This is a genomic window from Pantoea sp. CFCC18177 (assembly GCF_059412425.1).
The window spans coordinates 115343-227553 of sequence record NZ_JBNBPL010000002.1 but is presented as its reverse complement, the minus strand read 5'-3'; the positions used below and the strand labels follow the sequence as shown (position 1 = coordinate 227553).

At 54.4% G+C, this 112211-nt stretch carries 112 protein-coding genes, 8 tRNA genes and 1 other RNA gene (2 of these 121 running past the window's edge); 76 read left to right on the top strand and 45 right to left on the bottom strand.

Annotated features, from left to right (window positions below):
• Positions 1–913, bottom strand: the 5' portion of a protein-coding gene (gene hemF, locus ACPUC8_RS03190) for an oxygen-dependent coproporphyrinogen oxidase (protein ID WP_494925566.1). 8 nt of this gene lie to the left of the window's left edge; 913 of the gene's 921 nt are visible here — the first part of the coding sequence; the start codon lies at positions 911–913; its stop codon lies off the left edge, out of view.
• A 47-nt stretch (positions 914–960) separates the two neighbouring features.
• Positions 961–1818, bottom strand: coding sequence for an N-acetylmuramoyl-L-alanine amidase AmiA (gene amiA, locus ACPUC8_RS03185; RefSeq protein ID WP_039329704.1), 858 nt, complete (start codon positions 1816–1818; stop codon positions 961–963).
• Between the two features lie 210 nt (positions 1819–2028).
• Here amiA and ACPUC8_RS03180 point away from each other — a divergent pair, with 210 nt between their 5' ends.
• The 11 genes from ACPUC8_RS03180 (at position 2029) to ACPUC8_RS03130 (ending at position 11887) form a co-directional block, all read left to right on the top strand.
• Positions 2029–2454 (top strand): GNAT family acetyltransferase, encoded by a 426-nt coding sequence (locus tag ACPUC8_RS03180; protein WP_034825851.1) that lies wholly within the window; start codon positions 2029–2031, stop codon positions 2452–2454.
• Between the two features lie 7 nt (positions 2455–2461).
• Positions 2462–2923 carry a DUF2919 domain-containing protein gene (locus ACPUC8_RS03175; RefSeq protein ID WP_153011454.1) on the top strand — a complete coding sequence of 154 codons (462 nt, stop codon included), beginning with the start codon at positions 2462–2464 and terminating at the stop codon, positions 2921–2923.
• 63 nt (positions 2924–2986) lie between these two features.
• A complete protein-coding gene (locus tag ACPUC8_RS03170) occupies positions 2987–3607 on the top strand; it encodes an RpoE-regulated lipoprotein (protein ID WP_039329701.1) in 621 nt (206 codons plus the stop codon).
• A 97-nt stretch (positions 3608–3704) separates the two neighbouring features.
• Positions 3705–4601 (top strand): Dyp-type peroxidase, encoded by an 897-nt coding sequence (locus ACPUC8_RS03165; RefSeq protein ID WP_494925565.1) that lies wholly within the window; start codon positions 3705–3707, stop codon positions 4599–4601.
• Between the two features lie 315 nt (positions 4602–4916).
• Positions 4917–5933: a sulfate ABC transporter substrate-binding protein gene (locus ACPUC8_RS03160; protein ID WP_039329697.1), complete on the top strand. Its 1017-nt coding sequence runs from the start codon at positions 4917–4919 to the stop codon at positions 5931–5933.
• On the top strand, positions 5933–6766 hold the full coding sequence (gene cysT, locus ACPUC8_RS03155) for a sulfate/thiosulfate ABC transporter permease CysT (protein ID WP_283226521.1): 834 nt from the start codon (positions 5933–5935) through the stop codon (positions 6764–6766). Before ACPUC8_RS03160 ends, cysT begins: the two co-directional genes overlap by 1 nt.
• A complete protein-coding gene (cysW, locus tag ACPUC8_RS03150) occupies positions 6766–7638 on the top strand; it encodes a sulfate/thiosulfate ABC transporter permease CysW (RefSeq protein ID WP_039329693.1) in 873 nt (290 codons plus the stop codon). The genes cysT and cysW overlap by 1 nt, the downstream gene beginning before the upstream one ends.
• Entirely contained in the window at positions 7628–8716 is a 1089-nt protein-coding gene (gene cysA / locus ACPUC8_RS03145) for a sulfate/thiosulfate ABC transporter ATP-binding protein CysA (protein WP_039329691.1), read from the top strand. The genes cysW and cysA overlap by 11 nt, the downstream gene beginning before the upstream one ends.
• A gap of 72 nt (positions 8717–8788) precedes the next feature.
• Positions 8789–9670: a cysteine synthase CysM gene (cysM, locus tag ACPUC8_RS03140; RefSeq protein ID WP_039329689.1), complete on the top strand. Its 882-nt coding sequence runs from the start codon at positions 8789–8791 to the stop codon at positions 9668–9670.
• A gap of 178 nt (positions 9671–9848) precedes the next feature.
• Positions 9849–10529: a response regulator transcription factor gene (locus ACPUC8_RS03135; RefSeq protein WP_039329688.1), complete on the top strand. Its 681-nt coding sequence runs from the start codon at positions 9849–9851 to the stop codon at positions 10527–10529.
• The gene (locus tag ACPUC8_RS03130) at positions 10526–11887 is read left to right on the top strand and encodes an ATP-binding protein (RefSeq protein WP_058972996.1); all 1362 of its coding nucleotides are present in this window, start codon (positions 10526–10528) and stop codon (positions 11885–11887) included. The genes ACPUC8_RS03135 and ACPUC8_RS03130 overlap by 4 nt, the downstream gene beginning before the upstream one ends.
• 306 nt (positions 11888–12193) lie before the next feature.
• On the opposite strand, the gene crr is transcribed toward ACPUC8_RS03130, so the two are convergent.
• The 6 genes from crr to cysZ all read right to left on the bottom strand — a co-directional run bounded on the left by crr (position 12194) and on the right by cysZ (position 17141).
• A complete protein-coding gene (gene crr, locus ACPUC8_RS03125; protein ID WP_034825872.1) occupies positions 12194–12697 on the bottom strand; it encodes a PTS glucose transporter subunit IIA in 504 nt (167 codons plus the stop codon).
• A gap of 42 nt (positions 12698–12739) precedes the next feature.
• Positions 12740–14467: a phosphoenolpyruvate-protein phosphotransferase PtsI gene (gene ptsI, locus ACPUC8_RS03120; protein WP_494925564.1), complete on the bottom strand. Its 1728-nt coding sequence runs from the start codon at positions 14465–14467 to the stop codon at positions 12740–12742.
• Positions 14468–14626: 159 nt separating this feature from the next.
• On the bottom strand, positions 14627–14884 hold the full coding sequence (ptsH, locus tag ACPUC8_RS03115) for a phosphocarrier protein Hpr (protein WP_007889063.1): 258 nt from the start codon (positions 14882–14884) through the stop codon (positions 14627–14629).
• 64 nt (positions 14885–14948) lie between these two features.
• Positions 14949–15251 (bottom strand): hypothetical protein, encoded by a 303-nt coding sequence (locus ACPUC8_RS03110; protein ID WP_494925563.1) that lies wholly within the window; start codon positions 15249–15251, stop codon positions 14949–14951.
• A gap of 19 nt (positions 15252–15270) precedes the next feature.
• Positions 15271–16242, bottom strand: coding sequence for a cysteine synthase A (cysK, locus tag ACPUC8_RS03105; RefSeq protein WP_058972994.1), 972 nt, complete (start codon positions 16240–16242; stop codon positions 15271–15273).
• Positions 16243–16382: 140 nt separating this feature from the next.
• Positions 16383–17141, bottom strand: coding sequence for a sulfate transporter CysZ (gene cysZ, locus ACPUC8_RS03100; RefSeq protein WP_039329673.1), 759 nt, complete (start codon positions 17139–17141; stop codon positions 16383–16385).
• Positions 17142–17359: 218 nt separating this feature from the next.
• On the opposite strand from cysZ, the gene zipA reads away from it, so the two are divergent.
• The 3 genes from zipA (at position 17360) to ACPUC8_RS03085 (ending at position 20651) form a co-directional block, all read left to right on the top strand.
• A complete protein-coding gene (zipA, locus tag ACPUC8_RS03095; RefSeq protein WP_494925562.1) occupies positions 17360–18346 on the top strand; it encodes a cell division protein ZipA in 987 nt (328 codons plus the stop codon).
• Between the two features lie 69 nt (positions 18347–18415).
• Positions 18416–20431, top strand: a complete 2016-nt coding sequence (gene ligA / locus ACPUC8_RS03090) for an NAD-dependent DNA ligase LigA (RefSeq protein WP_494925561.1) — start codon at positions 18416–18418, stop codon at positions 20429–20431.
• Between the two features lies 1 nt (position 20432).
• Positions 20433–20651, top strand: a complete 219-nt coding sequence (locus tag ACPUC8_RS03085; protein ID WP_494925560.1) for a DUF3820 family protein — start codon at positions 20433–20435, stop codon at positions 20649–20651.
• Positions 20652–20681: 30 nt separating this feature from the next.
• On the opposite strand, the gene ACPUC8_RS03080 is transcribed toward ACPUC8_RS03085, so the two are convergent.
• A complete protein-coding gene (locus ACPUC8_RS03080) occupies positions 20682–21683 on the bottom strand; it encodes a bile acid:sodium symporter family protein (RefSeq protein WP_039329665.1) in 1002 nt (333 codons plus the stop codon).
• A gap of 100 nt (positions 21684–21783) precedes the next feature.
• Here ACPUC8_RS03080 and ACPUC8_RS03075 point away from each other — a divergent pair, with 100 nt between their 5' ends.
• A complete protein-coding gene (locus tag ACPUC8_RS03075) occupies positions 21784–22704 on the top strand; it encodes a LysR family transcriptional regulator (protein WP_058972988.1) in 921 nt (306 codons plus the stop codon).
• On the opposite strand, the gene ACPUC8_RS03070 is transcribed toward ACPUC8_RS03075, so the two are convergent.
• The 7 genes from ACPUC8_RS03070 to ACPUC8_RS03040 all read right to left on the bottom strand — a co-directional run bounded on the left by ACPUC8_RS03070 (position 22701) and on the right by ACPUC8_RS03040 (position 23881).
• The gene (locus tag ACPUC8_RS03070; RefSeq protein ID WP_039329661.1) at positions 22701–23051 is read right to left on the bottom strand and encodes a FlxA-like family protein; all 351 of its coding nucleotides are present in this window, start codon (positions 23049–23051) and stop codon (positions 22701–22703) included. The two genes, ACPUC8_RS03075 and ACPUC8_RS03070, sit on opposite strands and share 4 nt — an antisense overlap.
• A 148-nt stretch (positions 23052–23199) precedes the next feature.
• Positions 23200–23336: non-coding RNA, RtT sRNA (locus tag ACPUC8_RS03065), on the bottom strand.
• 31 nt (positions 23337–23367) lie between these two features.
• A tRNA-Lys gene (locus ACPUC8_RS03060) sits at positions 23368–23443 on the bottom strand.
• Positions 23444–23447: 4 nt separating this feature from the next.
• A tRNA-Val gene (locus ACPUC8_RS03055) sits at positions 23448–23523 on the bottom strand.
• Between the two features lie 41 nt (positions 23524–23564).
• Positions 23565–23640, bottom strand: a tRNA-Val gene (locus ACPUC8_RS03050).
• 41 nt (positions 23641–23681) lie between these two features.
• A tRNA-Val gene (locus ACPUC8_RS03045) sits at positions 23682–23757 on the bottom strand.
• Positions 23758–23805: 48 nt separating this feature from the next.
• Positions 23806–23881 (bottom strand) — tRNA-Val (locus ACPUC8_RS03040).
• A gap of 273 nt (positions 23882–24154) precedes the next feature.
• On the opposite strand from ACPUC8_RS03040, the gene gltX reads away from it, so the two are divergent.
• Complete coding sequence (gene gltX / locus ACPUC8_RS03035) at positions 24155–25576, top strand: glutamate--tRNA ligase (protein WP_039329659.1); 1422 nt, start codon at positions 24155–24157, stop codon at positions 25574–25576.
• 84 nt (positions 25577–25660) lie between these two features.
• Here the strand turns inward: gltX and ACPUC8_RS03030 are convergent, their stop codons facing one another.
• A complete protein-coding gene (locus ACPUC8_RS03030; RefSeq protein ID WP_039329658.1) occupies positions 25661–26014 on the bottom strand; it encodes a YfeC-like transcriptional regulator in 354 nt (117 codons plus the stop codon).
• 111 nt (positions 26015–26125) lie between these two features.
• The gene (locus tag ACPUC8_RS03025) at positions 26126–26914 is read right to left on the bottom strand and encodes a formate/nitrite transporter family protein (RefSeq protein ID WP_039329656.1); all 789 of its coding nucleotides are present in this window, start codon (positions 26912–26914) and stop codon (positions 26126–26128) included.
• Between the two features lie 342 nt (positions 26915–27256).
• Between ACPUC8_RS03025 and ACPUC8_RS03020 the strand changes: the two genes are divergently transcribed.
• Together ACPUC8_RS03020 and ACPUC8_RS03015 are read left to right on the top strand one after the other, a co-directional pair.
• A tRNA-Ala gene (locus ACPUC8_RS03020) sits at positions 27257–27332 on the top strand.
• Between the two features lie 42 nt (positions 27333–27374).
• Positions 27375–27450 (top strand) — tRNA-Ala (locus ACPUC8_RS03015).
• A gap of 266 nt (positions 27451–27716) precedes the next feature.
• Here ACPUC8_RS03015 and ACPUC8_RS03010 read toward each other — a convergent pair.
• The 5 genes from ACPUC8_RS03010 to ACPUC8_RS02990 all read right to left on the bottom strand — a co-directional run bounded on the left by ACPUC8_RS03010 (position 27717) and on the right by ACPUC8_RS02990 (position 33350).
• Complete coding sequence (locus tag ACPUC8_RS03010; RefSeq protein ID WP_494925559.1) at positions 27717–29315, bottom strand: rhodanese homology domain-containing protein; 1599 nt, start codon at positions 29313–29315, stop codon at positions 27717–27719.
• Complete coding sequence (locus ACPUC8_RS03005; protein ID WP_494925558.1) at positions 29308–29898, bottom strand: cysteine dioxygenase family protein; 591 nt, start codon at positions 29896–29898, stop codon at positions 29308–29310. Before ACPUC8_RS03005 ends, ACPUC8_RS03010 begins: the two co-directional genes overlap by 8 nt.
• Entirely contained in the window at positions 29895–30878 is a 984-nt protein-coding gene (locus ACPUC8_RS03000) for an ABC transporter substrate-binding protein (RefSeq protein WP_039327400.1), read from the bottom strand. The genes ACPUC8_RS03005 and ACPUC8_RS03000 overlap by 4 nt, the downstream gene beginning before the upstream one ends.
• Positions 30878–31966 carry an LLM class flavin-dependent oxidoreductase gene (locus ACPUC8_RS02995; RefSeq protein WP_058969492.1) on the bottom strand — a complete coding sequence of 363 codons (1089 nt, stop codon included), beginning with the start codon at positions 31964–31966 and terminating at the stop codon, positions 30878–30880. The genes ACPUC8_RS03000 and ACPUC8_RS02995 overlap by 1 nt, the downstream gene beginning before the upstream one ends.
• 193 nt (positions 31967–32159) lie before the next feature.
• Positions 32160–33350 carry a NupC/NupG family nucleoside CNT transporter gene (locus ACPUC8_RS02990; RefSeq protein ID WP_039327393.1) on the bottom strand — a complete coding sequence of 397 codons (1191 nt, stop codon included), beginning with the start codon at positions 33348–33350 and terminating at the stop codon, positions 32160–32162.
• A gap of 369 nt (positions 33351–33719) precedes the next feature.
• Here ACPUC8_RS02990 and ACPUC8_RS02985 point away from each other — a divergent pair, with 369 nt between their 5' ends.
• Positions 33720–34961, top strand: a complete 1242-nt coding sequence (locus ACPUC8_RS02985; RefSeq protein ID WP_039327390.1) for an Nramp family divalent metal transporter — start codon at positions 33720–33722, stop codon at positions 34959–34961.
• Positions 34962–35006: 45 nt separating this feature from the next.
• On the opposite strand, the gene ACPUC8_RS02980 is transcribed toward ACPUC8_RS02985, so the two are convergent.
• Both ACPUC8_RS02980 and mgrA read right to left on the bottom strand, forming a co-directional pair.
• The gene (locus tag ACPUC8_RS02980; protein WP_039327388.1) at positions 35007–35345 is read right to left on the bottom strand and encodes a DUF2502 domain-containing protein; all 339 of its coding nucleotides are present in this window, start codon (positions 35343–35345) and stop codon (positions 35007–35009) included.
• Positions 35346–35504: 159 nt separating this feature from the next.
• Complete coding sequence (mgrA, locus tag ACPUC8_RS02975; RefSeq protein WP_494925557.1) at positions 35505–36497, bottom strand: L-glyceraldehyde 3-phosphate reductase; 993 nt, start codon at positions 36495–36497, stop codon at positions 35505–35507.
• Positions 36498–36709: 212 nt separating this feature from the next.
• Here mgrA and ACPUC8_RS02970 point away from each other — a divergent pair, with 212 nt between their 5' ends.
• Both ACPUC8_RS02970 and glk read left to right on the top strand, forming a co-directional pair.
• On the top strand, positions 36710–38365 hold the full coding sequence (locus ACPUC8_RS02970) for an alpha-keto acid decarboxylase family protein (RefSeq protein ID WP_494925556.1): 1656 nt from the start codon (positions 36710–36712) through the stop codon (positions 38363–38365).
• Between the two features lie 156 nt (positions 38366–38521).
• Positions 38522–39487 carry a glucokinase gene (gene glk / locus ACPUC8_RS02965; protein WP_039327379.1) on the top strand — a complete coding sequence of 322 codons (966 nt, stop codon included), beginning with the start codon at positions 38522–38524 and terminating at the stop codon, positions 39485–39487.
• 33 nt (positions 39488–39520) lie between these two features.
• Here glk and ACPUC8_RS02960 read toward each other — a convergent pair whose 3' ends face one another.
• Together ACPUC8_RS02960 and ACPUC8_RS02955 are read right to left on the bottom strand one after the other, a co-directional pair.
• Complete coding sequence (locus ACPUC8_RS02960; RefSeq protein ID WP_039327375.1) at positions 39521–40246, bottom strand: LytR/AlgR family response regulator transcription factor; 726 nt, start codon at positions 40244–40246, stop codon at positions 39521–39523.
• Positions 40243–41934 (bottom strand): sensor histidine kinase, encoded by a 1692-nt coding sequence (locus ACPUC8_RS02955; protein ID WP_039327372.1) that lies wholly within the window; start codon positions 41932–41934, stop codon positions 40243–40245. Before ACPUC8_RS02955 ends, ACPUC8_RS02960 begins: the two co-directional genes overlap by 4 nt.
• Positions 41935–42363: 429 nt before the next feature.
• Between ACPUC8_RS02955 and ACPUC8_RS02950 the strand changes: the two genes are divergently transcribed.
• Both ACPUC8_RS02950 and alaC read left to right on the top strand, forming a co-directional pair.
• Positions 42364–42888 carry a GNAT family N-acetyltransferase gene (locus ACPUC8_RS02950; protein WP_494925555.1) on the top strand — a complete coding sequence of 175 codons (525 nt, stop codon included), beginning with the start codon at positions 42364–42366 and terminating at the stop codon, positions 42886–42888.
• Positions 42889–43005: 117 nt separating this feature from the next.
• On the top strand, positions 43006–44241 hold the full coding sequence (gene alaC, locus ACPUC8_RS02945) for an alanine transaminase (RefSeq protein ID WP_039327361.1): 1236 nt from the start codon (positions 43006–43008) through the stop codon (positions 44239–44241).
• A gap of 41 nt (positions 44242–44282) precedes the next feature.
• Here alaC and ypdK read toward each other — a convergent pair whose 3' ends face one another.
• The 3 genes from ypdK to ACPUC8_RS02930 all read right to left on the bottom strand — a co-directional run bounded on the left by ypdK (position 44283) and on the right by ACPUC8_RS02930 (position 47195).
• Complete coding sequence (ypdK, locus tag ACPUC8_RS02940) at positions 44283–44357, bottom strand: membrane protein YpdK (protein WP_100701370.1); 75 nt, start codon at positions 44355–44357, stop codon at positions 44283–44285.
• Positions 44358–44559: 202 nt separating this feature from the next.
• Positions 44560–45588 carry an HlyD family secretion protein gene (locus ACPUC8_RS02935; protein ID WP_039327358.1) on the bottom strand — a complete coding sequence of 343 codons (1029 nt, stop codon included), beginning with the start codon at positions 45586–45588 and terminating at the stop codon, positions 44560–44562.
• Between the two features lie 5 nt (positions 45589–45593).
• Positions 45594–47195, bottom strand: coding sequence for an MFS transporter (locus ACPUC8_RS02930; protein ID WP_039327355.1), 1602 nt, complete (start codon positions 47193–47195; stop codon positions 45594–45596).
• Positions 47196–47345: 150 nt separating this feature from the next.
• On the opposite strand from ACPUC8_RS02930, the gene ACPUC8_RS02925 reads away from it, so the two are divergent.
• The 4 genes from ACPUC8_RS02925 (at position 47346) to ACPUC8_RS02910 (ending at position 49943) form a co-directional block, all read left to right on the top strand.
• Positions 47346–48131 (top strand): IclR family transcriptional regulator, encoded by a 786-nt coding sequence (locus ACPUC8_RS02925; RefSeq protein WP_039327351.1) that lies wholly within the window; start codon positions 47346–47348, stop codon positions 48129–48131.
• 7 nt (positions 48132–48138) lie between these two features.
• On the top strand, positions 48139–48591 hold the full coding sequence (locus ACPUC8_RS02920; RefSeq protein WP_058969475.1) for a universal stress protein: 453 nt from the start codon (positions 48139–48141) through the stop codon (positions 48589–48591).
• Positions 48592–48600: 9 nt separating this feature from the next.
• Positions 48601–49404, top strand: coding sequence for a hypothetical protein (locus ACPUC8_RS02915; protein WP_494925554.1), 804 nt, complete (start codon positions 48601–48603; stop codon positions 49402–49404).
• 257 nt (positions 49405–49661) lie between these two features.
• On the top strand, positions 49662–49943 hold the full coding sequence (locus tag ACPUC8_RS02910) for a hypothetical protein (protein WP_494925553.1): 282 nt from the start codon (positions 49662–49664) through the stop codon (positions 49941–49943).
• A 67-nt stretch (positions 49944–50010) separates the two neighbouring features.
• Here the strand turns inward: ACPUC8_RS02910 and ACPUC8_RS02905 are convergent, their stop codons facing one another.
• Both ACPUC8_RS02905 and ACPUC8_RS02900 read right to left on the bottom strand, forming a co-directional pair.
• Positions 50011–50157 (bottom strand): hypothetical protein, encoded by a 147-nt coding sequence (locus ACPUC8_RS02905; RefSeq protein WP_197063290.1) that lies wholly within the window; start codon positions 50155–50157, stop codon positions 50011–50013.
• 283 nt (positions 50158–50440) lie between these two features.
• Positions 50441–51658, bottom strand: a complete 1218-nt coding sequence (locus tag ACPUC8_RS02900) for an L-lactate MFS transporter (protein ID WP_039327340.1) — start codon at positions 51656–51658, stop codon at positions 50441–50443.
• A gap of 278 nt (positions 51659–51936) precedes the next feature.
• Between ACPUC8_RS02900 and ACPUC8_RS02895 the strand changes: the two genes are divergently transcribed.
• A complete protein-coding gene (locus ACPUC8_RS02895) occupies positions 51937–52176 on the top strand; it encodes a hypothetical protein (RefSeq protein ID WP_039327337.1) in 240 nt (79 codons plus the stop codon).
• A gap of 38 nt (positions 52177–52214) precedes the next feature.
• Here the strand turns inward: ACPUC8_RS02895 and ACPUC8_RS02890 are convergent, their stop codons facing one another.
• Positions 52215–53114, bottom strand: a complete 900-nt coding sequence (locus tag ACPUC8_RS02890) for a DMT family transporter (RefSeq protein ID WP_039327414.1) — start codon at positions 53112–53114, stop codon at positions 52215–52217.
• Positions 53115–53296: 182 nt separating this feature from the next.
• Between ACPUC8_RS02890 and ACPUC8_RS02885 the strand changes: the two genes are divergently transcribed.
• From ACPUC8_RS02885 to ACPUC8_RS02875, 3 genes are all read left to right on the top strand, one after another.
• Entirely contained in the window at positions 53297–54172 is an 876-nt protein-coding gene (locus ACPUC8_RS02885) for an AraC family transcriptional regulator (RefSeq protein ID WP_039327334.1), read from the top strand.
• 273 nt (positions 54173–54445) lie between these two features.
• Positions 54446–54724 carry a hypothetical protein gene (locus ACPUC8_RS02880; protein WP_039327412.1) on the top strand — a complete coding sequence of 93 codons (279 nt, stop codon included), beginning with the start codon at positions 54446–54448 and terminating at the stop codon, positions 54722–54724.
• A 331-nt stretch (positions 54725–55055) separates the two neighbouring features.
• The gene (locus ACPUC8_RS02875; protein WP_231568819.1) at positions 55056–55379 is read left to right on the top strand and encodes a CCDC90 family protein; all 324 of its coding nucleotides are present in this window, start codon (positions 55056–55058) and stop codon (positions 55377–55379) included.
• Positions 55380–55396: 17 nt separating this feature from the next.
• Here the strand turns inward: ACPUC8_RS02875 and ACPUC8_RS02870 are convergent.
• Positions 55397–55471 (bottom strand) — tRNA-Arg (locus ACPUC8_RS02870).
• Positions 55472–55557: 86 nt separating this feature from the next.
• Positions 55558–56478, bottom strand: a complete 921-nt coding sequence (locus tag ACPUC8_RS02865; protein ID WP_039335138.1) for a formate/nitrite transporter family protein — start codon at positions 56476–56478, stop codon at positions 55558–55560.
• Between the two features lie 243 nt (positions 56479–56721).
• On the opposite strand from ACPUC8_RS02865, the gene ccmA reads away from it, so the two are divergent.
• Genes ccmA through mlaA form a run of 10 tightly spaced genes read left to right on the top strand, consistent with a single transcriptional unit; the run spans position 56722 to position 64478 of the window.
• Entirely contained in the window at positions 56722–57336 is a 615-nt protein-coding gene (gene ccmA / locus ACPUC8_RS02860; RefSeq protein WP_039335168.1) for a cytochrome c biogenesis heme-transporting ATPase CcmA, read from the top strand.
• A complete protein-coding gene (gene ccmB, locus ACPUC8_RS02855; protein WP_039335140.1) occupies positions 57336–57995 on the top strand; it encodes a heme exporter protein CcmB in 660 nt (219 codons plus the stop codon). Before ccmA ends, ccmB begins: the two co-directional genes overlap by 1 nt.
• A 55-nt stretch (positions 57996–58050) precedes the next feature.
• Positions 58051–58791 carry a heme ABC transporter permease gene (locus tag ACPUC8_RS02850; protein ID WP_039335170.1) on the top strand — a complete coding sequence of 247 codons (741 nt, stop codon included), beginning with the start codon at positions 58051–58053 and terminating at the stop codon, positions 58789–58791.
• Positions 58788–59021 (top strand): heme exporter protein CcmD, encoded by a 234-nt coding sequence (gene ccmD, locus ACPUC8_RS02845; RefSeq protein WP_039335142.1) that lies wholly within the window; start codon positions 58788–58790, stop codon positions 59019–59021. Before ACPUC8_RS02850 ends, ccmD begins: the two co-directional genes overlap by 4 nt.
• The gene (ccmE, locus tag ACPUC8_RS02840; protein ID WP_283226494.1) at positions 59018–59503 is read left to right on the top strand and encodes a cytochrome c maturation protein CcmE; all 486 of its coding nucleotides are present in this window, start codon (positions 59018–59020) and stop codon (positions 59501–59503) included. The genes ccmD and ccmE overlap by 4 nt, the downstream gene beginning before the upstream one ends.
• The gene (locus ACPUC8_RS02835; protein ID WP_494925552.1) at positions 59500–61458 is read left to right on the top strand and encodes a heme lyase CcmF/NrfE family subunit; all 1959 of its coding nucleotides are present in this window, start codon (positions 59500–59502) and stop codon (positions 61456–61458) included. Before ccmE ends, ACPUC8_RS02835 begins: the two co-directional genes overlap by 4 nt.
• Entirely contained in the window at positions 61455–62012 is a 558-nt protein-coding gene (locus ACPUC8_RS02830) for a DsbE family thiol:disulfide interchange protein (protein ID WP_038645648.1), read from the top strand. Before ACPUC8_RS02835 ends, ACPUC8_RS02830 begins: the two co-directional genes overlap by 4 nt.
• Entirely contained in the window at positions 62009–62464 is a 456-nt protein-coding gene (locus ACPUC8_RS02825) for a cytochrome c-type biogenesis protein (protein WP_039335149.1), read from the top strand. Before ACPUC8_RS02830 ends, ACPUC8_RS02825 begins: the two co-directional genes overlap by 4 nt.
• On the top strand, positions 62464–63675 hold the full coding sequence (gene ccmI, locus ACPUC8_RS02820) for a c-type cytochrome biogenesis protein CcmI (RefSeq protein WP_494925551.1): 1212 nt from the start codon (positions 62464–62466) through the stop codon (positions 63673–63675). Before ACPUC8_RS02825 ends, ccmI begins: the two co-directional genes overlap by 1 nt.
• Before the next feature lie 35 nt (positions 63676–63710).
• Positions 63711–64478 carry a phospholipid-binding lipoprotein MlaA gene (gene mlaA / locus ACPUC8_RS02815; RefSeq protein ID WP_039335156.1) on the top strand — a complete coding sequence of 256 codons (768 nt, stop codon included), beginning with the start codon at positions 63711–63713 and terminating at the stop codon, positions 64476–64478.
• An 87-nt stretch (positions 64479–64565) separates the two neighbouring features.
• Here the strand turns inward: mlaA and fadL are convergent, their stop codons facing one another.
• A complete protein-coding gene (gene fadL, locus ACPUC8_RS02810) occupies positions 64566–65813 on the bottom strand; it encodes a long-chain fatty acid transporter FadL (RefSeq protein ID WP_494925550.1) in 1248 nt (415 codons plus the stop codon).
• A gap of 358 nt (positions 65814–66171) precedes the next feature.
• Between fadL and ACPUC8_RS02805 the strand changes: the two genes are divergently transcribed.
• From ACPUC8_RS02805 to sixA, 4 genes are all read left to right on the top strand, one after another.
• A complete protein-coding gene (locus ACPUC8_RS02805; RefSeq protein WP_494925549.1) occupies positions 66172–66468 on the top strand; it encodes a YfcZ/YiiS family protein in 297 nt (98 codons plus the stop codon).
• A 315-nt stretch (positions 66469–66783) separates the two neighbouring features.
• Positions 66784–68094 (top strand): acetyl-CoA C-acyltransferase FadI, encoded by a 1311-nt coding sequence (gene fadI / locus ACPUC8_RS02800; RefSeq protein ID WP_494925548.1) that lies wholly within the window; start codon positions 66784–66786, stop codon positions 68092–68094.
• Positions 68094–70223: a fatty acid oxidation complex subunit alpha FadJ gene (gene fadJ, locus ACPUC8_RS02795; RefSeq protein WP_494925547.1), complete on the top strand. Its 2130-nt coding sequence runs from the start codon at positions 68094–68096 to the stop codon at positions 70221–70223. Before fadI ends, fadJ begins: the two co-directional genes overlap by 1 nt.
• A gap of 195 nt (positions 70224–70418) precedes the next feature.
• Positions 70419–70901 (top strand): phosphohistidine phosphatase SixA, encoded by a 483-nt coding sequence (sixA, locus tag ACPUC8_RS02790; RefSeq protein ID WP_494925546.1) that lies wholly within the window; start codon positions 70419–70421, stop codon positions 70899–70901.
• Between the two features lie 46 nt (positions 70902–70947).
• Here sixA and smrB read toward each other — a convergent pair whose 3' ends face one another.
• Positions 70948–71496, bottom strand: coding sequence for an endonuclease SmrB (smrB, locus tag ACPUC8_RS02785; protein WP_039336057.1), 549 nt, complete (start codon positions 71494–71496; stop codon positions 70948–70950).
• Between the two features lie 156 nt (positions 71497–71652).
• Here smrB and prmB point away from each other — a divergent pair, with 156 nt between their 5' ends.
• The 6 genes from prmB (at position 71653) to ACPUC8_RS02755 (ending at position 76404) form a co-directional block, all read left to right on the top strand.
• Positions 71653–72585 (top strand): 50S ribosomal protein L3 N(5)-glutamine methyltransferase, encoded by a 933-nt coding sequence (gene prmB, locus ACPUC8_RS02780; protein WP_039336059.1) that lies wholly within the window; start codon positions 71653–71655, stop codon positions 72583–72585.
• Between the two features lie 45 nt (positions 72586–72630).
• Positions 72631–73716, top strand: coding sequence for a chorismate synthase (gene aroC, locus ACPUC8_RS02775; RefSeq protein ID WP_039336061.1), 1086 nt, complete (start codon positions 72631–72633; stop codon positions 73714–73716).
• 7 nt (positions 73717–73723) lie between these two features.
• Complete coding sequence (mepA, locus tag ACPUC8_RS02770) at positions 73724–74548, top strand: penicillin-insensitive murein endopeptidase (RefSeq protein WP_039336063.1); 825 nt, start codon at positions 73724–73726, stop codon at positions 74546–74548.
• 132 nt (positions 74549–74680) lie between these two features.
• Positions 74681–75478: a sulfite exporter TauE/SafE family protein gene (locus tag ACPUC8_RS02765; protein WP_039336065.1), complete on the top strand. Its 798-nt coding sequence runs from the start codon at positions 74681–74683 to the stop codon at positions 75476–75478.
• A 67-nt stretch (positions 75479–75545) separates the two neighbouring features.
• Entirely contained in the window at positions 75546–76091 is a 546-nt protein-coding gene (locus ACPUC8_RS02760) for an elongation factor P hydroxylase (protein WP_494925545.1), read from the top strand.
• Positions 76092–76122: 31 nt separating this feature from the next.
• Positions 76123–76404, top strand: a complete 282-nt coding sequence (locus ACPUC8_RS02755; protein WP_039336069.1) for a YfcL family protein — start codon at positions 76123–76125, stop codon at positions 76402–76404.
• A gap of 30 nt (positions 76405–76434) precedes the next feature.
• Here ACPUC8_RS02755 and mnmC read toward each other — a convergent pair whose 3' ends face one another.
• On the bottom strand, positions 76435–78447 hold the full coding sequence (gene mnmC, locus ACPUC8_RS02750) for a bifunctional tRNA (5-methylaminomethyl-2-thiouridine)(34)-methyltransferase MnmC2/FAD-dependent 5-carboxymethylaminomethyl-2-thiouridine(34) oxidoreductase MnmC1 (protein ID WP_494925544.1): 2013 nt from the start codon (positions 78445–78447) through the stop codon (positions 76435–76437).
• Between the two features lie 155 nt (positions 78448–78602).
• On the opposite strand from mnmC, the gene fabB reads away from it, so the two are divergent.
• Both fabB and ACPUC8_RS02740 read left to right on the top strand, forming a co-directional pair.
• Positions 78603–79823: a beta-ketoacyl-ACP synthase I gene (gene fabB, locus ACPUC8_RS02745; protein WP_034825147.1), complete on the top strand. Its 1221-nt coding sequence runs from the start codon at positions 78603–78605 to the stop codon at positions 79821–79823.
• Positions 79824–80074: 251 nt separating this feature from the next.
• Positions 80075–81256 (top strand): MFS transporter, encoded by a 1182-nt coding sequence (locus ACPUC8_RS02740; protein WP_494925543.1) that lies wholly within the window; start codon positions 80075–80077, stop codon positions 81254–81256.
• Here the strand turns inward: ACPUC8_RS02740 and pdxR are convergent.
• Entirely contained in the window at positions 81219–82655 is a 1437-nt protein-coding gene (pdxR, locus tag ACPUC8_RS02735) for a MocR-like pyridoxine biosynthesis transcription factor PdxR (RefSeq protein WP_494925542.1), read from the bottom strand. The genes ACPUC8_RS02740 and pdxR overlap by 38 nt on opposite strands.
• Positions 82656–82741: 86 nt before the next feature.
• On the opposite strand from pdxR, the gene ACPUC8_RS02730 reads away from it, so the two are divergent.
• Complete coding sequence (locus ACPUC8_RS02730) at positions 82742–83185, top strand: rhodanese-like domain-containing protein (RefSeq protein WP_494925541.1); 444 nt, start codon at positions 82742–82744, stop codon at positions 83183–83185.
• 1 nt (position 83186) lies between these two features.
• On the opposite strand, the gene flk is transcribed toward ACPUC8_RS02730, so the two are convergent.
• On the bottom strand, positions 83187–84218 hold the full coding sequence (gene flk, locus ACPUC8_RS02725; protein ID WP_494925540.1) for a flagella biosynthesis regulator Flk: 1032 nt from the start codon (positions 84216–84218) through the stop codon (positions 83187–83189).
• A gap of 114 nt (positions 84219–84332) precedes the next feature.
• Positions 84333–85238 (bottom strand): DMT family transporter, encoded by a 906-nt coding sequence (locus ACPUC8_RS02720; protein WP_494925539.1) that lies wholly within the window; start codon positions 85236–85238, stop codon positions 84333–84335.
• Positions 85239–85332: 94 nt separating this feature from the next.
• On the opposite strand from ACPUC8_RS02720, the gene ACPUC8_RS02715 reads away from it, so the two are divergent.
• The 15 genes from ACPUC8_RS02715 to hisP all read left to right on the top strand — a co-directional run bounded on the left by ACPUC8_RS02715 (position 85333) and on the right by hisP (position 99430).
• Positions 85333–86112, top strand: a complete 780-nt coding sequence (locus tag ACPUC8_RS02715) for an AraC family transcriptional regulator (protein WP_039337200.1) — start codon at positions 85333–85335, stop codon at positions 86110–86112.
• Positions 86113–86169: 57 nt separating this feature from the next.
• On the top strand, positions 86170–87294 hold the full coding sequence (gene pdxB / locus ACPUC8_RS02710; RefSeq protein WP_494925538.1) for a 4-phosphoerythronate dehydrogenase PdxB: 1125 nt from the start codon (positions 86170–86172) through the stop codon (positions 87292–87294).
• Between the two features lie 102 nt (positions 87295–87396).
• Positions 87397–88407, top strand: coding sequence for an aspartate-semialdehyde dehydrogenase (locus ACPUC8_RS02705; RefSeq protein ID WP_039337196.1), 1011 nt, complete (start codon positions 87397–87399; stop codon positions 88405–88407).
• The gene (gene truA / locus ACPUC8_RS02700) at positions 88407–89213 is read left to right on the top strand and encodes a tRNA pseudouridine(38-40) synthase TruA (RefSeq protein WP_064511439.1); all 807 of its coding nucleotides are present in this window, start codon (positions 88407–88409) and stop codon (positions 89211–89213) included. Before ACPUC8_RS02705 ends, truA begins: the two co-directional genes overlap by 1 nt.
• 29 nt (positions 89214–89242) lie before the next feature.
• Complete coding sequence (locus ACPUC8_RS02695; RefSeq protein ID WP_039337194.1) at positions 89243–89905, top strand: DedA family protein; 663 nt, start codon at positions 89243–89245, stop codon at positions 89903–89905.
• 132 nt (positions 89906–90037) lie between these two features.
• Complete coding sequence (gene accD / locus ACPUC8_RS02690; RefSeq protein ID WP_039337192.1) at positions 90038–90946, top strand: acetyl-CoA carboxylase, carboxyltransferase subunit beta; 909 nt, start codon at positions 90038–90040, stop codon at positions 90944–90946.
• A gap of 67 nt (positions 90947–91013) precedes the next feature.
• Positions 91014–92279 carry a bifunctional tetrahydrofolate synthase/dihydrofolate synthase gene (folC, locus tag ACPUC8_RS02685; protein ID WP_039337190.1) on the top strand — a complete coding sequence of 422 codons (1266 nt, stop codon included), beginning with the start codon at positions 91014–91016 and terminating at the stop codon, positions 92277–92279.
• Positions 92269–93024 carry a cell division protein DedD gene (gene dedD, locus ACPUC8_RS02680; RefSeq protein ID WP_494925537.1) on the top strand — a complete coding sequence of 252 codons (756 nt, stop codon included), beginning with the start codon at positions 92269–92271 and terminating at the stop codon, positions 93022–93024. Before folC ends, dedD begins: the two co-directional genes overlap by 11 nt.
• A 250-nt stretch (positions 93025–93274) precedes the next feature.
• A complete protein-coding gene (gene cvpA, locus ACPUC8_RS02675; protein WP_034825265.1) occupies positions 93275–93760 on the top strand; it encodes a colicin V production protein in 486 nt (161 codons plus the stop codon).
• 36 nt (positions 93761–93796) lie between these two features.
• A complete protein-coding gene (purF, locus tag ACPUC8_RS02670; RefSeq protein ID WP_039336444.1) occupies positions 93797–95314 on the top strand; it encodes an amidophosphoribosyltransferase in 1518 nt (505 codons plus the stop codon).
• 114 nt (positions 95315–95428) lie between these two features.
• Complete coding sequence (locus ACPUC8_RS02665) at positions 95429–95998, top strand: UbiX family flavin prenyltransferase (RefSeq protein ID WP_058969421.1); 570 nt, start codon at positions 95429–95431, stop codon at positions 95996–95998.
• A gap of 275 nt (positions 95999–96273) precedes the next feature.
• Positions 96274–97056 carry a lysine/arginine/ornithine ABC transporter substrate-binding protein ArgT gene (argT, locus tag ACPUC8_RS02660; protein WP_039336448.1) on the top strand — a complete coding sequence of 261 codons (783 nt, stop codon included), beginning with the start codon at positions 96274–96276 and terminating at the stop codon, positions 97054–97056.
• Positions 97057–97248: 192 nt separating this feature from the next.
• Positions 97249–97935, top strand: a complete 687-nt coding sequence (locus tag ACPUC8_RS02655; RefSeq protein WP_058969419.1) for a histidine ABC transporter permease HisQ — start codon at positions 97249–97251, stop codon at positions 97933–97935.
• Positions 97932–98648 (top strand): ABC transporter permease, encoded by a 717-nt coding sequence (locus tag ACPUC8_RS02650; RefSeq protein ID WP_494925536.1) that lies wholly within the window; start codon positions 97932–97934, stop codon positions 98646–98648. Before ACPUC8_RS02655 ends, ACPUC8_RS02650 begins: the two co-directional genes overlap by 4 nt.
• Before the next feature lie 8 nt (positions 98649–98656).
• Entirely contained in the window at positions 98657–99430 is a 774-nt protein-coding gene (gene hisP, locus ACPUC8_RS02645; protein ID WP_039336453.1) for a histidine ABC transporter ATP-binding protein HisP, read from the top strand.
• A gap of 126 nt (positions 99431–99556) precedes the next feature.
• Here the strand turns inward: hisP and ACPUC8_RS02640 are convergent, their stop codons facing one another.
• The gene (locus ACPUC8_RS02640; RefSeq protein ID WP_039336455.1) at positions 99557–100504 is read right to left on the bottom strand and encodes a sugar-binding transcriptional regulator; all 948 of its coding nucleotides are present in this window, start codon (positions 100502–100504) and stop codon (positions 99557–99559) included.
• A 194-nt stretch (positions 100505–100698) separates the two neighbouring features.
• Here ACPUC8_RS02640 and dalD point away from each other — a divergent pair, with 194 nt between their 5' ends.
• Genes dalD through ACPUC8_RS02625 form a run of 3 tightly spaced genes read left to right on the top strand, consistent with a single transcriptional unit; the run spans position 100699 to position 104867 of the window.
• Positions 100699–102087, top strand: a complete 1389-nt coding sequence (dalD, locus tag ACPUC8_RS02635) for a D-arabinitol 4-dehydrogenase (protein ID WP_039336457.1) — start codon at positions 100699–100701, stop codon at positions 102085–102087.
• Positions 102088–102097: 10 nt separating this feature from the next.
• Entirely contained in the window at positions 102098–103567 is a 1470-nt protein-coding gene (gene xylB / locus ACPUC8_RS02630) for a xylulokinase (RefSeq protein ID WP_494925535.1), read from the top strand.
• Between the two features lie 19 nt (positions 103568–103586).
• On the top strand, positions 103587–104867 hold the full coding sequence (locus tag ACPUC8_RS02625) for an MFS transporter (RefSeq protein ID WP_039336495.1): 1281 nt from the start codon (positions 103587–103589) through the stop codon (positions 104865–104867).
• 37 nt (positions 104868–104904) lie between these two features.
• Here ACPUC8_RS02625 and ACPUC8_RS02620 read toward each other — a convergent pair whose 3' ends face one another.
• On the bottom strand, positions 104905–105801 hold the full coding sequence (locus tag ACPUC8_RS02620) for a TIGR01777 family oxidoreductase (RefSeq protein WP_058969409.1): 897 nt from the start codon (positions 105799–105801) through the stop codon (positions 104905–104907).
• Positions 105802–106005: 204 nt separating this feature from the next.
• Between ACPUC8_RS02620 and yfcF the strand changes: the two genes are divergently transcribed.
• Both yfcF and yfcD read left to right on the top strand, forming a co-directional pair.
• The gene (gene yfcF / locus ACPUC8_RS02615) at positions 106006–106647 is read left to right on the top strand and encodes a glutathione transferase (protein ID WP_039336464.1); all 642 of its coding nucleotides are present in this window, start codon (positions 106006–106008) and stop codon (positions 106645–106647) included.
• A 110-nt stretch (positions 106648–106757) separates the two neighbouring features.
• Positions 106758–107291, top strand: a complete 534-nt coding sequence (gene yfcD, locus ACPUC8_RS02610) for an NUDIX hydrolase YfcD (RefSeq protein ID WP_039336465.1) — start codon at positions 106758–106760, stop codon at positions 107289–107291.
• A 116-nt stretch (positions 107292–107407) separates the two neighbouring features.
• Here the strand turns inward: yfcD and pta are convergent, their stop codons facing one another.
• Together pta and ackA are read right to left on the bottom strand one after the other, a co-directional pair.
• Positions 107408–109552 carry a phosphate acetyltransferase gene (pta, locus tag ACPUC8_RS02605; protein ID WP_197063374.1) on the bottom strand — a complete coding sequence of 715 codons (2145 nt, stop codon included), beginning with the start codon at positions 109550–109552 and terminating at the stop codon, positions 107408–107410.
• A gap of 73 nt (positions 109553–109625) precedes the next feature.
• Positions 109626–110828 (bottom strand): acetate kinase, encoded by a 1203-nt coding sequence (ackA, locus tag ACPUC8_RS02600; RefSeq protein WP_039336469.1) that lies wholly within the window; start codon positions 110826–110828, stop codon positions 109626–109628.
• A gap of 339 nt (positions 110829–111167) precedes the next feature.
• On the opposite strand from ackA, the gene yfbV reads away from it, so the two are divergent.
• Both yfbV and ACPUC8_RS02590 read left to right on the top strand, forming a co-directional pair.
• Positions 111168–111620: a terminus macrodomain insulation protein YfbV gene (gene yfbV, locus ACPUC8_RS02595; protein ID WP_039336471.1), complete on the top strand. Its 453-nt coding sequence runs from the start codon at positions 111168–111170 to the stop codon at positions 111618–111620.
• A 151-nt stretch (positions 111621–111771) separates the two neighbouring features.
• On the top strand, positions 111772–112211 hold the 5' portion of the coding sequence (locus ACPUC8_RS02590) for a YfbU family protein (protein ID WP_039336473.1). It continues 55 nt past the right edge of the window; only the first 440 of its 495 coding nucleotides appear in the window; it begins with the start codon at positions 111772–111774; the stop codon falls past the right edge of the window.

The window sequence follows — 112211 nt, the reverse complement described above, 5'->3', positions numbered from 1 at the left end:
CTAATCCCAGCCAATTCTTCACCGGCAGGAAATCGCTGTACAGCGCGGCTTCCGGCGTCCCCACTTCTGGCTGGTAATCATACTCCCAGCGCACCAGCGGCGGCATCGACATCAAAATGGATTCTGTGCGCCCGCCGGTTTGCAGGCCAAACAGCGTGCCGCGATCCCACACCAGATTGAATTCAACATAGCGCCCGCGACGATAAAGCTGGAACTGGCGCTCGCGTTCGCCCCACGGCAGGGTCTTGCGCTTAGCAACAATCGGCAGGTAAGCGTTCAGATAACCTTCGCCGACCGCCTGCATAAAATCGAAGCAGTGATCGAAATCTGGCGTATTGAGATCGTCGTAAAACAGCCCGCCGATGCCGCGCTGCTCATTACGATGCTTTAGATGGAAATAGTCATCACACCACTTTTTGTAGCGAGCGTAGACGTCTTCGCCAAACGGCTGGCACAGATCAAACGCTGTTTGATGCCAGTGCAGCGCATCTTCCTCGAAACCGTAATAGGGCGTGAGATCGAAACCACCGCCGAACCACCATACAGGGTCGGCACCGGGTTTCTCGGCAATAAAGAAGCGCACGTTGGCGTGGCTGGTGGGGATGTACGGATTTTCCGGGTGGACAACGAGGGACACGCCCATGGCTTCAAAACTGCGGCCTGCCAGCTCGGGGCGATGTGCCGTTGCAGAGGCGGGCATCTGATCGCCATGCACGTGCGAGAAGTTGACGCCCGCCTGCTCAAATACCGCGCCGTTGCGCAGCACGCGGCTGCGTCCGCCGCCACCACCGGGTCGCTGCCAGTCATCTTCGGCGAAGGTCGCCTGGCCATCGGCTGCCGCCAACTGGGCGCAAATTTCATCCTGAAGCGTCAATAAGAACGCTTTGACGCGGGAAATATCGGGATTGCTCATGGGTCACTCGTTCCGGAAATTTGCCGCGATTCTATCACAGGAAAAAGCTACGCCTGGCGACGATCGTACTCGTTGAAGTAATTGACGATACCATCGGCAATCGCGCTGGCAATTTTCTGACGGAATGCAGTGGTACCCAGCAATTGCTCTTCACGCGGATTAGTAATGAACGACGTTTCCACCAGCACCGAGGGGATGGATGGCGACTTTAACACCGCAAATGCCGCCTGTTCGGTGTGCTGGCTGTGCAGATGGTGTACCGGGCGAATCTGATCCAGCACGTGTTTACCCAGCGTCAGGCTGTTACGGATGGTGTCGGTCTGCACCAGATCAAACAAAATCTGGTTCAGATAATTATCCTTTTCCTGTACTTCCGCGCCGCCGACTTTATCGGCATCGTTTTCACGCTGCGACATATAGCGCGCCATGGCGCTGCTGGCACCACGGTTAGAGAGCGCAAACACCGAAGCGCCATTGGCTTCCGGGCTGGTGTAGCCGTCCGCATGGATTGACATAAACATGCTCGCACCGTGTTGATGAGCGATCTCTACACGCTGATACAGCGGGATAAAGTGATCGCTTTCGCGCGTCAACCGCACCTCAACTTTTGGGTGGTTTTGCAGTAGCGTGCGTACCGTGTTGGCAATCGCCAGCACTACGTGTTTCTCTTCAGAGCCTTCCTCACCCACTGCGCCGGAATCGATGCCGCCATGGCCGGGGTCGATCATCACGATGCGTTTACCGCTGGTCGCCGGTTTCGGGGGCGTGTGACTTTTACTGATGCGTAAATCGGCGCTCTCTTCTTTCGCCATCACGGCGCGCGGCGACAGCACCGCCAATGCTAAACCAGACAGAATCAACTGACGGCGATTGGTCAGGCGCTTCAACAGTGAAATCTTACTCATTATGGTGTCCCTGACAGAAAATCCTGCCCAGTGTTATATCGTAACAATTGCCTCGCGGCGACCTCACAACCATTTCAGCGCATTACTTTGTATTACACCGTACTAACAGCAATTTAGCCGTTTTTTTCCCCCGTTGCGCGGTGTGAGGGTTGCGCCAGGCAAATAATGCGTGATAATCAGCGAATTGTGCCTAACCGCAGGGTAACGTCGATGGAAATCCGCTCTTTCCGCCAGGAAGATTTTGAAGAAGTAATCACGCTCTGGGAGCGTTGCGATCTGTTACGTCCGTGGAACGATCCGGAACTGGATATCGAACGTAAAATGAACCACGATCCGGAACTGTTTCTGGTGGCGGAAGTCGGTGGTGAAGTGGTCGGCACGGTAATGGGCGGGTACGACGGCCACCGGGGTTCGGTCTACTATCTGGCGGTGCATCCCGATTATCAAGGACGGGGTTTTGCCAACGCGTTGATGAATCGGTTGGAGAAAAAACTGATTGCGCGCGGTTGCCCGAAAATCAATCTGATGGTGCGTGAAGAGAACGATCAGGTGCTCGCCTTCTATGAAAAACTCGATTATGAGCCAGTTGATTCGGTGCTGTTGGGTAAACGCCTGATTGAAGATCGCGAGTACTGAGCCACCGATGATGGGGCTGAAATATTTACCCGAAGAGTACGATGCAAAAGGGCAGCTGCGGCTGCCGTTTCTTTTCTGGTTAATTCTCTTATTACAGGCGCGTACCTGGCTGTTACTGGTGATGGCCGGTGCGTCACGTCAACAAGGCAACGATTTACTGGCGCTGTTTTATCCCGACCGCCAGAGCTTCTGGCTCGGCTTAGCGTTGGGCATTCCCGCCGCGCTGGGTTTACTGCTGACCGGTTATCGTCAACGCTGGCCTCGCCTGTGGCAGAGCTGGCGGCAGGTGTTAAGCGCTTCGCTGCTCATTAACCTGCTGTGGCAAGGCTATGGGCTGTTGCAAGGCGCGTTTCCTGATTCGCCACTGCCGCTGCTGTTAACGCTTTTTGACCTGCTGGCATTGGTTTGGCTACAAGCCCATCGACGTTTACGTGACTGTTTTCTGCCGGAACATCAACATCTCGAATAAACTTTTTGCCGCTTTGCGACTCCAACAGGCACGCCAGTCGGCACAGAAGATCAAGGAGTATTCATGAAAGTTGTTCGTCCCGCACTGCTGGTCAGCGCGCTGATACTGGCGGGTTGCGCCAGTTCGGGTTCCTCTTCACCTTCCAGCGCCAGCGAAAGCCATTGGTACAATCCGCTGAGCTATCACTGGTCGGCACTGAATCCGATGAACTGGTTTGGCGGCTCATTAACCGTGACAGAGCAGGGTGTGGCAGGGTTGAGCAGCACCACGCCGATGACGGAAGCAGCGATCGGTAAAGCGCTGAACAATGATTTCCAACTGCGTCAGGGCATGCGTACGCAGAATGGCCAGGTTGTCGATTTCTGGCAGGCGCTGGATGACGGCAAAGTGAAGCTGGTGATTAACGGGCAGAGCAGCGTTGAGCGCATCGAAGTAATGGATGCCGATGCGAAAAGCGCCGATGGCAGCAAAATCGGCGATCTGTTTAGCGCCAAATTCAGCAAGGCGTTCGATAACTGCAAACTGGCCGCAGGGCTGGATGCGCGTGACGTTGAGTGCCGTGCACCTGGCAGTCAGCACATCGCTTATGTTTACAGCGGTGAATGGCACGGACCGGAAGGCCTGATGCCCTCAGACGACACCTTAAAAAGCTGGAAGATCAGCAAAATGGTCTGGCAGCGTTAAGCGAAAAAAAGTTGCGTTAACGCACAATCACTGTGTGGCTTTCCGGTATGATACAGGCGAAAAAAACGTCCTAACTTTCATGCCGGAGAGCAGTGCAATGTCTCAATGTCAGAGCGGGATCCTACTGGAGCACCGCCGTTTCGCCATTTGGCTTGAAGCCCGTGTCACGGGCGACCTCGATGCGCTGCGTCAGGGCAGCCATTCCTTCTTGCAGCGGTTGGCTGCACTGCAACAGACCTTTACTGATGCGGGATTAGGCGCGGTGATCGCTTTTGGTGATGCGCTGTGGCGCGACCTGCAAGGCCAGACTTCTGCTCCTGAGTTAAAAGCCTTTGCGCCATTGGGTAAAGGCATTGCGCCTGCGACGCAACGCGATCTGTTAATCCACATTCAGTCGTTGCGTCATGACGTGAACTTCTCGCTGGCGCAGGCCGCGCTGGAGGCTTTTGCCGGTGCGGTGGCATTTGAAGAAGAGACGCACGGGTTCCGTTGGGTTGAAGAGCGCGATCTTTCCGGCTTTGTGGATGGCACCGAGAACCCGCAGGGTGAGGCGCGCCAGCAAGTGGCGATTATCGCGGAAGGTCCAGACGCGGGCGGCAGCTATGTGTTCACCCAGCGCTGGGAGCACAACCTCAAGCTGTGGAATCGCATGGCCGTTGAGAAGCAGGAAGCGATTATTGGCCGCACCAAGGTGGATAACCAAGAGTTGCCCGGCGACCAGCGCCCCGCGACATCGCATCTCAGCCGCGTTGATCTTAAAGAAGAGGGCAAAGGGTTGAAGATCCTGCGCCAAAGCCTGCCTTATGGCACCGCCAGCGGCACGCACGGTTTGTACTTCATCTCTTACTGCAATCGTCTCCATAACATTGAACAGCAGTTGCTGAGCATGTTCGGTGAGCGCGATGGCAAGATGGATGCGATGCTGCGCTTTACAAAACCGGTGACCGGTAGCTACTTCTTTGCGCCATCGATTGAAGCGCTGCAGGCGTTATAACCTCACTAAACAAAACGTAACGGCGCGATTCATCCGTCAATAAGTCGTAGCGGCGCGATTTATCGCGCTTAACGAGGGCTGGAAGGCGCGCAATGAATTGCGCCGCTACGGTTCGTGCTTTAATGGAACCAGATACATGCCTACGCCAAATCTCTTCATTGCTGTTTGATGCATAAACTCTCCCGCCGTCTTATGCCTTTTTAGACTTTGAAATCCCCAAACGATATATAAAACCGTTACAGCTTTGCCCTGAGTTATAAATACACTGACAGCATCTAATGGCATTGGCGCTATCGCCGAATTTCAGGGTGCAGCATGACACTTCCGATTGCGAAAAAATGGATGAGCGGAATCGCCTTGTCACTGGCGTTAGCCGGTGCAGCGCAGGCAACAGAGCTGCTGAACAGCTCTTACGACGTCTCGCGCGAGCTGTTTGTTGCCCTGAATGCCCCGTTTGAACAGCAGTGGGATGCCGCGCACCCTAATGACAAGCTGACGATTAAACAATCGCATGCCGGGTCATCAAAACAGGCGCTGGCGATTTTGCAGGGCTTGCGTGCGGATGTGGTCACCTACAACCAGGTGACCGATGTGCAGGTGCTGCACGACAAAGGCAACCTGATCCCCGCTGACTGGCAAACGCGTCTGCCTAACAACAGTTCACCGTTTTACTCCACCATGGCGTTTTTGGTGCGCAAAGGGAATCCCAAGCAGATCCATGACTGGGCCGACCTGGCACGCGATAACGTCAAGCTGGTATTCCCGAATCCGAAAACCTCAGGCAACGGTCGCTATACCTACCTCGCAGCGTGGGGCGCAGCCGATCAGGCCGATGGCAAAGATAAAGCCAAAACCGAAGCTTACATGACGAAGTTCCTGAAGAACGTCGAAGTGTTTGATACCGGCGGGCGCGGCGCAACCACCACCTTTGCCGAGCGTGGATTGGGCGATGTGTTGATCAGCTTTGAGTCAGAAGTGAACAACATCCGCAATCAATACAGCAAAGATGAATACGAAGTGATTGTGCCAAAAACCAATATTCTGGCGGAATTCCCGGTGGCGTGGGTCGATAAAAACGTCGAGCACAATGGCACGGCCGAAGCGGCTAAAGCCTACCTGAATTTCCTCTACTCCCCAGAGGCGCAGAAAATCATTACCGGTTACTACTATCGTGTGAACAACCCACAGCTGATGGCGGAGCAGAAAGATCGCTTCCCGCAGACCGCGCTGTTTAACGTGCAGGATGCGTTTGGCGGCTGGGAAAACGTCATGCAAACGCATTTCTCCAGCGGTGGTGAGTTGGATAAATTATTGGCAGCGGGGCGCGGTTGATGTTCGCCTTATCGCAAAAACGCGTGTTACCTGGCTTTGGTTTGAGCCTGGGCACCAGCCTGCTGTTTACCTGCTTGATCTTGTTGCTGCCGATCAGCGCCCTGTTGATGCAACTCTCCAACATGACGCTGGCGCAGTATTGGGACGTGGTGACCAATCCACAGTTGATTGCAGCTTATAAAGTCACGCTGATTTCAGCCGGTGTGGCCTCCATCTTCAATGCATTCTTTGGCATGTTGATGGCCTGGATTCTGACTCGCTACCGCTTCCCTGGCCGTGCGCTGCTGGATGGCTTAATGGATTTGCCGTTTGCCTTACCGACCGCAGTAGCCGGTTTAACGCTGGCAGGCTTGTTCTCCGTGAACGGCTGGTATGGTCAATGGCTGGCGCACTTTGACATCAAAGTCTCTTACACCTGGCTTGGCATTGCCGTGGCGATGGCGTTTACCAGCATCCCGTTTGTGGTGCGTACTGTACAGCCGGTGCTGGAAGAGTTGGGACCGGAATATGAAGAAGCCGCGGAAACCCTCGGTGCTTCACCGTGGCAGAGTTTCCGCCGCGTGGTGCTGCCTGAAGTGGCTCCGGCGCTGTTAGCGGGTACGGCATTATCCTTTACCCGCAGCCTCGGCGAGTTTGGTGCGGTTATCTTCATTGCGGGCAACATCGCGTGGAAAACCGAAGTCACTTCGCTGATGATTTTTGTTCGCCTGCAAGAGTTTGATTACCCAGCGGCGAGTGCCATTGCCTCGGTGATTATGGCCGCTTCGCTGCTGTTGTTGTTTGCAATTAACACCTTGCAGAGCCGCTTTGGCCGCCGCTTAGGAGGTCACTAATGGCGGAGATTTCACAGATTAATCAGGCCGACCGCCAGCCGATCAACTGGGGTAAGTGGGTCCTGATTGGCATCGGTGCGCTGGTATCGATTCTGCTGTTGGTTGTGCCGATGGTGTCGATCTTCTGGGAAGCGCTCAGCCAGGGCCTGGTCGCCTCGCTGAATAATCTCAAAGATGGCGACATGCTGCATGCCATCTGGCTGACCATTCTGGTGGCGTTAATCACCGTGCCGGTCAATCTGGTGTTTGGCACCTTGCTGGCGTGGCTGGTGACACGTTTTACCTTCCCCGGCCGCCAACTGTTGCTGACGCTGTTTGATATTCCGTTTGCCGTGTCGCCGGTGGTGGCGGGTCTGATGTATCTGCTGTTCTGGGGTATCAACGGTCCGGCGGGCGGTTGGCTGGATGCGCACAATATTCAGATTATGTTTGCCTGGCCGGGCATGGTGCTGGCCACTATCTTCGTCACCTGTCCGTTTGTGGTGCGTGAACTGGTGCCGGTGATGTTAAGCCAGGGCAGCAATGAAGATGAAGCCGCAGTGCTGTTAGGCGCATCCGGCTGGCAGATGTTCCGCCGTGTGACGCTGCCGAATATCCGTTGGGCACTGCTGTATGGCGTGGTTCTGACCAATGCCCGTGCGATTGGTGAGTTTGGTGCGGTCTCGGTGGTCTCGGGATCGATTCGCGGTGAGACCTATACCTTGCCGCTTCAGGTTGAATTACTGCATCAGGATTACAACACCGTAGGCGCGTTTACCGCCGCCGCGCTGCTGACCCTGATGGCAATTGTAACGCTGTTTCTGAAAAGCGTGGTGCAGTGGCGGTTAGAGCATCAGCAGAAGCGCCAACAGGAGGAAAATCATGAGCATTGAGATCAAACAAATTAATAAATCGTTTGGCCGTACACCGGTGTTGAACGACATCTCTCTGGATATTCCTTCCGGCAAGATGGTGGCGCTGCTGGGCCCGTCGGGTTCCGGTAAAACTACACTGCTGCGCATTATCGCTGGGCTGGAACATCAAAACAGCGGGCAGATTCATTTCCACGGTAATGATGTGAGCCGCATCCATGCGCGCGATCGTCAGGTCGGTTTTGTGTTCCAGCACTATGCGCTGTTCCGCCACATGACGGTGTTTGACAACATCGCCTTTGGCCTGACCGTGCTGCCGCGCCGTGAGCGCCCCTCAGCTGCGGAAATCAAACAACGCGTCACGCGTTTGCTGGAGATGGTGCAACTCGCCCATCTCGCTAATCGCTTCCCGGCTCAGCTATCGGGTGGGCAGAAACAGCGTGTGGCGTTGGCCCGTGCGTTGGCGGTGGAGCCGCAAATTTTGCTGCTCGATGAACCTTTTGGTGCGCTGGATGCCCAGGTTCGTAAAGAGTTGCGCCGTTGGTTGCGCCAGCTGCATGAAGAGCTGAAATTCACCAGCGTGTTCGTGACGCACGATCAGGAAGAAGCGATGGAAGTCGCGGATAGCGTGGTGGTGATGAGTCAGGGCAACATCGAGCAAGTCGGCACGCCAAATGAAGTGTGGCAAGAGCCGGCAACCCGCTTTGTGCTGGAGTTCCTTGGCGAAGTGAATCGCTTCGACGGCGAAGTGCACGGTTCACAGTTCCATGTGGCCGCACACCGCTGGCCGCTGGGTTACACGCCTGCACATCAAGGTGATGTTGAGCTGTTCCTGCGTCCATGGGAAGTGGATGTATCACGCCAGAGCAGCCTGGAAACGCCGCTGCCGGTGCAGGTATTAGAAATCAGTCCGCGCGGTCACTTCTGGCAGTTAGTGGTCCAGCCAAGCGGCTGGCAGGGCGATGCATTCTCCGTGGTGTATGACGGCGACCATACGGCCCCGATTCGTGGCGAACGCCTGTTTGTCGGCCTGCAGCAGGCTCGACTCTACCATGGCACTACGCCATTGCGTCCGGTTGCCTTTGCCGAAAGCGCCTGATATTTTTGACACTCCTTCGGGCGGGACTTTCCCGCCCGATTTCTTTGCATCTCTTCTGCCTGGAATCAAACCGTGACCACACTGGAAAATACTATCGGCAATACGCCGTTGATCAGGTTGCAGCGCCTGACGCCCGATAACGGCAGTGAGATCTGGTTAAAGCTGGAGGGGAATAATCCGGCCGGTTCGGTCAAAGATCGTGCCGCCTGGTCGATGATTCATCAGGCAGAGTTGCGCGGTGATATCACCCCCGGCGACCAGTTGATTGAAGCCACCAGCGGCAACACCGGCATCGCGCTGGCGATGATTGCGGCGATGAAAGGCTACAAGCTGCGCCTGCTAATGCCCGATAACATGAGCCAGGAGCGGCAGGATGCGATGCGTGCTTACGGTGCGGAGTTGGTGTTGGTGACGCGCGAACAGGGCATGGAAGGGGCGCGCGATTTGGCGCAAGAGATGGCCGATCGCGGTGAGGGCAGGGTGTTGGATCAGTTCAATAACCCCGATAATCCACTCGGCCACTATCTCACCACCGGCCCGGAGATATGGCAGCAGACGCAGGGTCGGATGACCCATTTTGTGTCCAGCATGGGCACAACCGGCACCATCACGGGGGTCGGGCGCTATTTGAAGGAGTTCGCGCCTGCAGTAAAAGTGATTGGCTTGCAGCCGCAGGAAGGCAGCAGTATTCCTGGCATTCGCCGCTGGCCAGAGGCGTATCTTCCCGGCATTTTCCGCCCGGAGCTGGTGGATGACGTCATTGATATGGCGCAACAGGAAGCCGAAGAGACAATGCGGGCGTTAGCCCAGCGTGAAGGTATCTTCTGCGGCGTCAGTTCCGGTGGTGCAGTGGCTGGCGCATTGCGTGTAGCGGCAGCGCATCCCGGCAGCGTGGTCGTGGCGATTGTCTGCGATCGCGGTGACCGTTATCTCTCCACCGGCGTGTTCCACTGATTTCAGCTTCTCAAAATTTTATCTGGCCTGAGCGTACTGTTGTGGTGCGACCGGGCCGTTTTTGTCTATAGTCTCCCTAATTATCGTCTGGTGTTGGCACTGTAAGGATCGAGTAAAATCGGCTGCGCTCGTTGCCAACTCAGGCCAAAATAGCGGCAATTTTGTACGAGAGATAAAGATGAAAATTCTGCTTGTTGATGACGATGTAGAACTTGGCACCATGCTGAGCCAGTACCTGATTGCGGAAGGCTTTGAAACGCAATTGGTTTTAACCGGAACCGCCGGTATTGAAGGCGCGCTGTCGGGCAATTACACCGCGATGATCCTCGATATTATGCTGCCCGATATGAGCGGTATCGATGTGCTGCGCCAGGTGCGTCAGAACAGCCGCCTACCGGTGATTATGTTGACGGCGAAAGGCGACAATATTGATCGCGTCATCGGCCTGGAAATGGGCGCGGATGACTATGTGCCTAAGCCATGCTATCCACGTGAGTTAGTGGCGCGTTTGCGTGCGGTGCTGCGTCGTTTTGAAGACCAGGCCCCAATACCGGATAAAAAAGAAGTGCTGCGCTGGGGCGAGCTGTGCCTGAATCCCGCTACGCGTATTACTGAATGGCAGGGTAAAGCGTTTGACCTCACTGCATCAGAATTCAACCTGTTAGATCTGCTGCTGCGTGCGCCAGATCGTGTGGTGTCGAAAGATGAGCTGTCTGAGAAGGGATTGGGTCGTCCGCGCGAAGCTTACGATCGTAGCGTTGATGTGCACATCAGCAACATTCGTCAGAAGCTGGCGGCGCTCACCGCTGACAGCGTCAATATTGAGACTGTACGCAGTATTGGTTATCGCATTCGATGAAACACAGCTACCGCGGCCGTATGTTCTGGAAGATCCTGCTGGGCTTCTGGATCGTGTTTGTCATTATTAGTCAGCTGTTATGGCTCGGATTTACCCTTTCCGGTAATCGCCATGAGCCGCCGGAGATCGTAGCGATTCGTCGTATCGTCAATTTGCAGATGGCGTCTGCGGTGTCGGTTTTAGAGCGCGGTGGCCCCAGCTCGCTGGATGACATGATGGCCGACTGGGAGCCGAATGACCGTCAGTTCTTTTCGGTTATTCAGCATGATAAGCCCGCGACCACGCCGGGAAATGCGCCACCTGAGACCTTCAGTGCGCCTTTCCATGGTCCTTTCCCGGATGTGATTGTGCGCTGGGTGAAGGGCCAGGACGGAAAAGAGTATGAGCTGCGTTACGATGTTAAAGGGCTGCGGGAAGACAGCACCATGGGGGGCGGTGGCCCGCGTCGTATCCTGAATATCCCCGAACCAATGTTTACCTTTGCAGGGGCTCTGGGCTTGTTATTCAGCCTGCTACTGGCCTGGAACCTGACACGTCCGATGCGTCAGCTGCGCGAAGGTTTTGCGCGTGTCTCAAGTGGCGATTTGTCTGTACGCCTCTATCCGGTGATGCGTAAGCGCCACGATGAGCTTTCCACGGTGGCACAAGAGTTCGATGCCATGGTGGAACGCCTCGACACGCTGGTCAAAGCGCGTGAAGAGCTACTGCATGATATCTCTCATGAATTACGCTCCCCGCTGGCGCGTTTGCAGCTGGCAACAGGGTTGGCACGTCAAACCCCAGAATCCGTTGAGGCATCCCTTAATCGTATCGATGAAGAGGCACGCCGCCTCGACAAGATGATTGGCGAGCTGTTGACCCTGTCACGCGCTGAACATGAAAGTATGCCTGGCGAGCAATACTTTGACCTCACCGGACTGCTGCATGCTGTGGTGACGGATGTGCGCTATGAGGCGCAGATTCCAGGCGTGAAAGTTGATTTTCAGGTGGACGAGAACGCGGACTACACCGTGCACGGCAACGCCGAGCTGATTCGTCGTGGTGTGGAAAACGTGCTGCGCAATGCGCTGCGCTTTTCACACAAAGGCCAACATATCAATGTGCGATTACAGGCGGAAAATCAGTGGCTGGCGATTCGCGTACGCGACCAAGGGCCGGGCGTGGACGACGAGAAACTCTCCAGCATCTTTGATCCCTTTGTCCGGGTGAACTCCCCGATGATGGGTAAAGGATACGGCCTGGGTCTGTCCATCGTGCGTAAGGTGATTCTGGCGCACCATGGTGAAGTGCAGGCGGTGAATCGCCCTGAAGGTGGTTTAGAGCTGACATTGCGACTTCCGCGCTGGAAGCAGGACTGAAGGTTTAAGCTCTCCATGGCTGCCACACTGGACGCAGAACTGAAGTTTTAAGCTCTAAAACAGCACGCACTATTTCGAGCAGGGCAGGACAACCGGGCAGAAGAGCAAAGCGTTCCTCGCCAGGGATGGCGAGGGTAGAGGCCCAGGGATGGTTTATGCCGTCTTTGCGATCTGCCCGGTTGTCCTGACCGACAGCACCCATCCCGCTTTTTTCACTCTGATACAGACTACAAGCCAACGTTACCCCAAACTTACCAAACAAAAACGGCACCCATTGGGTGCCGTTTTTTATGATGCAAGCGCTGCTTACTTCTTAATGCGGATAACCGGGGTTTCACCCACAGTCACCTGACCGGAGAGTTTGATCAGGTCTTTGATCTCGTCCATGTTCGAAATCACAACCGGCGTCAGCGTGGATTTTGCCTTCTCTTCCAGCAGTGGCAGATCAAACTCGATCACCACATCGCCTTTTTTCACTTTCTGGCCTTCTTCAGCGATGCGTTTGAAACCTTCACCTTTCAGTTCAACCGTATCGATACCGAAGTGGACAAACAGCTCAATGCCATTGTCAGATTCGATGGAAAAAGCGTGGTTGGTTTCGAAAATCTTACCGATGGTACCGTCAACCGGTGCAACCATTTTGTTGCCTGTCGGTTTAATGGCGATACCGTCACCCACGATTTTCTCAGCAAAAACCACATCAGGAACGTCTTCGATATTCACGATTTCGCCTGACAGAGGCGCAACGATATCAATAGTCCCTGACGCGCTCTCTGATTTTTCGCCAAAAAGTTTAGAAAACAAACCCATGATCTTCTCCTAAGCAGTAATTTGGGGCCAGCATCTCGTGGATCAGCAGAGCGTTTTTTCTTTAATGAACTTGTTCACCAGGTTCATTAAATCTTCCGCTGTGGGTTGAGCCAGAGCCTGCTCCGCCAATGCCTTCGCATCTTCGAAATTGGTATTACGAATAATCTTCTTGATGCTCGGGATTGAAATGGCACTCATGCTGAATTCGTCCAGCCCCATTCCCAGTAACAGTAGTGTAGCACGTTCATCACCCGCCAGCTCACCACACATGCCGGTCCATTTCCCTTCGGCATGTGACGCGTCGATCACTTGCTTAATGAGGCCGAGTACGGATGGCGTCATTGGGTTATAGAGGTGTGAAATCAAATCATTACCACGATCGACCGCCAGAGTATACTGCGTCAGGTCATTTGTCCCAATACTAAAGAAGTCGACTTCTTTCGCCAGATGGCGAGCAATCACCGCTGAAGCCGGTGTTTCCACCATAATGCCCACTTCAATGGACTCATCAAAGGACTTGCCTTCTTCACGCAGCTGCCCTTTCAGCATTTCCAGCTCGGCCTTCAGCGCACGCACTTCTTCCACCGAAATAATCATCGGGAACATGATGCGCAGTTTGCCGAAGGAAGAGGCACGCAGAATAGCGCGCAGCTGAGCGTGCAGGATCTCTTTACGGTCCATCGCGATACGAATCGCGCGCCAGCCAAGGAACGGGTTGTCCTCTTTTGGCAGGTTCATGTACGGCAGATCTTTATCACCGCCGATATCCATAGTACGCACGATCACGGCCTGGGAACCCATGGCTTCAGCAACGGCTTTGTAAGCCTGGAACTGCTCTTCTTCGGTTGGCAGTGAATCACGGTCCATAAACAGGAACTCGGTACGATACAGGCCCACGCCTTCCGCGCCGTTGCGCTCTGCACCGGCAACATCACGAACGGTACCGATGTTGGCGCACACTTCAACCTGATGGCCATCTAACGTGATAGCAGGCAGGTCTTTCAGCTTAGCCAGTTCATGTTTTTCTGACAGATACTGGGTTTGAATCGCTTTCAGCTCTTCTTGTTCAGCATCAGTAGGATTCACGTAAATTTTATTGTTTACGCCATCCAGAATCAGGAAATCACCGTTTTTAATTTGCGTGGTGACATTACCGGTGCCGACAATCGCTGGGATCTCCAGAGAACGCGCCATGATGGAGGTGTGAGAGGTACGTCCACCGATATCGGTAATAAAGCCCAGCACCTTCTTCAGGTTCAGCTGTGCGGTTTCTGACGGCGTTAAATCTTTCGCCACCAGAATAGATTCTTCTGCGATAGCACCCAGATCAACAATGTGCAGACCGAGGATGTTTTGCAGCAGACGCTTACCGATGTCACGTACGTCAGCCGCACGTTCCTTCAGGTATTCGTCGTCGAGTTCTTCCAGTGCTTTGGCCTGGCCATCAATGACAGAGTACGCTGCAGCGTCAGCCGTGGCGTGATCTTTCTTAATCAGGTCGATGATTTCTTGCTCAAGCTCTTCGTCTTCGAGCAGCATGATATGACCTTCAAAGATCGCCGCTTTCTCTTCGCCGAGGGTTTCACCGGCTTTGACACGGATAGCTTCAAGCTGAACTGCCGCTTTGCCGCGACCATCAAGGAAGCGTTGAACTTCTTGCTCAACCTGGTCGTCAGTAATTTTTTTACGGCTGATGACGATCTCATCTTCCTTCAGCAGAAGTGCTTTGCCGAAAGCGATACCCGGTGATGCTAAAATGCCTGAAATCATAACCCTACCTTTTAATCACGATGGCTCATTGACCCAATGCGTTGCCACTGTCACGGACCAGTACTCTAAGGAAGCAAGAACGCGGACAGGTTGTCCGCGATCAAGATTTTTGCACTCAATGGGGCAAAGGAGTCGGTTTAATTGCTTACCTGAGCGGAATTACTCCAGCTCAGCCATCAGTTTCACCAGGTGCTCAACCGCTTGCTGCTCGTCTTCACCTTCAGCAGACAGCGTAACAACCGTACCCTGAGTCAGACCCAGAGTCTGCAGTTTGAACAGGCTTTTCGCGCTGGCAGATTTGCCATTAGAGGTCACAGTGATTTCTGACTGGAAAGCCTTAGCTTCTTTAACGAACTGAGCTGCAGGACGGGTATGAAGGCCGTTAGGTGCGGTAATGGTAACTTCTTGCTGGAACATTCTATTTCCCCAACTTTATCAGGTTTGGTGTTATGGATCTAAAGTCTAGCCTGGAGCCGCTACTTTAGCCTGTGTAGGTGCGCTGGTGTGGCATTAAGCTGACCAAAAAATGCGCTTCATAATGTGCGTCTTTCGGAGACAGATCAAAAACTGCGCGAATTCGGCACTCCGTTAAGTATGCCGTGAATCGCCGTTTAGCCAAATCAGTAAATCGATTCAGCTTGATCCACTTCAAAGCCAGATTAATTTCAGGCACCGAAATAATTGGGAGCTTAAATACCAGAGCCGAGACATTGAAATCAATCTGCCTGGTGGTAAAAGTGAGATCTACACCACAAAAAAGCACCCGATTGGGTGCTTTTTCCATCAATTTAAGACTTTGGCGGTTACTGCTGCAGCTCTTTTTCAGTGAACAGATCGGCGAACAATGCGGTGCTAAGGTAACGCTCTCCAGAAGAGGGCAGGATGACCACAATGTTCTTGTTAGCGAAGGCTTCGTCTTCCTGCAATTTCAACGCGGCAGCCACGGCAGCACCTGAGGAGATACCGGCCAGGATGCCTTCTTCTTCCATCAACTGACGCGCAGTGCTGATCGCTTCTTCGTTGGTAATCGCCACCACACGGTCAACCAGTTTCAGGTCAAGGTTGCCCGGAATGAAACCGGCACCGATGCCCTGAATCTTGTGTGGGCCGGGTTTGATCTCTTCACCTGCCAGCGCTTGAGCGATAACCGGCGAGTCTGTTGGCTCAACCGCCACCGTAATCAGCTCTTTCTTGCCTTTGGTATTTTTAATGTAGCGGCTTACGCCAGTCAGCGTGCCGCCGGTGCCCACACCCGCGATAAACACATCGACTTCGCCGTCTGTGTCTTCCCAGATTTCCGGGCCGGTGGTTTTCTCGTGGATTTCCGGGTTAGCCGGGTTGCTGAACTGCTGCAACAGCACAAATTTGTCTGGGTCGCTAGCGACGATCTCTTCCGCTTTGGCGATGGCTCCTTTCATGCCTTTCGCGCCTTCGGTCAGCACCAGATTGGCACCCAGCGCCTTAAGCAGCTTACGGCGTTCAACCGACATGGTCTCTGGCATGGTCAGGGTTAATTTGTAACCGCGTGCCGCCGCAACGTAGGCCAGCGCAATACCGGTGTTACCGCTGGTGGGTTCAACCAGCTCAACCCCCGGTTTAAGAATGCCGCGTTTTTCCGCGTCCCAAATCATATTGGCACCGATACGGCATTTGACGCTGAAGCTCGGGTTACGCGACTCGACCTTCGCCAGAATGCGGCCGTTACCGATGCGGTTCAGTCGAACCAGCGGCGTATGACCAATTGTCAGAGAGTTGTCTTCATAGATCTTACTCATAGCTCGTCCTTAACTGTATGAAATATTGGGAACCCTCAGAGCATACCTTTTCTTCCCGTACGCGGAAGGAAAGAAATCGTATATCTATATAGCCCACAACCATAAGCCTTACGCAAAAATGCATAAGGCTTTTTGAAGCTTTAATGACGTGTGTGTTGCATACGATAACGGTCAACCCACATCGCTGTGGCGCCACATACCGCCACCGGCATGATGGCCAGATTCAGAATTGGAATCATGGTAAACAGGCTCACCATCGCACCGAACTGCATATTGGCGGTCTTATGCTGACGCAATGCACTGCGCATCTGGTGGAAACTCACTTTGTGGTTGTCAAACGGATAATCGCAATACTGTATCGACAACATCCAGGCGCTGAACAAAAACCATAAGACCGGGGTGACGGTTTGTCCAAATCCAGGGACAAAATAGAGCACCAGCAAGCCGAGTGCACGCGGCAGGTAGTAGCCCAGCTTTTGTAATTCGCGCTTCATAATGCGCGGGATATCTTTGAACATCGCCATCCAGCCACTGTCTGGCAGCGGTTTGCCGGTCAGGCGTCCTTCCAGCTGCTCTGCCAACAGCCCGCAGAAGGGAGCGGCAATCCAGTTGGCCAGGGTGGAGAAGAAGTAACTAAACACCAGCACAATCGAGATAACCGACAGCGGCCAAAGTAAATAACTCAGCCACTGCAACCAGTCTGGTACGTGGGACAACACGGCAGGGATCCATTGGCCCAGACGTTGAAACAGCCAGATAAAGGCGCCGCCCAGCAGCACGATGTTAACCAGCAGCGGGATAATAACGTAACGGCGAATGCCAGGCAGGCGAACCAACTTCCAGCCTTCGGCAAAGTAATGAATACCATTAAATGATGAGGGTAAGTTCTCTGCGGGCATAGCGAGCCATTCTCCTTGTGTGTGGCGGCGCGCACATCATAACCTGGCTTTTTGTCGGCGGCAGGGGCACATTGCGCGAAAAAACAGCAAAAAAGCGTGGGGCAGCTATCTTATTTGTCAGAAAATACTGCACAGACTTGCACTTGTGTAGCTGGGCAAATACAGTTAGAGGATAAAGTTTGCCGTGGTGGCAAGGTATTGGAACAACAGAGAATACAATGATGCAGGATTTGCGTCTGATATTAATCGTTGTTGGCGCGATCGCCATAATAGCGCTGCTACTTCACGGACTGTGGACCAGCCGTAAAGAGCGCTCTTCCGTGTTTCGTGATCGCCCGCACAAACGTCTGAAACAACGCGATGAAGCCGATGAAGATCTGCTGAGCGACGAAGATGATGGCGTCGGCGAAGTTCGTGTGAGCCGTCATCGTGACGCCCATGAAGAGCCTGAATTTGACGCGCCTGTGACTAAACCTGTCAGCGCGCCGCGTGCGCCTGAACCTGTGCGTCAGCCGTTCCCACTTCATGAAGCGCCATTAATGGGCGATCCACTGCTGGATGATGAGCCAGCCGTGCGTCAACCTGCACCGCAAGCGCCTGTACCACCCGTAGCGAGACCTGCGCCTGCGCCACAACCTCAGCCAGTGCAGGCCGATCCTTTGCTGGATAATGAGCCACTGTCTGCAACCCAGCCTGCGCCTGAATTCCAGGCTGCGGAAGAACCTGAATTTGAAGAAGAAGCACCGGTGGTGCAGGAACAGCCGGCGCAGCCTGCTGCCTCTTCACAAAGAAAAAATGAAGCGGTGCTGGTACTGCACGTGGCCGCGCACACCGGTGGTGAACTGAACGGCGAAGCGCTGTTGCAGGGTATTCTGCAAGCGGGCTTCCAGTTTGGAGAAATGAACATTTTCCATCGCCATCTCAGCCCAGCAGGCAGCGGACCTGTGCTGTTTAGCCTGGCGAATATGGTCAAGCCGGGCTCATTTAACCCGGACACCATGGGCGATTTCACTACGCCGGGCATCTCCATCTTTATGATGGTGCCGTCTTACGGTGATGCCAACCAGAACTTCAAGCTGATGCTGCAGTCAGCACAGCGTATCGCTGATGATGTGGGTGGTGTGGTGCTGGATGATGAGCGCCGCATGATGACGCCACAGAAGCTGGAAACCTACAAAGCACGCATTCGTGAAGTGATTGGCTAACCGTCTTTCATCGTGAAAAATATTAACTAAACCCCCGCATGTCGGGGGTTTTTTATCGGGTAAAAGATTATGAAATCGGTTCAGGAGCAGATCACCGCACTGCGTACCTCGTTACGTCACCATGAGTACCTCTATCACGTGATGGATGCACCGGAAATTCCGGATGCAGAATATGATCGATTAATGCAGCAGCTGCGCGAACTGGAAGCGGCGAACCCCGATCTCATCACGCCCGATTCCCCCTCTCAGCGCGTAGGCGCGGCACCGTTGGCTGCTTTCGAACAGGTTCGCCACGAAGTGCCCATGCTGTCACTCGACAACACCTTTGATGAAGCCGGATTCCTTGCCTTCAATAAACGCGTCCAGGATCGCCTGAAAAGCAGCGATGATTTGACCTACTGCTGCGAACTCAAGCTGGATGGCCTGGCGGTTAGCCTGCTGTATGAGGATGGCCTGCTGGTACGCGCAGCCACACGCGGTGATGGCACCACCGGTGAGAACATCACCGTCAATGTGCGTACCATTCATGCAATCCCGCTGCGTTTGCACGGCGACAACATTCCCGCGCGCGTTGAAGTGCGTGGGGAAGTGTTTATGACGGAAGTGGGCTTTGAAAAGCTCAATGAAGAAGCTCGTCGTACGGGAGCGAAAGTGTTCGCCAACCCGCGCAATGCCGCTGCGGGCTCATTGCGCCAGCTCGATCCACGCATCACGGCGAAACGCCCGCTGACCTTCTTCTGCTACGGTTTTGGCCTGCTGGAAGGCGGTGAAATGCCTGCCAGCCATTGGCAGCGCCTGCAACAGTTTAAAGCCTGGGGATTACCGGTCAGCGACCGTATTCGTCTGGCTCATACCGCCGAAGAGGTGCTGGCATTCTATCGCCAGGTGGAGCAAGACCGCCCGTCACTCGGTTTTGATATTGATGGCGTGGTGATCAAAGTGGATTCTCAGGCCCTGCAGGAGCAGCTCGGCTTTGTCGCGCGTGCGCCTCGCTGGGCCGTGGCCTTTAAATTCCCCGCGCAGGAGCAGATGACCTTCGTGCGCGACGTTGAATTCCAGGTTGGCCGTACGGGTGCTATCACCCCGGTGGCGCGTCTGGAGCCGGTGCAGGTGGCTGGCGTGGTGGTGAGTAATGCCACACTGCACAACGCTGATGAAATCGCGCGTTTGGGCTTGCGCATCGGCGATAAAGTGGTGATTCGCCGCGCGGGCGATGTGATTCCGCAGGTGGTGAATGTGGTGGAATCTGAACGTCCTGAAGACACGCGTGAAATCGTCTTCCCGAGCCATTGCCCGGTCTGTGGATCAGATGTCGAACGCGTCGAAGGTGAAGCCGTGACGCGTTGTACCGGTGGCCTGATTTGCGGTGCGCAGCGTAAAGAAGCGCTTAAGCACTTTGTCTCTCGCCGTGCGATGGACGTTGACGGTATGGGCGAAAAAATAATCGATCAGCTCGTGGAAAAAGAGTATGTCCAGACGCCGGCCGATCTATTCCGTCTCACCGCCGGCAAGCTCACTGGGCTGGATCGTATGGGACCAAAGTCGGCGCAAAATATCGTGGATGCGCTGGAAAAGGCGAAGCTCACAACGTTGCCTCGATTCCTCTATGCACTCGGCATCCGTGAGGTTGGGGAAGCCACCGCCGCTAATCTGGCCAATCATTTTGGTGAGCTGGATAAAGTGATGAATGCCGATCTCGAGGCTCTGATTGCCGTGCAGGATGTGGGCAAAGTGGTTGCTGCACATGTGCGTAATTTCATGGATGAAGAGAGCAATCGCGAGGTGATCCGCGAACTGACTGAGATTGGGGTGCACTGGCCTCAGCCAGAAGTGGTGAACGCGGCAGAGATCGACAGTCCGTTTGCCGGTAAAACCGTGGTACTGACCGGCTCGCTGTCGCAGATGAATCGTGACGATGCTAAGGCACGTCTGGCGGCGCTCGGTGCGAAAGTCAGCGGCAGCGTATCGAAGAAAACCGATTTACTGATTGCCGGCGAAGCCGCAGGTTCGAAACTGGCGAAAGCACAGGAACTGGGTATTCCGGTGATTGATGAAGCGGAGATGATTCGCCTGCTTGGAGCCTGACATGGAGAAACATCAGTTGGTGGAAATCGCCAACATGGCGATGCCCTTTGGTAAGTACAAAGGCCGTATGTTGATCGATTTACCTGAAGAGTATTTGCTGTGGTTTGCGCGCAAAAACGAGTTTCCCGCAGGCAAGTTAGGTGACCTGATGCAACTGACGCTGGCGATTAAAATTGAAGGATTAGAGGGGTTGGTTAAACCCCTCAAGCGCAGTGAATAGTAAAACGGCCCGTATTTGCGGGCCGTTTGCTTAGGATTTTTGCGTTTCCACTTGCTGCTGCGCCAGCCGCTTCTCATTGCCTGCCTTGTAGCGTTGGGCAATAAAGGAACACACCATCAACTGTACCTGATGGAAGATCATCAACGGCAGTACGATAATCCCCACCGAACTGGCCGGGAACAGAATGTTGGCCATCGGTACACCATTAGCCAGACTTTTCTTCGAGCCACAGAACAGCACCACGATTTCATCGGCACGGCTGAAACCAAACAGTCGCGAAGCCCCAAGGTTAATTGCCAGCGCGACAAACAGAATCACCACGCTGCCCACCAGAATCCACAGCAGCGTATCCACGCCCACGCGATGCCAGATGCCGTTCACTACCGCTTCACTGAAGGCAGAATAGACCACCAGCAGGATTGAAGTCTGGTCAGTTTTGCCAATCAGGCTGCGATGTTTCTCTATCCAGCCGCCAATCCAGCGACGAGACAAGTGACCAATCACGAACGGCACTAACAGTTGCAGCATGATTTTGCCAATCTGTTCGAGACCATTACTCGGCGCATCGCTGTGCACATTCATCACCAAATTGACCAGCAGCGGCGAAACGAATACGCCGAGTAAACTGGAAGCCGACGCTGCACAGACCGCAGCGGCGACGTTCCCGCCCGCCATGGAGGTGAAGGCAATGGCTGACTGAACGGTCGCGGGCAGGATACACAGATAGATGAATCCGGTGTAAATCTCCGCACCAACGTTAACCGGATGCCACCACACCAGCAGCAGACCCAGAATCGGGAATACTACAAAGGTGCTGCACATAATCCACAGATGCAAACGCCAGTGGCTGCTGCCTGCAATGATTTTTTCGCGAGATAACTTGGCTCCGTGCATAAAGAACAGCAGGGCAATGGCGGCGGTGGTCAGATACTCAAAGAAATCAACAAAACCGCCTTTGGCCGGAATAAAGCTTGCCAGCAGCACGGTGATGATGAGTTTGACCATCATTGGGTCGAGTCGTAAAAATCCCATTGTTACAATCCGGTTAATAATAAAAATGATGGAGCTGATTGTGCGCTACTCGGGTTTAGAAATAAAATTGATTTATTGCATTAATCTATGAGAGATATCGATGAATTACACCTTACGTCAGCTTCGCACCTTTGTTGCCGTGGCACAGCAGGGGAGCTTTAGCCAGGCAGGTCAGGCCATTGGCCTCAGCCAGTCTGCGGTGAGCCACAGTATTAAAGAGCTTGAAGCCGAAATGGGGGTGCGATTACTCGATCGCACCACGCGTGAGGTGATGTTAACGGAAGCGGGGCACCAACTGGCATCACGCCTTGAGCGGCTGTTGGAAGAGTTAAACACCACTGTGTTGGATGTGCGCAGCTATGGGGAACAGCGCAGCGGCACGGTGCGGGTGGCCGCGAGTCAGACCCCTTCGGCAAACCTGATGCCGCAATGTTTAGCGGGCAGTCAGCAACGTTATCCGGATATTCGTGTGATTTTGCACGACCGCGCGCAGCAGTCGGTGCTACAGAGCGTACGTAATGCGGAAGTCGATTTTGGTATTGTTATCGGACCGCTCGCAGAAGCCGATTTTGATGCCGAAGATATTTTGCAAGAGCCGTTTTTACTGTTGTGCCACCAGGACGATGTGCTGGCGCAGGTGGAGCAAGCCGAGTGGGCGATGTTAGCGGGGCGCAATCTGGTGTTACAGGATTATGCTTCCGGCAGTCGCTTACTGGTGGATGCGGCTTTGCAGCAGTTATCCATAAAGGTGCAGGTGGTGCAGGAGATTGGTCACCCCGCCACGTTGTTTCCGATGGTGGAGGCGGGAATAGGCATCAGTATTTTGCCAGCGTTAGCGCTGCCACTGCCTTCAGGGCGCAAACTTGCAGTACGTCGACTCTATCCAGAGATCAATCGTCATCTGATGTTGATTAAACGAAAGAATCGGTCTTTGACCCCGGCCGCCGAAGCCATCTGGCAGGAGGTGCGCCAACAGGCAAGCCTGCTGGCGCAACAACGCGCACTCAAACCGGCGTTTTAGACGTAAACGTTGATTTGGTTGGTATCGGTCGGACGATTAATGCCATCAGCTTTCGGTGCGCTGGTGGCACTGGCCGCAGTCGGCTGCTGCGCTTCTTGCTTCTGCTGCGCTTTTTCTGCCTGCTGCTGCTCAATTTGCGCTATCTGCGCTTCTACCATCGCAATCTGTGATTCCAGCATCTGCTGTTCTTCAGATTTCTGTTCATCCGTGAGGGTATCGTCATCTGCCAGATCTTTAACCTGTTGAGTCAGGCTTTGGATCTGTTTATTCAGGCTGGCGATTTGTGAGGTGGAACCTCCACCACTGCTTGCGCTACTGATGCTGCTTACACTTGAGATAGTCGACATGGTTTACTCCTTGCAATAGACCATTATCGTTATCGGCACAGGTGGGAACAGCCTTGAGCACGCAAAGCGTTAAGCCAGTGAAAAGGTTTCGTGAGGACGAGGTGTTTTACGCATAGCAAAAAGGCGCCTTTAGGGCGCCTTTCTACATTGGTGGGTCGTGCAGGATATGCCTCGGCCCGTCCGGGGCCTCGCCCTTCGGGTGATGCTGTCGCATCAGCCTGAATTGCTCCGGGCAATTCAGTCGAACCTGCAGCAGGTTCTCATCCAGCACTTTTTCTGCATAGCAAAAAGGCGCCTTTAGGGCGCCTTTCTACATTGGTGGGTCGTGCAGGATTCGAACCTGCGACCAATTGATTAAAAGTCAACTGCTCTACCAACTGAGCTAACGACCCGAAGTGGTGGGCGATGACGGGCTCGAACCGCCGACCCCCTCCGTGTAAAGGAGATGCTCTACCAACTGAGCTAATCGCCCACTTCGGAACTGCTTAACAAGAGTGTCATCTGACTAAGATATGGTGGGCGATGACGGGCTCGAACCGCCGACCCCCTCCGTGTAAAGGAGATGCTCTACCAACTGAGCTAATCGCCCACTTCGGAACTGCTTAACAAGAGTGTCATCTGACTAAGATATGGTGGGCGATGACGGGCTCGAACCGCCGACCCCCTCCGTGTAAAGGAGATGCTCTACCAACTGAGCTAATCGCCCATATCTTACTCTTTCCAAACTCTTGCACACTGCGGACCACTTTAAGAGTGGTGGGTGATGACGGGCTCGAACCGCCGACCCCCTCCGTGTAAAGGAGATGCTCTACCAACTGAGCTAATCACCCCCGCTGTGTGGAGTCGCATTATAGGGATCCTTCGAAGTGAGTCAACGCTTTTTAAAACATAAATGTTTGTTCGCTCTAAATTTAGGCGTAATGTCGCGCTTTTAGTCAATGTGCTGGTTTTATTAGCAGAAAAACGCAGTTGAATAAGCGATGCCACCGCGAGAGTCATTGAGGAAAGCGTCTCACCTGCTAGAATATGCCCACTGTTTTTTCGCGTTAACCCGTTTTTTTGTCATCCAGATAAAGAAACCTGCGCATCTAAGGCAATGCTGAATGAAAATCAAAACTCGCTTCGCACCCAGCCCCACTGGCTACCTGCATGTGGGCGGTGCCCGTACTGCTCTCTATTCCTGGCTGTATGCTCGCCATAACAAGGGCGAATTCGTTCTGCGTATCGAAGATACCGATTTAGAACGTTCTACGCCGGAAGCCATTGAAGCCATCATGGATGGTATGCACTGGCTTAACCTGCAATGGGATGAGGGCCCGTACTATCAGACGAAGCGCTTTGATCGTTACAACGCGGTCATTGATGAAATGGTAGAGGCTGGCTCTGCTTATAAATGCTATTGCTCAAAAGAGCGTTTAGAAGCTCTGCGTGAAGAACAGATGGCGAAAGGTGAGAAGCCACGCTATGACGGTCGTTGCCGTGACAGTCACGAGCATCACGCTGCGGATGAGCCATGTGTGGTGCGTTTCCGTAACCCGCAAGAAGGTTCGGTGATTTTCGATGACCAAATCCGTGGTCCGATCGAATTCAGTAACCAAGAGCTGGATGATTTGATCATCCGTCGTACTGATGGTTCGCCAACCTATAACTTCTGCGTCGTGGTGGATGACTGGGATATGGGTATCACCCACGTTATTCGTGGTGAAGACCATATTAATAACACGCCGCGCCAGATTAACATCCTGAAAGCGATTGGCGCTGAAGTGCCTACCTATGCGCACGTTTCTATGATTCTGGGTGATGACAGCAAGAAGTTGTCGAAGCGTCATGGCGCGGTAGGGGTGATGCAGTATCGTGATGACGGCTATCTGCCGGAAGCACTGCTCAACTATTTGGTTCGCCTGGGTTGGTCGCATGGCGATCAGGAAATTTTCAGCGTGGCAGAAATGGCCGAGCTGTTTACCCTGGATGCGGTCAGCAAATCAGCCAGTGCTTTCAATACTGAAAAACTGCAGTGGCTGAACCATCACTACATTAATACGCTGCCGCCAGAATATGTGGCGACGCAGCTGCAGTGGCACATTGAACAGCAAAATATTGATACCCGCACCGGCCCGGAACTAGCGAAGCTGGTGACGCTATTGGGTGAGCGCTGCAAAACGCTGGTCGAGATCGCGGCTTCTTGCCGTTACTTCTATGAAGAGTTCGACGCCTTTGATGCGGATGCTGCGAAGAAACACCTGCGTCCTGTTGCACGTCAGCCGCTGGAAGTGGTGCGTGACAAGCTGGCTGCGCTCAGTGACAGCGAGTGGAATGCGGAAAACGTGCATAACGCGATTCAGGGTGCAGCCGATGCGCTTGAGCTGGGAATGGGTAAAGTTGGCATGCCACTGCGTGTGGCGGTGACGGGTGCAGGCCAGTCTCCGGCGCTGGATGTGACGGTTGAAGCGATTGGTCGCAGCCGTAGTGTGGCGCGTATTGAAAAAGCGCTGGCATTTATTGCTGAGCGTGAAGCCCAGGCTTAATTGAGTGAGCGGCTACCATCAAGGTTGCCGCTACAATTATTGCGGGCATTAAAAAAGCCGGGAGTATAACGCCCCCGGTTTTTTTTATTCTTCTTTAATGCCTAGCCGTTCCAGCACGCCACTTATCCCTTCGCGCAGCAGCAGGGCGGCAAGTTGGTCTTGTTCGCCTGTTGTCATTTGCTGGACAGAATTTATTAATAACGCAGGCAACGTATTTTGTTGAGCACCGTAATTAGCCACCGGTTCGTTAACATGACGCGTGGACTGGATAAAACTTTTCACCCGCTCGTCAATGTGGATCAATCGCGCTTTACCGCCCTGAACACCCGGTTTAGGCGTGGTTGTCCAGTTCTCTCGCTTGATCCATTTATTCACGGTCTGCCGACTGTAGCCCGTTTCCAGCGCGAGCTCTTCGGGGGTGAGCCATTCCTTTTTCACGATGCTGTCCCTGTTAAATACATTAGCTGTACATATTACAACAAAACGTAACGGGGAGAAGTCATCCGACAGGAAAATGCCTTTTGTCAGATGACAAAAGGCATAATTCGATTACTGTGCTTCGCTAACGGAAGGCTGTTCTGGACGGAAAGCGAGGAAATAGGTGAGGCCAACAAAAATTGCACCGCCGACGCCGTTGCCGAGGAAAACGGCAATCACGTTTGGCGCAAATTCTGCCCAACTCATTTGGCCCGCAAAAATAGCAGCAGGCACAATAAACATGTTGGCGATGACGTGCTGGAAGCCAATGGCGACGAATGCCATCACCGGGAACCACATGCCAAAGATTTTACCGACCATATCTTTACTGGCAAAAGCTAACCAAACAGCCAGACACACCAGCCAGTTGCAGCCAATACCTGAAATGAACGCATGCAAGAAGTCGGCATTCACTTTCGCGTGGGCAATCGCCACGGTTTTTTTCAGGTAATCGCCTTCGGTCATACCCAGCATGTGGCCAAAGAACCACGCCACGGCCACACTGCCTAAGAAGTTGGCGATAGTGACCCAGAACCAGTTACGCAGCACGCTAAAACCGCTGATGCGGCGAGCGAACCAGGCAATCGGCATCGTCATCATGTTGCCGGTCAGCAGTTCGCCACCGGCTAACACGGTGAGGATCAGACCCACCGGGAACACGGCTGCGCCGAGGAAGCCACCAAACGAACCCCATTCAGCAGGGAGTTGGTTGATAACGTGCAGATCGAGCAGGAAACCAGTGGCAATAAATGCACCGGCCATAAAGCCAAGAATTAACAAGGTAGAAACCGGCAAACGGCTTTTAGCCACGCCAGCTTGAATCGCCAGTTGGGCGATCTCTTTTGGTGTATGCAGCGACATAGTTCACTTTTCTTTTCGTTAACAAGGGGGAAGTTGCTGGCCGGCCAAAGAGAGACTTACCCTGGAAGGTTGACCGGTTAATTAGCGCGCTAAGTTTACACGCGCCCGTAACGAACACAAGATTATTCCTAACATCTTTAACCGCGATTTAACCTTGTGGGGTGAGAAGGTCATGCGAAAATCAGCAAAGGAAAGTGCGATTACGTTGAAAAAAAAGCCATTATGACGCGGGGTTGCCGCCTTTTTCAGCGATTGAACACAGAACAAGAATTTGACGTTGACACTCAGGAGGCGGTTTCATATTATGCCGTCCGTCGAGTTAAATCGGCAGTTTTCGGTGCTGGGGGTATAGCTCAGCTGGGAGAGCGCTTGCATGGCATGCAAGAGGTCAGCGGTTCGATCCCGCTTATCTCCACCAAATCGTTATTAACGATGGGCACTGAATAAGATTTCCAGATGTGGGGGTATAGCTCAGCTGGGAGAGCGCTTGCATGGCATGCAAGAGGTCAGCGGTTCGATCCCGCTTATCTCCACCAAATCTCTGTTCGTTCTGAACGCGTAATAAAATCCTAAACGAAAAAATTAAACACGAATAATCGTGCATTTGGCGTTTTTGCTATGCAATGAATGTCTGTTGCAAGTGCACATCAACGCGCACCTTACGAAAATTATGCACGTTCGTCGAAGGTTAGCCATTAATGGCGTTATCGTCAGCAGCTTAACTGACAAGCAATCAGTCATTAATGGCGACCGAAAGCGCTTGAATGAGTGTCAAAAGCCCTTCTGGTCGCCCAGCAACATATTAAGCCAACGGCAATACCCTGAAACCGTGCGTACCATCGCGGTCCAGCTGCGCGACCAGACCATACTCCCAATCCAGATACGCCTGCATCACCTTCGGTTCGATATCCGTGCCTTCATACGGGCGACGATAGCGATCGATATCCGGTGACAGTAACTGTTGCTCGCCTTGTTCGGTCGGAAGGTTTGCTGCACGCCACGCCGCGTTACCCCCTTCCAGCACAAACACCGGCTTGCCGGTCAACTCAGCGACCTGCTCGACAGCATAACCGGCTAACAGGCTGCTGCCGCAGGTCAGAACATAGCGTCGTGCATCGGGTAATGCACCTTTGCCTTGCTGTTGCAGCGTTGAACGCAGTAGCCAGCCCGCGCCGGGAATATGGCTGTTGAGATGATTGGCGCGCGTGGTGAAATCCAGTACTTGCGTTTGCCCCTCGCCCAACCAGTCCGCGAGCTGCTGAGGCGAAACAAATTCTGGCTGTTCGACGGCTGGCACCTGGGGTTTCCAGTTGCCGGTTGCACTGAAATCCTCTGGCTGCAACTCTTCTAACACTGAAACCTGCCAGCCAAGCTGCGCCAGCCAGGAGGCTGTCATATTGGCGCGTACGCCGTCGTCATCAATCAATACAATGCGCGCGCCGCGTACGCTGGCATAGTGGTCGGTCTCCTGCACCAGCTGTCCCCCTGGCACGTGGCGGCTGCCAGGCAGATGGCCCGTGGCGTACTCCTCGGCATCGCGCACATCAAATACGTAAGTATTACGTGGCTCCTGCTGCCAGCGCTTCAAGGTTGCCAGCGGAATACGCTCAACGCCGGCACGATCGGCAAGATTACGTGCATTATTCGCGGCCTGGCGCTGTGCGGTTTCGCTGGTCTCACCGTAGCGACGCGACTGGGCTTTATCCAGCGCATGTCCCGCCAGCGTCCAACCGATGGTCCCGTTACGCAGTGCGAATACCGGATTGCGAATCCCGGCATTCACCAACGACTGGGTACCAATGATGCTGCGCGTACGTCCCGCACAGTTCACAATCACAGTGGTTTCCGGCGAAGGGGCGAGATCGCGCACGCGCAACACCAGCTCACCGCCCGGTACGCTGGTGGCTCCGGGAATGCTCATGGTCTGATATTCATCAAAGCGGCGGGCATCCAGCACCACCACATCGGCATCGCTGTTGATCAGGGCGTGCACCTCATCCGCTGACAGGGAAGGGGTGTGATTGTGATGCTCCACCAGTTCACCGAACGCTTTGCTCGGCGAATTGACATCAATAAACAGCTCGCCGCCTGCAGCTTGCCAGCCAGCTAAATCCTCTTTCAGCAGCGCCACATTGCTGTAGCCCAGTGCGGCTATACGTTCGGCTGCTGCCTGCGCCAGACCTTCGCCGTTATCATATAAAGTGATGGATGTGCTGTGCTGCGGGATGCGATCTAACAGTTCGAGTTCCAGTTTGGAGAGCGGAATATTCACCGCAAACAGCGGATGTGCGGTGGCGTACAGCGCTTCGTCACGCACATCCACAATCGCCACTTCCTGCTGCTGACGCAGCGCTTCAAGAATCTCCGCTGCCGGGCGGAGAGGGAAAGTCGTTTTACTCATGTGAGAGATCCCAAATGTTTGGTAAATAGCGGTTGCTGTAACCGGAGATAAACTGTTTTTCACTGCCGTCTTCGCGGTACACCGCGCGTTTTACCGCCCCAATATTGGCACCGTAGACGTGGATGCTGATCGAGACGCGGTCGTCATAGGCGTTGCTCACGCGGTGAATATCACCCACGGTGGGGGAGACGGCTTCAACATGACCTGGATTGAGACGCACGGGAGCACCTTCAGGTTGTAATCCATGTGGCCCCGGCTGCCAGGATTGTGAAATCTCCGCGCCGCGCAGCATGCCAATCAAGCCCCACACGCGATGGTCGTGAATCGGTGTTTGCTGGCCCGGTCCCCACACGAAACTCACGACCGAAAAGCGCTGCTGAGCATCGGCATACAGCAGATATTGCTGATAGTGGTCTGGATGCGGCTGGGTATAGGCTTCATCTAACCAGTCATCATGGCGAATAAGCTCGCCCAGCCAGGCACTGCCCTGTTGCAAAACCGTGGCTTCATCGGGTTGGCTGTCGAGTAAGTTCGCCAGATCACTGACAAAGCGGCGTAAACGATGGTGTTGATACTCACTCATGATTTGTCTCCCGGCGCATGTTGAGCAACCTGGTTGGCCTGCGCAGACAGGCTGAAATCAAAGGCTTTGCTGACATCAATCGCTTTGGGCAATACCTGATAGCGATGGAAGAAGTCTGCCGACTGTTGCAGCGTAGGGATCAGGCTGGCGTCAAACACCAGCGGGCGGATTCGCGCATCGGCAATCCAGCTGCTGGTAATGTTTGTGGGCATATTGAGTGTTTTGCCCAGCACCGCTGCGAACTCTTGCGGGTGCTGCTGCGCCCAAATCTGTGCTTTTGCCAGACGTGCCAGCAAATCGGCGATGGCTTTACGCTTACCGGCATCATTCAAGGCTTCATCGCGCGCTAAGGCATACGAGTAACCGGACATAATTCCTTTGCCGCCGCCGTCAGGGACACGCACGGTGCCATCCACCGCCGTTGAGGTGGCGATGTACGGTTCCCACGGCGCCCAGGCCGATACCGCACCAGACGTCAATGCCGCACGACCATCCACCGGGCCAAGGAAACGCAGCGTGACATCGTCAGGCTTCAATCCGGCTCGTTCCAGCAAGCCCAGCAGCAGATAATGGCCCCAGCCGCCACGATTCACCGCGATTTGCTTGCCTTTTAAATCCTGCAAACTGTGGATCCCGGCATTCGGACGCGTCAGCAGGGCGATGCTGTCAGGATTATTCTGCCAGGCGCCCACGGCTTTAACCGGCGCGCCAGCGGCATAGACAAACAGGAACGGCAGGTCGCCGGTAAAGCCGACGTCAAGCGCACCAGCATTCAGTGCTTCCTGCACGGGTGCGCCGGAATCGAAAGCAGTGAGTTTGAGATCGTAAGGCAGGTTATTAAGCTCGCCAGAGGCTTTCAGCGCGGCAAAACGATCGCCTTTCACATCGCCTAAGCGCAGGGTGACTTTATCCGCCGCCAACAACGGATTAAGCGCAGATAGCGCCAGTGCAACACCGGCAAACAGGGCAGCCAACCGCATCAGGCGCTCCTTTTAACCGCAGCAGTATGCGCGGCCACTTTTTCACGCGTCAGGGGAATCAGTTCCTGACCATACTCCACCGCATCATTGAGTGGATCGAAGCCGCGAATTAACACGCTGTGAATACCAAGGCGATAGTAGTCCAGCAGCGCATCAGAGACCTGATCGGCGGTGCCGACCAGCGCGGTAGAGTTGTAGCCGCCCTGAACCAGTTTGGCCACGCCGGTCCACAGCACCTTATCCAGTCGATCCCCTTCGTTCGCGGCGGCCAGCAGGCGTTGCGCACCCACGCTTTGCGGTTTGGGTTTACCAAAGGCAAAGCCGGTTTCGCGCAGCTGTTTTTCGGCCGTTTCGCGGATATGCTCGGCACGCTCCCAGGCTTCCTTCTCGGTTTTGCCGATAATCGGGCGGAAGGAAATATTGAAGTCGATTTCACGTCCCTGCTGAGCCGCAGCGGCACGCACGCTGCGCACCGTCTCTTCAGCCCCTTTTAATGGCTCGCCCCACAGTGCAAATACGTCGGCGTGGCGCGCCGCAACATCAATCGCTTCCTGCGATGAACCACCAAAATAGACCGGCAGTTTTTTCTGCAGCGGTTTAATCGCCGAAAATGCCTGTTCAGCCTGATAGAACTGACCTTGATGATCGTAGGGCTGTGAAGATTCCAGACTCTGTTTCAACACGGTCAGAAACTCATCGCTGCGTGCATAGCGTTCGGCTTTATTCAGGAAATCCCCATCGCGGCGCTGCTCTACATCGCTGCCACCGCTGATGATGTGCACCGCCAGGCGGCCATCGGTGAGATGATCCAGCGAGGCCAGCTTACGCGCGGCCAACGTTGGTGCGACAAAACCAGGGCGATGTGCCAGCAGGAATTTCAATGTCGAGGTGTGGGCCGCAGCGTGGGCCGTGACCAAAAAACCGTCGGGTTGATCGGACCAATAGCCGACCAGGATACGATCAAAACCGGCTTCTTCATGGGCGCGGGCAAAGCGAGCGATGTAGTCTTTATCGAACAGCGGGCCGCTGGCCGGGATGATTTCTGAAGCGAGGCGGTGGCCAATCATGCCAAGAAATTGAATGCTCATACGATTCTCCTGATGTGAGGTCATGGAGAAAAGCTACGGGGGCAGGTGGCTGGGAAGGAAATTCAATATTGTGCAAAGGATTTGCAATTAGCGGGGAAGCAGCGGTTGGCGCGGTGATTGCGGGTTGAAAATGGGGTTATAACAGATAGGAATAATTAAGAAGAGAAGGGCGAGCCGAAGCTCGCCCAAACTATCAGAAGGCCAGAACCAGCCCGGCGATAGCGGCAGAGAGCACGCTCACCAGGGTTGAACCGTACAGCAGTTTCAGGCCAAAGCGAGAAACCACATTACCCTGCTCTTCATGCAGACCTTTGATTGCACCCGCCACAATCCCGATAGACGAGAAGTTAGCGAAGGAGACCAGGAACACAGACAGGATGCCTTCGGCATGCGGTGACAGCTGACCGGCAATTTTCTGCAGATCCATCATCGCCACGAATTCGTTTGAAACCAGTTTGGTCGCCATGATACTGCCGACTTGCAGCGCTTCGCTGGACGGCACGCCCATCACCCACGCAAACGGGTAGAACACGTAGCCCAGCACACCCTGGAAGCTGATGCCGAAGATCAGGTCAAACAGGGCGTTCAGACCAGAAATCAGCGCGATAAAACCAATCAGCATCGCGGCAACGATAATCGCCACTTTGAAACCAGCAAGGATGTATTCACCCAGCATTTCAAAGAAGCTCTGACCTTTATGCAGGTCCTGCAACTGCAGGTCTTCTTCGCTGTCGATGCGGTAGGGGTTAATCAGCGACAGGACAATAAAGGTGCTGAACATGTTCAGCACCAGCGCAGCAACCACATATTTTGGCTGCAGCATGGTCATGTAAGCACCGACGATTGACATCGATACAGTCGACATAGCGGTCGCTGCCATGGTGTACATGCGGCGCTGTGACATCTTGCCGAGGATATCCTTATAGGCGATGAAGTTTTCTGACTGTCCCAAAATCAGAGAGCTTACGGCGTTAAAGGATTCCAGTTTGCCCATGCCATTGATTTTAGACAGCACGGTACCGATGCCGCGGATCACCCATGGCAAGATACGGAAATGCTGCAAAATACCGATCAGCGCGGAAATAAACACAATCGGGCACAGAACATTGAGGAAGAAGAAGGCGAGGCCTTTCTCATTCATGTTACCGAACACGAAGTTGGTCCCTTCTGCGGCGTACTTCAGCAGATGGTCAAACAGACCGGCAAACCCTTTCACGAAGCCGAGGCCCGCTTCAGAGTTAAGGAAGAACCACGCCAGCAAAACTTCGATCACCAGAAGCTGTACGATGTAGCGAATACGGATACTCTTACGATCGTGACTGACCAGCAAGGCCAGTACGGCTACCACCACTAATGCCAAAAGAAAGTGCAAAATATGGGACATGTCGGCTCCAAATTTGAGGAGGGTTGTATTTTGTTGCGTATTCTATGTAACGCGTTACTTAAAAACGAGATCTAAACCACATTATAAGTATTCGGTATCGACATATTTCTAAGAATAGTCTCACCGCTCACACCCTCTTCACAAATCCGTTACAAGAAATATCCACAAAAACATTGTCTATAAAATAACCCGAGAGTAGAGTGATTCCTGTTGCAAACATTTTGGCAAGAACTGGCTTTACCGCAAGGTATAGCAATGGCTATACTTCATAGCACCATCTATTACTACGATAACGATAACCATATTTCACTTGCCTTGCTGGCCCCGTAATCTGTGAGGGTCATCAAGCGTTAGGACAGGGTCAACACTATGTCAGAAAGCCGCACCGCTGAGCGCGCCGCTCGCGGAGCCAGAAAAATCAAGCTCGCGCTGCTGGGCCCTGCCTTCATCGCGGCGATCGGTTATATCGATCCCGGTAACTTCGCCACCAACATCCAGGCCGGTGCGGCCTACGGCTATAAGCTGCTGTGGGTGGTGGTTTGGGCTAACGTGATGGCGATGCTGATTCAGCTGATGTCCGCCAAGCTGGGCATCGCTACCGGCAAAAACCTGGCTGAGCACATTCGCGATCGTTTCCCGCGCCCGGCGGTGTGGTTCTATTGGGTGCAGGCAGAGATCATCGCGATGGCGACAGACCTCGCTGAATTTATTGGTGCGGCGCTCGGCTTTAAGCTGCTGCTGGGGATTTCGCTGCTGCAAGGTGCGGTGTTGACCGGTGTCGCCACCTATTTGATTTTGATGTTGCAAAACCGTGGTCAGAAACCGCTGGAATTAGTGATTGGCGGCCTGCTGTTGTTTGTCGCCGCGGCCTATATCGTTGAGCTGTTTTTCTCGCAGCCGAAAGTGAGTGAGTTAGTGACCGGCATGGCGTTGCCTTCGCTGCCGACATCAGATGCAGTATTCCTGGCGGCAGGTGTGTTAGGTGCCACCATCATGCCACATGTCATTTATCTCCATTCCGCACTGACACAACACGGGAATATTGGCAGCAAAGCCGATCGCTACTCTTCGACCAAACTCGATGTCGCGATTGCCATGACTATCGCGGGCTTTGTCAATCTGGCGATGATGGCCACTGCCGCTGCGGCTTTCCACTTTAGCGGCCACACCAGTATTGTCGATCTCGACCAGGCGTACCTGACGCTGCAACCGCTGCTGGGCAAAGCGGCGGCTATCGTGTTTGGCCTGAGCCTGGTCGCCGCCGGTTTGTCATCGACCGTTGTCGGTACACTGGCGGGGCAGGTGGTAATGCAGGGCTTTATCCGTTTCCACATTCCGCTGTGGCTGCGTCGTACCATCACCATGTTGCCTTCCTTTATTGTGATTTGGGCGGGATGGGATCCCACCCGCATTCTGGTAATGAGCCAGGTGCTGCTCAGTTTTGGTATTGCGCTGGCGCTGATTCCGCTGCTTGCCTTTACTGGCAACCGTGAGTTGATGGGCGATGAGATGGTGAATTCACGCCTGATGCAGAACGCGGGGCGCTTGATTGTGGTACTGGTGGTGGCGTTGAATCTTTACTTACTGGTGGGCGAAGCGCTCGGCTGGTAAGCCAACCGCAAAATGAAAAATCCCGGCTCTGAGGCCGGGATTTTTTTAACGCCAGTGAGGAGGGGGTGGCGGTGGCGGCCGATGGTCGTGTCGCCAGTGTGCGCGGCGTTCACGCTCGTGCCAGCGATGTTCACGCTCCCACTCTTTGTGGCGTCGCCATTCATCGTGTCGCCACCAGCGGCGTTCATTGTATGAGTAGCGGTCATTCCACCAACGCGGTTCACGCCAGCGTCCACCATCCCAGTAATAACCGCGACGGTCACGGTCGCCGAGATGTAACGTCACGCCGGGTGTGCGAATAGTCAGGCTATCGGCATGTGCTGTGCTTATTGCCAACGGGGATAAAGATGCCAGCAACGCGGCAAACAAAATAGCTCGTTTCATTACTTCTCCTTTTCAGTAGCTTATCACTGCCACCGTTGCGCTAGTCTGCCACATCGGACCAACCATGCCTTGAGAATGAGTCTGAAAAGGTTGAGGGAAATCTGAATTGAGAATTATCTGCTGCGGAAAACACCCGGCCTGAACCGGGTGGGGAAGCGCTTACACTAAAATGGCGTGGATGGCATTAATCTCATCCTGCGTTAGCACCGGCTGGCTCAACATCTCAACAGCATCATCGATTTGCGCGGTTTTGCTGGCACCGATCAGCACGGAAGTCACACGTTCATCACGCAGCACCCAGCTTAGCGCCATTTGCGCCAGCTTCAGCCCACGCTGCTGCGCGATAGCCTGCAGCTTGCGCACCTTCTCCATTTTCTCTTGGGTCAGTTGGCTCTCATTGAGGAATTTACTGCCGCTGGCAGCGCGTGAATCCTCTGGAATGCCTTGTAGATAGCGGTCAGTCAACACACCGCCCGCCAGCGGAGAGAAGGCGATGCAGCCGACACCATTGTCTCCCAGCACATCCAGCAAGCCTTGCTCTTCAGGGGCGCGTTCGAACATGGAGTATTTTGGCTGGTGGATCAGACATGGCGTACCAAGGTCACGCAAAATGGCGATCGCTTCAGCGGCCTTATCGGCAGGATAGTTGGAAATGGCGGCATACAGCGCTTTGCCCTGACGCACCAAGTGATCCAGCGCGCGCATGGTCTCTTCCAGCGGTGTCTCTGGATCAGGACGGTGATGATAGAAGATATCGACGTACTCCAGCCCCATACGCTTCAGGCTTTGATCGAGACTGGAAACCAGATACTTGCGTGATCCCCAATCGCCATACGGGCCATCCCACATGGTGTAACCCGCTTTGGTCGAGATCACCAGTTCATCACGCAGTCCGGCAAAATCTTCGCGCAGAATACGGCCAAAATTGGACTCGGCGGAACCCGGAGGCGGACCATAGTTATTGGCGAGATCAAAGTGAGTGATGCCACGATCAAAGGCGTGGCGCAGGAGTTCACGACTGTTATCGACGCGCGTGCTGTCGCCAAAGTTATGCCATAAACCCAGCGAAATCGCGGGCAGCTTCATGCCGGTACGGCCACTACGGCGATATTGCATCTGTTGATAACGGTCGGGATGGGGAAAAATAGACATGCAGCGTTCCTGTCTCAAAGGGGAGAAAGTGACATCAGCATAGCAGTGTATGCGTTTACACTAAGCCGAAACGGGCCGAAGATCGCAACTTACAGAATTTTCTGTCGTCGTAACGATTGCTTGCCACAAATCACAGCGCGCTGATGGTGAAAATCTCGCCAATTCAGCCACATTGCTGATACTTCGATTATTCCCTTAAGAAGGAGCTGTCGATGAAAACTCTCACTGTTGGCGACTATTTACTGCACCGTTTACAGCTTGCTGGCATCCGTCACTTGTTTGGCGTACCCGGCGATTACAACCTGCAATTTCTCGACAGCGTAATCGAACACCCTGAGATCGCCTGGGTCGGCTGCGCCAATGAGTTAAACGCAGCCTACGCGGCAGATGGTTATGGACGCTGCAACGGTGCCGCCGCCTTGCTCACCACTTTTGGCGTGGGCGAACTCAGCGCAATAAATGGCATTGCGGGCAGCTTTGCAGAGTATGTGCCTGTCATTCATATTGTGGGCGCTCCCGCCAGCCGAGCCCAGCAGCAGGGGCATTGTGTGCATCACTCTTTAGGCGATGGCGACTTCCATCACTTCCTGCGTATGGCACAGGAGGTCAGCGTCGCCAGCGCGGTGCTGACAGCGGAGAATGCCGTCGCGGAAATTGATCGTGTTATCACCGAGTCACTGCATCATCACCGGCCTGGCTATTTATTGCTGGCGGTCGACGTGGCGGCCGCACAGGTTGAACTCGTCGATTTACCTTCTTCAGCAACACCAGACGATTCCGCTGTTGCAGCGTTTGCAGCAGCCGCTGAACGTCTTCTGGCGCCCGCGCAGCGTGTCGCCTTGCTGGCGGACTTCCTCGCGGCACGCTGGCAACTGCAAAAAACACTCACAACCTTGCGCCAGCTACGCGCTATTCCCGCCGCGACCTTATTAATGGGCAAAGGTGTACTGGATGAGCAGCAGCCGGGCTATGTTGGCACTTACGCCGCGGAGGGCAGCAGTGAAGCGGTACGCCGTGCGATTGAAGAGACCGATGTGACGCTGTGTGTCGGCGTGCGCTTTACCGACACCTTAACTGCTGGCTTCACTCAGCATCTGCCTGCAGAACGCGTGATTGACCTGCAACCCTTCCACGCCACGGTGGGCGGAGAACGCTTTGCACCGCTGAGCATGGCACAGGCGCTGGCGGTGTTGCTGCCGATTTATCAACGTCACTGCGCACACTGGGCGCTGGCCGACCACGTTTCCTGCGAAGAAAATGAGCAACCTGATGATGCGGTAATCAGTCAGCGTGCATTCTGGCAGGCGATGCAGCGCTTCCTGCAGCCGGGTGATATTATCCTGGCCGACCAAGGCACGGCGGCGTTTGGCGCGGCAGCGCTGCGTTTACCACAGGGCGCGCAACTGCTGGTGCAGCCGTTATGGGGATCGATTGGCTATACTCTACCAGCGACCTTCGGGGCGCAAACCGCGCAGCCGGAGCGCCGCGTCATCCTGATCATCGGTGATGGCTCAGCGCAACTGACTATTCAGGAGTTGGGTTCGATGCAGCGTGACCGGCAACAGCCGATCATCTTCCTGTTAAATAATGACGGCTACACGGTTGAACGGGCGATTCACGGTGCTGAACAGCGCTACAACGACATTGCCCCTTGGAACTGGACCGCGCTGCCGCACGCCATGAGTGTGCAGTGTCAGGCACAAAGCTGGCGGGTGAGTGAGACGGTGCAACTGACGGCGGTGATGGAGCAATTAATGCTGAATCGCCGGCTGACGCTGGTGGAAGTGGTGATGGAGAAACAAGACCTGCCACCTCTGCTGCGTAAGGTCACTGCCGCGCTGCATCAGCGCAACAGCGGGCAGGTTTAGGAAAATTGCCTCTATACACATGAGGCTGTGAACGTCAGGCTGTGCCACACATCTGAAGTATTGACGCCCATCATGCTGGTGGGCGTGATTGTTTTATTGGCAGGCTCTTATATAGTGTCCTGCAATTGTTTATGACCCAAGCGGAGCAGCAGAAGAATGACAAAATACGCCCTGGTCGGCGATGTGGGCGGCACTAACGCTCGTCTCGCCTTGTGTGAGGTGGAGACCGGCGCCATCTCCCAGGCCAAAACATTCTCAACATCAGACTACGACAATCTCGAAGCGGTGATTCGTGCTTATCTCGATGAGCAGAAGCAGGAGATCAAACACGCCTGTATCGCGATTGCCTGCCCAATCACCGGCGACTGGGTGGAGATGACCAACCACGATTGGGCATTTTCAACGCGTGAGATGAAAGAACATCTGGCCTTCGAGAGCCTGGAAATCATCAATGATTTCACCGCAGTCTCGATGGCTATTCCGATGCTTTCTGAAAATGAAGTGCTGCAGTTTGGCGGTAAAGCCCCGGTTGAAGGTAAACCAATTGCCATTTACGGTGCCGGTACCGGTTTGGGAGTTAGTCACCTGGTGCATGTGGATAAGCGCTGGGTCAGCCTGCCGGGTGAGGGCGGTCATGTTGACTTCGCGCCAAACAGCGAAGAAGAGGGTGAAATCCTTGAGGTGTTACGCGCCGAGCTGGGCCATGTGTCAGCGGAGCGTGTGCTGTCCGGGTCAGGGCTGGTGAATCTGTATCGCGCTATCGTTAAATCTGACCAGCGCGAGCCGGAAAATCTTAAACCTAAAGATGTAACGGAACGCGCACTACAAGACAGCTGCACCGATTGCCGTCGTGCACTGTCGCTGTTTTGCGTGATCATGGGGCGATTTGGTGGCAACCTGGCGCTGAATCTCGGCACCTTTGGCGGGGTGTATATTGCCGGTGGCATCGTGCCACGCTTCCTCGACTTCTTCAAAGCCTCGGGTTTCCGCGCTGCGTTTGAAGATAAAGGCCGCTTCCGTGATTACCTGGTGGATATTCCGGTCTACATGATTACTCACGATCAGCCAGGCTTACTGGGCGCGGGTGCGCATCTGCGCCAAACGCTGGGCCGCGTACTGTAACGCACAAGGGCGAGCGGCGCTGCGCCGTTCGCCTTATAACCTCATCAACTGGCGAAACGCCTTCACCTTGCTACGACTCACTGGCACCTGCGCATCCAAATCACGCAACTTCACCAGATAAGTGTTGTTAAACCACGGCTCGATCTCGCGAATTTTGCTGAGGTTGACGCAATACGAGCGATGGCAGCGGAAAAACAGCTGCTCCGGCAAGCGACTGCAAAACTCGCTGATCGCCATCGACATCACATAGGCTTCGCGGCGGGTATAAACAAACGTCAGCTTTTCATGGGCCTCAACGTAATAGATATCGTTGATATCGGTGACGATGATGCGCTCATCTTTCACCAGATTGACGGTCAACGGCGCACTCTGGGCTGATTGGGCCTGCGCGTGCTGCTGCTGCGCGGTGGCTTCGAGTTTGTTCAGCATGGTGATGATGCGCGACTCCTGGTAGGGCTTGAGAATGTAGTCAAACGCATCCAGTTCAAAGGCATCCACCGCATGCTCTTTCCAGGCAGTGATAAACACGATCAACGGCTTGTGAGCAAACTGATTAATGTTTTGCGCCAGCAGCATGCCGTCCAGAGACGGAATATTGATATCGAGGAAAATCACATCCACACGGTGGTTTTGCAGGTATTTCAACACCTCCAGACCATCATCAAAGCAGGCTTCGATAGCGATCTGACTGTGTTGCTGAATCATCCAGCTCAACTCTTGTTGAGCAAGGAATTCGTCTTCGACGATGATGGCTTTCACGCGTTGTGTTCCGAAATAAGGCTTAATGGCGCAGCCAGGCGCTGACCATTTTTACTCAGCGTAAAGGAGATCTCGGTGCCGGGTTGATGACGAATGATAGTTAGCCCCTGACCCGAAAGCAGTTTGACCCGATGATGGACATTCAGCAGACCAATTTTATTGCCGGGCATCTCATCGCGCGCCACGCGAGCAATAACCTCTTCACTGATACCGGCACCGGTATCACGCACCGCCACGCGGACATTATCGCCCAAATCTTTCACGCTCAATGTCACCACACCCTTGCCGCGACACGGTTGGATCCCGTGCACAATGGCATTTTCCACCAGTGGCTGAATCAGCAGGCTTGGCAGAGAAAAGTGCAGGTCTTCATCGATGTCGTAAATCATCGAGAGCTTGTCGCCAAAGCGTGCCTGTTCAATGGCAATGTAATCCTTCACCTGCCACAACTCTTTTTTAATATCGATGGGCTCGTCATCGTTGAGTTCCAGGTTGTAGCGCAGATAACGCGACAGATTAATCACCAACTGACGCGCCGTATCGGGATTGAGGCGAATGGACGCCGAAATCGCGTTGAGCGCATTAAACAGGAAGTGCGGGTTGATCTTACTTTGCAGCGCGCGCAGTTCCGCTTTGTTGGCCATTTCGCGCAACTGCTCCGCGCGCGATACTTCTAACTGAGTGGAGATGATTTGTGACAGGCCAATCGCCATCTCTTTTAGCGAACCGGTGATGCGGTGCGCCCGGCGATAATAGATTTTTAGTGTGCCTGTCACTTCCCCTTTTTCCCAAAGGGGAATAACCAGCATCGAGTGAATATCTTTGGTGCGGTGCGCCTCATCATTATTCTTGATAATGATTTTGCCGCTGGCGATGGACTGCGCGGTGGTGGGGCTGATGCCATCATCCCCATTCTGGTAGTTATGCTCGCCGTAACCGACGTAAGCCAGAATTTGTTTGGTATTGGTGATGGCGACCGCGTCAGCATGAATATCGCTGCGGATGATATCGCACACCTGGCGTAATGACTGACTATTCACCTGGCGAAACAGCGGCAGGGTTTTGTTGGCAATCTCCAGCGCTAACTTGGCCTGACGCGCAGCAATCGCCTCCTTTTCACCCTCTACGCTCTGCACCAGCAGCACAATCAGGCCGATGCTGGATGCGCCAAGGATCATCGGCAGCGCAATCTCTGAGACAATCGAAAAGCCCAGAGACATCGGTCTGGCCCACAGCACAATCAGCAGCATGGTGAGGGTTTCGCACAGCATGCCGCCTAAGATACCGGCGCGCCAACGCTGCTCTTTACCCACCCGACGATTGATCACGCCTGACGCGATCCCGGCAATAATGCTGGTGATTAAACAGGGCACGGCGGTGACGCCGTCCATATCAATCAAGTAACGATGCACACCCGCGATGACACCGGTGGCAATGCCGACCCAGGGGCCAAACAGAATCCCACCTGACATCACTGCAATCACGCGTACGTTCAGCAACGAGCCATCCACGTTGATACCTGACCAGGTACTAAACAGCGCAAACAGCGAGAAAATCGCCGTCACCACCACTTTCTCTTTTATCGAATGCTCATCTTTCTGCAATAGCTGACGAAACACGCGCGTGCGCGTGAGGAAGAAAAGGCAGATCAGCATCAATGCAGCGCGGTCAAACACCGCCAACAGCATGTCGAAGTGGGAAGGCAAGGGCATCTCTCAGACTGAGCTTGGATGGGGCTATGATAAAAAATGTGATCAAGATCTGCCAGCGCAAAGGCACCCGACAAACGCTTCTGATGGTGTAGATCAATTTTTAACGAGAATTGACAGCCGGCCATGATGATTAAACAGCAACTCCTATGCTTAAGGTCCAGAAAAGCCGCGTCCGAAGAACGAAGCGTCCGCGCCATGGACGGCGCGGCCGATCTGCTGGGATGCGTGCTTCCTTTGCGATCGGACGCGGCTTTTCTGGATTGCGCACGGACCCGCAGCAAGAACATCAGGAAAAAGAGGAAAACTTGAGTAACAAAAAGAGGATTAATAAATCCGTGCGCTGAGCGCTGGTTGTCTATTGTCCGGTTTGCTATGTTGCCCTGAGTAAATTCGCGGAGCGCAGCAATGCAACTTCTCACCCCTCGTTTATCTCTGACTCGCTTACAACCCGAAGACTGGCAAATCTTTAAAGCCGTGCATGAAGACCCCGCGACCATGACATGGGTCAGCGAAATTCCTGATGAAAATGACATTCGCCAGCGTTTTAATGACCGGCTCGCGCCCTGGCAGGCCAGCAGTTTCCACATGCTCTGCCTGGTGGCGCGCCTGCGTGACACCAATGAACCTATTGGCCTGTTTGGATGCAGTGCCGAATGGCAGCCCTATCGCCAGGCCGAAGTGGGTTACATGCTCTGCCATCGCTTTACCGGAAACGGTTATGGCAGTGAAGCCCTGCAAGCGCTCTGTGACTTCTTGATGGAGGCAGAATTTCATAAGCTCAAAGCGCTGGTTATCGAGGGGAATTGGCCATCGCGGCGCATTCTGGAAAAGAATGGTTTCGAGCTAGAGGGTACGCTACGGGATAATTACCTGTTAAACGACCAATGGGTGAACGATTGGGTGTTCGGTCGCCTGAATCCAGAAAATTAAAAAAATATTCTGTTGCTCTCGACAATTCTGTTATCAGCGCGTTATGTTCTTCTTCGGTCACCGCAGTGACCAGCGTCGCTCGGACGGTCCGGGCGCTAACGTAATCCAGAGGACATCATGGCTGATAACAGCACACCCCGTCGTTTCTCGCGTATTGAACGCCTTCCCCCATATGTATTTAACATCACCGCTGAGTTGAAGATGGCTGCGCGTCGGCGCGGCGAAGACATCATCGATTTCTCGATGGGGAACCCCGATGGCGCTACGCCGCCGCATATCGTGGAAAAACTCTGCCAGGTGGCGCAACGCGAAGACACGCACGGCTATTCAACCTCTAAAGGCATTCCGCGTCTGCGTCGCGCCATCTCGCGCTGGTACGCAGACCGCTATCAAGTAGACATCGACCCGGAATCGGAAGCGATTGTCACCATCGGTTCAAAAGAAGGGCTGGCACATCTCATGCTGGCAACTCTCGATCACGGTGATACCGTGCTGGTGCCAAACCCCAGCTACCCGATTCACATCTACGGCGCGGTGATTGCTGGGGCGCAGGTACGTTCAGTGCCGCTGGTGGCAGGCGTCGACTTCTTCAACGAATTAGAGCGCGCCATCCGCGAAAGCTATCCAAAACCGAAGATGATGATCCTCGGCTTCCCATCGAACCCGACGTCACAATGCGTTGAGCTGGACTTCTTCGAGCGCGTGATTGCGCTGGCGAAACAGTACAACGTGCTGGTGATTCACGATCTTGCTTACGCAGACATCACCTACGATGGCTGGAAAGCACCGTCGATAATGCAGGTGCCCGGCGCACGTGATGTCGCGGTGGAATTCTTCACCCTGTCAAAAAGCTACAACATGGCAGGCTGGCGTATCGGCTTTATGGTCGGCAACAAAGAGCTGGTCTCTGCGCTGGCCCGCATCAAAAGCTATCACGACTACGGCACCTTCACGCCATTGCAGGTCGCGGCCATTGCCGCACTGGAAGGGGATCAACAATGCGTGCGCGATATTGCGGAACAGTACAAACGCCGTCGTGATGTCTTAGTAAAAGGCTTGCATGAGGCGGGCTGGATGGTCGATCTGCCTAAAGCGTCGATGTACGTCTGGGCAAAAATCCCCGATCACTACGCGCATCTCGGTTCACTGGAGTTCGCCAAACTGCTGATGCAGGAAGCCAAGGTGTGCGTCTCGCCGGGCATTGGTTTCGGTGACTACGGTGATACCCATGTCCGATTTGCACTGATTGAAAACAGCGATCGTATCCGTCAGGCGGTGCGCGGCATCAAATCGATGTTCCGTGCCGACGGCATTTTGCCGGGAACGGTGAAAGCGCTGGATGAAGAAGAGTAAAAACTAAGAGGGGCGACACTGGTCGCCCCGCCTGGCATGATTTATTTGAGCATCAGCACGAAGGTGCCAACCCAGATCAACAGGAAGAAAGAAACTCCCATTAAAGCGTATCTCACAAAACAACTCCTCTGAGCGGTTACCATGCTGGTGATCCCACGCCAGCGTAACCCGAACAGAATAAGAGAAAGGTGAAGTTCATAACCGCTGCACGCTTTCTTCTCAGGTGGTTCCAAGCGAACTCAGAACAGGATCGAGCGCTAATTTACGCGCAATCGATCCGAAAATAAATAGGCCACTTCTGAGAGATTGCTCACATTTTCAGCGGGCTTCAATTTCTGGAATGGCGGACATGCCCACACGCAATTGCGCCAGATCCGGCTGGTTGGCATCCAGCACAATTTTTACCGGTAAACGCTGTACCACCTTGGTGTAATTACCAGTGGCATTGTCGGGTGAAATCGCGGAAAAAGTCGCCCCCGTGGCCGGTGCAATGCTGTCAACATGGCCGGTAAAGCGCTTGCCTGGCAACGCATCAACCTTCACCACCGCTTTCTGTCCTGGCTGCACATCGGCTAACTGCGTCTCAAGATAATTGGCCGTAATGTACGTCTGTTGCAACGGCACCACCGCCAGCAAACGGGTGCCCGCGCTGACGTACGCGCCCAGTCGCACCGACCGCTGTCCTACCATGCCATCCACGGGCGCGACGATGCGCGTATAGGAAAGATTCAGCTTAGCCTGGTCAACACTGGCTTGGGCGGCGGTCACATCGGCTTCCGCCTGACGCACGGCCGCCTGCAATACGCCCACCTGCTTGATGGCGGCGGCTAAAGCGGCTTCACTCTGGCGCACAGCTGCCGAGGCGGAACGCTGGGTCGAGCTGGCTTTTTGCTGTTCATCGGCGGCAATGGTGCCGCTTTTATACAGCTGATTGTAACGTGCTGCGCTTTGTCCGGCGTACTGAGACGATGCCTGGCTGGCGGCTAAGGTGGCTTTCGCCTCGTCAATGGTGGACTGCTGTTGCTCCAGTTGCGCCTGGCTGCTCAGCCGCTTGGCCTCACTCACTTGCAGATTTGCCTGCGCGGTTTCCAGCGCCACGCGGTAGTCACGATCGTCCAGCGTGGCCAGCAACTCGCCCGCTTTCACTTGCTGGTTATCCAGCACATTCACGCTGGCGACATAGCCGGACACTTTCGGAGCCACCAGGGTGTAATCGGCATTTACATAGGCATCATCCGTACGGTGATCGTTACCGGTCATTGATGACCAGACAAAAAAGGCCATTGCCAGCAACACGATTAATAAGGCGCTCAGCAGCACCGTTCTTTTCAAAGCAGAAGCTTGCATATCAATTATCTCGACGTCGTCGTAACAGGTTGAATCAGGGTTTGTGGTGGCCAGACGCGCTTTGGCAGCCAGGCGGTGAGCAATAACAGCAGCGCAGCGAAAGCGATCAGCATCTGATAACAGTCACTCAGGCTCAGCACCATCGCCTGGTGTTTCAGCAACGTGGCGAAACCGCTGAGGTTTTCAGCGCTGCTGGCACTGCCATCTGGCAATAAAGGAAAACTACTGCTCGATTGAGCACTGGTGGGGGCGGTCATCAGCCAGTCGCGGCTGGCGGCATTCCCTACCAATATGTTGGAGTGAAACTGCTCGCGATGGCTGATAAACCATGTCACCAGCGTACTGGCGGCAATGCTGGAGAAACCGCGTACCGTATTAAACATCGCTGAGGCGAAAGGCCCTTCCGGTGGGGCCACCACGCTGGTGGCGCTCATCAATACCGGCAAAATCACCATCGGCTGACCGAAAGCCTGCAGGATTTGAATCAGCCAGAAGTTCTGGCGTGCCCAGTCAGTGGTGATGTGCATCCCCATCAGGCATGACATCACCAGTAACGTGACGCCCGCCGTCAGCATCCAGCGGCAATCGATCCACCTTATGTTGAGCAGCGCGGCAACCAGCGGGGCGATCAACAGTTGTGGCAGGCCGATGGTTAACGCCAGCGGCGCGAATTGCAGCGTGCGGAAGCCTTCAACCTGAGCGAGATAGGCGGAGGGCAGGGCTGAGCCTGACAGCGATAAAATCAACACTCCCGCCAGAGCCAGTAATCCGTGCGTCAAATTATGCCGACGCAGCATCTGCAATTTGAACAAGGGTAACGGGTGAAACCATTCATTAATAAAGAACACAGTCAGCAATGCGAGTGCGCTGAATAATAGCGCGACGAACAAGGGGGAACTGAGCCAGTCAAGGCGCTCGCCTTGGGTTAAAGCCAGTATCAGCAGCGCCATGCCCGAGCAGCCGGTCAGCATGCCGAACAGATCGATCTGCCTGAAGCGCTCGAAGCGCAGTGGATCCTGTGGCAACCCCCAGCCAATCAACAGCATGGCAATCAGCATCGCGGGGACCACCTGCCAGAAAACAAACATCCAGCCGACTTCATCGGTCCAGAAAGCGGCCAGCGTGGCGGCGAGGTTGGGGCCAAAGGTCGCGGTCAAGGCATAGGCACCCAAGCCATACAGCTTAATGGGAGGCGGTAAAAAACGCAGTGCGACGGTCATCAGCAGCGGTGGCAGTGCACCACCGAACAGGCCCTGAATCACACGCAGTGCGATGAATAGCGTCGAGCCAGGCATTAAAGGCAGCAGTAATCCGCTCAGCATAAATCCGGTGCATACGGCCAGGGCGAAGCGTCGCAGTGAAAACGTCACGGCAAACCAGGGTGCGATCATCATGGCGGCCACTTCCGCGGCTTGGTAGGCGGAGATGATCCAGCTGCCTTGATCGTAGCTAATGCCGATCGCAGCTCGGATATCCGCCAGCGCGATATCGGTCACGCGGTCGTTTAATCCGGAAGTGAGCGCAGCTATCAGCACGCCAACCAACCCTAACGCCAGGCGCAAGGTAAACGGATGGGGAGCCGGAGCCGCAACAGGCTGGGCGTTCATAACAGGCTTCTCTTGTTTTTATTGATGCAGTGTATTGCGATGTGATACATGTCGCATCTTACATCTCGGTATGATGTATTGCAATGTGATACAGGGTGTAAAAGTGCGGTCATTCGCGCTAAAGTAGGGCAGGCCAAAAAGGAACGGACAATGGTTGAAATTCCCTCTAGCCGTGAGGATGAAAAAGCGGGTGGCATTCAGGTCATCGCGCGTGCGGCAAAAATTCTGAATGCGCTGGGTGAACATCCCGGCGGCATGAGTCTGGGTGAAATTGCGCAGGTGGTTGATCTCCCTCGCTCCACGGTGCAGCGCATCATCGCCGCGTTGGATAGCGCCCAACTGGTGCGTAGCAGCGGCGCGGGCGGTTTGCGTCTGGGGCCGGCGCTGCTCAAATTGATCTCCAGCGTGCACAGCGACGTAGTTGAAATCGTGCGCCCGTTCCTGGAACAACTTTCAGCAGAAATCAACGAGACCGTCTCACTGGCGCGCGCCAGCGGCACACAGCTGGCGATCGTGCATTATGTGGTGGCCTCACGTGAATTGCGTGTGGTGCCGCGTATTGGGCTGAATCTTCCGCTTTACAGCACCTCTGGCGGTCGCGCATTGCTGGCGCTGGAGAGTGATGACGATGTGCGGGTGATGGTCGGTGAAGCTTATAAAGAGCTGACCGAAATGACGGTGAAAACCCTGCCGCAACTGCTGGAGTTGATTGCAGAAGTGCGCATCAGCGGTCTGGCCATCGATCGCGGCGAAACGCTGGAAGGTATTTCCACCATGGCAGTGGCGATCGACACCTTGTTCGGGCGCTTTTCTATCTCGTTGCTGGTGCCAACCGCTCGTTTTCATAAACAGGAAGCGCGCTATCGTGAGGAAATCTTGAAGTGCAAAGAGGCGATAATTCGCGAAATTGGCAAAATGACCGCTGTGGAAGGATAACCAACTGATGAAAACGTTGCTGATGGCCATTGATAACTCACCGGTGGCAGAAAAAGTGATTGCGCTGACTATTGAACAGGCGTTAGCGCAACAGGCGCAGGTGACGGTGCTGTGTTGCGTCGATCCGGCCTATTCATCCTGCAATCAGCCCATCGAAATTGATGCCGGAGAGGATCCCGACGATTTCGTGGCCGCAAAAGATGAACAAAACACCGCAGAAATGGTGGTACGTCACGCGCTGGCTCCACTATTGCGTGCGGGTGTAGCAGCGAAAGGCTTGATTATGGCCGGTGAAGCGGCGGAAACCATTGTGGCCCAGTCCAATGTGCTAAAGGCCAGCATGATTATTATTGGCCGCCGCCATCTTTCGCCTTTTAACCGTCTGCTGAAAGGTTCGGTTAGCGCAGCCGTTATTGAGCGCGCCAACTGTCCGGTATTGATTGACGTTCGCAAGGATTAATCACGCTCCATGCTCTCGCTTTTCCCCATTACGCTGGTGGCCTTTGTGCTGCTGGCAATCATCATCATTGTGTTGGTTCGCACCACATCGCTGCGTTTATGGCAGGGAGTGATTCTCTTTCTGCTGCCGTTAGTGCTGGCCAACTTACTGTGGTTTAGCTGGCTGCATCCTCGTCAAGAGCGGCAGGCGCTGGCTCAGGAAGTCTCGACACAACTCAGTCTGGCTCCGGGCTATCGTTTGCTGAAAACCCAGGAACCGGCACTATGGCAATTGCTTAACCGAGAACTGCTCCACAAGCGGATGGAAGGCGTTCCCGCCGACCAGGCGCTGGGTGAACTACGGGGCTGGCTGATGGATTTAGTCAACCAGCGTATGGCGCGTGCCGATGATGCTACGTTGGTCAATTATTTGCGCGTCTCAGTAGAAGAAATGCAGGCATTGCAGCAGCCTGAACCACAGCGCTGTTTCCGTTTTCTTTACCCACAGGTCAATGGCGGGATTAACCTGCAACAAGCCTTGTCACCGGAACTCTACCAGCGGGACGCACAGGCACTCGATAAGCTGTTGCTAAAGAGCACAGGCAACGATCAACCCTTGGATCAGGCCCTGGCGCAGCGGGATTTGCAAAGCATCGTTGAAAAACTCTACGGGAAGTGGGGCGATAAACTGCAACAGCTCAACATGCCAGCAGACACCGCCGTCGATCGCAGCGCGATGTGTGCCATGTCGATTGATCTCTACAGCGGCATTCTCGCATTGCCTGCCAAACAAGCCGCCAATCTTTTACGTAAGATGGTCAGCCTAACCGGTTAGCGTTAGCGGGCAAAAAAAAGCCCGCTCAGCGCGGGCACAAAGGTCACTATTGGTTTTCTTTTCTGGGTATCACCTGGTGTGGTGCAGACTTTGTTACGTCTGTAGGCATCTTCTCATTGCCTATGAGTGAAGGAAAACCGTTTGGTTTTATCAATTTAATTGGTGAAAACTTTGTTTTTTGAAAATTTTCGCGCCTGATTCCTATAGATGCGCGCGATGCTGCCTTTTAAACTGCGGCATCTAATGAGGACATCCTAATGAAAAAAATATTTATTAGCGCGATGGCGCTCTTTATGCTGGCCGGTTGTAGCGTCAGCAAACCCGGTGGATTTGAACGTGTTGATGAAGATGCCAGCTCAAATACTGTTCAGTACCGCTATGATCCGCAAAAGCTAAATAAAGATGCGATGGAACTCGATCTGGCTAATTACTGTAACCAGCGCGGTTTCGATAAAGTGGAATCATTGCCTGCGCAGGAAAGCCATTTACCAGGATTAAAGAAAGCCTGGTACCAATGTAATTATGCGGTAAAAAGCTAAAAGAAAGGGCGGGATAAATTCCCGCCCTTTTTATTTTTTTATTATTTGCTGTGTGTGCTTTGCCCAATTACCAGTGGCGACCATGGTAGCCACGGTCATGATGCCAGCCGCCATTACCCCAGCCGGGACCGTGTCTGTAACCGTCATGGACGATACAGCCACTCAACATGGTCATAATGGCCGCAACCGAAGCAATTTTAATAAACGTTTTCATGGAGAGTCCTCCTCTTTTTCAATGAAGCCAGATTACTGGGAAAAAGTGGAGTGAAGATGCAGGGAATGTAGAGTTATTTCTGGATCTATTACCAGATATGTCAATTTAAAGCTAAAAACGTCTGGGCGGGGAATAAACCAATCAGATAAAGCTGAATACATAAAGATAATAGCGCGAATAATCTGAAATGCAATACTAAATAACAGCTGTTCTCAATAACGCTTTATTTGTGCAGGAAAGAGGGAGAAAGAGGATGCCGCACAGGCTGCGGCATCCCGGAAAATTAATTATGCAGCAAAGGTTCGCTGACGTTTTGACGATTTGGCAGACGGATACTGAGCGACAATACCAGCGAAATCACCAGCAGCGTCATAATCAGGCTGAAGGTGACGGTAAAGCCGCCGAACACCGAAGCCACCAGAGAACCCATTACGCTGCCGATACCAAAGCCAAGGTAAATCAGACCGTAGTTTTTGGTCAGGTTATTGAGACCGAAGAAATCACTGACCAGCGACGGGAACACGGTGATGGTGCCGCCAAAGCTAAAGGCGACACAAGCCAGCGACAGGAAGAAGGTGGTTTCATTCATACGCGTGAACAGCAGGATGCTCATGCCGACCAGCGAAACCATCTGTGCCAGAGAAATCACGCGAATACGTGCCATTTTATCGGACAGTACGCCAAGAATCAGACGACCGCTAAGGTTAGCAATGGCAATCACCGTGACCGCATTGGCTGCCGTTTGTGTGGTCAGATGCACCATACCTTCGCCGATATCTTTCGCTACGCCGATAACGTAAAGGCCGCTCATACACGCGGTGAGGAACATCAGCGCCAGCATCCAGTACTGCGGCAAACGTACTGATTGCGCCAGGGTGTAATCTTTTGCCTGCAACTGCGCATTACCGCTGGTTTGCTGCACTGGTGCATCACGCATCATCAAGGCACCGATGATAATCATGCTCATGGCCAGCACACCCCAAATCATAAAGGTGTTTTCAAGGCCGTAGGTACTCAACAACGCACCACAAATGAATTTAAAGCCGAGGCTGCCTAATCCATAGGCACCAATCGAAAAGGCGGAGATCAGCCCTTTACGCTCTGGGAACCACTTTACGCAGTTAGACAGGGTTAACAGGTAACCGGCACCATCAGCCAGACCGACCAGAATGCCTGCGCTGAGATACAGCATCATCAGGTTATCGGCATGGGCGGTGAGCCAGAAGCCGACGGCCATTAAGATCCCGGCGCCGATGGTGACGTTGCGAACGCCGAATCGTTCCTGCAGTTTGCCCGCCAGTGACGAGGCGATCGCCAGTCCCAGACTTAACAAACCAAACGAGAAAGCGACCTGGCTGATTGGTGCATCCAACTTATGCGCCAGTTGGCCGTTGAACAGGCTCCAGGTGTAGACCGAACCCAGGGCAAACTGGGTGATGATGGTGCCAATTAGGGTAAACATACGAGTACGCTGGTGTTGCGCGGTTAGGGCTGTTTTCATTTTTATCTCTCCCCTCAGGGAATACGGAATCTGCAGCGATAATAAGCGCCTTACGCGCGTGCGGGGCAGGTGAGGGCGTGAATGGACTGGAGGGCGGAATGAAATGCAGTGAAACGGGTATGAATGGCATTGGCAACGAATAAACGAAGCGTCAGTGTCAATCAACAACAGGTGATTGCTGTTAGTGAGTATTTGTAATGAGTTGTATCAATTGCGCCCTATCGCCTGCAAATTCGCCAGCTTTTGCCAGGCTTAAAACTCACTAAACAGGAGGAAATATGACAGACCGAGCATATGAATCCGCGTCAAGCGAGGATGAAGTTTGCTGCATCATCGGTCAGGCGGTGATCGAGTTAAGCGATGAGCATCAGCCTGTGACTAAATCCACGCTGTCGCTTAAACTACTGGCTATGGCCGATCGCGACAGAGATGATGAACGCGTTCTGCTTTACTGGATTGCCAGAAAAGCCATCAATAAACCTCACCAGCTCAATATCGGCGTGCAGGGCTGGCGTTAGAGGAAAAAAGAGCGGGCGCAATGCCCGCTCTCGCTTTATCAGGCCAGGCGCAATTTGCGCGCCTTCGGCCAGCGTACGAACATCACCATGTTCCCTGCCAGAATCATCACCAGTCCAACAATCGCATTGTCATGCCACTGATATCCTTCATAGACGGTGGACAGCGTGAGCGCCACCAACGGGAATAGCAGGGTGCTGTAAGCGGCCTGACTGGCACCAATACGGCCTACTAACGTGAAATAGGCGCCAAAACCCAACACAGAACCAAAGATGGCCAGATAACTCATTGAGCCAAGCCATTGCAGATTTAGCGCAGGGGCCAGTGAATCACCGTTCAGCAGTGCCAGAACCGCCATCATAATCGCGCCATACAGCATGGCGTAGCTGTTGGTGGTCAGCACGTCGCGTTGACGACGCTGGTGGCGGGTGGAGATCATATTACCCAGCGAGAAGCCCAATGTGCCCAAGGCACTGAGTCCGACGCCCCACAGCAGCTGTGGCGCGGGATGTGCAGCCTGAATATCATTCCAGAACAGCGCGACGATTCCTCCTAGCCCCAATACTGCCGCAGGCAACAGGCGAAACGGTGGGCGCTGGCGGAAGAAAATCCAACTATTGAGGGCGTTATACAGCACCGCCATGGAGAAAATCACTGATTCCAGTCCGCTGCTGATCCACGCCGCCGCATGATAAAAACAGACGAAATTGAAGCCGAACACACAGCAGCCTTGCAGCACGCAAAACAGGTGGTCTTGTTTGTCCAGTGGTCGTAGGCGTTTTAACAGTTTCAGGATTACCAGCATCAGTACAGATGCCAGTAAGAAACGCCAAAACACCGCCACCAACACCGGGGTATTGGCGGCATCTTGTTGTAGAAAAATCGCGATCCAGGTGGTGCCCCAAATAAGCACTACTGCAAGGTAAAGCATTATGTTCATCAGATACTCTCCAGCAAAATCATGGCTGCAGTGTGCTGATTTCAACGCAGAGACGCTTGCAGGGCTTTGCGGGATAATTGCAAAATCTTGCGCATTTTTTCCATCATGTCCCATGCTGGTCTGTCTTCTGTCCGAAGAGATACGTAAACTGTGCCTAATTGAACTGCGAGTAGACACCTTCCATGCCTGATTACCAGACCTTCGACATGCTGCAGCGCCACAAAGCGCAACTGCGCGATAGCGTGCAGCTGTCGAGTGGCATCAAGTTGGCGGCGTGGTTTAACAGTGGCGATCGCGTGACCAATCTCAGCGATCACCATACGCTCAGCCTGTATACCGCAGATGGCTATGACACCTGGCATAAAACGCCCCACGGCTGGCGCAACGGTGGCGGCCCGGATCGCTTTTGCCTGATGCCTTCTGGTGTGGAATCCACCTGGGACCTGCGGTCAGATTTGTCGTTCGTGCATCTCTATTGTACCGATGCGCATTTGCGCCATCTGGGCGAGCAGATTTGGGATCGCAGTCCCGCTCAGCTCAATCTGCACGAAAAAATCTTTGCCGATGACGATCGCATCACGCAGCTTTATCGCCATTTCCTGCTGAGCGTGGACTGGCAGCAACCGGCTAACCAGTTAATGTTGAGCAGTGCCTCAACTTTGCTGATGACGCATCTTTTACAGCGTTACAGTGAAGTGCAATGGCAGGCACCTCAAGTCCGAGGCGGCCTTGCCCCAGCGGTGCTGCGTCGTGTGCTGGCGTATATTGATGCCCAGCTGGATCAGCCATTAACCCTGGCGCAATTAGCCGCCGAAGCTGCCTTAAGCGAATACCATTTTGCACGCATGTTCCGCAGCAGCGTAGGTGAAGCACCGCATCAATATGTGATGCGCCGCCGCATGGATACCGCACTGCAACTGTTGAAGTTCAGCTCCCTGCCGTTAACCGAGATCGCACTGCGCTGTGGTTTCCACTCCTCCAGCCACTTCAGCAACCGCTTCCGCCAGCAGCATGGCGTCACGCCTTCGGTGTGGCGTCAAAGCGCGCATCAGATTTAATTTCGCTGTAATTCACTGAAACAGCCGAAATTACACTGCGAGAAACGTCTCAGATTCATTCACGCACATGCTTAATGCGGTGATTTCTCCATCGCTTGAGATACAATACAAACCATCAAGATGTTGTTTTTATTGTTATAATTACGTGTTCAACTTATGAGGTTTTGCAAAATGGCAGTTTTGACGGTGCGGAGTGACACCCTGCTAAACAGAGGGGCATTTCTGTCTGAGCAGAACAGGTTCCATTATCCAGGGGACAATGACGGAGGAAACATGTTCGAATCGCGCGTTGTAAAACTTGAATCTGATGTCAAATACATTCGACGTGATGTGGATGAGTTAAAGGCTGATGTAAAATCCATTGATAGAAATATGGTCACCGTACTTGAAAAACTGGACAGCATCAAAGAGTCACTCGCTAAAAAGCCTTCAACAGATACAGTCGATAAGAAGATCTCTGAAGCTAAGCTCTCGATTTTACTGGGTGTTCCAGCCTTAATCGCTGTTGGCAGTGCAGCCTACAAGTTGATAACGCATTTTTACTTCGTATGAAGACCCGGAATTATTTGTGGTTAATTGATCCCTTCGCCAGTTATCGAACATCTTTGCGAGTAAATCTGACTCTTCAATCCGTTTGATTGTGAGGAGGAGGATGGCGTCACGCCCTCGGTGTGGCGTCAAAGCGCGCATCAGATTTGATTTCGCTGTAATTGACTGAAACAGCCCAAATTCTCTCTGCGAGAAACGTCTCATATCTCCTCTCTGACACCGACATTGTAATGAATTTGCGCTAGAACGCTGTACAATGAAAATGATTAACACATTGTTATTCATCATTAAATTACATGTTCAACTTATATGAGGTAGTAAAATGGAAATGCGCGTGTCGAAGTTGGAAGCTGATGTGCTTGAGATGAAATCGGATATTAAAACGATGAAAACCGATATTAATACGTTGAAGACTGATACGGAAACGATGAAAAACGATATTAATACATTGAAAAGCGATACGGAAATCCTGAAAACCGATATGGCATCGGTGAAAACTGATATCGCAGTGATCAAATCCAACTACGTCACCAAAGGCGATCTGCATCAGGAGATAGCCAAAATTCATGTCGAGATCACTAAACAAACCAAATGGATCGTGGCAGGTATGTTGAGCACCGCAGGACTGAGCCTGGCGTTTGCACGCTGGTTGTTTTGAAGGGGGAATGCGGCTAATGGTGTCCCCTGCAGGAATCGAACCTGCAACTAGCCCTTAGGAGGGGCTCGTTATATCCATTTAACTAAGGAGACGCGGCGCGCAGTATAGCGTACCGACCCGCAAAATTTAACCGTGAAAAGCTTGATTGCTCAATCTATCAACAATCTAGTACCAAACTTCACTTCGACTGACCTTGCGCTTTCTCTTTCCGTTTCTGCTCAGCCTTGGCTTTGGCCTTTGCCGCTTCGCTCATATCGTTGCGAATCTGGGCATGGCTGATTAAGGCAAAAATGAGCGTACCGCCGGTTATATTGCCCAGCAACGTCGGCAGGGCAAATGGCCAGAAGAACTCATACCAAGGCAGTGTGCCGGCAAATACCAGATACAGTACTTCCACCGATCCGACCACGATATGAGCCAAATCACCCAATGCGACCAGCCACGTCATCATCACGATAACCACGATTTTCGCCGCGCCCGCATAAGGGAACATCCAGACCATGGTGGCGATGATCCAGCCGGATATCACCGCATTGGCGAACATCTCGCGCGGTGGATTTGCCATCACTTTTTCGCTTATAGAGGTAAAAGCCTGGCGTGTGGCATCGTCAAAGATGGGCATATGATTAAACGCCAGTGCGCCGAGTGCTGTACCGATCAGGTTTCCCGCCAACACCACACCCCACAGGCGTAAAAGCAGCAACATATTGCCACCGGTGGGTTTGTGCATCACGGGCAACACGGCTGTGACCGTGTTTTCAGTGAACAGCTGCTGACGCGCCATAATCACGATAACAAAGCCAAAGGTGTAACCCAGATTCTCGAGTAAAAAACCGCCCGGCACCTCAGCTAAATGTACGTGGAAAATCCCTTTCGCCATCAGTGAGGCACTCATGGAAAGCCCAGCGGCAACAGCAGACCAAAGCAATGCCATACCGTCGCGCTCTAACTCTTTCTCACCGTCCTGACGGATCTCTTCATGAATAGCGGCTGCCCGTGAAGGCAAGGCATCTTCGTCTACCTCAATCTCTTTGCCTTGCTCCTTTTCTTCGCTTTCCACATCGTTGTCATGTTCTGTAATGGATGGCGATTGCTTCATGTTTTCCCCCAGTGATAATGCCAGCGCGTAATAAGCGTAGACGTTTTTATCAAGGGCGAAATGTTACTAAGATTCAATTTAAGAGTAACAAGATTTTAACTGAGGCGTTTTTTTGAGCAGTTTATTGATCTGATGCGCACGAATACCCCCTTTGAGGGAAGTGAGAGCCAACTCACAGACTTCGGCCCACAGATTCATTGTGGTATTATCCCCGCCTTGTTCATTGCTGCGATTCCCTCTTTCATGCTCGAAGTCATTAATCTCTCATGCGTTCGCGATGAGCGAACCTTGTTTCATGGACTCAGCTTCCATGTGCAACCGGGTGACATTGTGCAAATTGAAGGTCCTAACGGGGCGGGAAAAACCTCACTGTTACGCTTACTGGCGGGTTTGAGCCGGGCAGAAGAGGGGGAAGTGATGTGGCAATCGCAGCCGACGCGTCAGCAACGCGAAATATGGCACCAAAACCTGCTTTATCTTGGCCATCATCCGGGCGTGAAATCAGTACTCTCGCCAATGGAAAACCTGCAGTTCTGGCATGGCCATCACGATGAGGAACGCCTCTATGACGCGCTGGAGCAGGTCAACCTGTTGGGTTACGAAGAGGTGCCCGTGGCACAACTGTCGGCCGGACAGCAGCGACGCGTTGCACTGGCGCGCCTGTGGCTGAGCACGGCAAAAGTCTGGATTCTGGATGAGCCGCTGACGGCGATTGATAAAGGCGGCGTGGAAAAATTAATGGCCCGCTTCGCCGAACATGCCGATAACGGAGGCGCGGTCATTTTGACCACCCATCAGGATTTACCCGGTGACAGCGACCGCGTGCGTAAAATTCGTCTGACTTCGGAGTGGGCTTGATGTTAGGTCGGGTCATTCAACGAGAATTAAAAATTGCTTTTCGCAGCGGTGCAGAAGTGATCAACCCGCTGTGGTTTTTCCTGATTGTTATCACGCTGTTTCCTTTGGGTGTCGGTCCGGATCCGCAGCAGTTGGCTCGCATTGCACCCGGCATCGCGTGGGTTGCTGCGTTATTGGCGTCTTTGCTGGCGCTGGAACGGCTGTTTCGTGATGACTTTCTGGATGGTTCGCTTGAGCAACTACTTTTGCTGCCCACTCCGCTGCCGGTCACCGTGCTGGGCAAAGTGATTGCGCACTGGTTAATTACCGGCTTGCCGTTGATCTTATTATCGCCGCTGGCGGCGTTACTGCTGTCGCTGGATTTCTCCGGCTGGCGTGCGATGGCGCTGACACTGTTGCTCGGCACACCCACCCTAAGTTTCCTGGGCGCGATTGGTACAGGGTTAACGGTGGGGCTGCGACGCGGCGGTGTGCTACTGAGTTTGCTGGTATTGCCGTTGTCGATACCGGTACTGATTTTTGCCAGCGCGGCGATTGATGCCGCGGGCCAAGGGCTGCCGATCGGAGGTTATCTGGCGATTCTTGGCGCCATGCTGGCAGTGAGCGCAACACTTTCGCCGTTCGCAACTGCTGCGGCTTTGCGTATTAGTCTGCACTGATTCGTGCTGCCCTAGAGCAGCCGGATACCGAATTCTTTTATTGTGAGCTATGCAAATGTGGAAATGGTTACACCAGTGGGCGAAGCCTGAACGGCTTTACCAACTATGCGGTCGCTTGATTCCGTGGTTCGCCGTATTGGGCGTGGCAACGCTGCTACTCGGTTGGGTGTGGGGCTTCGGCTTTGCACCGGCGGATTATCAGCAGGGCAACAGCTTCCGTATTATGTACATTCATGTGCCCGCAGCGATGTGGTCAATGGGGGTCTATGCCTCAATGGCGATTGCCGCCTTCATTGGCCTGGTCTGGCAGATGAAGATGGCGGATTTGGTCTCGGCGGCGATGGCACCCATTGGTGCGGTGTTCACTTTCATCGCCCTGATCACCGGCTCTGCGTGGGGCAAACCGATGTGGGGCACCTGGTGGATCTGGGATGCGCGCCTGACCTCTGAACTGGTGCTGCTGTTCATCTATATGGGTGTCATTGCGCTCTATCACTCGTTTGAAGACCGCCGTACGGCGGGTCGCGCCGCGGGTATCCTGATTCTGGTGGGCGTGGTCAATCTGCCGATTATCCATTTCTCGGTGCAGTGGTGGAACACGCTCCATCAGGGATCTTCAGGTATTCTGCAGCAGGCCATCGCGCCAAGTATGCGCACACCGCTGCGCTGGGCGATCCTCGGTTATCTGCTGGTGTTTGGTGCCCTAACGCTAATGCGTCTGCGTAACCTGATCCTGTTTACCGAGCGTCATCGTCCCTGGGCGATTGATGTGGCTCAGGGAGGGCGCAAAGCATGACCCCAGCTTTCTCGTCGTGGAGCGACTTCTTTGCCATGGGCGGTTATGCCTTTTATGTCTGGCTCGCCGTGATCCTCACATTGATTCCCTTATTCGGTCTGGTGCTGCACACCGTGCTGTTCCGTCGCCGCTTGCTGGCGGAGATTCGCCAGCGTCAATCCAGGGAGCGCCGCATCCGCGCGGCGAAGTCGAAAAAAGCTGCCAGTGAAGCAGCAGGAGAATCTGTGTGAATATCCGTCGTCGTAACCGCCTGTATGTGGTGGTGGCGATTTTGGTGGGCTTAGGTCTTGCCACATCGCTGGTGATGTACGCGCTGCGTTCCAACATCGATCTGTTCTACACCCCAAGTGAAATTCTGTATGGCAAGGGCGAAGCGCATCAAATGCCTGAAACCGGACAGCGTCTGCGCGTGGGCGGTATGGTGATGCCGGGCAGCGTAAAACGCGATCCTAAAACACTCGCCGTCTCCTTCAAGTTGTATGACGCCAACGGCGTGATCAGCGTCAGCTACGAAGGCATTTTGCCGGACCTGTTCCGGGAAGGGCAGGGCGTGGTCGCTCAGGGCGTGCTGGAAGATGGCCACCTGGTGGTGGCAAAAGAAGTCCTCGCCAAGCATGACGAGAAATACACGCCGCCAGAAATTGAAGATGCGATGAAGCAAAATCACAAAGGGCCTGCCGCCACTTATCAGAAGGCAGGTGCGCAATCATGATTCCGGAAATTGGTAGCTTTTTACTCTGCCTGGCACTGGCATTATCGCTGCTGTTAAGTATCTACCCGTTGTGGGGAGCAACCCGCCAGGATGCACGTTTGATGGCGCTGGCACGTCCGTTGGCCTGGGGCATGTTCGTCTGCATCGCGGCGGCGTTCCTGGTGTTGGTACATGCGTTTATCGTCAACGACTTCACCGTCGGCTATGTCGCTACGAACTCCAACACCTTGTTGCCGGTTTACTATCGCATCGCAGCAACCTGGGGCGCGCACGAAGGTTCTCTGCTGTTGTGGCTGCTGCTGCTGAGTACCTGGACAGTGGCCGTGGCGATCTTCAGCCGGGGTATGCCGCAGGATGCACTGGCGCGCGTGTTGTCGGTGATGGGGATGATCAATCTCGGCTTCCTGCTGTTTATCACCCTGACGTCAAACCCGTTTACCCGCACCTTGCCGAACTTCCCGATTGATGGCAACGACCTCAATCCGATGCTGCAGGATATCGGCCTGATTTTCCATCCGCCGTTACTCTATATGGGGTATGTCGGTTTCTCCGTAGCCTTTGCTTTCGCCATCGCCTCACTGATGGCGGGACGTCTGGATACGGCCTGGGCGCGCTGGTCACGTCCGTGGACCACCGCCGCATGGGTATTCCTGACGATTGGCATCGTGCTGGGTTCTGCCTGGGCGTATTACGAACTCGGCTGGGGCGGCTGGTGGTTCTGGGATCCGGTAGAGAATGCCTCCTTTATGCCATGGCTGGCCGGAACCGCACTGATGCACTCGCTGGCGGTCACTGAAAAACGCGGCAGCTTTAAGTCCTGGACAGTGCTGCTGGCGATCACGGCATTCTCCCTGAGCCTGCTCGGCACTTTCCTGGTGCGTTCTGGCGTGCTGGTCTCCGTGCACTCATTCGCCTCCGATCCGGCGCGCGGGATGTTTATCCTCGCCTTCCTGGTGATTGTGATTGGCAGTTCACTGCTGCTCTACGCGATTAAAGGCGGCAAGGTTCGCAGCCGTGTGCAGAGCGAAGTCTGGTCGCGCGAATCTTTCCTGCTGGGCAATAACGTCTTGCTGATTGCTGCCATGCTGGTGGTGCTGCTGGGTACGCTGCTGCCGCTGGTGCACAAGCAGTTGGGACTGGGCAGTATTTCAGTGGGGGAACCCTTCTTTAACACCATGTTCACCTGGCTGATGGCACCGTTCGCGCTAATGCTGGGCATCGGGCCGTTGGTGCGCTGGCGTCGTGATGAGCCACAGAAATTGTGGAAGCGTCTTGGCGTGGGCTTACTGGTGACGTTGATCCTGTCGATCGCACTGCCGTGGCTGCTGCAGGATCGCATTGAAGCGATGACGGTGATCGGCCTGTTGATGGCGATTTGGGTGATTCTGCTGACGTTGATGGAATTGCATGAACGCGCTACCCATCGTCATAGTTTCTTTAAAGGCCTGCGTCATCTGACGCGCAGCCACTGGGGCATGGTGCTGGGCCATCTTGGCGTGGCGGTGACTGTCGTCGGGATTGCCTTCAGCACGCAGTACAGCGTAGAACGCGACGTGCGCATGAAGTCAGGTGATACCGTGGATATCCATAATTATCACTTCATTTTCCGCGATGTACACAATCTGCAGGGGCCAAACTACAGTGGCGGTGTGGCGATTATCGACGTCACGCGTGACGGTAAACCCGAAGCGGTGCTGCATGCAGAAAAACGCTTCTATACCGCGGCCCGCACCATGATGACCGAAGCGGCTATCAGCGGTGGCTTCACGCGTGATCTTTACGCCGCGTTAGGCGAAGAGCTGGATGATGGTTCATGGGCGGTACGTATTTACTACAAACCGTTCGTGCGCTGGATCTGGTTCGGTGGCGTCTTTATGGCAGTGGGTGGCGTACTCTGTCTGCTTGATCCGCGCTACCGTTCGCGCAAAAAAGCGCAGCGGGAGGAGTTGGCATGAGTAAGAAAATCCTTTTCATCCCGCTAGTGCTGTTTTTGCTGCTGGCAGCGGCGTTGTTGTGGCAGTTGTCACGCAACGCCAACGGTGACGATCCTACCCGTCTGGAATCGGCCTTGATTGGCAAACCGGTGCCAGTGTTCAAGCTGGAAGCGCTCGACAAACCGGGAAAAATTTACGACCAACAGGTGCTGACCGACGGTAAACCGATTCTGCTGAACGTCTGGGCCACCTGGTGCCCAACCTGTCGTGCAGAGCATCAGTACCTTAATACGCTGGCAGAGAAAGGCATTCGCGTTGTGGGCCTTAACTATAAAGATGACCGGACCAAAGCGGTGACCTGGCTGAACACGTTGGGCAATCCTTACGCGCTGAGCTTGTATGATGGTGATGGCATGCTGGGTCTGGACCTGGGCGTGTATGGCGCACCGGAAACCTTCCTGATCGATGGCCATGGCATTATTCGTTATCGCCATGCGGGGGATATGAATGACCGCGTGTGGAATGAAGAAGTGAAGCCGCTATGGGACAAATACAGTAAGGGGGCGGGAGCATGAAGCGTCTGCTTCTTTTGTTAGCGGGCATTTTGCTTAGCACCAGCCTGTGGGCGGCTATCGATACATACCAATTCGATTCGGTGCAGCAGGAAGAGCAATACCGCGATCTCACCGGTTCTTTGCGCTGCCCTAAATGCCAGAACAACAGCATTGCGGATTCCAATGCAATGATTGCCGCCGATATGCGTCTCAAAGTCTATGAACTGATGAAGCAGGGCCAGAGTCGCCAGCAGATCATCGATTACATGGTGGCGCGCTACGGTAACTTCGTCACTTATGAACCGCCGGTCACACCCTCCACACTGATTTTGTGGGCGGGGCCTGCGCTGTTTGTCGTGCTGGGGGCGCTGATCATTATTCTGCGTAATCGTCGTGGTCGGACGCGAAGCGATCTTGATGACGATGAACAACAACGCCTTGCGGCGATTCTAAAGCGTGACGGGAAGCCGTAATGACTGGATTTTGGATTACCCTGATTATTTTGCTGGTGGCGGCATCGGTGCTGTTTGTCAGCGCAGGCTGGCGCCAGCGTGTGGCCAGCAGTGGCGATCGCGATCGCCTGAACACGGATTTCTATCAGCAGCGCCTGCGCGAACTTGAGCGTGATGAAGAGGAAGGCGTGGTGGCCGAGCGACCAGAGATGGTGCGCGAGCTGCAACAAACTCTGCTGACCGATGTGCCTGACGCTCACGCAGCGCGTATTCATCACAGTAGTCGCTGGGTATTGCTACCCGGTGTGGTGGTGTTGCTGGTGGTCTCGGTCGGTTTTTACCTGAAAACCGGTGGTTTGGGCCAGTTGGCGGGATGGGTCACAGTGCAACAGGAGTATCCTGAACTGCGTGCCCGTGTCATGGACCCGAAAGCTGCACCGCTGACCATGGAAGAGTTGGCGCGTTTACAATTAGGTCTGCGTACCTCGTTGCAGAACGATCCACAAAATCTCAATGACTGGACGATGTTGGGTCGATTGGGCATGGTGCTGAACAACGCCACCAATGCCAGCCAGGCGTTCCAGCGTGCGCTGCAACTGGCTCCCGACAATCTGGAGTTACAGCAGGATTATGCGGAAGTGTTAACCCGTTCCAGCGACCCGCAAGACAATCGCCAGGCGAACGTGATGCTGAAAGACCTGTTAAAACGCGATCACAGCAATATTCGTACGCTGAGTTTGTTGGCATTTAATGCTTTTGAACAGCAGCAGTACGATCAGGCCATCGGTGCGTGGCAGGTGATGCTGAAGCTGTTACCTGCGGGCGATAAGCGCATTACTATGATCGAGCGCAGCATTGAACAAGCGAAAACGGACGCGGGGCAGCAAAATAGTCATCTGGCATTGACGGTGAATTTAACCCCGCAGGCAGAAAAAATGTTACCGCAAGGCGGAGTGATGTATATTTCTGTGTCTGACGGTGTTTCACCGGTGCCTGTGGCAGTGAAGCGTTTACCGCTGAGCCACTTCCCGTTATCGCTCACGCTGGATGACAGTAACGCCATGATGCCAGATCGCCTGCTTTCGGCGCAGCATCAGGTGCAGGTCAGGGTGCGTATTTCGCGCGATGGTAGTGCCAATCCTCAGTCGGGTGACTGGTTTGGTCTCAGCGCGATCACCCCCTGGGATGGTCATCAGCAACTGGCTGTGGAAATTAATCAACAGCAGCCCTGAAGCGATACATTTTTCAACCGCACAGGGAGATAAGAATGAATAACCGCCTGACCGGTCTGGCGCTGGCCAGTTTGCTGCTGGTGGGATGTGCCAGTTCAAAACCGGCCGATCCTTCGCAGCCTGCCCAGCGTAGCGATCCGCTCGAAGGCTTTAACCGCACGATGTTTAACTTCAACTACAACGTGCTGGATCCTTATGTGGTGCGCCCGGTTGCGGTTGCCTGGCGCGACTACGTGCCTGTGCCTGCGCGCAGCGGCTTAAGTAATTTCCTCGGCAACCTGGACGAACCTGCCAGCATGCTGAACTCAATCCTGGTGGGTGAACCACGTCAGGCGGGTGTGCACTTCACGCGTTTCTTCCTCAATACCGTATTGGGATTGGGCGGATTTATCGATGTGGCGGGCAAAGCGAACCCAGAGTTGGCGCGTGAAGTGCCGCATCACTTCGGCAGTACCTTGGGCCGTTACGGTGTGGGCTACGGCCCGTATGTGGTGTTACCCGGTTACGGTAGCTTTACGGTGCGCCAGGATGGCGGTGACTACGTCGATACGCTCTATCCGGTATTAAGCTGGCTGACCTGGCCGATGTCGATCGGTAAATGGACTCTGGAAGGCGTGGAAACGCGCGCGCAGCTGTTGGATTCCGATGCCATCCTCAAGCAGCAGCAAGATCCTTACAGCTTTATTCGTAATGCTTACTTCCAGCGTAATGACTTCCTTGCCAATGGCGGTAAGTTGAAACCGGAAGAAAATCCGAACGCCAGCGCGATTCAGGACGATTTGAAAGACATCGATTCACAATAAAAATTATGGCGACTTTTATAGTCGCCATTTTTTTATCCTAAAAAAACGGCGACATCACTGTCGCCGTTGTTCATAGCAATGCTGATATTAGAACTTGTAGTTAAAGTTCGCGCCGTATAGCCAGGCTTTACCTTCGGAATTAAAGGTGTAAGGACCTTCTTTCACGGTGACTTTCTGGCCGTGCATATAAGAAATACCGAGGTCGACTGACGCATCCTCGTTGAAGGCGTATGAAGCACCTGCGCTCAGCCACAGACGGTCCTGATCAGGGATGGAGATGGAACGCTTATCAGCCGGAACTGGGCTGTCATCAAAGGCGATACCGGTACGGAAGGTCCAGTTATCGTCGTAGAAGTAAGTGGTACCCAGCGCGATGCGGTAAGCATCATGGAAACCTTCATCTTTTTGGAACAACGTCTGGCCGCTGCTGCCGGTGGCTTTCAGCTCCTGGAATTGACTCCAACTGGTATAGGTCAGGCTGTAGTGGACCGCCCATTGTGGCGCCACTTTATGCCAGCCCGAGACTTCCCACATTTCTGGAAGATTTAAGGTCAAAGCGCCAGGAATGGTTGACCCACCAGTACCGCCAAATGCTACAGGCAGGTCGTTTTTATAATCACCATTAAAGTCTACTTTTACTTTTGAGCGATAAGTGAAGCCAAAGCGGTTGTTTTTATCCACTTCATATAAAATACCGGCATTCCAGCCATAGCCCCATTCATCCCCCTTGAGATGAGCAACTTGTGTGTCAGCTGGGATGCCAGAAGCTGCTCCAGCTTCCCCCGCATAACGTTCGATTTTCGCTTTGGCGTATACCGCATCAAAGCCTACACCGAAGCTGAAGTGCTCATTCAAACGATAAGCCGTGCTAAGGTTAAAATTGCCAGTCATCAGGTCGGTTTTACCACCGTATGCGCCCGCGGTGTAACCGTCATTAAACTCCGTCGCCAGACCATAGTTGGAGGTGACGGATGCACCAACCCACCACTGATCGTTAATTGGGTGAACGTAATGGAGGTTAGGGATCCACTGATTCGGTGCGATGTTTTTCGCATTGAGGCTGTTGCCTGTTGGGCTCTGACCGCTGATATCCACTTCAGGATCAATATAAACAGCGCCGATGGAGAACGAAGGACGATCCATCAATGCCATGGTCGCGGGGTTGCGACTGGCGGATGCAGCGGTATCGCCCATCGCACCTTCACCCGAATATGCACGACCTAAACCAATTGCTGAGAATTCATTAAGTTGAAAGCCTGCGGCGTAAACATGGGAAGAGACGAGCGCCATTGCAGCTGCCACAGCTGACTTTGCAAACAGGTTCTTATGGTTCATGACCACAACCTCATCTAGATTTATTATTAAACGTTGTTACGTCGCGTAACAAAGGACGGCGGATTGTAGGGACTGACGACAAAGACACATATCAGACCAGTGCGACGAGTATAGGTCCGACCTGTGTATTTGTTGCAATATTGTTTTTTAAATATTTCCAATTTGATCGACAAAATCAGATCTGCTTAACAAAATCTTGTCGATGCCTCTCCAGCATAGCGGTCAAATTTGTTTTGGATCAATTTTTAGTGTGATATTCGTCACTTAGCTGCTGAGAGATAGATGCCAGGGCCCGTGGAGCGTACACTTTGCAATAGAAAATGATCCGATTGTGTCGATTTATCGTCAGGAGAGAGCAATGACTGATGCCATTAAAAAATGCAGTGCTAACGAAACCGCAGCTTGCTGCTGTGTCGATGTCGGCACTGTGATGGACAATACCGATTGCACGGCCAGCTGGTCGGGCGTGTTTGCAGACCGCCATGCGGCGGAGGCGATGCTGGCGCACCTGAGCGACAAAGCTCGCCAGGTTGAGTCCGAACCTTGTGATATTCGCGCAGACTTTGTTGAAGAAGCGGCTGCTGTTCGTCTCAATATCGATTTCACCTTTGCCTGCCAGGCCGAGACGCTGATTTTCCAGCTCGGCTTACGTTAATCCTGCGGCTGCCGGCAGCCCTCTCGGCAGCGTTATACCCTTAATACTTCAAGCTACATGTGCGTTGGCTACGTGCATTCACCTCAGTCACTTACTTCAGTAAGCTCCCGAGGATTCATGCACTTGCCGCCTTCCTGAACCAAGAGTAGGCCCCATGAGGGGAGTCGAATTATTTTGGGTATATTTCTTTTTCGTGTCTTCCCTCGCACTTTTTTTCTTCTGTTATTGGCGACTTAGCAGCACCTGGTTAACACTGATGATCAGGTCAGACCTGTTTGGCAATGATGCTACGGTCGTAAATTACAGGTGAGTGCAATGAGCAAAGCGCAGCCGCTGCTGACGCGTCAGGGCGAACGTATCGCCATAACCCACGGATTACGTACACCTTTTGCTCGCCAGGCGAGTGACTTTCATGGCATCCCAGCACTTGAGCTGGGGCGCATGGTGGTGTCTGAACTCATGGCGCGTAGCGAATTACCGGTCGAGGTAATCGACCAACTGGTATTTGGTCAGGTGGTACAGATGCCGGAAGCGCCAAACATTGCGCGTGAGATCGTGCTGAGTAGCGGGTTGAGTGTGCACACCGATGCTTACAGCGTTAGCCGGGCTTGCGCCACCAGTTTTCAGGCCGTGGCCAATGTGGCTGAAAGTTTAATGGCGGGCACCATCGATGCCGGGATTGCAGGTGGAGCCGATTCATCCTCCGTTTTGCCGATAGGGGTCAGTAAGACGCTGGCGCGTGCGCTGGTGGATCTCAATAAGGCCCGCACCTTTAGCAAGAAGCTGCAAATCTTACGTCGTCTGCGCCCACGCGACCTCTTACCGGTGCCACCGGCCGTTGCGGAGTATTCCACCGGTTTGCGCATGGGTGACACCGCCGAGCAGATGGCGAAAACCCATGGCATTACCCGTGAACAACAAGATGCCCTTGCACTGCGTTCTCATCAGCATGCGGCCCGCGCCTGGCAATCTGGCGTACTGGCGCAAGAAGTGATGCCCGCTTTTGTGCCCCCTTGGAAAGCCCCGATCGAACAGGATAACAACATCCGTTTCAACGCCAGTGCCAGTGATTACGCCAAACTGCGTCCAGCCTTTGATCGTCGCCATGGTACGGTGACCGCCGCCAACAGCACGCCACTGACCGATGGCGCAGCCGCGGTGATTTTAATGCGTGAAGGCCGCGCGCGTGAGTTGGGTATTCCGCCATTGGGCTATTTGCGCAGCTATGCCTTCACCGCCATTGATGTCTGGCAAGACATGCTGCTGGGTCCTGCCTATGCGTCCCCGCTGGCGCTGGAGCGAGCAGGCATCACCCTCAACGATTTGACGCTGATTGATATGCACGAAGCTTTTGCCGCGCAAACGCTCGCTAATCTGAAAATGTTCCGCGATGAACGCTTTGCCCGCGAGGTGCTGAATCGACCGCATGCCTTGGGTGAAGTCAATGAAGAACGATTCAACGTGCTGGGGGGATCGATTGCCTATGGTCATCCATTTGCTGCCACGGGCGCACGTATGATCACCCAAACGCTGCAAGAGCTAAGGCGTCGCGGCGGCGGGTTGGGGTTGGTGACCGCCTGCGCGGCGGGCGGATTAGGTACCGCGATGGTTCTGGAGGCTGAATAATGAGCGAGTCCGCTTTCCATTTACATATGCGCCTCGACCATGTTGGGGTGATCACCATCGATGTGCCGGGCGAAAAGATGAATACGCTCAAGGCCGAGTTTGTCCCGCAAATTAAAGCCGTGCTGGCAGAGGCGCGCAGTAATCCGCAGCTGGCGGGCCTGGTGCTGATTTCCGGTAAAAGCGATAACTTTGTGGCGGGTGCGGACATCAGCATGATCGCGCAGTGTCAAACGGCAGAAGAGGCGGAAACCCTGGCACGACAGGGGCAAGAGGTGATGGCAGAAATTGCGGCCTTACCCTTCCCGGTAGTGGCGGCGATACACGGTGCCTGTCTGGGGGGCGGTCTTGAACTGGCGCTGGCCTGCAGTGCGCGTATTTGCACGCTGGATGACAAAACCCGGTTGGGGCTGCCCGAGGTTCAGCTGGGCCTGCTGCCAGGTTCCGGCGGCACACAGCGCCTGCCGAAGTTAATTGGCGTGCCACAGGCGTTGCCGTTAATACTCAGTGGTAAGCAACTGCGCGCGAAGCAGGCATTAAAGCTGGGTGTAGTAGATGACGCCGTTCCGCAATCGATTCTGCTGGAAACCGCCATTGCACGGGTACACAAAGGTCGTATTTCGCGTCGTGAGTTATCACGCCGCGATCGGCTGATGCAGGCACCGCTGATGCGTTCATTATTATTCTCGATGGCAAAGCGCCAGACGGACAGTAAAACCCAAGGCAACTATCCCGCAGCAGATCGTATTCTGCAGGTGGTGCGCGTGGGGCTGGAGCAGGGGAGCGACGCCGGTCACGCTGCTGAAGCTCGCGCATTTGGCCAGTTGGCCATGACCCCTGAATCGGCCGCGCTGCGCAGCCTGTTCTTTGCCTCAACCGCATTAAAGAAAGAAGCGATGGCTGATGCAGAACCGCGCACGCTGAAGCAGATTGGTGTGCTGGGTGGCGGATTGATGGGGGGCGGCATTGCCAGCGTAACGGCGATCAAGGCCGGTTTACCGGTACGTATCAAAGATATCAACCTTAACGGCGTCAATCACGCGTTGCAATATAGCTGGGATCTGCTGAGCCAAAAGGTGAAACGCCGCCAGTTAAAAGCGGCTGAACGCCAACAGCAGATGGCGCGCATTAGCGGCGGAACGGACTATCAAGGTTTTAGCCAGCGCGATCTGGTGATCGAAGCGGTGTTTGAAGACCTGGCGCTTAAGCAACAGATGGTGGCGGAAATCGAAACACAGTGTCAGCCGCACACCATTTTTGCCTCTAATACCTCCTCGCTGCCGATTGGCGACATCGCGTCAAACGCGCAGCGCCCGGAGAATGTGATTGGTCTGCATTACTTCAGTCCGGTCGACAAAATGCCGCTGGTGGAGGTGATCCCGCATGCTGGTACTTCCGCCGAGACTATCGCAACCACGGTGCAGCTGGCTCGTCAGCAGGGAAAAACCGCGGTGGTAGTGGCCGATCGCCCTGGCTTCTACGTTAACCGTATTCTTGCACCCTATATAAATGAAGCAATGCGTTGCCTGCTTGAAGGTGAGCCGGTGGATCATATCGACCGCGCATTAGTGAAGTTTGGCTTCCCAGTGGGGCCGCTGCAGCTGCTTGATGAAGTGGGCATTGATGTGGGCAGTAAAATCAGCCCCATTTTGCAACAGGCCTACGGTGCGCGGTTCAGTGCACCCGATGCGGTAAATGCTATCCTGGCGGATGGCCGTAAAGGGCGTAAAAACCAAAAGGGGTTCTACCTTTACAGCGCTTCACGCTGGCCGGGTAAACGCAAAGTGGATCATTCGATTTATGCGTTATTGAACGTCAAACCGCAGGCGAAGCAGAGCGAAGAGCAGATCGCACAGCGCTGTGTGATGATGATGCTGAATGAAGCGGCACGCTGTCTGGATGAAGCGGTGATCCGCAGTGCCAGAGATGGCGATATGGCGGCCGTATTTGGCATCGGTTTTCCGCCGTTTTTGGGCGGCCCGTTCCGCTATATGGATCAGCGTGGCGTGCTTGACATCGTCAACACATTACGCGCATTAATGCAGCAACAGGGCGACCGTTTTGCGCCCTGTGACGCTTTGATGGCAATGTCAGAAGCGCAAACGAATTTTTACACTTCTGCACAATCATGAATAGGCGCACAGATTCAGCGGGTTAGAAATGGGGCTGTGCAACAGGTGGCGCGGCACCATTCTGAGATATGCTTATTTAATAAACAACCGGTTGACTATACTGAAGCCATTGGGGTAAAACACACCGTTCATTCGCAGAATGAAGCGTCTGGTGCTGTGGTACCCGACGATATCGACAAACAACAGCGGTGCTTTATGCAAGTTTTTATCATGCGTCACGGCGATGCAGCTCTGGAAGCAGCAAGTGATTCGGTACGCCCTTTAACAATCTGTGGCTGTGATGAATCACGCCAGATGGCGAGCTGGCTGAACGGCCAGGCGCTGGATATCGAACGAGTGTTAGTGAGCCCCTATCTGCGTGCTGAGCAAACGCTCGCCACAGTCCGTGAGGCGCTGACGTTACCAGAAGGGCAGGATGTGTTGCCGGAACTGACGCCAGGTGGTGATCCGGGCATGGTGGCCTGTTATCTGCAGGCACTGGCGCAGCAGGGTGTTAAATCGGCGTTGGTGATTTCGCATCTGCCGCTGGTGGGGTATCTGGTTTCAGAACTCTGTCCGCAGGAAGCGCCACCGATGTTTGCGACTTCCGCGATAGCCTACGTGAACTTTAATGCAGATGCCTGTGAAGGCAAGCTGGAGTGGCAGGTCAGCCCGTCAAAACTGGCCAAAGCGATGTAAATTCGCCAATGCAATGGGCCGCAATCGCGGCCCTTTCCTTTTCTGCTCACGGCAGTTCCGGCGGTTGCCACTCTTCCACTTCAATCAGCACCAGTAACGCTGCATCTCCGCCAAAAAGCTTAGGTGCTTGATGAAACGCCATCACATGCGGATGTTGTGCCAACCACAGTGGCGTTTGCTGCTTGAGAATATGCTTGCCGTGCCCGGTCATGACACTGGCACAGAACAAGTGTTCACGCCGGCAGGCGGCAATCAGCGCACCCAACTCCTGTTTAGCCTGCTGCTGTCTCAACCCGTGCAAATCGAGAAAAATCTCGGGCGTGTAGTCGCCGCGTCGTAACTTCTTCAATTCATAGTGGCTGACATCCGCACGCACATAGCGCATCGGCCCATCGCTGGAGAGAAGAGGCTGAAATTCATCTGAAAAGTAATGGCTGTTATCGGCCTGCTCGGAAAGCAGCCTTTTCAACGGTACTTCGCGAGTTTTCACCACCGGTTTATGCACGATGGTGTCTTGTTTCAGCTTACGCGTTCCGCTCATTAATTCACGAAACAGCGCCTGATCGTCCTGGTTTAGCGGTGTCTTCTTACTCATGGCTCGGCAATGGGTTAAAAGGCTGGTTAACAGCCGGTGGCATACCTTAACGCGGTGCGTTAACAAATGTCAGCTTTTTCGCCTCGCTGCGCTGAATTCTGCCCGGCTTCGTGGCAAACTATCCGCCGATTGATTTTAAGGCCTGCGGAGGGCTACGTGGACAAGATTTTCGTCGATGAGGCAGTGAGTGAACTGCACACCATTCAGGATATGCTGCGCTGGGCTGTCAGCCGTTTTTCGGCGGCAGGCATTTGGTACGGCCACGGCACGGATAATCCCTGGGACGAAGCAGTCCAACTGGTTCTGCCGACGCTGTGGCTGCCGCTGGATATTCCCGAAGATATGCGCCACGCACGTCTCACCGCCAGTGAGCGTCATCGCATTGTTGAACGCGTGATTCGTCGCGTTAACGAGCGTATTCCGGTGGCCTACCTCACCAACAAAGCCTGGTTCTGCGGCCATGAGTTCTATGTCGACGAGCGCGTATTAGTGCCGCGTTCACCGATTGGTGAGCTGATCGAAAACCGTTTTGCCGGGCTGATTAGCCAGCAACCCCACCACATTCTCGACATGTGCACCGGCAGCGGCTGCATTGCGATTGCCTGTGCTTACGCCTTCCCGGAAGCAGAAGTGGATGCGGTGGATATTTCTACCGATGCCCTGGCCGTGGCCGAGCAGAATATTGAAGAACATGGCCTGATGCATCATGTCACGCCGATTCGTGCGGATCTGTTCCGTGGTCTGCCACAGGTGAAATATGATCTGATCGTCACTAATCCGCCGTATGTGGATGCGGAAGATATGGACGACCTGCCAAACGAATATCGCCATGAGCCGGAACTGGGCTTAGCTGCGGGCAGCGATGGTTTGAAACTGGTGCGCCGTATTCTCTCTTGCGCCCCGGATTATCTCAGCGAGCAAGGCGTGCTGATTTGTGAAGTGGGCAACAGCATGGTGCACATGATTGAACAGTATCCGGATGTGCCTTTCACCTGGCTGGAATTTGATAACGGCGGTGACGGCGTATTCATGCTGACGCGCGAGCAGATTGTCGCGGCACAGCATCATTTCTCTTTCTATAAAGACTAAAATCGGGGCGAGCGCTCGCCCGCAACATCGCAACAAGGAACCACAATGGCCGGAAACAGCATCGGACACGTTTTTCGCGTAACCACCTTTGGCGAGTCGCATGGTATTGCGCTGGGCTGCATTGTTGACGGTGTGCCACCTGGCATTCCGCTGACTGAAGCCGATATTCAGCACGATCTCGATCGCCGCCGCCCGGGCACCTCGCGCTATACCACGCAGCGTCGTGAGCCAGATCAGGTGAAAATTTTGTCCGGTGTGTTTGAGGGCGTCACGACGGGCACCTCCATCGGCTTGCTGATTGAGAATACCGACCAGCGTTCGCAGGATTACAGCGCCATCAAAGATCTGTTCCGTCCGGGGCATGCGGATTACACCTACGAGCAGAAATATGGCATGCGCGACTACCGTGGAGGCGGCCGTTCATCTGCTCGTGAGACTGCGATGCGCGTGGCAGCAGGGGCGATTGCCAAAAAATATCTGCAGATGAAGCATGGTATTCAGGTGCGCGGCTATCTGGCGCAGATTGGTGATGTGGCCTGTGAGTTGAAAGACTGGAGCATCGTGGAGGAGAACCCGTTCTTCTGCCCGGATGCATCAAAACTGGAAGCGCTCGACGAACTGATGCGTGGCCTGAAGAAAGAAGGTGACTCGATCGGTGCCAAGGTAACGGTGATGGCGGAAAACGTCCCGCCAGGACTGGGTGAGCCGGTGTTCGATCGACTGGATGCCGATTTGGCCCACGCGCTGATGAGCATTAACGCGGTGAAAGGCGTAGAGATCGGCGACGGTTTCGCGGTGATCAACCAGCGTGGCAGCCAGCACCGCGATGAAATTCGTGCCGATGGCTTCCAGAGTAACCATGCGGGCGGCATCCTCGGTGGGATCAGCAGTGGGCAAACCATCAGCGCTAATCTGGCGATGAAACCCACTTCCAGCATCACCGTTCCGGGGAAAACCATTACCCGTGATGGCGAAGAAGTCGAGATGATCACTAAAGGTCGTCACGATCCTTGCGTCGGTATCCGTGCGGTGCCGATCGCGGAAGCGATGATGGCGATTGTGTTGATGGACCACCTGTTGCGCCAGCGTGCGCAGAACGGTGACGTCAACAGCACAGTACCGCGCTGGTAAGCCATTGATGCGCCGCCTGCTCATCACCGTTGCCGCGCTGTTGTGCAGTGCGGCCGCCTTTGCTGCCACGCCCTGGCAGCAAATTCATCAGCCGATCGCCGGTAGCCCGCAGTCGATTGGTGGTTTTGCTAACGGCTGTATTATCGGTGCACAACAGCTGCCGCTTAATGCGCCGAACTATCAGGTGATGCGTCAGGATCAGCGTCGCTATTATGGTCATCCGGATCTTATCGCCTTTATTCAGCGTCTCAGCAACCAGGTGCACCAGTTGCAGTTGGGGCAAGTGTTAATTGGCGATATGGGCATGGCTGCAGGTGGGCGTTTCAGCAGTGGTCACGCCAGCCATCAAACCGGCCTGGATGTCGATATCTGGCTGCAACTGCCGCAAACCCGTTGGACTGCACAGCAGTTGTTGAAGCCGCAACCGCTCGATCTGGTGGCCCCGGATGATAAGCAGGTGATTGCGCGTCACTGGCAGCCGCAAATTGATAGCCTGATTAAACTGGCCGCCAAAGATGATGAAGTCACGCGCATCTTCGTTAATCCGGCGATCAAAAAGCAGCTTTGTGCTGATGCGGGTAGCGATCGTGCCTGGCTGAACAAAGTGCGACCGTGGTTTGCCCATCGTGCACATATGCACGTGCGTCTGCGCTGTCCGGCTGGCAGCCTGGAGTGCGAAGATCAGGCGGCACCACCACCGGGCGACGGTTGTGGTGCGGAGCTGGATAGCTGGTTCTTGCCGAAAAAACCTGGCAGCACGCCACCGGTGAAGAAGACGCCGCCGCCGTTGCCGCCGTCGTGTCAGGCATTACTGGATCGTCATTTGCTCTAGCCTTGATTCTTCACGCCGCAGGTGCGTTGGCTGCAAAGCGAATTATCAAGGTCATACGACTGAAAACTTGGTTCTTCACGCCGCTGGTGCATTGGCTGCAACGAGAATTTTAAAGTTATATATGAGACAAAAATGGATTTCTTCGTTGTAAGCCCACTCGTGCTGGGCGTGCTATTTCTGGTTGCGGTGCTGGCGGCGTTTATTGACTCCATCGCCGGTGGCGGTGGTTTGCTCACCGTTCCCTCGTTACTGGCTGCCGGGCTCTCACCGGCGCAGGCGTTAGCCACCAATAAATTACAGTCAGTAGGCGGTTCTTTCTCTGCCAGCCTCTACTTTGTGCGTCGCGGCGCGGTGAAACTGCGTGAACAGCGGCTCAATATCGCCATGACCTTTATTGGCGCGGTCTGCGGCACGGTATTGATTCAACACATCCAGGCCGATGTGTTGCGCCAGATTCTACCTATTCTGTTGATCAGCATCGGTTTATGGTTCCTGCTGATGCCACGCTTGGGTGAATCCGATCGTGAACATCGTCTGCAGGGTTTCGCCTATGCGCTGGTGGGCGGCGGCTGTGTGGGATTCTACGACGGCTTTTTCGGGCCGGGCGCCGGTTCATTCTATGCATTGGCGTTTGTGACACTGTGCGGATTCAATCTGGCAAAAGCCACTGCCCACGCCAAAGTCTTAAATTTCACTTCCAACTTTGCGAGCCTACTGTTCTTTATGTTCGGCGGGAAAGTGGTGTGGGGCACCGGCGCGATCATGCTGATTGGCGCGTTTTGTGGTGCGCGCCTTGGCGCAAGGCTGGTGCTGAGCCGCGGTCAGAAACTTATACGCCCGATGGTGGTCACCGTCTCCGCAGTGATGAGCGCTAAACTGTTATGGGATAGTCACGGCAGCGCGCTGCTGGCGTGGATGGCGACCCTGTGAACCAACACTCGTCAAGACCGGCTACCAATGCGACAATGGCTACAGTTTTTTTAAAGATTAAAATATTATGAGTACAGAACATCATTATCAGCAGCTGGTGGATATCTTTGATGGCTGCTTTGCTGAAGACTTTCAGACCCGTCTAATTAAAGGCGACGACGAACCTATTTATCTTCCAGCGGATGAGGAATCGCCGTGGAACCGCGTGGTGTTTGCCCATGGCTTCTATGCCAGCGCACTCCACGAGATTTCCCACTGGTGTATTGCGGGTGAAGCTCGTCGTAAGTTGGTGGATTTTGGTTACTGGTATTGCCCAGACGGACGTGATGCGCAGACGCAGAGCCAGTTCGAGTCGGTGGAAGTGAAACCACAGGCGCTGGAGTGGTTATTCTGTGTTGCGGCGGGCTTTCCCTTCAATGTCAGCTGTGACAACCTCGAAGGGGATTGTGAGCCGGATCGCATCGCGTTTCAGCGTAAGGTCCATGCTCAGGTCATGCACTATTTTGAGCAGGGCATCCCGGCACGTCCGGCGCGTTTTATTGATGCGTTAGCCAGCTATTACGGTACGCCTGCGCTGACGGCGGCACATTTTCCCTGGCCGGAAGATCTGTGATTCGTCTGGCGACTAATAAAGGATAGAAAAGATGATCGTAGAATTTGAATCACGCATTCTGGCTCTGATTGACGATATGGTCGATCATGCCAGCGACGACGAGCTGTTTGCCGGTGGCTATCTGCGTGGTCATCTGACCCTGGCGGTGGCTGAGATTGAAATCAGCGGCGAACATACCCCTGAAGCCCTGCAAATTCACGTTACCAATAGCCTGCAAAAAGCGATTGCGGCAGGCGAGTTGTCACCACGCGATCAAGCGCTGGTGATAGGGATGTGGGACAACTTATTCCTGCAGGCGCGCCAGCCTGCATAAACAAACGGGGCGATTACTCGCCCCGTTCGGTTACCGCCCGGCTTTTTTTCCTTTCAGCAGTTTCCTCACCCAGTAGCGATTGGGATTCATCGCCGCCAGCGTCGCCGCATCCAGCGGTTGGGGTTCGCCACTCATCTGCGCAGCCAGCACTTCTGCGGCCAGCGGTGCGCTGCATAAACCCCGCGAACCTAACGCCCCTAGCACAAACAACCCGGTATGCACTGGCGCTTCAGTGATGGTGTCACCCTGTGCACGCTGCTCAGGCAGGTTGGCATACTGCGCAAGGGTGGCGGGGTAATCGGGCGCGCTGCCACTCATCGGCAAATGGTCACGCGTGGCACAACGCACACCGACACGCGCCTCGTTATCACGGATATCCACCAGCAACGGCCAGTCAGCATCGGGTAAACAGTTAATCAGTCGCTGACGATTTTCCTGCTGATCGTCAGTGCGGAAGGTGGTGGCGGTATCACCACGATGATAGCTGGCACCGATACAGTGGGTATTAAAATCAGGGCTGACCGGCGTGAGATAGCCGTCGTAGCACAGCACGGTTTTTAACGCGGCCAAGGCGGGATGGGTCGGCACGTGGCTCACCTGACCTGACACGGCATACACTGGCAGTTCTTTGCTCTGTTCCATCTCCAGTAGCGCATGTCCATTCGCCAATACCACTTGCTGATGTTTGACCGCCGGTTGCTCGCTGAACTGCAACGTCCAACCATCCTCTGCACGCTCCATCTTTGTGACCTGATGCAGCCAGTGCACGCGTAAGCCCAGTGTTTGCGCATGTTCAAGCAAATTGCTGGTGAGTTGAGAAGGAGAGAGCCAGCCGCCTTGCGGGTAGAAAATACCGCCACTTCCGGTCGCCACGCCTGCCAGTTGTTCCGCTTCTTCTTTAGTCACTCCCCGCGCGACTTCCTGTGGCAGTGCCATCTGCAGCATCTGCGCAATTTTCTCTGCGCTTTTACTGTCCCAGCCAAGTTGCAACACGCCGCTCCAGTCATGCTCAAACATCACCGGCAGTTGATCGTACAAACGGCGGGCAAAGGTGAACGCAGCAGGGAAGAAGGTGGCAAGAGCTGGATCATGTTGATTGAGCAGCGGATAGAGTGCTCCCTGACGATTACCCGAAGCGCCCAAAGCGGGAGCCGCATCTGCGCAATAAAGGGTCACTTTCCAGCCTCGGCGTAACAGCGCTAGAGCTAACACGGCGCTGGCGACACCCCCGCCAATCAGCGCGGCCTCCTGGCTGTTAGCCGCAGGGCGGGCGTACCACGGCTGGCTGTGGGGCAGGGGAATGCTCTGATCCATCACCCCGGTTAACATTTCACGTTTGTGGCCAAACCCTTTGCGTTTGGCCACGGTGAAACCCGCTTCCTGCAACCCACGCCGCACGAAACCGGTTGCTGTAAATGTCGCCAGTGTCCCACCCGGTCGGGCGAGGCGCGCCATGGCAGCGAACAGCTCGGGGGTCCACATCTCAGGGTTTTTTGCCGGTGCGAAGCCATCTAAAAACCACGCGTCAACTTGCCCATTAAGACTGTCATCAAAGGTATTAATTAGCGCGTTAATATCTCCGAGCCAGAGATCGAGCGTGACTTTACCGCCGTTGAACAATATGCGCTGGCAACCCGGTAACGCTTGTGGCCATTGCTGTTGTAGCTGTTCGGCCCAAGGCGCCAGCTCAGGCCAGTGTGCATGGGCAGCCACGAGATCGCTTTGCGTGAGTGGGAATTTTTCGCAGCTAATAAAGTGCAGGCGCTTCAGTGTGGCATCTGGATGCGCGTGGCAGAAGCGGTCAAAGGCTTGCCACAGGGTCAAAAAGTTAAGACCAGTCCCAAAACCGCTTTCGGCGACAATAAAAATATCGCGCAAATGTTCGGCAAAACGGAGTGGAATCTGGTTGCCATCAAGGAACACATAGCGCGTCTCTTCCAGCCCGTTGTCGTTGGAGAAGTAGACGTCGTCGAATGCTCGGGAAACAGGTGTACCCTGATCATTCCAGTTTAATTGCGCGTGTTCAACCGGGGATAACTTCACGGGAAAGGCTCGTTTTTCAGGCAGTGGCGCGATTTTAGCGAGTGTGGTCACATGACGCAAATTTACAAAAGGAAATGGCTGATCGGACTTGTTCGGCTTACAACTGTAAGCTAGAGTGCACGTCAATCCAAAAGAAGTGGAATGAGGACTATTGAATGAAACGTGCAGTGATTACTGGCCTGGGTATTGTTTCCAGCATTGGTAATAACCAGCAAGAAGTGCTGGCTTCTCTGCGTGAAGGCCGTTCCGGGATCACTTTCTCTGAAGAGATGAGAGATATCGGTATGCGCAGCCACGTATGGGGCAACGTCAAACTGGATACCAACGGGCTCATCGATCGCAAAATCGTGCGTTTCATGAGTGATGCTTCAATCTACGCTTATCTGTCCATGGCTGAAGCCATCCAGGATTCCGGTCTGACTGATGAGCAGTATCAGAACAACCCACGTGTGGGTCTGATTGCCGGTTCAGGCGGTGGTTCTCCGCGTTACCAGGTATTCGGTGCTGATGCGATGCGCGGTCCACGCGGTCTGAAAGCGGTCGGTCCTTATGTGGTGACCAAAGCCATGGGTTCTGGTGTGTCAGCTTGCCTGGCCACACCGTTCAAAATCCACGGTGTGAACTACTCGATCAGCTCTGCTTGTGCGACTTCCGCACACTGTATTGGTAATGCCGTTGAGCAGATCCAACTGGGCAAACAGGACATCGTGTTTGCTGGCGGCGGCGAAGAGCTGAGCTGGGAAATGGCCTGCGAGTTCGACGCGATGGGCGCACTGTCCACCAAATACAACGAAACGCCAGAAAAAGCGTCACGTACTTACGATGCAAACCGTGATGGTTTCGTGATCGCTGGCGGCGGCGGTATGGTTGTTGTTGAAGAGCTGGAACATGCTCTGGCGCGTGGCGCACACATCTATGCAGAAATCGTGGGCTACGGCGCGACCTCTGACGGTGCGGACATGGTTGCTCCTTCAGGCGAAGGCGCAGTGCGCTGCATGAAGATGGCGATGCAGGGCGTTGATACCCCAATCGATTACCTCAACACCCATGGCACTTCCACGCCAGTCGGCGATGTGAAAGAGCTGGGTGCGATTCGCGAAGTGTTCGGTGACAACTCTCCGTACATCTCTGCCACCAAAGCCATGACCGGTCACTCACTGGGTGCGGCGGGCGTGCAGGAAGCCATCTACACCCTGTTAATGCTGGAACACAGCTTCATCGCGCCAAGCATCAACATCGAAGAGATTGATGAAGCCGGTAAGGGCCTGAACATCGTGACTCAGCCAACTGAAAAAGCGCTGACCACCGTGATGTCCAACAGCTTCGGTTTCGGTGGCACTAACGCCACGCTGACGATGCGTAAACTGCCAGCATAAAATACTCGTCATATTTCGACCTGCAGCCTGCCTGCGAGTTGAAGTATTTCGTGCATAACATGCTCAGTATCAAGGGCCGGTCAATCCGGCCCTTGTTGTTTTTGACATTTATCCCCTCGCTTGCCTACACTCTTCGTTCTTACCTGAAACAAAATAATCGTTTGCGCATATTGTGAATCAAATCACCCGTTTTTGCTGCGAGCAGCCAACGAACCTATTGCGCACGCCCTGAACAAGGAGTTCATACCATCATGACCACGGCTGCTGATACGCAGACGCAATCCGTGCTGCCTTTAGGCTGCATCTCTTTTGCGGTATTCCTCACTTATCTTACTGCCGGGTTGGCCTTGCCGGTGATCCCGCTGTATGTCCATCAGCAGTTGGGCATGAGTAACCTGATGGTCGGCGTGGCGGTGGGGATTCAGTTCTTCGCTACCCTGCTGACGCGCAGCTTTGCGGGCCGTCGCGCCGATCAGCACGGTGCCAAGCTCACCACACAGCACGGGATGATTGCCATTGCGCTGGTCGGTGTCGCCTATTTGGCGGCGGCATTGTTGCCGGTGTCTCCCTGGGCCAAATTTGGTCTGTTAGCGGTTGGGCGCTTATTACTGGGTTTTGGCGAGAGCCTGCTGCTGACCGGCAATCTCACCTGGGGTATGGGATTGGTTGGAAGCAAACGCTCTGGATTGGTGATGTCGTGGAACGGCATGGCGATTTATGGATCGCTGGCAGCTGGCGCACCGCTGGGCTTACTCATCAATCAACACGGCGGTTTTGCGGCGTTGGGTCTTGTGGCGCTTCTGCTTCCTTTGCTCTCGTTGGCGATCAACAGCTGGGTGAGCAAAGTCCCGGTGGTCGGCGGGGATCGGCCTTCACTGTTCAGCGTGGTAAAAACCATTTTCCAACCGGGTATGGCGCTGGCACTGCAAGGTACCGGATTCGCGGTCATCGGCACTTTCACCTCGCTCTACTTTGCCGCTGAGAACTGGGGCAACGCCGGTTTTGCCCTGACGGCATTTGGCTGTGCCTTTGTGCTGGTGCGGGTATTTTTTGGCGGCTTGCCCGATCGTCACGGTGGCGTGCGCGTGGCGATGGTGTCGCTGTTGGTGGAAACCCTGGGTTTGCTGGTGCTGGCGTGTGCGACCTCTGGCTGGATGGCGCTGGTCGGCGCGGCACTGACCGGCTGCGGCTGCTCGCTGATCTTCCCGGCATTGGGTGTCGAAGTGATTAAACGCGTCTCCCCGCAGATTCGCGGCACAGCACTGGGTGGATTCTCCGCCTTTCAGGATATCGCTTATGGTGCCAGCGGTCCGCTCACCGGTCTGCTGGCGACCGCGCTGGGCTATGGCTCAGTCTATCTGGCCGGTGCCTGCTGCGCGGCATTGGGCATTTTGGTTACCTGGGCGTTTGCGCGTAGCGCGACAACAGCCTGACCAGCTTATCGCAGGCACTGACAATCTCGCCGGGCGTCAGTGCCGCAAAGCCGAGCAGCCAGCCGGCTTGTTTTGTATCCCCTGCATATAACGGCGACAGGCGTGGTAACAACAACCCCACCTCACTGGCCTGCTGTGTCAATCGTGCTTCATCACCTTGATTCAAAGTGACGGTCAATTGCAGGCCACCGGCCGCATGCCAGGGTGTCAGCCACGGCTGCAGCCGTGAATGGATTTGATCCAGCAGACGGTCGCGGCGGCTGTGATAGAGCTGGCGCATCAACCGCAGATGGCTGGCAAAATGGCCCTGCTGCATAAATTCGGCGGTGATCGCCTGCGGTAACAGTGCGCTGTGTCCATCCATCACGCTGCGTGCACGACCCAGTGCATCCACCAACTGCGGTGGCACTACCATCCACGCCAACCGCAATGAGGGGAAAAGCGTTTTGGAAAAGGTGCCAAGGCAGATCACCCGGCTGTCGTTCTCTAACCCCTGAAGCGCCGGGGCTGGACGATCCTCATAATGAAATTCACTGTCATAATCATCTTCAATCAACCAGCTTTGCTGCTGGCGCGCCCAGGCCAGCCAGTGAAGACGGCGGGCCAGGCTCATCGGCGTGCCGGTGGGGTAATGATGCGCAGGCGTCAGATAGACCAGTTTGGCATGCCCGCTTAGCGGCACGGCACCTTCGCTATCCAGCGGCATGGCACGGCAGCGCGCACCCGCAGCCAGAAAGGCATTACGCGCGCCAGGATAGCCGGGCTCTTCCAGCCACACCTCATCATCATTATCGAGAAACATCAAAGCCAACAGCTGCAATGCCTGCTGCGAACTGGTCAACATCACCACCTGTTCAGCGGTGCAGCGCACTCCGCGTGACAGGGCCAGATAATCGGCCACCGCCTGACGGAGCGGCGGGTATCCTAACGGGTCGCCATAACCCATTAACTGACTCCCGAACTGGCGTTGAACACTGTTGCTAATGCGTCGCCATTGTTCATGCGGAAAGGCGCGTAACTCCGGTGAACCGGCGGCAAAAGCATAAGGGAAGGGGGGATCCTGGCAACCGCCGGTCACCAGAACGCGATCCCCACGTTGCGAGAAGCGTGGCGAGTTGATTGAAGTTGAAGATCTCTGCCGCACCGGCATAGCGATCGACACAAAGGTGCCGCTGCCGGCCCGCCTCTCCAAATAACCTTCACTCTCTAATTGCGCATAGGCGCTTTCCACCGTGACGCGGGATAGCGATAGATCCAACGCCAGCTGGCGGCTGGAGGGTAACTTCTGCTGATGATGTAAATGGCCATGGGCGATCGCCTGACGCAGCGTATTGCACACACGCTCGCGCAATCCGCCTTGCAACTGCAGGTTAAACAGCGCCAAAAAAGAGAGGCTCATTGTGGTCTTGTCATCATCGATAAAGTGGTATCAGGTTACAGACCACTTTGCCGTAGACTGAGGGAAAATCACAACAGGAGAATACGATGTCATCGGTATTACATTTTCCCGCAGCCAGCCCGGCAGAAAGCCTGGCCTATTTGCAGTACAAACTGAGTTATTACACCGATGCCTGGGATCTGGCAGAAGATTTGGCTTTAGGTATATCGGCTATCGTGGTGATTGATGCACGCTCCGAGGAGGTTTATCAGGCGGGGCATATCACGGGGGCGATCTCATTTCCCCATCGCACCATGAATGCCGAATCGACTGCGCAGCTGGATCGCAGCAAGGTTTACATCACCTATTGCGATGGCATTGGCTGTAATGGATCGACCAAAGCCGCACTGAAACTGGCGTCACTGGGTTTTCAGGTCAAGGAGCTGATCGGCGGGTTGGATTTCTGGAAGCGCGATGGGCACCCGTTGACGTGGGGCGCGGCACCGGGTGAATGGCCGCAAGCCACTCCCGGCGTACACTGCGGCTGTTAAGTTACAGCAACAGCCACAGCAAAAAGAAAAACAGCGCCAGTCCGAGGATTAATGTTAATGCCGGACGCTGGGCCAACGGTCTCGGCAGCATTTCAACCCAAGGTGACCAGATGGGCTGGGGGCGTAATTCGCTGGGGGCGTGCGATTGCTCCAGCGTCTTCTCTACGCGGCGACTGAACAGCACATTGAGCAGATCTTGCGCTTGTGCCGGGGTCAGTACCGTCTGCGGTGTGGCCTGGAAACGCTGCTGGCTGTAGTCCTCCAGCATTCGTTGTTCGTCGTGGGTCAGCGGCTGTTTCAGCGAGCTTTCGAGCAATTGCAGCGTCGGCGCATGGTGCTGGCTCAGCGTCTGACGCACCTGAAGATACTGGGTCAGCAGTGGGAAGTGGCGTGAGGGAATGGGATCGCCACTTTTTAGATTGACCAGTTTTAAGGTATCAGCCAGCAGTTTAACGGGCGACTCGCCGGTGGTCGCGGCAAGGCGTGTGACCTGCTGATTGAGTGACTGCTGTTCAGCCGGCAGCAAGGTGCGATCCGAGACGCGCGTCTGCTGAGGCTGTGGGATCGCCATCTGGCCATTTTGCAGCATCGTCAACACCTGACGCAGTTGATCCTGCGACAGCGCACTTAACACAGTTTGGTTAAATTGCTGGCGAATGAAGTCACTGACGGCCTGACGATTATTGCCCTGCGGCAGTTTTTCTAACAGCTGCTGCAATAACTGGCGCGTGGCCAGGCTGTTCTGCACCTGCGTTAAACGTCCATTCAGATGCTGTTCAGCGGCAGGGAAATGACGCGATTGCAGCTCTGCATCGTTCTTCACGCCCACTTCGTGGCGCACGCCTGCCCACAGCTCCGGCGCTTTCAGTGTGCTGAGAGACATGATGCGAACAATCAGACGTTCCAGCGTCGTGCGCTGAGCAGGGGAGAGAGGCTGTTCGCCCGCCGGTCCGCCAGGACGTGTTGGGCCAGTTGCGTTAGTGAGCGTTGAACGATCGCCCGCAGGCACACCGGGACCGCTGAGAGGTTGCATGGCGGAATCCTTGAAAAACGAGGTCAGATCCGGGTGCGCCGGAAAAAAGAGGCCATATGATAACAAAAGCCCCCGGGAAATCCACGGGGGCTGCGGCCTTTCAGGACAATAAAATCAGGCAGCGGTATCGGGAATTGTGGCTTCACGCGGCTTGCGCAGCGGGGTTTTCAGGCGTTGCGCCAGAATCACGCCGACTAACGTCATGCCGCCGCCCACCCAGTGATAGGCATGCAACTGTTCATGCAGGAACAGCACGGCGATAATCGCAGTAAAAGCCGGTACGAAATTCATAAAGATGCTGGTGGTGCTGGCACCGAGCCGTTGTACGCCAAGGATCCACAGGAATGGCGCGACAATGGAAGCAAACAGCCCTGCAAACAGCACCAGCGGAATATTATGCATATTCAGCGTGACGTCTGGTGCATGCAGGAATCCCGGCAATAGCAGCAACACGCCAAAGAAAATCTGTACATAGAGGCTCTGCCAGGTGGGCAGCGGGATCGCCCAGCGCTTGGTGAGTACGCCATAGAGCGCGTACGAAGTAGAGGCCGCCAGCATCATTAACTCCCCGTTGCCGAGACGTTGATTCAGCAGCTGGGCAGGATTGCCTTCACTGACCAGCCACACCAGTCCGACAAATGACAGCAGGCCGCCGATCAAAATCCCACGCGTTGGCGCGAGGCGCAGCACGAACACACTGAGCAAGATGGTTAAAAGAGGGATGGTGGCACCCAGAATACCCATCATTACCGCTGACACGCTGTGCGCCGCATAGTAGGCAAGACTCTGATATAGCACCATGCCCAGCAGGCCGAGGATCAGTAAACGCCACACATTCGCACGAATGGTCTGTCGATGACGCCAGACACCGGGCAAGCAGAACGGTGCCAACACCACCAGCGCCAGCAACCAGCGATAGAATGAAATGGCGGCAGGATCGATGCTCCCGGCAGAGAGTTTGCTGACGATGGTGTTGATCGACCAGATCAACACCGCAATTAGCGGGAAGAGTAAATTCATCGTACGGCTCCTGAAATAATTGCGAATAGTTTACGTTTGACCGGTTTAAACCAGATAGTTAAAATCGGACAATATTCGTTAATGACCGGACAGAATGAATTTACAGATCGAGTATCAGGCGCCCATTGATGCACCGATGCTGCGCTTCTTTATGCGTTATGACGAAGCCAGTGCGAAGACCGAGTATCTTCCACATGCTCACGACTGGGGGCAGGTGATTTTTGTCACCCGCCACGTCATGGAGATAGAAGTGGAGGGTGAGCGCTTGTTAGCCCCTTCAGATATGCCGATCTGGATCCCACCGACCCATCGCCACAGTAGCTATAACCATGACACCGCGCATTTTCGCACCTTGAACATTGCCGCTGAACTTTGCCATGACCTGCCGGCAAAAGCCTGTTTGCTTAACGTCGATGCTATTGTGCACGCCATTATGAACGACTTTGCACGGCGCTCGCTGGAACAGCCTCAGACCGAAGCCGACTGGCGATTGTGCGAGGTACTGATCGATCGCCTGGGTTTAGCGCCCGTGCACACCAGTTATTTACCGTTATCGGATGACAAATTTCTCGCGCCGATTCTCCGCGCGCTGGAGGATAACCCCGGCGATAACACCACGCTGGCACAATGGGCGAAGCGCGTATTTACCACCGAGCGTACGCTGGCGCGGCGTTGCCAACAGCAACTGAACATGTCGTTCAGCGAATGGCGGCAGCGTTTACGTTTTCTGCGCGCGATTGCGCTTCTTGAGCAAGGTTGTAGCGTGCAGGGGATCGCACATGAACTCGGTTACAGTTCGGCATCCGCGCTGATAGTGATGTTTCAACAGCAGGCGGGGACTACGCCCGATCGCTATCGCAGCCGGTTAGGCTAATCCCGGACTTTGTGACAAAATACGCCCCGTTTATTTCAATATGACAGGACCGCCGCAGTGAAAATTCTCGTCGATGAAAATATGCCTTACGCCCGTGAACTGTTCAGCCGTACTGGTGATGTGCTGGCGGTACCGGGTCGACCATTACCGGAAGCGGAATTACAGGATGCCAGCGGACTGATGGTGCGTTCCGTCACCAAAGTCAATGCGGCACTGCTGGCGGGCACGCCGGTGAAGTTTGTCGGTACTGCGACGGCAGGCACTGACCATATTGATGACGCATCGCTGGCGGCGGCGGGCATTGCCTTCTCTGCCGCGCCGGGCTGCAACGCCATTGCCGTAGTGGAGTATGTGTTCTCTTCTTTACTGCTGTTGGCTGAGCGTGATGGTTTCGAGTTGCGCGATCGTACCGTCGGCATTGTCGGCGTCGGGAATGTCGGTGGGCGCTTGCAAAAACGTCTTGCCGCCTGGGGCGTGAAAACTTTGCTGTGCGATCCGCCGCGTGCCGATCGTGGCGATCAGGAAGATTTCCATTCGCTTGATGAAGTGGTGGCACAGGCCGATATCCTGACGTTCCACACGCCACTGTTTAAAGATGGTCCCTACAAAAGCTGGCATCTGGCGGACATGGCGCTGTTGATGGCGTTAAAACCGAACACCATCCTGATCAACGCCTGTCGTGGCCCGGTGGTGGATAACGCCGCCTTATTGGAAGTGCTCAAGCTGCGCAGCGATCTGAGCGTGGTGCTGGATGTGTGGGAGCCAGAGCCGGATCTGAATCTGGATCTGCTGGATAAAGTGGATATCGCCACGGCCCATATTGCAGGCTATACCCTGGAAGGGAAAGCGCGCGGAACCACGCAGGTATTCGAAGCCTGGTGTGACTTTATCGGCCAGCCCCAACAGGTGGCGCTGGAGAGTCTGCTGCCTGCACCCGAGTTTGGCACCCTCACGCTGCACGGTAAGCTCGATCAGCCTACGCTGAAACGACTGGTGCATCTGGTGTATGATGTGCGCCGCGATGATGCCCCACTACGAAAAGTGGCCGCGCAGCCAGGTGAATTTGACCGCCTGCGCAAGCAGTATGAAGAGCGCCGTGAGTGGTCCTCGCTGCAGGTGAAATGCGATGACGCCGACGCGGCTGCCATGCTGGAAAAACTCGGTTTTCGCGCCAGTTTGTAAAGTTAAATCAATCCCCTGCGTTTTCGCGCGGGAAAAGTCTTAAATGTCAGGCGGTGATGTCACCGCCTCAATTTTTTGTGTCATTGTCTGGAGTAAACCAACATGTCTGACGGCTGGAATATCGCGCTACTGGGCGCAACAGGCGCAGTAGGGAACGCTGTACTGGAATTGCTGGCAGAACGCCAGTTCCCGGTTGGTGAATTGCATCTGCTGGCGAGTGAAAACAGCGCCGGTGAGAGTGTGCGTTTTGATGGTCGTACCCTGCGGGTGCAGGATGCCGCCGAGTTCGACTGGACCCAGGCACAGCTGGCATTTTTCGCTGCTGGGCGTGAAGCCTCAGCACGTTATGCGGATGAAGCCGCGAGCCAGGGTTGTCTGGTGATCGACAGCAGCGACCTGTTCGCGCTGGAGCCGGATGTGCCGCTGGTGGTGCCGGATGTCAATCCGCAGGTGCTGGCCGACTATCGCAATCGTAATATTGTGACAGTGGCAGATGCGCTGGTCAGTCAGTTGCTGAGCGCGATCAAACCGCTGGTGGATAGCGCCGGTTTAAGCCGTTTACAGGTCACCAACCTGATGTCTGTCTCCAGCCATGGTAAAGCTGCGGTTGATGGCCTGGCCGGTGAGAGCGCGCGTTTGCTGAACGGCATCCCCGCTGATGAACACTACTTTGGCCGCCAGCTGGCGTTCAACTTGTTGCCACAGTTGGCAGACAACAATGGCAGCGTAGAGAGTGAACGTCGACTGGTGGATCAGGTGCGTAAAGTGTTGCAGGACGAAGGTTTACCGATTGCGGTCAGCAGCGTGCAGGCACCGGTGTTCTACGGTAGCGCACAGCTGGTGCACATCGAAAATCTGCGCCCACTGTCAGCAGAAGAAGCACGTGACGAGCTGGCCCGCGCTGAAGACATCAATTTGAGCGAAGACGGTGAGTACCCAACCCCGGTCAGCGATGCATCGGGCAGCGATGCACTGAGCATTGGCAACGTTCGTAACGATTACGGCGTGCCTGAACTGCTGCAGTTCTGGTCAGTGGCGGACAACATCCGCTTCGGCGGCGCATTGATGGCCGTGAAAACCGCTGAGAAATTGGTGCAGGAGTATTTCTATTAATGTTGTCTGAAGCTAAGACCATTAAGCTGGCGTTAGGCATTGAGTACGATGGCAGCCGTTATTACGGTTGGCAGCGACAGAATGAAGTGCGCAGCGTGCAGGAAAAGTTAGAAAAAGCGCTGTCGAAAGTGGCGAATCATCCGGTGGTCGTATTCTGCGCCGGACGCACCGATGCGGGTGTGCATGGAACCGGGCAGGTGGTGCATTTTGAAACCACCTCTCAGCGTGCTGACGGTGCCTGGACGCTGGGCGCCAACGCCAATTTGCCGGATGACATTGCGGTGCGTTGGGTCAAAGAAGTGCCCGATGAGTTCCACGCGCGTTTCAGTGCCACTGCGCGTCGCTATCGCTACGTGATTTTCAACCAGCGGCTGCGCCCTGCGATTCTGGGCAACGGTATCACCCATTTTTATCATCCGCTGGATGCAGAAAAAATGCAGCGTGCAGGGCAGTGTTTGATCGGCGAGAACGATTTCACCTCGTTCCGAGCCGTGCAGTGCCAGTCACGCACACCGTGGCGCAATGTGATGCACCTCAACGTCACGCGTCAGGGGCCGTATGTGATTGTCGATATCAAAGCCAACGCCTTTGTGCATCACATGGTGCGCAATATCGTCGGCAGCCTGATGGAAATTGGTTGTGGCAACAAGCCTGAGAATTGGATGGCTGAGTTGCTGGCAGCAAAAGATCGCACTCTTGCGGCAGCAACCGCTAAAGCAGAAGGGTTGTATTTGGTGGCGGTGGATTATCCATCCCATTTTGCGTTACCTCAGCCTGCGCTGGGACCCTTGTTCCTCGCGGATTAACTGTTAATTGAAGGATGTAGGGGAGCCGTATGGAGTTTATCCACTTCGTTATTGATTTTATTCTGCATATTGATGTGCATTTAGCCGAACTCGTGGCGCAGTACGGCATCTGGATTTACGCCATTCTGTTCCTGATTCTGTTCTGTGAAACCGGCTTAGTGGTCACGCCTTTCCTGCCAGGGGATTCCCTGCTGTTTGTGGCCGGTGCCTTGGCCGCACTGCCGGGCAACGATCTCAATGTGCATTTAATGGTGACGCTGCTGGTGATCGCCGCCATCCTCGGCGATGCGGTGAACTACACTATTGGTCGGTTGTTCGGTGAGAAGCTGTTCAGTAACCCGAACTCAAAAATTTTCCGTCGTAGCTACCTGGATAAAACCCACGCGTTCTACGATCGCCACGGTGGCAAAACCATTATACTTGCGCGCTTTGTACCAATCGTGCGAACCTTTGCCCCCTTTGTGGCAGGGATGGGACACATGTCTTATCGCCACTTCGCGCTCTTCAACGTAACGGGTGCGCTGCTATGGGTACTGCTCTTCTCCTACGCCGGTTACCTGTTTGGCGACTTGCCGGTGGTGCAAGAGAACCTGAAGCTGCTGATTGTGGGCATTATTGTGGTCTCAATACTGCCAGGCGTGATTGAAGTGTGGCGTCATCGCCGCCAGGCGCGTCAGCAGAAGCCACAGTAAGCCTGTTACCAGATTTTTGTCCACAGCGAGAACGGGTTGTGGTTTAATGAGCGACATTTACGGCCTGCTGAAGGTGATTTCGGCAGCCACAAGAAGACTGGACCAGGTCAGCATTAAACAGAAAGGTCATCAATGAGCTGGATTGAACGCATACTGAATAAAAGCACCACCACGCCAACGCGCAAAGCCAGTATCCCGGAAGGGGTCTGGACCAAATGCGATAGCTGCGGCCAGGTGCTGTACCGCGCCGAGCTGGAGCGTAACCTTGAGGTCTGCCCGAAGTGCGACCACCACATGCGTATGCACGCCCGTGAGCGTTTGCACAGCATGCTGGACGAAGGTTCTCTGGTTGAGTTAGGCAGCGAGCTGGAACCGAAGGATCTGCTGAAGTTCCGCGATTCTAAGAAGTACAAAGATCGTCTGGTTGCCGCGCAGAAAGATACCGGTGAAAAAGATGCATTGATCACCATGAAAGGCACACTGCATGGTATGCCGGTGGTGGCTGTAGCTTTCGAGTTCTCCTTTATGGGCGGCTCGATGGGTTCTGTGGTTGGCGCGCGCTTTGTGCGTGGCGTTGAACAAGCACTGGAAGATAACTGCCCACTGATTTGCTTCTCAGCCAGTGGCGGTGCGCGTATGCAGGAAGCGTTACAGTCGCTGATGCAGATGGCGAAAACCAGCGCAGCCTTGGCGAAAATGCAGGAGCGCGGCTTGCCGTACATCTCCGTGCTGACTGACCCAACCATGGGCGGTGTTTCAGCCAGCTTCGCGATGTTAGGCGATCTGAACGTCGCAGAACCGAAAGCCCTGATCGGCTTTGCGGGTCCACGCGTCATTGAGCAGACCGTGCGCGAAAAACTGCCGCCGGGCTTCCAGCGCAGTGAGTTCCTGATTGAGAAAGGCGCGATCGACATGATCATCCGTCGTCCGGAAATGCGCTTTAAGCTGGCAAGCCTGCTGGCGAAAATGATGAACCTGCCAGCGCCGCTGCAGGATGGTGATCAGCCAACGACGGCTGAGCCGGAGAGCAACGAGGCCTGATCAGGCAACGAAAAGGCGCATCTATGCGCCTTTTCACCAATGCACCGTCAATCAGTTAACGGGACACATGGACAAGACTCTTCCCCAAGCCACGTCGCCTTTGGCCACGTGGCTTCATTATCTAGAACATCTTCATTCGCAGGCCATCGAACTGGGTCTGGACCGTATTCAACGCGTTGCTGCACGCCTCGATTTACTCAAACCCGCTCCGTTTATCTTCACCGTCGCCGGCACTAACGGCAAAGGCACCACCTGTCGTACGCTGGAAACCTTGTTGATGGCCGCGGGATACCGTGTGGGTGTTTACAGTTCGCCGCATCTGGTGCGCTACACCGAGCGTGTACGTGTGCAGGGAGCTGAGCTGGATGAAGCGCTGCACAGCGCCAGTTTCGCCAGCATCGAAGCCGGGCGCGGTGACACTTCGCTGACCTATTTCGAATTTGGTACGCTGTCGGCACTCAATCTGTTTCGCGATGCCAACCTTGATGTGGTGATCCTGGAAGTCGGGCTGGGCGGACGTCTGGATGCCACCAATATTGTCGATGCTGATGTTGCGGTTATCACCAGTATTGCCCTGGATCACACTGACTGGCTGGGGCCGGATCGCGAGAGTATCGGACGTGAAAAAGCGGGTGTGTTCCGCGCTGGTAAGCCTGCGGTAGTGGGTGAGCCTGATATGCCGCACACCATTGCAGAGGTGGCCGCAGAGAAGGGCGCACAGCTGCTGCAAATCAATCGCGACTGGCAGTGGCAAAAACAGGAAAACAGCTGGACGCTACAGGATGCGCACGGTGAGTTGCGCGACCTGCCATTGCCACAGGTACCGCTGCCTAACGCGGCAACGGCACTGACGGCGTTACGCGCCTCTGGTCTGAATGTCAGTGAGGCAGTGATCCGCGAACATCTGCCATTAGCGATTTTGCCGGGCCGCTTCCAGACCGTGAGCGAATCACCGCGCGTGATCCTCGATGTGGCGCACAATCCACATGCCGCTTATTATCTGGCTTCACGGTTGGCTGAACTGCCAAAGCGCGGGAAAGTCCTGGCGGTGGTCGGCATGCTGCACGACAAAGATATCGCTGGCACCCTGGCGGCATTGTCGCCACAGGTGGACAGCTGGTACTGCGCGCCACTTGATGGTCCACGCGGTGCAACAGCCGATGAGTTGATTGCGCATCTTGATGCAGGTAAAGCGTTCACGCATGTGGATGCGGCATGGCAAGCAGCGCGCCTGCAAGCAGCGCCTGAGGATGTGATTCTGGTGTGCGGATCTTTCCACACCGTCGCACAGGTTATGGAATCGATGGCAGCGGAGAACGGCAGTGGCAAGTAAGTTTCAAAATCGCTTAGTCGGGACCGTTATTCTGGTTGCGATTGGCGTCATTGTGTTGCCGGGCCTGTTGGACGGCAAGAAAAAACACTACAAGGAAGAGTTTGCGGCGATCCCGCTGGTGCCCAAACCTGACGATCAGCAAGACAGCGAAATGGTACCGCCGGTCACGCAACCGTTGCCTGCGCAACCGCCAGAAGGCGCCGGTGCGGCACAGAATCCGGAGAATGCGAAAGCCACGGGTAATGCCAGCAACGGCAGTGCCCAGCCTGCGCAGAACAGTGAGCCGACGCTGGTGACGCCACCGCCGGTGCATCAGCAGGTGAAGCCGGTTGAGCAACCGAAGCCCAAACCGATTGAACAACCCAAGCCGAAGCCAGTAGAACAGCCGAAGCCAAAACCTGTCGAGCAGGTAAAACCGAAACCGGTAGAGCAACCGAAGCCGGTTGAGCAGCCGAAAGCGGTTGAAACGCCGAAGCAGAGTGAGCCGGAAGCGGCGCCTGCAGGCCAAGCGTATGTGGTGCAACTCGGCGCGCTGAAGAATGCGGCCAAGGTGAGCGAGATCGTGGCGCAGCTGCGTCTCTCGGGCTATCGCGCCTTTACCGTGCCGTCAACGCCGGTGCAGGGACAAATCACCCGAATTTACGTGGGACCGGATGCGTCAAAAGCGAAGCTTCAGAGTTCACTGAGCGAGCTACAAAGCATTTCAGGCCTCGGTGGTGTGATTAAACCGTATGGTACGCGTTAATGGCTTGATAAGCCGCGCCGATAGCAGTAAAAGGCGCGGTAAAGCATTCACTGCTTGCCAAAATGTTGCAATAAAATTATTAAATATCAGTCAGTTAAATCGCTGATGACACTCAGGGCGAAGAAAGTTTTTTTCATCGCCTTTTTTATGGATGCAGAACCGGAAAACCCTACGCAAACGTTTTCTTTTTCTGTTAGAATGCGCCCCGAACTGGATGCAGGGGTGCATAAGCACTGGGCTGGAAGAGTTCATGATCTGGATTGATTACGTCATTATTGCGGTAGTTGGTTTTTCGGCTCTGGTCAGCCTGATTCGTGGGTTTGTCCGTGAAGCCTTATCTCTCGTTACCTGGGGATGCGCGTTTTTTGTCGCCAGTCATTACTACACCTACCTTGCAGTCTGGTTTACAGGTTTTGACGACGAACTGGTTCGCAACGGCATCGCTATCGCGGTGTTATTCGTTGCCACCCTGATTGTGGGTGCCATCGTGAACTATGTGATCGGCTCGCTGGTGGAAAAAACTGGCTTGTCGGGAACCGACAGGGTGTTGGGGGTCTGTTTCGGGGCGTTGCGTGGCGTGCTGATTGTTTCCGCTATGCTCTTCTTCCTCGATACATTCACCGGCTTTTCTAAAAGCCCGGACTGGCAACAGTCGCAACTCATTCCCCAGTTCAGTTACATCATCAGGTGGTTTTTCGATTACCTGAAAAGCACGTCCAGTTTTATACCCCGGTAACGCCACCGGGAGTGCGGCCAATGAGGAAATGACAACATGTGCGGTATTGTTGGTATCACCGGTTTTATGCCAGTAAACCAGTCGATCTATGACGCGTTAACGGTGCTGCAGCACCGCGGGCAAGATGCCGCCGGCATTTGTACCATCGATGCGCTTAACTGTTTTCGTCTGCGTAAAGCAAACGGCTTGGTGAGCGATGTTTTCGAAGCACGCCACATGCAGCGTTTGCAGGGTAACATCGGGATTGGTCACGTTCGCTACCCAACGGCGGGCAGCTCCAGTGCTTCTGAAGCACAGCCATTCTATGTCAACTCCCCTTATGGTATTACGCTGGCGCACAACGGTAACCTCACCAATGCGCACGAGCTGCGTAAACACCTGTTTGAAGTGGGTCGCCGTCACGTTAACACCACCTCTGATTCTGAAATCCTGCTGAATATCTTTGCGCAGGAGCTGGACCGTTTTCAGCATTACCCGCTGGAAGCTGACAACATTTTTGCTGCGGTGGCGGCGGTGCATCAGCATGTGCGCGGCGCTTACGCAGTGGTTTCGATGATCATCGGGCACGGTATGGTCGCGTTCCGCGATCCAAACGGTATTCGTCCACTGGTACTGGGCAAACGTGTGATTGAAGATGGCCGCACCGAATATATGGTGGCCTCTGAAAGTGTCGCGCTGGATACTCTGGGCTTTGAGTTCATTCGCGATGTGGCACCGGGAGAAGCGGTGTACATCACCGAACAAGGTCAGCTCTCTACACGTCAGTGTGCTGAGAATCCGAAAACCAATCCGTGCCTGTTCGAGTACGTTTATTTTGCTCGTCCAGACTCGTTCCTGGATAAGGTATCTGTCTATAGCGCGCGCGTGCGCATGGGCACCAAGCTGGGCGAGAAAATTGCTCGCGAGTGGGAAGACCTGGATATCGATGTGGTGATCCCGATTCCGGAAACCTCGACCGATGCTGCGCTGGAAATCGCTCGCATCCTCGACAAACCTTATCGTCAGGGCTTTGTGAAAAACCGTTACGTTGGCCGCACCTTCATTATGCCTGGTCAGCATCAGCGCCGCAGCGCGATTCGCCGCAAGTTGAACGCCAACCGTGCAGAATTCCGTGATAAGAACGTGCTGTTGATCGATGACTCAATTGTCCGTGGCACCACCTCAGAGCAGATCATTGAGATGGCACGTGAAGCGGGTGCAAAACGCGTTTACCTTGCGTCAGCGGCACCGGAAATTCGTTTCCCGAACGTCTACGGCATCGATATGCCGAGCGCCACGGAACTGATTGCTCACGGTCGTGAAGTGGAAGAGATTCGCCAGCTGATCAAAGCTGACGCCCTGATTTTCCAGGACCTGGATGATCTTATCGAAGCCGTGCGCGAAGAGAACCCGGATATTGCTCAGTTTGAGTGCTCGGTATTCAACGGCGTCTACGTAACCAAAGACGTTGATCAGCAGTACCTTGAGTACCTGCAGTCACTGCGTAATGACGATGCGAAAGCGATTCAGCGTCAGAATGAAGTGGAAGGGCTGGAGCTGCATAACGAAGGTTAACATCTTCGGGGAGCACACATAAAACAGGGCGGGCGCAATCCCGCCCTGTTTGTTTTTGTATTTTTGTTCAGGTAGCGGCTATCATTGCCGCAATCTGAATAGCAAGGCTGAATTATGAAACGACTCATCATTGGAATTTCCGGCGCCAGCGGCGCGATCTACGGCGTACGATTGTTGCAGGTGCTGCAACCGGTGGCCGATGTGGAAACCCATTTGGTGCTGAGCCCTGCTGCACGACAAACGCTGACGCTGGAAACCGACTACAGCCTGCGTGATGTTCAGTCACTGGCCGACGTAGTGCATGATGTGCGTGATATTGCCGCCAGCATCTCTTCGGGATCGTTCAAGACGTTGGGCATGGCGATTCTGCCTTGTTCAATGAAAACGCTGTCAGGCATTGTGCATAGCTACAGTGACAGTCTGCTGACGCGAGCAGCGGATGTGGTGCTTAAAGAGCAGCGTAAACTGGTCCTGTGCGTGCGTGAAACCCCGCTTCACCTTGGCCATTTGCGCATGATGACCACCGCCGCAGAGATGGGGGCGATGATCATGCCACCGGTGCCCGCCTTCTATCATCGTCCACAGCGCATTGAAGATCTGATTGATCAAACGGTCAACCGCGTTATCGATCAGTTCGATATTGAGCTTCCAGAAGACCTGTTTACCCGCTGGCATGGCGCATAATGGTGCAATATTGCACTAAGCGTGTGCAAATTCGCGTGCCCGATCACTCTTCGTGCATCTTGTGCACCAAAAGTTAACAATGTCGCTTTTTCTTCCTCACGCCGCTGTTATATTTCCCTCACAAACTAGGTGCTTGCGCTGCTAAAAGGCGCGGTATTTAGTGCGCCTGGGCAGGCTTTCGCCGTTTTGCATAACTGGCATGAAACCTGCACATCATTCAGCGCAAACACACATCACGCACCATATAACAATAAGCACTTACTTGAGGGTTACCTATGAAAAAGCGAGTTCTGGCTCTTTCCCTGCTGCTGGCAATGACCAGCGCTGCGAGCGTGTTCGCTGCAGTACCGAAAACGCTGCGTATCGGGACTGACCCGACTTACCCGCCATTTGAATCCAAAAATGCGCAAGGCCAGTTAGTGGGTTTTGACATCGATCTGGCGAACGAAATTTGTAAGCGTATCCATACCAAATGCAATTACGTTGAAAGTGATTTCGATGCGCTGATCCCTTCGCTGAAAGCGAAGAAAATTGACGCCATCATCTCCTCTCTCTCTATTACGGAGAAACGTCAGGAAGAGATCGCCTTCTCAGAAAAACTGTATGCAGCTAACGCGCGTTTAGTCGCGAAAAAAGGGTCAGATTTACAACCGACCATTGAATCCTTGAAGGGCAAAAACATTGGTCTGCTGCAGGGCACCACTCAGGAAACCTACGCCAATGAAAACTGGCGTCCAAAAGGCGTCACCGTCACTCCTTACGCGAACCAGGATCTGGTGTATCAGGATCTGAATGCGGGTCGTATTGATGCGGCTTTCCAGGACGAAGTGCAGGCGAGCGAAGGCTTCCTGAAACAGCCTGTCGGTAAGGATTATGCGTTTGCCGGTCCAGCGGTGAAAGATGACAAAATCTTCGGTGTTGGTACCGGTATGGGCCTGCGCAAAGATGATGCCGATTTGAAAGCCGCTATCGATAAAGCGTTTGATGCCATGCGTAAAGATGGTACCTACGACAAAATTGCTAAGAAGTACTTTGATTTCAACGTATACGGCGATTAATTGTCCTGTTTTCTGACCTTGATGATTGATTTACAGCAGGGTTGGTCATAACTATTCACTCCGGGCGCTTACTTATGTAAACTCCCGGGGTTCATACGCTTGCCGCCATCTACCCTGTGATTCACATCCTGGTCAGGACTGTCCGTTAGTTGGGCAGCGTTTGTTATTTTCCTTCACGACAGGATCGAACCCATGCTGTATGGCTATTCTGAAGTAATCCTCAAAGGCACCCTGGTGACCCTTGAGCTGGCACTCAGCTCGGTGGTGCTGGCTGTAGTGCTCGGCTTGATTGGCGCTGGCGCCAAACTCTCCCGTAATCGCCTGCTGGCGATGATTTTCGAAGGCTACACCACGTTAATTCGTGGGGTGCCCGACCTGGTGTTGATGCTGCTGATCTTCTACGGACTGCAAATCGCATTGAACACCCTGACCGATGCGTTAGGTATGGATCAGTTTGATATTGACCCGATGGTGGCCGGTATCATCACGCTGGGCTTTATTTACGGCGCTTACTTCACCGAAACCTTCCGTGGTGCATTTCTCGCCGTGCCTAAAGGGCAGATCGAAGCGGCAACCGCCTTCGGTTTCACCGGTTCGCAAACCTTCCGCCGCATTCTGTTCCCGGCGATGATGCGTTTCGCGCTGCCGGGTATTGGCAATAACTGGCAAGTTATCCTTAAAGCCACGGCGCTGGTTTCGCTGCTGGGGCTGGAAGACGTGGTGAAAGCCACGCAGCTGGCAGGGAAAAGTACCTGGCAGCCGTTCTACTTCGCGATTGTCGCGGGGGGGATTTATCTGGTGTTTACCACGCTGTCGAACGGCGTGCTGTGGTGGCTCGAACGTCGCTACACGGTGGGTGTGAAAAGGGCAGAGCTATGATCGATATTATTCAAGAGTATTGGAAACAGCTGCTCTGGACCGATGGTTACCGTTTTACTGGCGTCGCCATTACCCTGTGGTTGCTGATTCTCTCCGTGGTGATCGGGGGTTCCATGGCGGTGCTGCTGGCGATTGCCCGTGTGTCACCGAACCGCTTTATTTCGACACCTGTCTGGCTGTTCACCTATGTTTTCCGCGGTACACCGCTCTACGTACAGTTACTGGTGTTCTATTCCGGCATGTACACGCTGGAAGTGGTCAAAGGTTCGGAGTTACTCAACGCCTTTTTCCGTAGCGGTCTGAACTGTACGCTACTGGCCTTTACCTTAAACACCTGTGCCTATACCACTGAAATCTTTGCCGGCGCGATTCGCGCTGTGCCGCACGGTGAAATCGAAGCCGCCCGTGCTTATGGCTTTTCACCGTTCAAAATGTACCGTTGCATTATCCTGCCGTCGGCACTGCGCACCGCACTGCCGGCTTACAGTAATGAAGTGATCCTGATGCTGCACTCCACCGCACTGGCGTTTACCGCCACGGTGCCGGATCTGCTGAAAATCGCGCGTGATATTAACTCGGCAACGTACCAGCCGTTTACCGCGTTTGGCATCGCTGCGCTGCTGTATCTGATTATCTCTTACGTGCTGATTAGCCTGTTCCGCAAAGCAGAACGCCGCTTCCTGGCGCACGTGAAACCTTCTTCATCGCATTGAGTATCACTATGGCTGACAACAAATTAAGCGTGACCGAACTGCACAAACGTTACGGTGAACACGAAGTTCTGAAAGGTGTATCACTGCAGGCCAATGCTGGCGATGTGATCAGCATCATTGGTTCGTCCGGTTCCGGGAAAAGTACCTTCTTACGCTGCATTAACTTCCTTGAGAAACCGAGCGAAGGCACCATTGCGGTGAACAATGAGCAGATCAATCTGGTGCGCGACACCGATGGTCAGCTGAAGGTCTCTAACAAAGAGCAACTGCGCTCACTGCGTACCCGTCTGACCATGGTGTTCCAGCACTTCAATCTGTGGAGCCACATGACGGTGCTGGATAACGTCACCGAAGCGCCTATTCAGGTACTGGGACTGAGCAAAGCGGAAGCGCGTGAGCGGGCGATTAAATATCTGGATAAAGTGGGCATCGACGAACGTGCGCGCGCCAAATATCCGGTGCATCTTTCCGGTGGTCAGCAGCAGCGTGTCTCCATTGCTCGTGCGTTGGCGATGGAACCCGAAGTGCTGCTGTTTGATGAACCGACTTCTGCGCTTGATCCTGAGTTAGTGGGCGAGGTTCTGCGTATCATGCAGAAGCTGGCCGAAGAGGGGAAAACCATGGTGGTGGTGACGCACGAAATGGAGTTTGCGCGCCATGTCTCCAATCATGTGATTTTCCTGCATCAGGGCAAGATTGAAGAGCAGGGCTCGCCAGATGAACTGTTTGGTAACCCGAAAAGCCCACGTTTACAGCAATTCCTGAAAGGCTCGTTGAAATAATGCTAGCAGGTCGCCATAAATGGCGACCCTACAGCCCCGTAGGGTGCGCATTTATGCGCACCTGGCAGATGTGCCGGCATGAAAACCGGCGTGATAAATCGCGCCGATCCGTCTCGCCGCAATGAGTCACTCCCGCAATAGCTTCAGCGCTGTATCCTCGTCCGTCACCAATCCCGACACCCAGCCACCCTGTAACGCAGCACGAATCGCCGGGTACTTACGCTCGCTGCCAGAGAACCCGATGATTTTGCGCTCGGTCTGACTCTCAAGCAGGACGCTGGTGAGCAACTCATCGGTTTCTCCCCATACTCGCTCACCCTGTTGGTTGAAAAAATGCCCCAGCATCTCGCCTACCACTCCACGCGCATTAAGCGCTTCCACTTGGGTATCGGTGATAAATCCTTCGGCATTTAACGGACAGCCGGGCATCACTTCACCGATGCCAACAAACGCCACATCTGCTTGCAAGGCACGATCGGTGACGCGCTGATACACCTGATGCTGAACCCACATCGCCTTGTCTTGCGGCGTGTCTGCGTACAGCGGTGCAGGAATGAAAAAGTATTTGCCCTGCATTTTCTCGGCCATCTTCAACGGCACGTCGTAACGTGTGCCGGAATCATCGCGCGCGATCGCACCAATCATGGAAACGCACTGATGTTGTGGGCGATCCACCCATGGCAGCGCATCAATCATTGAGCGCAGGGTTTTACCAGAACCAATACCGAACACCTGTGGCGCTTCCTCATTGATAAACTGCGACATCACCGCCGCACCTTCAACGGCCAGCATCTGCTGAATGGCGTCATCATTTAAGTTCGCCGATGGCACCACCCGGCATAAATCCAGCGCAAACTTCTCCTGCACCTCACGCGCCAGTTGCAGACAGTGCGTAACAGGATGATCAATTTTCACGCTCACCATTCCCATCTCACGCGCACTAGACACCAGGCGCTGCGCCACCTGGCGTGAGATGCCTAATGCCTGAGCGATCTCCTGTTGCGTCACGCCCGCCACGTAATACATCCACGCTGCACGTGCGGCCAGCTCCTGTTTTTTCTCTTCTCTGCTCATTACGTGGTTCCGTTAAAACTGATGCGTCATCTTAGCGCGTGTTTGACGAAAAGCACTAACTGAGCAAAAGCCCTAAAAAAGAGCAAAAGTATTAATTGTGATGCGCTTCGCAGATCGATCGTCGGATGGCATCCTATGCTACGCGACATCGGGCAAATGCCCTTTCTTGTGGCAAATGTTTAATTGAGGCGATTATGACCAATCAATCAGTGTGGATGCACATCGGCGCGGGATCATTTCATCGGGCACATCAGGCGTGGTATCTGCACAAACTGCGTGAGCAGGGCGATGACAGTTGGAGCATTGCGCTGGGTAACATTCGTAATGATGCAGTGCCGCTGTTGAACCAGCTTGCGGCACAGCAGGGAGAGTACGTACTCGAAACCGTAACGCCGGAAGGGGAACGGGCTTATGAAACCATCACCTCTTTGCGCAAAATCCTGCCGTGGGATAGCGAAATCAGTGCGCTGGTGCAGCAGGGCGCTCAGCCTGAAACGCGCGTGATTGGCTTCACCGTGACCGAAGCGGGCTATTATCTGACGCCAGAACACCAGCTGGATCTCAGCCAGCCGGATGTGCAGGCCGATCTCGGCGGCGATATTCGGACGATTTATGGCGCACTTAGCCGCATCCTGACGCAGCGGGTGGCGCAGGGCGGTGCCGCAGTGACGCTGCTCAACTGCGACAATTTACGTCACAACGGTGAACGCTTCCGTGAGGGGTTCCTTGCCTTTCTGACCGCCAAGGGCGACAGCGCACTGGCAGAATGGGTGCGTACACACACCACTTCGCCGAACACTATGGTGGACCGTATCACACCCCGCCCAACACCCGATGTGGCGGAGCGAGTAAAAGCCGCCACCGGTAAGCAGGATGGTGCGGCAGTGATGGCAGAATCCTTTATTCAGTGGGTGATCGAGGATGACTTTATTGCGGGTCGCCCGGCGCTCGAAAACGTCGGTGTGGAGCTGGTGAAGTCGGTACTGCCTTGGGAAGAGGCAAAAATCCGCATCCTCAATGCCACCCATGCGGCGATTGCCTGGGCAGGCACGCTGATCGGTCTCAACTATATCGATGACAGCACGCGCCATCCGGCGATTTACCAACTGGCACACGACTATGTGACCCAGGATGTGATCCCTTCACTGTCACCCAGCCCTCTGGATCTGGCCGATTACCGCGATGTGGTGCTGGCTCGCTTTAGCAATCCCTATATCAAAGACACCAATCAGCGTGTCGGAGCTGATGGCTTATCGAAGATTCCTGGCATGGTGACGCCGACGCTGCGCGAGTGCTACCAGCGTGGTGTGCAACCCACGGCAACGGCAGCCATTCCAGCACTGTTCTTCCTGTTTATGCAGCGCTGGGCCAATGAGGATTTGCCGTACACCTATCAAGACGGTGCGCTTCAGGCTGATGCGCTGCGTCAACAGTTCGCCAGCAGCGAACCGTTACAGGCTTTCCTCAGTGATAGCGCGCTGTTTGCGGAGCTGGCCAACGATAAGGCGTTTCACGCGCTGGTTGCTCGCCGTGTCGAAGGGTTGCAGCAGTGGCTGAAACAGCCCGAACTGGCAGCGGTGTAAGGGGCGCATTATGTATCTCGGTATCGATATTGGCACCTCTGAACTCAAGGCTCTGATCATCAACACGCAGGGTGAGATCGTGGCATCACAGCATGCAACCTTGAGTGTGCAACGCCCGCATCCTCATTGGGCAGAACAAGATCCCGAACGCTGGTGGCAAGCTTGCACCGACGTGCTGGCCGGTTTACGGCAGCAGTCACCGGCGGCATGGTCAGCGGTGCGCGCCATCGGCTTATCGGGCCAGATGCATGGTGCGGTGCTGCTGGACGCTGACGGCAAGGTGCTGCGTCCGTGCATCTTGTGGAACGACACGCGCAGTGCCGCGCAGTGTGAAGTGCTAAGCAAGTGCTATCCGCAGATGATGGCGATCAGCGGCAATATGATCATGCCGGGTTTCACCGCGCCAAAATTGCGCTGGGTGGCAGAGCAGGAGCCAGAGATCTTTAGCCGTATCGATAAGGTGTTGTTGCCGAAGGATTACCTGCGCTGGCGTCTCACCGGACATTTTGTCAGTGAACCTTCCGATGCCGCCGGCACGCTGTGGCTCGATGTGGCGCAGCGTGACTGGTCTGATGAACTGCTGGCGATCACCGGCCTGACGCGTGCACAGATGCCAGAACTGGTGGAAGGCAGCGCCGTCAGCGGCAGTCTGAAACCGGCGTTGGCGAGTGAGTGGGGCTTATCCACGTCGGTGACGGTGGCGGGCGGTGGTGGCGACAATGCCGCATCCGCGGTGGGTGTCGGGGCGGTTAATCCCGGCGATGCTTTTATTTCGTTGGGCACCTCCGGTGTGATTTTCGTGGTGAATGACCGTTTACAGGCCGATCCCCAATCCGGCGTGCATGCTTTCTGCCATGCGCTGCCGGGACGCTGGCATCAGATGAGCGTGATGCTCAGTGCAGCCAGTTGCCTGCGCTGGCTATGTAATCTGCTGGCGGTCAGCGAAAGTCAGTTAATGGAGGAGATGGCACAGCTCTCGGCTGAACAGCGACGCCAGGCCCCCCTTTTTCTGCCTTACCTTTCCGGTGAGCGGACTCCGCACAACGATCCCGATGCATCCGGTTCCTTCTTTAATCTGCGCCACGAAACCCCTCGTGCCTTATTGGGTTATGCCGTGATTGAAGGCGTGGCGTTTGGACTGGCGGATGGTCTCGCTGTGTTGGGTGATGCTCAGCATCACATTCAACAATGCAGCCTGACCGGCGGTGGCGCGCGCAGCACGCTTTGGGCGCAACTGATTGCTGATGTGCTGCAACTGCCGATAGTGACCCATCCAGCCAGTGCTTCGGGCGCGTTGGGTGCCGCGCGTCTGGCGTGGCTGGCGGATGGCGGATATGAACAAGAGGTGTGCCTGAAACCGGCTGTGCAAGCGCGTTATCAGCCCGATACGGCGCAAGCTGGGGTATTGCAACAGCGCTTGCGCGCGTTCCGCGAACTTTACATTCAACAGCAATGGGTACGCCAGTTGCTGCCTGCATAACGAACAGAGGATGATGGTGATGCAATCGAACGAATACTGGTTTGGCTTACCGAAGAAGATGTTTTGGGGCTTCCTCGCTATCGCGATTTTCATGGCGGGTGATGGCTTCGAAATGGCATTCCTGTCGCGCCATATTACCGATATGGGCTTCTCGCCTGCGCAGTCTGCCGTGGTCTTTACTTTCTATGGCCTGGCGGCCGCGCTGGCGGCCTGGGCCTCTGGTGTGGTGGCCGAATTGATCACCCCACAGCGCGCGATGATGATCGGTTTTGTGCTGTGGATCGTGATGCATGCGCTGTTTATGACGCTGGGTCTCGGCCTGCGCAACTATCCCTTGATGGTGCTGTTCTACGGCATTCGTGGGCTGGCTTATCCGCTGTTTATCTACTCGTTTATGATGATGCTGGTGCAGGTCTTACCGCGTGAGAAACTGGCTGCCGCCACGGGCTGGTTCTGGGCGATGTATTCCGTGGGTATTGGCGTGGTGGGCAGTTATCTGCCAAGTCTGACTATTCCGATGCTGGGTGAAACGGGAACGTTATGGTTGGCGATCATCTGGGTGGCCTGCGGCGGTGTGCTGGCCTACTTTAGTCTGCGCAATGTGCCGGTGGATCGCTCCCGTGTCAACCTGCCGATGCGTGATAAAATGACGGAGATGTCGCGTGCGGTGACCATTCTGTTCACCAATCAGCATGTGTTCTACGCTTGCCTGATCCGCATCATCAACACGCTTTCACTGTTTGGTTTTGCCATCATCATGCCGTTGCTGTTTGTCGATCGTCTCGGCTTCACCATCTCTGAGTGGCTGCAGATCTGGGCGGTGTTCTTCTTTGTCACCATCTTCACCAACATCTTCTGGGGCATTACCGGCGAGAAATTGGGCTGGATCCGTCAGGTGCGCTGGTTTGGCTGCCTCGGTATGGCCATCTCCAGTTTGATGTTCTACTACCTGCCGCTGTATGTCGGGCATAACTTCTGGGTGGCGCTGATCCCTGCGGTGATGTTGGGCATTTTTGTGGCGGCGTTTGTGCCCATGACGGCGGTGTTCCCCACGCTGGAACCCCATCATAAAGGTGCGGCGGTGTCGATTTACAACCTGTCTGCGGGCCTGAGTAATTTTGTCGCACCCGCCATCGCGTCAGTGATGCTGCCGTTCTTCGATATTGTGGGGGTAGTGTGGGCCTACACCGCGCTGTATGTGTTTGCCGGCGTGTTGACCTTCATCATTCGCGTGCCGCAACCGGGGCATACCCGTGAAGAGAAAGTCGTGAAGTCACGCGTTGCGGAGCAACGCAGTTGAAGCAAACCCGGTGCGTAGAGCTACGCACCGGGACATTTCATCCCGCCACATCCTGTAAAGCTTCCTGTAAATCGTACCAGCGGAAGCCAAAGCCCGACTCCTCCAGCCGTTTTGGTAACACATGTTGCCCACCCAGCACCAACACGGCCGATTCACCCATCATCAGTTTGATGGCGCTGGCGGGTGTGCGCATAAACGCCGGGCGATGCATCACGTGGCCCAGGATCGCGGCGAACTGCTCATTACGCACCGCATAGGGTGCCACCATATTAAACGGCCCATTCAGGTTATTATTGTCAATCAACCAGATGATGGCGTTCACCAGATCATCAATGTGGATCCACGGCAAATACTGCTTGCCACTGCCTAACGGGCCGCCTACGCCCAGCTTAAAAGGCAGCTTCATTTTTGCCAGCGCACCGCCTTCTGCTGCCAGTACCACCCCAGTGCGCAACAAACAGACGCGAGTCTGTTCACTCTGCGCGTTCAAGGCCAGGCGCTCCCAGCGGGCGCACAGGGCATGAGTGAACTCATCGTGCCCAGGATCGTCTTCAGTCAGCACCAGATCGCCGGTATCGCCGTAAAAGCCAGTGGCAGATCCGGAAATCAAAAAATGCGGTGGATGGCTGCTGGCATGGATCAGCGAAACAATCTGTTCGGTGATCTGCCAGCGGCTTTCACACAGTCGTTGTTTTTGTTGTTCGGTCCAGCGTTTATCGGCGATAGGTTCGCCCGCCAGGTTAATAACGCCATCAATGCCGTTGAGGTCGGATTGCTGGTTGATGCCAGACCAGAGTGATACGCGCGGATCAAGTTTCTCGCGCGCTGTGGCGACATCACGAGTCACAACATTAACCTGATGTCCGAGCAATAGCAGGCGAGGAATCAGGTGGCGACCAATCAGTCCGGTGCCGCCGGTAATAAGCAGGTGCATTGTGAGCCTCCTTGTAATTTATTTTCTGCTCAGAATTGATCATAGAAGAGAAGCGCAGGTGTAGCGTGACCCGGCTTACGCTAATGAAGAAAAAGGGAAAGTTTGTGATGGCTTTAAGGATAAAGATCCGACCAGCGCACCATTGCCTTAGCAGATAAAAATCGGTAAACAGGAAGCACACCTGACGCTTATTTGAGGCATCCGATGAATTATCCCACCATCACCTTGTGGACCGATGCGTCCTTTTTCAGCCCTTATGCGATGTCGGTTTATGTCGCACTCACTGAGAAAGGCATCCCCTTCACCTTAAAGCGAGTGGATTTGTCGCAGAATGCGCAGCTTGATGATGACTATCGTGCTCTGTCGCTGACCTGCCGTGTGCCTGCGCTACAAATTGATGACCTGGTCCTCAATGAATCTTCGGCGATCGCGGAATATCTTGAAGAGCGTTTTCCTGCGCCGGAATTTGAGCGTCTTTACCCGCGTGACCGCGAAAAGCGTGCCCATGCGCGTGAAGTGCAGGCGTGGTTGCGTAGTGATCTTATGGCTCTGCGCGCCGAGCGTCCCACAGAGGTACTGTTTGCGGGCGAACGGTTTGCGCCGTTGTCGGCGGCAGGAGAGCAGGCTGCGAGCAAGCTGATTGCCGCGGTACAGCGTCTGTTGCCGGAAGGGCAGCAAAACCTGTTTGGCGAGTGGTCTATTGCGGATACCGACCTGGCGGTGATGATTAACCGTCTGGCGTTACATGGCGATATGCTGCCAGTGAAATTGCAGCATTATGCCGAGTTCCAGTGGCAGCGTGCATCCGTCCAGCTATGGTTGTCCGAATCAGGTAAATCGCGCTAAGCACGAAGAGCCTTGCGGAGGCCAAAAGAACGCTTTACCTTACCGCACATTCTAATAAGGCATCGCAAACAGGCGCGTGCTGGGCACGCCGAAAACAGAAAGGGTTACGGATGGTTGATCAAACGGCAGATAACGGTATTGAGTGGGTTGATATCGTTAGTGAAGAGAACGAGGTCATTGCGCAGGCCAGCCGTGCGCAGATGCGTGCGCAGAATCTGCGCCATCGTGCGACCTATATCGTGGTGCATGATGGTATGGGTAAAATTCTGGTGCAGCGTCGCACGGAAATCAAAGACTTCATGCCGGGTATGCTGGATGCCACCGCAGGTGGTGTCGTGCAGAGTGGTGAAGACCTGCTGGAATCCGCGCGCCGTGAAGCGGAAGAAGAGCTCGGTATCGCCGCTGTACCCTTTGCCGAACACGGTAAATTCTACTTCGAAGACCAACACTGCCGCGTTTGGGGTGGCTTGTTCAGCTGCGTTTCCCATGGCCCGTTTGCCATGCAGGAAGAAGAGGTGGACGAGGTGTTTTGGATGACGCCGGAAGAGATTACCGCGCGCTGTGATGAATTCACCGATGATTCGCTGAAGGCTGTATCGCTATGGCTGAGCCGCAACAGCGATGCCACGCGAAGCCAGTCCTGAGCTTAGCTGGGATGAAATAAAGGCGCCGAAAGGCGCCTTTATACCCTTCATACTTCAAGGCCCCATGAGGAGACTCGAATTATTTTGGGTATATATTTTTCTCAGGGGAGAAAGCCTTAGCCTTCTGCCTGCTGAGACTGAATCGCGGTCAAAGCGATGGTGTAGACAATGTCATCCACAAGGGCACCACGAGACAGGTCGTTGACTGGCTTACGCATGCCTTGCAGCATCGGCCCGATGGAGATCAGGTCTGCAGAACGCTGTACCGCTTTGTAAGTGGTGTTACCGGTGTTCAGATCCGGGAAGATGAACACGGTCGCACGACCCGCAACTGCGGAGTTTGGTGCTTTAGATTTGGCCACGTCTTCCATGATAGCGGCGTCATACTGCAGTGGACCATCAATCACCAGGTCAGGACGTTTTTCCTGAGCGATACGCGTGGCTTCACGCACTTTCTCAACGTCGCTACCTGCACCTGAGTTACCGGTGGAGTAAGAGATCATCGCCACACGTGGATCGATGCCAAAGGCTTTGGCGGAGTCGGCGGACTGAATGGCGATCTCTGCCAGCTGCTCTGGATTCGGGTCGGGGTTGATGGCGCAGTCGCCGTAAACCAGCACCTGCTCCGGCAGCAGCATGAAGAAGACGGAAGAGACCAGCGAGCTGTTCGGTGCGGTTTTGATCAACTGCAACGGCGGACGAATGGTGTTGGCCGTGGTATGAACCGCACCAGACACCAATCCATCCACTTCACCACGTTCCAGCATCATGGTGCCGAGCATCACGTTATCTTCCAGCTGCTCCTGCGCTACCACTTCAGTCATGCCTTTGCTCTTACGCAGTTCAACCAAGCGCGGCACATAGTTTTCACGTACTACTTCTGGATCAACAATCTCAATGCCTTGGCCCAGTACGACGCCCTGAGCAGCGGCAACGCGCTGGATCTCATCCGGATTGCCCAACAGTACACAAGAAGCAATGCCGCGCTCGGCACAAATCGCGGCCGCTTTCACGGTGCGCGGCTCGTCGCCTTCTGGCAGCACGATACGTTTGCCCGCTTTGCGCGCCAGTTCGGTGAGCTGATAACGGAATGCCGGTGGTGACAGGCGACGGCTGCGTTCAGAGGTGGCCGTCAGTGATTCAACCCAGTCTGCATCAATGTAGCTGGCGACGTACTCCTGCACTTTCTCAATGCGTTGGGTATCATCCGCCGGAACTTCCAGATTGAAGCTCTGCAGGCTGAGGGAGGTCTGCCAGGTGTTGGTTTTCACCATAAACACGGGCAGGCCAGTCTGGAAGGCACGTTCGCACAGGCGAGCGATCGGCGCTTCAATCTGGTAACCGCCGGTCAGCAGCACCGCACCAATCTCAATGCCGTTCATCGCGGCCAGGCAAGCCGCAACCAACACATCAGGACGGTCAGCCGATGTCACCAGCAGCGAGCCTGGGCGGAAATGCTCCAGCATGTGCGGGATACTACGGGCACAGAAGGTCACGGATTTCACGCGACGCGTTTGGATCTCACCTTCGTTAATGATGTCTGCATTCAGATGGCGGCACATGTCGATGGCGCGCGTCGCAATCAGATCAAAGCTCCATGGCACGCAGCCCAGAATCGGCAGCGGGCTGTTGGCAAACAGCTGCTTAGGATCGATATTGGCGATGTTGGCTTTGGTTGAGTCATCAAAGATTTCAGACAGGTCAGGACGGGTACGGCCTTGCTCATCCACGGGCGCATTCAGTTTATTGATGATCACGCCGGTGATATTTTTGTTCTTGCTGCCGCCGAAGCTACTTTGCGTCAGTTCGATACGCTCTTTCAGCTGAGCAGGGGAATCGTTACCCAGTGCGGTGACAAAGACAATTTCAGCATTCAGGGTTTTGGCGATTTCATAGTTCAGCGCGGAAGCGAATTGGTGCTTGCGCGTCGGCACTAAACCTTCCACCAGCACCACTTCAGCATCCTGAGCATTGGCATGGTAATTGGCGATGATCTCTTCCATCAACACGTCTTGCTGGTTTGAACCCAGCAGCGACTCAACGCGCGACATCTGCAGCGGTTCAGCGGCAGGAATGGCGGAGTTTTTACGGATGATGGTGGTGGTCTGATCGGGCGCATCGCCGCCCGCACGTGGCTGGGCAATTGGCTTGAACACGCTCAGGCGGACGCCTTTGCGCTCCATGGCACGGATCACGCCGAGGCTGACGCTGGTCAGGCCGACGCTGGTGCCGGTGGGGATGAGCATGATTGTACGTGACACTATAGAAACCTCTCAGGTGTTGCAGACGAGCTAAAACAACTCCGTCAGCCTGGGCTGACGGAGAGAAGTGTGGTTAGGCAGTGAGACGCGCGGCGTCTTGGGCGATGACCAACTCTTCGTTGGTTGGGATCACCACAGCCGGGCGAGTGCCTTCTTTGTTGATAAAGCCAGATTTGCCGAAGCGTGCCGCGAGATTGCGCTCGTGATCCACTTCGAAGCCCAACAGGCCCAGTTTCGCCAGTGACAGCTCACGCACCATCGCCGCATTTTCACCAATACCGCCGGTGAAGACCACGGCATCCAGACGGCCTTCCATCAGTGAAGTGTAGCTACCGATGTATTTCGCCAGGCGGTGGCAGAACACATCCATCGCACGCTTGGCATCTTCTTTGGTCGCGTAGTTGTCTTCAACATAGCGGCAATCGCTGGTGACTTCGGTGAGACCTAACAGGCCAGACTCTTTGGTCAGCAACTTGTTGATTGCATCAACGGTCATGCCTAGTGCGTCATGCAAGAAGAACACGATAGCGGGATCGATATCGCCGCTGCGGGTTCCCATCACCAGGCCTTCCAGCGGGGTCAACCCCATTGAGGTATCCACGCACTGGCCATTGCGGATTGCCGCAACAGAACCACCGTTGCCCAAGTGGCAGGTAATGATGTTCAGCTCATTGACCGGCTTGTTGAGCATTTTTGCGGCTTCCTGTGTCACATAGTAGTGACTGGTGCCGTGTGCGCCATAGCGACGGACGCCGTGCTCTTTGTACAATTTGTACGGCAGTGCATAAAGATAGGACTCTTCAGGCATTGTCTGATGGAATGCTGTATCAAAAACCGCCACATTCTTATCCGACAGATGTGGGAAGTTCTTCATGGCTTCGTCGATGCCGATCAAATGCGCCGGGTTATGCAGCGGGGCAAAAGAAGAGGCGTCTTTAATGCCCTGAATCACGGATTCGTCGATGATGACAGATTGAGTCAACTGCTCGCCGCCGTGAACAATACGATGGCCGATTGCAGCGATTTGTGCCGAAAGCTCTGGTTTTTGTGCCAGAATGGATTTAACGATGAAGTTCAGCGCTTCACTATGTGCCGCGCCTGCGCCCAGAGGAGCTTCCTGTTTGCTACCTTCCAGTTTCCACTTGATACGTGCTTCAGGTAAATGGAAACACTCTGCCAGACCTGACAAATATTCGTCACCGGTAGCAGGGTTAAGGATGGCAAACTTTAAAGAGGAGCTGCCGCAGTTCAGAACCAGTACTAACTTCGTCGACATGGAAGTACCTATTGATTAAATAGTGGCTAAAAATAACGCAATCAGACTAACAGCGTAGCCCATGAATGCTGGTAGATTAATGATTAACATCATGCGGTAGTCAAAAAGAGACCGACATGCAAAAAATTTTTGGTAATTTTACGCAGATTTTTTAAATCCGCTTAGCGAAACATGGCTCTAAACCGCTCTTTAATTGAGCTGAAGCTTCCGGTAATGTTGCTAAATCGGCGTCAGAATATCTGGTGTCACCCGCAAAGACAAAAATTTTTGAAGCGTGTCACGTAAAGTTGTGTAGTTATCAGTTTATTTTAAACATTACAGAATTAGTTGAGGTCTATCATGGCGAATGATGCAAGTAATCCAGGCTGGTTCGGCTTATTTCAGCGCGGCCAGCACTACATGAAGACCTGGCCAGCCGACAAACGTCTGGCACCAATGTTCCCTGAAAATCGTGTGGTGACGGCAACGCGTTTTGCCATTCGCTTTATGCCACCTTTAGCGATATTTACCCTGACATGGCAAATCGCCATGGGCGGCCAGCTCGGCCCGGCGATCGCGACTGCGCTCTTTGCTTGCAGTTTACCGATGCAAGGGTTGTGGTGGTTGGGTAAACGCTCAGTCACACCATTACCCCCCACGCTGCTGCACTGGTTCCACGAAGTGCGGAGCAAACTGGAAGAAGCGGGACAGGCTATCGCACCGGTTGATGGTAAGCCCACCTATCAGGCATTGGCAGATGTGCTCAAACGCGCATTTAAGCAACTCGATCGTACTTTCCTGGACGATCTTTAAACGACGCACGCGACGCTTCCGCAGAGAATGTGTGCTTGATCCCGGTCTAAATCAAAGAAAAGTGGTGTGAACGCACACGCATCACTTTCCTTGTGTAATCATTTCTACATTGTTTAAATCTTAAGCGGCCGTAATAGCCCGGGAGAGAACCATGGAAATGACCCACGCACAGCGACTCATCCTTTCCAATCAGTACAAAATGATGGCCATGCTGGAGCCGGATAATGCCGAGCGCTATCGTCGTTATCAAACCATTATCGAACGCGGCTACGGCTTGCAGCTGCGCGAGCTGGATAAAGAGTTTGGCGAATTAACCGAAGCCACCTGCCGCCAGCTTATCGACATCATGGAAATGCATCACGCACTGCATGTCTCCTGGTCGAACCTGAAAGAACCTCACACCCTCGAAGAGCGCCGCCTGGCGTTTCTCGGTTTTGATGCCGCTACCGAAGCGCGCTATCTCGGTTACGTGCGCTTTATGGTGAATGTGGAAGGGCGCTATACCCATTTCGATTCCGGCACGCACGGCTTCAATGCGCAAACCCCGATGTGGGAAAAATACCAACGTATGCTGGCGGTGTGGCACACTTG

What these genes read in the sequence shown, in the direction of transcription:
- ackA (WP_039336469.1), bottom strand. Translation starts at nt 110,828, where the DNA reads ATGTCGACGAAGTTAGTACTGGTTCTGAACTGCGGCAGCTCCTCTTTA.
- accD (WP_039337192.1), top strand. Translation starts at nt 90,038, where the DNA reads ATGAGCTGGATTGAACGCATACTGAATAAAAGCACCACCACGCCAACG.
- ACPUC8_RS03165 (WP_494925565.1), top strand. Translation starts at nt 3,705, where the DNA reads ATGTCTCAATGTCAGAGCGGGATCCTACTGGAGCACCGCCGTTTCGCC.
- ACPUC8_RS02895 (WP_039327337.1), top strand. Translation starts at nt 51,937, where the DNA reads ATGACAGACCGAGCATATGAATCCGCGTCAAGCGAGGATGAAGTTTGC.
- truA (WP_064511439.1), top strand. Translation starts at nt 88,407, where the DNA reads ATGTTGTCTGAAGCTAAGACCATTAAGCTGGCGTTAGGCATTGAGTAC.
- mepA (WP_039336063.1), top strand. Translation starts at nt 73,724, where the DNA reads ATGCGCCGCCTGCTCATCACCGTTGCCGCGCTGTTGTGCAGTGCGGCC.
- ACPUC8_RS03000 (WP_039327400.1), bottom strand. Translation starts at nt 30,878, where the DNA reads ATGCGGTTGGCTGCCCTGTTTGCCGGTGTTGCACTGGCGCTATCTGCG.
- flk (WP_494925540.1), bottom strand. Translation starts at nt 84,218, where the DNA reads ATGCAACCTCTCAGCGGTCCCGGTGTGCCTGCGGGCGATCGTTCAACG.
- alaC (WP_039327361.1), top strand. Translation starts at nt 43,006, where the DNA reads ATGGCTGATAACAGCACACCCCGTCGTTTCTCGCGTATTGAACGCCTT.
- ACPUC8_RS03110 (WP_494925563.1), bottom strand. Translation starts at nt 15,251, where the DNA reads ATGGAAAAAGCACCCAATCGGGTGCTTTTTTGTGGTGTAGATCTCACT.
- glk (WP_039327379.1), top strand. Translation starts at nt 38,522, where the DNA reads ATGACAAAATACGCCCTGGTCGGCGATGTGGGCGGCACTAACGCTCGT.
- cysW (WP_039329693.1), top strand. Translation starts at nt 6,766, where the DNA reads ATGGCGGAGATTTCACAGATTAATCAGGCCGACCGCCAGCCGATCAAC.
- ACPUC8_RS02830 (WP_038645648.1), top strand. Translation starts at nt 61,455, where the DNA reads ATGAGTAAGAAAATCCTTTTCATCCCGCTAGTGCTGTTTTTGCTGCTG.
- ACPUC8_RS03085 (WP_494925560.1), top strand. Translation starts at nt 20,433, where the DNA reads ATGGAGAAACATCAGTTGGTGGAAATCGCCAACATGGCGATGCCCTTT.
- ACPUC8_RS02835 (WP_494925552.1), top strand. Translation starts at nt 59,500, where the DNA reads ATGATTCCGGAAATTGGTAGCTTTTTACTCTGCCTGGCACTGGCATTA.
- fadJ (WP_494925547.1), top strand. Translation starts at nt 68,094, where the DNA reads ATGAGCGAGTCCGCTTTCCATTTACATATGCGCCTCGACCATGTTGGG.
- ACPUC8_RS02890 (WP_039327414.1), bottom strand. Translation starts at nt 53,114, where the DNA reads ATGAACATAATGCTTTACCTTGCAGTAGTGCTTATTTGGGGCACCACC.
- ACPUC8_RS02935 (WP_039327358.1), bottom strand. Translation starts at nt 45,588, where the DNA reads ATGCAAGCTTCTGCTTTGAAAAGAACGGTGCTGCTGAGCGCCTTATTA.
- ACPUC8_RS02980 (WP_039327388.1), bottom strand. Translation starts at nt 35,345, where the DNA reads ATGAAACGAGCTATTTTGTTTGCCGCGTTGCTGGCATCTTTATCCCCG.
- cysZ (WP_039329673.1), bottom strand. Translation starts at nt 17,141, where the DNA reads ATGCCCGCAGAGAACTTACCCTCATCATTTAATGGTATTCATTACTTT.
- ACPUC8_RS02620 (WP_058969409.1), bottom strand. Translation starts at nt 105,801, where the DNA reads ATGCACCTGCTTATTACCGGCGGCACCGGACTGATTGGTCGCCACCTG.
- ACPUC8_RS02970 (WP_494925556.1), top strand. Translation starts at nt 36,710, where the DNA reads ATGAAAACTCTCACTGTTGGCGACTATTTACTGCACCGTTTACAGCTT.
- ACPUC8_RS03160 (WP_039329697.1), top strand. Translation starts at nt 4,917, where the DNA reads ATGACACTTCCGATTGCGAAAAAATGGATGAGCGGAATCGCCTTGTCA.
- ACPUC8_RS02760 (WP_494925545.1), top strand. Translation starts at nt 75,546, where the DNA reads ATGAGTACAGAACATCATTATCAGCAGCTGGTGGATATCTTTGATGGC.
- ccmB (WP_039335140.1), top strand. Translation starts at nt 57,336, where the DNA reads ATGTTAGGTCGGGTCATTCAACGAGAATTAAAAATTGCTTTTCGCAGC.
- cvpA (WP_034825265.1), top strand. Translation starts at nt 93,275, where the DNA reads ATGATCTGGATTGATTACGTCATTATTGCGGTAGTTGGTTTTTCGGCT.
- mlaA (WP_039335156.1), top strand. Translation starts at nt 63,711, where the DNA reads ATGAATAACCGCCTGACCGGTCTGGCGCTGGCCAGTTTGCTGCTGGTG.
- ACPUC8_RS02955 (WP_039327372.1), bottom strand. Translation starts at nt 41,934, where the DNA reads ATGCTGTTGGCGGTGTTTGACCGCGCTGCATTGATGCTGATCTGCCTT.
- ACPUC8_RS02705 (WP_039337196.1), top strand. Translation starts at nt 87,397, where the DNA reads ATGTCTGACGGCTGGAATATCGCGCTACTGGGCGCAACAGGCGCAGTA.
- ACPUC8_RS03075 (WP_058972988.1), top strand. Translation starts at nt 21,784, where the DNA reads ATGAATTACACCTTACGTCAGCTTCGCACCTTTGTTGCCGTGGCACAG.
- aroC (WP_039336061.1), top strand. Translation starts at nt 72,631, where the DNA reads ATGGCCGGAAACAGCATCGGACACGTTTTTCGCGTAACCACCTTTGGC.
- ACPUC8_RS02740 (WP_494925543.1), top strand. Translation starts at nt 80,075, where the DNA reads ATGACCACGGCTGCTGATACGCAGACGCAATCCGTGCTGCCTTTAGGC.
- yfcD (WP_039336465.1), top strand. Translation starts at nt 106,758, where the DNA reads ATGGTTGATCAAACGGCAGATAACGGTATTGAGTGGGTTGATATCGTT.
- fadL (WP_494925550.1), bottom strand. Translation starts at nt 65,813, where the DNA reads ATGAACCATAAGAACCTGTTTGCAAAGTCAGCTGTGGCAGCTGCAATG.
- ACPUC8_RS03180 (WP_034825851.1), top strand. Translation starts at nt 2,029, where the DNA reads ATGGAAATCCGCTCTTTCCGCCAGGAAGATTTTGAAGAAGTAATCACG.
- ACPUC8_RS02985 (WP_039327390.1), top strand. Translation starts at nt 33,720, where the DNA reads ATGTCAGAAAGCCGCACCGCTGAGCGCGCCGCTCGCGGAGCCAGAAAA.
- ACPUC8_RS02925 (WP_039327351.1), top strand. Translation starts at nt 47,346, where the DNA reads ATGGTTGAAATTCCCTCTAGCCGTGAGGATGAAAAAGCGGGTGGCATT.
- ACPUC8_RS02910 (WP_494925553.1), top strand. Translation starts at nt 49,662, where the DNA reads ATGAAAAAAATATTTATTAGCGCGATGGCGCTCTTTATGCTGGCCGGT.
- ACPUC8_RS02885 (WP_039327334.1), top strand. Translation starts at nt 53,297, where the DNA reads ATGCCTGATTACCAGACCTTCGACATGCTGCAGCGCCACAAAGCGCAA.
- argT (WP_039336448.1), top strand. Translation starts at nt 96,274, where the DNA reads ATGAAAAAGCGAGTTCTGGCTCTTTCCCTGCTGCTGGCAATGACCAGC.
- ACPUC8_RS02715 (WP_039337200.1), top strand. Translation starts at nt 85,333, where the DNA reads ATGAATTTACAGATCGAGTATCAGGCGCCCATTGATGCACCGATGCTG.
- ACPUC8_RS03025 (WP_039329656.1), bottom strand. Translation starts at nt 26,914, where the DNA reads ATGTCGCTGCATACACCAAAAGAGATCGCCCAACTGGCGATTCAAGCT.
- ACPUC8_RS02625 (WP_039336495.1), top strand. Translation starts at nt 103,587, where the DNA reads ATGCAATCGAACGAATACTGGTTTGGCTTACCGAAGAAGATGTTTTGG.
- ACPUC8_RS03135 (WP_039329688.1), top strand. Translation starts at nt 9,849, where the DNA reads ATGAAAATTCTGCTTGTTGATGACGATGTAGAACTTGGCACCATGCTG.
- pdxR (WP_494925542.1), bottom strand. Translation starts at nt 82,655, where the DNA reads ATGAGCCTCTCTTTTTTGGCGCTGTTTAACCTGCAGTTGCAAGGCGGA.
- zipA (WP_494925562.1), top strand. Translation starts at nt 17,360, where the DNA reads ATGATGCAGGATTTGCGTCTGATATTAATCGTTGTTGGCGCGATCGCC.
- yfcF (WP_039336464.1), top strand. Translation starts at nt 106,006, where the DNA reads ATGAATTATCCCACCATCACCTTGTGGACCGATGCGTCCTTTTTCAGC.
- ACPUC8_RS02915 (WP_494925554.1), top strand. Translation starts at nt 48,601, where the DNA reads ATGCTCTCGCTTTTCCCCATTACGCTGGTGGCCTTTGTGCTGCTGGCA.
- sixA (WP_494925546.1), top strand. Translation starts at nt 70,419, where the DNA reads ATGCAAGTTTTTATCATGCGTCACGGCGATGCAGCTCTGGAAGCAGCA.
- ccmD (WP_039335142.1), top strand. Translation starts at nt 58,788, where the DNA reads ATGACCCCAGCTTTCTCGTCGTGGAGCGACTTCTTTGCCATGGGCGGT.
- yfbV (WP_039336471.1), top strand. Translation starts at nt 111,168, where the DNA reads ATGGCGAATGATGCAAGTAATCCAGGCTGGTTCGGCTTATTTCAGCGC.
- ACPUC8_RS02930 (WP_039327355.1), bottom strand. Translation starts at nt 47,195, where the DNA reads ATGAACGCCCAGCCTGTTGCGGCTCCGGCTCCCCATCCGTTTACCTTG.
- ACPUC8_RS02655 (WP_058969419.1), top strand. Translation starts at nt 97,249, where the DNA reads ATGCTGTATGGCTATTCTGAAGTAATCCTCAAAGGCACCCTGGTGACC.
- ACPUC8_RS02865 (WP_039335138.1), bottom strand. Translation starts at nt 56,478, where the DNA reads ATGAAGCAATCGCCATCCATTACAGAACATGACAACGATGTGGAAAGC.
- ACPUC8_RS02995 (WP_058969492.1), bottom strand. Translation starts at nt 31,966, where the DNA reads ATGAGCATTCAATTTCTTGGCATGATTGGCCACCGCCTCGCTTCAGAA.
- ligA (WP_494925561.1), top strand. Translation starts at nt 18,416, where the DNA reads ATGAAATCGGTTCAGGAGCAGATCACCGCACTGCGTACCTCGTTACGT.
- ACPUC8_RS02850 (WP_039335170.1), top strand. Translation starts at nt 58,051, where the DNA reads ATGTGGAAATGGTTACACCAGTGGGCGAAGCCTGAACGGCTTTACCAA.
- ccmI (WP_494925551.1), top strand. Translation starts at nt 62,464, where the DNA reads ATGACTGGATTTTGGATTACCCTGATTATTTTGCTGGTGGCGGCATCG.
- ACPUC8_RS03170 (WP_039329701.1), top strand. Translation starts at nt 2,987, where the DNA reads ATGAAAGTTGTTCGTCCCGCACTGCTGGTCAGCGCGCTGATACTGGCG.
- folC (WP_039337190.1), top strand. Translation starts at nt 91,014, where the DNA reads ATGGACAAGACTCTTCCCCAAGCCACGTCGCCTTTGGCCACGTGGCTT.
- ACPUC8_RS02650 (WP_494925536.1), top strand. Translation starts at nt 97,932, where the DNA reads ATGATCGATATTATTCAAGAGTATTGGAAACAGCTGCTCTGGACCGAT.
- ACPUC8_RS02920 (WP_058969475.1), top strand. Translation starts at nt 48,139, where the DNA reads ATGAAAACGTTGCTGATGGCCATTGATAACTCACCGGTGGCAGAAAAA.
- ACPUC8_RS02880 (WP_039327412.1), top strand. Translation starts at nt 54,446, where the DNA reads ATGTTCGAATCGCGCGTTGTAAAACTTGAATCTGATGTCAAATACATT.
- gltX (WP_039329659.1), top strand. Translation starts at nt 24,155, where the DNA reads ATGAAAATCAAAACTCGCTTCGCACCCAGCCCCACTGGCTACCTGCAT.
- cysK (WP_058972994.1), bottom strand. Translation starts at nt 16,242, where the DNA reads ATGAGTAAGATCTATGAAGACAACTCTCTGACAATTGGTCATACGCCG.
- hisP (WP_039336453.1), top strand. Translation starts at nt 98,657, where the DNA reads ATGGCTGACAACAAATTAAGCGTGACCGAACTGCACAAACGTTACGGT.
- ACPUC8_RS02990 (WP_039327393.1), bottom strand. Translation starts at nt 33,350, where the DNA reads ATGTCCCATATTTTGCACTTTCTTTTGGCATTAGTGGTGGTAGCCGTA.
- ACPUC8_RS03080 (WP_039329665.1), bottom strand. Translation starts at nt 21,683, where the DNA reads ATGGGATTTTTACGACTCGACCCAATGATGGTCAAACTCATCATCACC.
- ACPUC8_RS02730 (WP_494925541.1), top strand. Translation starts at nt 82,742, where the DNA reads ATGTCATCGGTATTACATTTTCCCGCAGCCAGCCCGGCAGAAAGCCTG.
- cysA (WP_039329691.1), top strand. Translation starts at nt 7,628, where the DNA reads ATGAGCATTGAGATCAAACAAATTAATAAATCGTTTGGCCGTACACCG.
- ACPUC8_RS02665 (WP_058969421.1), top strand. Translation starts at nt 95,429, where the DNA reads ATGAAACGACTCATCATTGGAATTTCCGGCGCCAGCGGCGCGATCTAC.
- purF (WP_039336444.1), top strand. Translation starts at nt 93,797, where the DNA reads ATGTGCGGTATTGTTGGTATCACCGGTTTTATGCCAGTAAACCAGTCG.
- cysT (WP_283226521.1), top strand. Translation starts at nt 5,933, where the DNA reads ATGTTCGCCTTATCGCAAAAACGCGTGTTACCTGGCTTTGGTTTGAGC.
- ACPUC8_RS02950 (WP_494925555.1), top strand. Translation starts at nt 42,364, where the DNA reads ATGCAACTTCTCACCCCTCGTTTATCTCTGACTCGCTTACAACCCGAA.
- ACPUC8_RS03010 (WP_494925559.1), bottom strand. Translation starts at nt 29,315, where the DNA reads ATGAGTAAAACGACTTTCCCTCTCCGCCCGGCAGCGGAGATTCTTGAA.
- ACPUC8_RS02905 (WP_197063290.1), bottom strand. Translation starts at nt 50,157, where the DNA reads ATGAAAACGTTTATTAAAATTGCTTCGGTTGCGGCCATTATGACCATG.
- ACPUC8_RS03070 (WP_039329661.1), bottom strand. Translation starts at nt 23,051, where the DNA reads ATGTCGACTATCTCAAGTGTAAGCAGCATCAGTAGCGCAAGCAGTGGT.
- ACPUC8_RS03005 (WP_494925558.1), bottom strand. Translation starts at nt 29,898, where the DNA reads ATGAGTGAGTATCAACACCATCGTTTACGCCGCTTTGTCAGTGATCTG.
- ptsH (WP_007889063.1), bottom strand. Translation starts at nt 14,884, where the DNA reads ATGTTCCAGCAAGAAGTTACCATTACCGCACCTAACGGCCTTCATACC.
- ACPUC8_RS02755 (WP_039336069.1), top strand. Translation starts at nt 76,123, where the DNA reads ATGATCGTAGAATTTGAATCACGCATTCTGGCTCTGATTGACGATATG.
- smrB (WP_039336057.1), bottom strand. Translation starts at nt 71,496, where the DNA reads ATGAGTAAGAAGACACCGCTAAACCAGGACGATCAGGCGCTGTTTCGT.
- ACPUC8_RS02695 (WP_039337194.1), top strand. Translation starts at nt 89,243, where the DNA reads ATGGAGTTTATCCACTTCGTTATTGATTTTATTCTGCATATTGATGTG.
- ccmA (WP_039335168.1), top strand. Translation starts at nt 56,722, where the DNA reads ATGCTCGAAGTCATTAATCTCTCATGCGTTCGCGATGAGCGAACCTTG.
- ACPUC8_RS02640 (WP_039336455.1), bottom strand. Translation starts at nt 100,504, where the DNA reads ATGAGCAGAGAAGAGAAAAAACAGGAGCTGGCCGCACGTGCAGCGTGG.
- amiA (WP_039329704.1), bottom strand. Translation starts at nt 1,818, where the DNA reads ATGAGTAAGATTTCACTGTTGAAGCGCCTGACCAATCGCCGTCAGTTG.
- fabB (WP_034825147.1), top strand. Translation starts at nt 78,603, where the DNA reads ATGAAACGTGCAGTGATTACTGGCCTGGGTATTGTTTCCAGCATTGGT.
- ACPUC8_RS02720 (WP_494925539.1), bottom strand. Translation starts at nt 85,238, where the DNA reads ATGAATTTACTCTTCCCGCTAATTGCGGTGTTGATCTGGTCGATCAAC.
- ACPUC8_RS03175 (WP_153011454.1), top strand. Translation starts at nt 2,462, where the DNA reads ATGATGGGGCTGAAATATTTACCCGAAGAGTACGATGCAAAAGGGCAG.
- ACPUC8_RS03130 (WP_058972996.1), top strand. Translation starts at nt 10,526, where the DNA reads ATGAAACACAGCTACCGCGGCCGTATGTTCTGGAAGATCCTGCTGGGC.
- dalD (WP_039336457.1), top strand. Translation starts at nt 100,699, where the DNA reads ATGACCAATCAATCAGTGTGGATGCACATCGGCGCGGGATCATTTCAT.
- ACPUC8_RS02900 (WP_039327340.1), bottom strand. Translation starts at nt 51,658, where the DNA reads ATGAAAACAGCCCTAACCGCGCAACACCAGCGTACTCGTATGTTTACC.
- mgrA (WP_494925557.1), bottom strand. Translation starts at nt 36,497, where the DNA reads ATGTCTATTTTTCCCCATCCCGACCGTTATCAACAGATGCAATATCGC.
- ACPUC8_RS02805 (WP_494925549.1), top strand. Translation starts at nt 66,172, where the DNA reads ATGACTGATGCCATTAAAAAATGCAGTGCTAACGAAACCGCAGCTTGC.
- xylB (WP_494925535.1), top strand. Translation starts at nt 102,098, where the DNA reads ATGTATCTCGGTATCGATATTGGCACCTCTGAACTCAAGGCTCTGATC.
- ptsI (WP_494925564.1), bottom strand. Translation starts at nt 14,467, where the DNA reads ATGATTTCAGGCATTTTAGCATCACCGGGTATCGCTTTCGGCAAAGCA.
- fadI (WP_494925548.1), top strand. Translation starts at nt 66,784, where the DNA reads ATGAGCAAAGCGCAGCCGCTGCTGACGCGTCAGGGCGAACGTATCGCC.
- crr (WP_034825872.1), bottom strand. Translation starts at nt 12,697, where the DNA reads ATGGGTTTGTTTTCTAAACTTTTTGGCGAAAAATCAGAGAGCGCGTCA.
- ACPUC8_RS02825 (WP_039335149.1), top strand. Translation starts at nt 62,009, where the DNA reads ATGAAGCGTCTGCTTCTTTTGTTAGCGGGCATTTTGCTTAGCACCAGC.
- ACPUC8_RS02765 (WP_039336065.1), top strand. Translation starts at nt 74,681, where the DNA reads ATGGATTTCTTCGTTGTAAGCCCACTCGTGCTGGGCGTGCTATTTCTG.